We start from the raw sequence: 112,474 nt of genomic DNA, 5'->3' as shown, positions 1-112,474 counted from the left end.
CGCCCTACGGGATCTGCAGGCCCTCACCGAACAGAACGCCAATGACGCTGCCGCGTTCGCCGGAGTAGACGCCCTGTTCGAAGGGGACGCTGCTGCGGTGGCCGCCCGCCTCGCGGAAGAGATCACCAACGGCACCCCGGAAGAATTGCGCGGCCCCGCCCGTGAACGTTTCGCGGAGCGCCTGAAGACCTGGCTGGCTGGCGTGGACCTCGCCAGTGTCGGCAGCACCCTGCTCAACAGTCTGCTGACCAAGTTGGACGGCAAGGACAGCACCTTCGCACAGCAGTTCAGCCGCGTGCTGACCGAGGCGGCCAGCAGCCTGCGCACCGCTGACCTGGACGGCGCTCTGAGTGCCGTGGTGCAGGGGTTGAGCGACGCGGAAGGCGCCCTGGGGCCGAATGGACTGTTGGGCGCGGACGCGGCGGGCATCAGCGCCTACGCCAACGCCCTGAAGACCGCGCTACCGCTGCTGGAGCGGGTGGCGCTGCTGGCCAAGGGCACGGATCTGGAAGGGGCCGCCCAGGGGGCCGTGGACGGCGCGCGGGATCAGTTGGCCGCCGCCACCGGGCGCCTGAGTGAACTGTTTGAGCGCTATGCCCAGAGCGGGGAGGCCAATCCCCTCGAGCAGACCCTAAGCGGCATCACAGCGGCCGTGGATCAGGCAAATGCGCAGTTCACCGCCGGGCTCATCACGGGTGAGGCGTACAGCGCGGTCCTGCTGGAACAGGCGGACGTGCTCACCCGCCTGCTGCCCAGCCTGGACGCGCTAGGCGATGAGGGGGGCGAAGCGGCGGCCAGTGTGCGCGCCCTGTTGACCGCCACCCTGGGGCTGATTCCCGCCGCCCGGGATCTGGAGCCCACGCTGGACGGGTTACAGGAACAGCTGCTGGCCATGACCGACAGCAACGTGGCACTCGTCAAGGGCTTCACGCAGGGCACCATGACCTTGCAGGACTTCGTGACGGCAGCCATGGAGACCGTCCCACGCCTGGAAGCCCTGGCCCGGGCGGCAGACCTCGCCGGGCGCCCGGAGATTGCCGCCGAATACCGCGCGCAGGCGGCGGAGCTGCAGAAGCTGGGTGGCAGTGCCCTGCGCACCGCCCAGGGTTTCCAGAAGTTCCAGACCTACGCCGGCTATGTGCGCGAGCTGGCCGGGGCGTTCGCGCAGCTGGCGGGCAGCGTGGGGAACGGTGACCTGGAAGCGAACCTGAACGGGGTGGCCAACGCCACCGCGCGGGTGGCCGACATGGCGGTCGATGTGGCGAAGCTGGTGGCCACCAGCGGGGCAGACATTGGTGCCTGGGTGAGCCTGACGGTGAAGGTGGTCAGCTCCATCGCGGATGCCATTAGTGGCTTCCAGAAAGCCCGTGCTGAAGCTGCGAAAGCCCGTGAGGACTTCGGGAAGCAGTTCTCGCTTATCAATGCTGACGCCTTTTCGACCTTCGCAACGAGATCAAGAGGATTCTTTGCCGACCTGTTTGGCGGCGGGCCCCAGGTTGTTCGTGAGGTAAACGATCTGGCCGCAAATATCGCCAAGGCGATTGAGTCGGGTGTATTAGGTGGATTCCAGAACGGCATAAAAGGCTTCTTGAGCGGAACGGGCGATCTACTGACCGGTATCAGGGAAGGCGTGCGGGGCGCCCTCATTGACGCCGTGACCCAAGCCCTGATCCAGGGCGCGATCCTCAAAGGGGCCCTGGGCAACCTGTTGACCGAACTCACCACCACCCTGGCCGCCGGGGGCGACGTGACCAGCATCATTAGCCAGATCGGCGCGACCCTACCGGGCATCGCCAAGACCCTTGAAGGGGTGCTCAAACCGATCAAAACGGCGATCGACAAGGCTCTGCCCCCCACGGTGACCAATCCGGGCAGCACCACACCCAGCTTCGGATCGGGCAGCAGCACCTTCCAGGCCGGAGCGCCCACTGTCGTGATCGACATCCTGTCCGGTACCCGTGACCTGATCCGGGGTGCCGAGGCGGCCTCCCGGCTGCAGATGGACGCCGCACGGCTCAGTTACCGCGCCGGGGAAATGTTGCTGCTGGCCGCAGAGCGCATGGCTGGACCGCACAGCACCCTGACCTCGGGGAGCCGCTGATGCCGGTCCAGAACGCCCGGCTGACCGTGCGCGACTGGGACGGTACCCTGCGGCACGAACGCTACTACGAGCACCTGAACCCGGCCATGCAGTTCGTCACCCCGGCGAACGGCATGGAGGTGCGCCGCACCGGCTTCGGGGGCTGCCTGGAACTGACCTTTCAGAGCCTGTGGGCCACCCTGGGCATTGGTGAGCGCGATGTGGTGGAACTGGATGTGCAGGACCAGGACACGTGGACCCGAGAATTTGCCGGGGTGGCCCTGAAGACCGGGAACAGCGAGACCCCAGGGCACAGCAACTTCAAAATTGTCGGTTTGAAAAAGAGGTTGCAGGAAGTGCGGATCGTGAATGATCCCGTCTCTGGCGATGTGGGCGCGCAGCTTCGTTCGGCGCTGCAGGACCTGATCACCAGTGGTCAGCTGGGCGAGGCGATTGTCTATGACGCGGCCCTGATTCCCGACCTGGGTGTCGAGCTGGATGGGTTCGCGGCGCGCAACCGCAAGGCCAGTGAGTTGTTCGACTTCCTGGCTGCCACTGGGCATGGGGTCTGGGATGTGAACGCCGACCGCAAGGTGTTCCTGCGCCCGGCCGCCCTGGGCGTGGGCGACACGCTGGCCCTAACCGAAGGGGCGGACGTCACCGTGACCTATGAGGACACCGACAGTGAAGCGCTGGTCACGCGCGTGCTGTTCACGCTGGGCCAGTGGAGCGACGGCAGCCTGATCCAGACCGAGGTAGGCAGCCCGGCCGAGGCCGAGTACGGCACCGCCTGGACCGAGATCACATACAACGACCCCCAGGCCTGGCGCGTCACGGCGCACACTTTCGCCAAGAACAACGCAGAGGCCATCACCAGTTACGCTGCCCTGACCGACCGCCTGGGCACCGAGACCGATGGCGCCCCCACCGTGATCCTGAAGCGTACCTCGGGGGGAACAGGCGAGGCCAGCCTGACCCTGACGCTCACCGAGCCCGCCCGGCGCATCCGGGTCGAGCTGGCGGTGGCGGGGGACGGTACCAAAGCGCCGGACTACAACACCGAGCCCAGCGTGACCACCGACGTGCTGGTGCCGCGCGGCACGAAGGTTGGGGAGCTGACCATCACCCTGGCCGGAAATGTCGTGGTGCAGGTGGTGCCGGTCTACACGCGCACGGGCGGCACGGCCTACCTGACCGAATGGATCTACACGCCCAGCGCCGAACTGCCCGCCGGTACCACGGTCACCTACACCACCCAGGGCGCCCAGACAGCCAGCCTGATCGAGCTGCGCCCGGAGGCGTTCAACGCTGAGGTGCTCGAAGGCATTGCGGGCTTCCACTTCGTGCTGCCGCAGCGGGATCCCACCCAGATCCGCGTGCGGGGCCGTGTCACGCCCCGGCCCAAAGTGACTCTTATGAAGGCAGCCGGGGGCACCTACGAAAACCCAGTAGAGGAATACAGCCTGCACATCAAGGCCGGGGAAGACCTCTCTACGGTCCTGAAGGCTGGTCAGCGGGAGGGTGCAGAAGCGCGGGCGCAGCGCTGGCTGGGCCAGATCGCGCTCAGGGACGCCACGCTGGAAGCCGTTCGGTTCGGCACGGGGGGCCTGTGAGCTACTTCGCCGTGCAGGGGGGCGGCGTGCGGGTGCCCCTGAACCCCGAGTGCAGCATCAGCCTGCCCAGCTGGCGGCCCCTGGGCACGGTCGAACAGACCCCCACGGGGCGCGTGTACGTCAGCACCGCTGTGGTGCTGCCCCAGGCGGCACAGGCCACGGTCAGCTGGGTGGCGCGCGGGGTGGACCCGGAGCGGGCCAATGAGGCGCTGAGCGAGCTGGTGAGCCTGCTAGACAACGCCACGCGGCTGTACCACGGCGACCCGTGGCTGACCGTGCTGCGACTGGCTGAGGCATCGGAACCCACCAAGGGCTTCGGTGGATTGTCCTGGCGCGGCACGCATACCTATGACCTGACCTCACCCAATTTCACCGACGCACAGGGCCGCACCGGGCGAACGCCGCGCGGCCTGACGGGAGGCGTATGAAACTACTGACCGTGACGAACGGCCCCACGTGGCCCGGCCACGCCGCCCTGCCTGCGGCAGGCACGCAGGTGGGCACCATCCGCTTCCGCCCCCTGCAGCGCCTCGCGGACGGCACCGGGGCGACCATTGGCGAACTCTCCGCGCGCATCGTGGTGGGCGCCGGGGACACCCTGGTGCTCAAGGGTGCGGGGGACACCGCGTTTAAGCTCCCGGGCTCCGACCGTGAGGACGGCAGCCCCCGAGCACCGCGGTATGAGGTGCGCGAGGCACTGACCATCGACGGGCGCGACGCAGTGCAGACGTTCACGATTGAGCCCTACGAAATGGAGGGCGGCCCAGCGAACACCTGGGATTACCGCAGCCCCCCGGTGGGCGGCCTGCAGTACGTGGGGCAGCTGCCGCTGACCCTGGCGCAGGCGCAGCAATACGCGGAAGATTACCGGCAGGGCACAATCACCCTGAACGCCGCGCTGGTTGATCTGGCCAAAGATGCCGATGTCATCAGTCCCGCGCGGCCGCACACGCTGGGCCTGAAGATCACGCCGACCCAGGCGGCGCTCGACGCGGTGAACGAAGCGGGCGACTACCTGCGCGCCAACCCCGGCACCTACCAGAGCGTGACCGTGCCCCTCGCGGCCAGCGGCTACACCTACAGCATCACGCAGCCCTACCTCATGAAGTACCACTGGCTGATCGGCCACGTCGCCGGGCCCCGCGTGCGTTTTCGCCAGGACGGCGCGGTCGAGGTGCTGTACTCGCTCGAAACCGGCGACGTGTGGCGCGAGAACCCCACCACCGAGGCGCAGTTTGCCCTCAGTGCGCTGAGCGCCTACATGGCCGGCGAGGAAGGCCAGAGTGCGCTCACGTTCGCCCTGAACGTGGCTGGCCGCTGGGAGGTGCTCGCCGCCGCCGACGGGGGCCTGCGCTACGACTGGCCGCTGCAGCACCAGGCGGACCTGATGCGCCCGGGCTGGACCAGTGGCCTCGCCCAGGGCCAGGCGCTCTCCCTGCTCGCCCGCCTGTACCACGTCACCCAGGACAACCGCTGGCGCGTGCTGGGCGACAAAATTTTCACCTTTCTCGACACCCCCATCGGCGCCGGGGGCAACCGGGGCAGCCTCGCGCAGCTCGCCGAGGGCGCCAGCCACCTGCCCAGCCTGGAGGAATACCCCATGGCCCGGCACACCTACACCATCAACGGCTGGGCCTACGCCCTGATCGGCGTCTATGACTGGTCGGTGGTGCGCGCCGGAACCCCACTGGGCACCCGCGCCCGGTACCTGTTCGAGTGCTCTCAGGCGGCCCTGCTCACCCTGCTGCCCTACGCGGCGCTGCAGGGGTCAGGCCAGAACCGCAGCTTCTATTACCACCTGGCGCACCTCACCCAGCCCAGTGTGCCCCAGTTGGTGCAGACGCAGACCTACCCGGGGGTGTACCTGATCCTGTGGCTGGCCCTGTGGCGCATCAACCAGGCCCTGGGCTGGACGGCCACCGCGAACGAATGGAAAGGCTGGTACGACTGGAGCGTCGTCACCGCGGCCGCGCTGCCCACCCTGCAGGTCCTGGGGGCCTTCAACGCCCAGCAGGCCCCCACCGCCGCCGGCAGCCGCACCCAGACCGTGCCGAACAGCGCCGCGCCCGCCTCGCCAGCCCAGAATGCGGATTTCGCCAACACCGGCCCGGTCATGACCGTGGTGGACGGCGAAAATCGCCTGCAGTTCGGCGGCGGCGAGTACCTCGCGCACGGGGGGCTCAACCTCTCGGCCGCCCAGGCCTGGACGGTGGCCGCCTATCTCTACCCGGCGGGCGGCAACAGCGCCCGGCAGAGCATCCTGCGCCAGGGGTCGGGGGCCGGCAGCTGGGTGCTGTGGGCCGAGGGGGCCTACCTGGGCGCCAGTCTGGTCAAGGCGGACGGCAGCACCTACAGCGTGCGCGCCCCCGCCGCGCTGAACACCGGCCACGCGGTGAGCCTGGAGGTCAACCTGCTCAGCACCACCGCCCTGCTGGCCCTGTACGTGGACGGCGCGCAGGCCAGTGAGGTCATCGAGGGCAGCGCCACCGGCAGCGCGCCCGCGTCTGGCCTGAACGCCCCGGTGCAGGTGGGCGTGTGGGCGCAGGGGGCAGGCTTCAACGGCACCTTGCGCGGCTGGCGGTACTACAGCCGGCAGCTCACGGCCGCCGAGCGGGCCGAGGCCGCACTCGACACCCGCGCGCAGCTGTGGAGCAACCTGCTGCTGACCGGGACCCGCAGCCCCCTGCTGGGCGAGCGGCCCACCGGCGTGAACGAATTCGACCTCATGCAGGACGGCACCCGGTACCTGCTGGCCTACGACGACAGGACCCAGACAGTGATTCGCGCCGCGCCCACGCTGGAAGGGCTGACCGAGGGCACGCAGCTGGCCACCGTGCCGGTGCGCTACCCGTGCCTGATGCGGGACCCCACCAGCGGGGTGTGGCACCTCTGGGGCAGCGTGGGCACCACGATGCTGCACGCCACGGCCCCCGTGCCGGAAGGCCCCTGGACCACCCCAGTGGCGGTGAACGGACTGGCGAGCCACGCGGACCCGGACATCACCCGCGCGCCGGACGGCACCTGGATCATGGCCTGCAAGCTGCTGTCGGCGGCGGCCAACTACCCCGCCCGGATTTTCACGGCCAGCAGCCTGGACGGCCCCTGGACCTTCATCACCACGCCGCTGGACTTCGTGACAGGGCAGGCGTGGTATGCCCAGGAACAGGCCGACCCCAGTGTCGAGTGGATCAGTGGCCAGCCGGTGCTGCTGTTTGCCGGGTGGAACGGGGCAGAGCAGAGCCTGGGGGCGGCGCCGCTGAACCCGGCGAACTGGCAGGCGACGGGCCCCGCCGTGCAGTTCCAGCGGCCCTATGAGACGTGGCAGCACAAGAACGGCCGGCCGAAGATTTTCAACCCCGTGGTGTTCGGGCGCCACCTCTACTTTTCGCACAACGTCTCCACCGGGGGTCTGGAAGGGCCGGCCGAGCCCGCGGGCTGGGGGCGCATTGCGCTGGACGGCACCGTGGCCCTGCAGCCCATCGGGGCGTGGCATCCAGAGTCGCAGAGCACGGGTGCTGGACTGGAGGTCACGACCGTCGTGGACCGCGTCGGCACGGCAAACGCCACGGTGCCAGCCGGGCGCACCGGGCCGCTCATGGCGACCGGGCCACGCCGGGTGCAGTTCGGGCCGCTGCAGGGCGGTGGGGTGCGCGGGCTGAGCCACGCGGACCCCGGGGGCACGGCGCTGACCATCGCCGCGCGCCTGACCCTGAACAGCACGGGCGGCACCCAGATCATCTTCGAGGCGGGGACCAACGCCAACGAGGCCCCGGGACGCCTGCTGCTGTACGTGGGGGACGGCACGCTGTACGCGGGGTTGACGGTGACGGCCAACACCGCCTACAACGACGCCAACATCCCGATTGCGGCCGGGACGCATGACGTGGTACTCGACATCGACACGGCGCGCGGTGCGGACGCGGTGCGGCTGTACCTCAACGGCACGCTGGCGACCACCCGGGTCGGCACCGCGTCGGCGGCCGGGCTGACGATGCCGGCCGACCCCTTGTATGTCGGGCACCGGGCGGGCGGCACCCTGCCCCTGAACGGTGACCTGCGGGCCTGGCGCCGGTACGGGCGCAGCCTGGGCAGTGCGGAGCGGGCGGCGGCGGTGGCCTCTCTGGCGTAGGTGTCACGCCCAGTTTCACCCTGAATCCATGCGCCCTCCACCTGCCCCAGTTCCCGGCCTGGGGCGGTGTCCTGTCTGCCGGTCCCTGGAGGCCTGATGCACCGAATTCTGTACGCCCTCCTGGGCGCGGTGGCCCTCTCGGCCGCCCACGCCCAGATCCCGCCCCTTCCGGTGGCCTGGGGGCCTGCGCCCCAGGTCGCCACCCCGGCCTGCCGCGTCGAGGCGCGTATCCAGAGCGGTCCCAACGTGATCGGTCAGTACCTCGTGCTGATCGAGCTGCCCCCCATCTGTCCCCCCGGTGGTGAGCGGCTGGCCCGCATCCTGACCCGTCTGGGGGGCCGTATCCCGCCCATCGGGTATTTCCGCCTGAGCGGGGGCTTTCCGAGGCAGGTGGGTTACTGGGTCTTTCGGGGTGCGCGCGTGCAGGACCGCGCCGCACCCAACGTGTGGGTGGACGTGCCCATCCGGGGGGCGCCGTGGCGTTCGAATTGACCTGCCGCTACCGCGACCAGATGCTGATCGGCCGCGCCCTGGCCGCGCTGGCGCTGTTCATGGCCCTGCCCGTGGCCCGGCCCAGCCTGTGGGTGCTTGAAACCTGGGGCGGGTGGCAGGTGAGCGCCCTGATCTGGGCGGCCCTGTTCGGCGGGACCAGCGTGCTGCTGCTCACCACCAAGCGCCCCCGCTGGGCGATGGCCGGCATGATGCTGGCCTTCGTGTGGCTCACCACAGTGGCCGCCGCCGCCGCGCTGGCCCTGGGGCCCAACGCGCTGACCTTTCTGTGCCTGCCCCTGATGTGGCACTGCGGCTCGACGGCGGTGGCCCTCAAACTCGCCTGGAGGCCCGCGTGACGAGCGGTGAGCTTCTGCAGGGCATCACCCTGCTCAGCACCCTGATCATCGGGATCTGGACGCTGCTCAGCAAGGGCAAAGACACCACCTACACCCGGCTGGAAAGTGACCGCAACCGGCTGGACCAGCGGGTGGCCGAACTCGAACGCGCCCGCGAAGAGGACCGCGCCCGCCTGGACCGGGTGGAGACCGAACTGGACGACCTCAAGCGCGTGCACGGCACCGTCCTGGATTTTCTGCGCGACGTGGTGTCGGGGCGCTTTGATCTGGACTGGATCAAGGGCCGCGCCGCCGATCTGCTGGCCCGCTACGGCGGGGGAGGCCCCTCATGACCCCATTTGATTTCGCCGCGGCCATCCGCGCGCGCCCCAGCGGCGCCACCCAGGCCGCGCTGGTGGCCGCCTACGGCAACCCCGAAGGCCCCGGCGCCGGGCCCAGCGCACAGGGGGGCGCGTGGTTTACCCCCTCGCCCGCGTGGCAGCAGGCCCACCTCGTCAAGGTGCCCCTGACGGCCCTGCCCGGCTGGCCGCCCTACCCCGGCGCCGAGGTGTCGGGCGTGACCGTGCACCAGCTGGTGGCCGGGCCTCTGGTGGCCACCTGGGTCGAACTGCGCCGCCGGGGGCTGGTGGACAAACTGCGCACCTACAACGGCGCCTTCGCCCCCCGCCACATGGGCCACGACCGCAACCGTCCGCTTTCGGTGCACGCCTTCGGCGCCGCGCTGGACTTCGACGCCGCGTGGAACGGCTACGGGGTGCCGCTGGACCGGATGCAGATCAACCGCGATGTGGTGCGCACCTTTGAAGAGTGCGGCTGGCACTGGGGTGGGCGCTGGGCTGACCCCTACGAGGACGGCATGCACTTCCAGTGGACCGACCCGCTACCGGGCGTGCCGCTGCCCGAGTGGCAGGACGCGATGGCGCGGCAGGCGTCAGCGGCCCCCACGCCGCCCCCAGCGGCCCCCACGCCCAGCGAGCCCCTGGGCATCGTGGAGCTGCTGGACCGCGCCGGGAACCTCGTGACCACACCCTACACCCACGCGACCTACCACGGGGTGCGCTTCGTGCGCCTGCCGGGCGGGCGCGTGCGCCTGCTGCCCCCGGAGGGAAGTGCATGAAGATCACCTGGACCCTACCCCCGAAAAGCCCGCTGCGTAGCAAGGCCGTCTGGACCAGCATCGGGGGCATTGCGCTGAGCGTCTACGGCGCGGCGGCCGATGAATACGGATGGCCGAAAATCCCCGAGTGGACCTACGTGCTGCTGGCCAGCCTGGGCATCTACAGCCTGCGCGCGGCCCGGCGGCCCATTGAGTGGGGGGCGGAGGGCACAGCGCCCAGCGCGCCCAGTGCGCCGCCTGTCACGGTACAGCCCAGCGCCCAGCCCCAGGTGACCGTGACGCCCCAGGGCGTGACCGTGGGCCTGCCAGCGCAGGTGACCCAGGCGGCGGAGGTGATCGAGGGCCTGTGGCCGGATGCGGCGGCGGTGCTGCCTGACCTGCCCCGGGGCCGCCCATGAGCACCCGTCAACTGATCGCCGTGCTGCTGGTCATCCTGCAGGCGGCGGGGTGTGACCTCGACCGCGAGGTGGTCAAGGTGCCGCCCATTTTGCAGGCTCCTCGCTGACTATCGAAGAATCCTTCGATACCCATTCAAACCCTCGGACATCTTGCGCTGTTCCCTGGCCCCCCGCTCGCGCTTCGGCGCTGGGCGGGGGGCCTTTTTGCGGTTGGGGGACAGCGATAGGCAGACTCACCCTTACACTCAAACTAGATAGTTGACACCAAACTAGAAACAGTGTACTCTGTTCTCAGGCAAGGGAGAGACAGCCGGACGCGGAGACACCGCACGGAACCCCGAGCCTAGGAGAACGACATGACGAAGACCTACACCGTGAGCCCCCGCAGCGAAGCCACCTTCACCGAGCCCTTCACGGTGCGCGCCGAGAGCTATGACGAAGCCGCCACGAAGGCCAGCCGCAAGCTGAACGGACGCACCACACGCGGCCTGCGCGTGACCGGCACCAGTGGCATGAGCGGCGTGTTCCAGGGGTACAAAAGCGTGCGCGGCGGCGGCGAGACCAGCGTGGGCGGCAACTTCCACCTGAGCGAGCAGTAACCCCAAGCGAAGGGCCCCGCGAGACAGTGCGGGGCCCTTCATCCCCTCACCGGAGGGGACACCCCTGCCGGAGAACACCAACAGGAGACCCCAGCATATGGCAAACCCCAACCCCGACACCAGCGGCCTGCGCCCCGGCGAATTCAAGCGCCAGAAAGGCCCCGGCCAGAGCGTGCGCCTCAGCGCCTACCTGGAAGCGCCCCAGCAGGCCCGCCTCGCCGCCCACATGGCCCGCGAGAAGCGCGACACACCCTACAAGGTCAGCCGCGAGCACGCCCACCTGCTGACCATCGCCCAGGACCTGCTGGCAGCGGCGCGCGGCGAATCGCCCGAAAATCCCGACGTGCTTGACTTGATCCGCCGGGCGGCCGCGCACCTGGACAGCCGGTGACGGTCTCGCCCGCCCGCGTCCTGGCCCGGCTGTCGAGTCGCCTGGGCCGGGACTTTTTTGAGCGCCTGGACGCGGCCCGCCTGCGCGCTGCGGCCCGGGGCGACGTACCCGACCCGGCGGTGGGCTGGGTGTACGCCGAGACCCTGCAGACCATGCTGGAGCAGGGCGGCGGGGCGCTGTGGCGGGGCGTGATGCGCGCGGTGCAGGCGGGCGACCACAGCCCCGACATGCACGAGGCGTTCGCAGTGCCAGCACTGGCCCACTGGCGGCACACGCGCGGCCTGTACGAGTTTGACGCGACCCTCATGGAGGCCCTGACCGACACCCCGCTGGATGAGGTGCCCCTGGCCGCCATCCGCAACCTGCCGGAATACGCGCCCTACATTGCGCTGAACGGCCTGCGCTTTCTGGGGGAGCCGTTGCACGGGGCCTGGGTGCTGCGGTTTGTGGGCCGTGAGGACGTGGACAGCCTGCAGATCGTGCTCCACCGCGAGGGCGACCGCGTGTGGAGCATGTCGCTGACCGGCGGGGGCACGATCCAGGCGGCCGTGGACCGCGCCTTTGGGTCGGTGCGGGCGCGGGTGGAGGCGGGGGGCGCCCACCTGGGCGACACGAGCGACCAGCAGGCGGCGGCGGCGCGGCTGGTGAGCCGCCTGCTGAGCCTGGTGCTGTACCTGTGCAGCGAGGCGCCGGACGTGTCAGGCACGGTGCGCCGACCACAGACCACCCGGCGGCGCGGCGTAACGGTCTATGACCGCCCCCAGGCCGACAACATGCTGCGCGTGGGCTTCCAGCACGGCGGCGCCATCCGCATGTGGCGCGCACTGGCCGAGCAGCGCCGGGCGGCCGACAGCAGCGGCCTGGGGCTGCCCAAGGCCCCGCACATCCGCCGCGCCCACTGGCACCTGTACTGGACCGGCCCCGGGCGCACCGTGCCGCGCGTGCGCTGGGTCCACCCGGTGGCGGTCAACGTGCGCCACCTGGATGACATGCCGGTCATGGTGCGCCCCGTGCTGGATGACCCGGCCGAGAGCCACGAAGAAAAGGACCGCTGGGCGCGTGAAAATGCCCCCGTGCTGGGCAAGCTCCGCAAACCGTCTTAATCTAACTATCTAGGTAGTTGACAGAGAACTAGAAACAGGGTACTCTTCTTTCAGGCAAGGGGGCAAGCAAAAATCCCAAACCCCGAAGCCTGAGGAGCAACACCATGACGAAGATCGAAGTGACCGCCCAGAACATCGAAGACGTGCGCGACCAGATCAAGGGCAACGACCTGCGGGACAGCGTGGCCGTGGGCCAGACCGTAGAAATCCTGCGCCACACCCCCAATCAGAGCGGCTGCACGGTGATTTTCAATGATGACCGCGCCGGCATCTTCCAGGGCGGCGACAGCCTCTGGGGCGACCTGGACAGCGACCGCAACGTGCGCCTGGATACGGGCGAACTGCTGACCCTGGAGGGCGAGCTGGTCGAAGAGTAAGCGCAAGGTGAGGCCCCCCGGCAAGCAAGTCGGGGGGCCTCTTCGCGGTGAGCAACACCGTTTCAATCCTCGCCCCGGGGGGGGCGGCCTTCAGGATACACCAGGGCTGCCGTCGCCATTCATTCTAGATAGTTGACAACAATCAAGAAACAGAGTAAGCTGTTCTCAGGCCAGGGAGAGACAGCCCGCAAGGGTCCCGCCGCCGAAGGAGAACACCATGCAGAAAGACCTCCGCCCCATCAGCCAGGACTTCGCCACCAACCGCAACTACCCCGAGTTTCTGGAGTACGCCGAGGGATTCAGCGTGTACGTGCGCACCCGCAACAACAGCGCCACGTTTGACGCCATCAACGACGACAGCCCCGTGGAGACCAACTACATGCTGACCACCGTGCGCGTGATGTGTAACCTCCCGGGCGTGCACCTGACCGCGCAGGTGGAAGGCGGCAAGCTGAGCGAGGTGCTCCCGAAGGTCGAACGCCTGCTGGCGCAGCTGGAAAAATAAAGCGCCAGAGCCCAAGCCCCCCAGATCGGGGGGCGCTTTTGCTGCTGGCCTGTGCCAGGGCGGGGGCTGGCATGGGGGAGAGGGGTTAGTAGTACGCGGCGGCGAACTCTGCCCACTCGCTGCGGCTGAATTCAGCGTTCACCTCACGGCGCCCTGAGCGGGCCGTGAACCGCACTGTTTTAGCCCCCATATAGGCGTTGTTTGAGGTGACTGGCGCCAGGGTGTACAGGCGGCGCAGGATGGCCGCCAGTTGCCGGGGTGTGGTGGCGAGGCGTTCAGGTTCCTGAAAACGAGCGGTGATGTTCATAGGTCCTCCTGTTCTGGTATGGCCTGGGCACGCCGAAAGCGGAAGCGGCTCATCCCTGCCCCTCCTGGGCCTGGGCGAGGGCGGCCAGATCGGCAGGCTCCAGACCGTACATGCCGTCTCGCGCAAAGGGTCCACTCTTGCTGATCGGGTCCGGGTCCAGCGTCACCCCCAGCCGCAGCAGGGTATGTGTGGCGCGGTTGTGCTCCGCAGGGGCGTAGGTGCTCCGCCCGTCGCAGTAGCGGCGTGAGTACCCATGCAGCACCCGCGCCGCCTCCCTCAGCTCTGCCTCTGCCGCCGCCTGCGCGCGCAGGGCGGCACTGGCCGCGCGGATGGTAGACGCATCGAGCGAAAGGGCTGCCTGCCTTGCGGCAACCTCGCGGTTGTACGTTGTGGCCCACTCTGGTGGGGCGGGGTCCTTTGCGAACTCCCACTGACCTCGCAGGGCATGTAGGGCCTGACTGGCTTCCAACAGTTCAGCTAGCGCGTCCAGCATCTCAGGCGCCAGCGGGTGCGGGGCGGTCATGGCTGTGCCTCAGAGTCCACACGGGCACTCTCGCGCCCCACCAGAGACGCTATGCCAGCCGGGGTGAGATGGGCGGCCAACTGCTGCGCCAGCCACACCACTCGTTCCCGATCAGGACCGCTCAAATAGCTCTCCAAGGCAGCTTCGGCGGTCACCGCCCGCTCTCTGTACCGCTCCGCCTCTGACTCAATGCTGCTCAGCTCAACCCTGCGGGCACTCAGGTCCAACTTTGCCAACCGCGCCTTTTCCTGTTGCGCCACAGCGTCATCCCTGAGGTTCAGCAACCTGGGGTAGAGCTTGATGCTCAGGTAGCGCCCGGCCAGTAGGCCACCCGTGAGCGTACCGGCAGCGAACATAGCGAACAGTTCCCACATGCTCATCACTCCCTCTGCCCCTGCCCCGGCTCGGGCATGAGCTTGAGGTGTTCAGGCAACACCGCCACCTGACCGCGCCCCACCTTCACCAGCACGCGGCCCGGCGCGCTCGTTTCGCGCAGAACAGTGCCCACCCACCCGGTGTTCGTGCATTGGACGCGGGCGCCAATGGGGAAGCCATGCACGGTCAGGACCGCGCCCGGCCTGCCCTTATCCCGCTTGGGGTCGGTGATGCCCAGGGGCCTGCTGTGGGCGTGAGGGCGAATGGTGCCCCCGGCGCGTGCGCGCATCCGCCCCATCACTCCACCCCCTCAGCAGCCTGCCCCGGCTCGGGCTGGGCGGGGAAGGCGGTGACTTCATACCCGATCCAATGCTTGTTTTCTACGCGCTGGAACGAAAGCGGCAACGCGGGTCCGAAAGTTTTTACCACGTACTCCCCTGCTCGCAACAACCCTGCCGCCGCTTCCTCTGACCACTGCTGCGGGGAAACGACAACAAAGACTGCTGGTTGATTAACCTCGCAATTCAAGTTGTAAAAGGCTTTGCTCACAGCGTCGTAAAAGCTCGTTAGAGCGCAGAGGTAGTAATACTCGTCAACCCCTGCCGCCTCCGCCCCGGCCACAGCGGCGGGGGCCTGCTGCTGGGCGAGAGGCGCCACAGCCTGAGCCACACGTTCACGCTTCGCCCGCTCAGCCGGAAGGTTCAGGACACGGCGCTCCAGACTGATTCGTGCTTGCTCACGCGAATACGCCGTGCTGAACGGGATGCGGCGTTCCTCTTCAGTGAGGGAATCCCATGACTTATTGGCTACGCGCTCCTGAATCAGCAACTCGCGCCATTCGTTCACCAGTGCTTCCGTATCCTCTGCTGCCGCTGCGGGGGCCGGGGTGGCGAGAATGGGATACCGCAGTACATCCAGCGCACTCCGCAGCGTCTCGCCACTCACCACATAAGAGGTCTGCCCATCCCACGCTTCATCCAGCACACTTTCCAGGGCCTCTTCCAGCTCTTTGATACGCGCCTGCGCCGGCACCTGCACCCCGCTCACTGCTGGCCTCCCAGTAGGACGTGCTCAAAATCCGAGAGGCGCACGTGAATACGCACAGGGGCACTGTCCCTGCGGAACCCGCCCGCAATCGCCGTCCAAACCTGCACCGTAGGGCCTAACCTCGGATGGTCATGCACGCGCAATACCTCCCAGTGCGACACACCGCGCCGTTTCACGTTGACCATCGCGTACCGCCAACCCAGCAGGAGCACGGCCAGTTTCTGCCAGATCGTCAGAACACGCCGGCCCATCACTGCTGGCCTCCCAGGGCGGTGCGGGAGGCGTTCTCCAGATCATTCCCACATTCCTCCAAGGCGTGAGCACGGCTGATGCTGGAAATGACGGCCATTGATTTGTGCCCATCGGCGGGCAAATTCGCGTAAATCCGACTGGACTCCGCGTACCACTTGGCCGTGAGCGCCTGCGCCCCTTCCAGCGCCCCCCGCAGCCGCTCGTTTTCGGCCTGGGCCGTGGCGAGGGCGGATTCAAGCTGTCGGATGGCGGCCACGTCTCGCAGATTCTGTTGCTCGCTGGCTTCCAGACACTCCGCCAAACCTGCAACCTCCACAGGCAGAATGCTGGGCTGGCCGATGTAGGCGGGTACAAGGTTGGCAGCGCAAGCCGCGTGCATAAGGCCACTGACAGCCCGGTTCAGCAGCAGGCCCAGGTCGCCTTGGCTCGGCTGCTCAGCCACCATCCCGCTCGGGATGGTGATGACGTGCGTGATGGGCCGCTCGGTTTTGAGGTCTTGCATGGCCTCGTGGAAATTGGTGATGGTCATGCGTCACCGTCCAGGGAGTACGGGCGGGCCAGTACGGCGTCTGCTGCGGCCCCTTCCTGCCCGGTCCATTTCGCGCTGTGGTGCTGCACCTTTTGGGCCACCTCGGTACGCGGGTCAGCCTCCCTAAGGACCGCCAGCATGAACTGCAGGTCATCCAATCGGCTGCGTCCGGGTAGGGCGGGCCTGCGGGCCAACAGGGCGTCAATCTGGCTCAGTTCCGCCTCCGCCTGGGCCAGCGCCTCGATGGTCTCGGCCAGCAGGGCGCGGAGGGTGGGGAAGTAGATCAAAGCAGAAGCGTCACTGGAGCCCAGCGTTTCAGCAATGAAGTGAATGGGCTCCTCCTCCTCGACAAAGTGCTCCCCAGGATTGGGGTCACGTGGCGCGTAGAGCCAAAAATCACCCTTCAACGTTGGGCCGTGCAGCCTCCACTCTCCGGGCGTATGCCCGTCCGTCGCCTTCAGCACCTGCTGCGCGCGCTCTTGCAGGGGGATGGTGGGGGTCATGCCGCCACCAGGGAGCGCATGGCGGCCCGCAGCTGCGCCAGCTGCTCGGCCTCGCCGGGATACGCCGCGCGCCAGGCCTGCAGCTGCCCCGGGGTGGCCGGCTCACTGGCCCCCAGCGCACGCAGGTACACGCGCAGGCTCATGCGCTCGCGCTCGCAGGTGGGGCCCAGCTCTGGCTGGGGGACGGGTGCCGGGGCGGCGGGCGCAGCCAGCAGGGCTTCGAGGCGCTCGCACTCCCGGTTCAGGGTGCCGATCAGGCCCTGGGCCACCCGCAGGTCGTGCTCCAGCTGGTGGATGCGGTTGCGGGTCTCGCGCTCGCGGTTGACCGTGGCCTGCCGCTCGCGCTCCAGCGTGGCCTGCAGGCGGGCGAGTTCCTGGGCGTGCTGAGCCTTTTCCCGGGTCAGCTGGGCACTGGCGGCGTCGAGCTGGCGCCGGTATTCCGTGGCGTCGGCCTGCGCCTGATCGGCAGCGGCCGAGAGGTTGTCCATGTCGGCCTGCAGGTCCGCGCGCTGGGCCACCAGGGCGCGTTCGGTGTCCACGCGGCTCTGGTGTCTCACCACCTGGGTCTCCGCCTCCACCGCCGCGCGGATGGCCCCCAGCAGCGCCTCGTCCAGCAGCTGCGCGAGTTTGAGCACCTCCCGGTCCACCACAGCGGGCGCGCGCAGGCCCTGGGTGGCCACCTGGGACAGGGCGAACGATTGCAGGTCCAGGACGTGGTTGATCAGGCTGACCTCGGTGCGGTACTTCGGGCCCAGCTTGCCCAGTGCCTTGGTGATCAGGCTGTCGGTGCGGGTGATGATGCCGCGCCAGCCGGGGCCGTCCAGGGCGGTCAGGGCCCGGGCGGTGGCGGGGTCCAGCGGGGTGCTCGCGCGGTCCACGAGCGTGCCGATGGTGGTGGTGGGCGTGGTCGGGGTGCGGCTCATTTCAATCCCTCCTGCGCCAGGACGGCGCTAATGAAGTGCGGGGGGCGCCCGCAGAGGCGTTGCAACTGGGTCACGGTGTAGCCCCGCGCGTGCAGGCGCAGCAGCTGGGCGACCTCGTGGGGTTTCAGGGGCGTGGGCATGGTCAGTCCGCCGCCTCGGCCATCGCAGCGCTGAGTTGCGCGCGGGTGAGCACCTCAGCCAGCTGGGGGCACACGCTGTTCCCGATGCCGCGCACCTGCCGGGCCTTGCTGATCGGCGTGCCCTCGGCGGTGTGTTCCAGCACGTAGTTCTCGGGAAACCCCTGGCAGCGGGCCAGCTCGCGCGGCGTGAGCATCCGCATGCCAATGTCGGCCAGCACGTACCACTCGCCCTGCACCTGCAGCACGACCAGGCCGTCCTGGCTGTAGGGCGTGAGCGCGTCCCCCAGGAACTCGGCCAGGAAGGCGTGCACCTGCCGAGCCCGGGCCAGCTGCGCGTCAGTGAGTGACGTGGCGCAGGTGGTGATCACCGGCCCGAAGCGGTCCACGGTCGGGATGGTACGCAGGGGCTCAGTGACCGGCTGGCCCTGGTCGCCCTCGCCATTGCGCGAGTAGTAGGCGGTCAGGTGCGCGGTGGCGAGGCACATGTCGGCCTTGCTGGTGATCGTGTGCATGGTCTCGTCGAACGCCTTGGGCCGGGCCTGGGCACCACGTCCACCACACGCCACCAAAGCGCCGCTCACCAGCCCCTGTGGGCCCCCCTGAGCCAACACGGTCCGGGCCGGGCTGCTGGCGGGGTAGTTGGCATCGGCTGGGGGCAGGCTGCCGCCGTTGTGCTGGATCAGGTGGGCCGTAGCCAGCGCGTGCCGGTTTTCGGTGGTCTGGGTGCGCAGAGGCTCGGTGCCGTTCTGGCCGCGCGCTTCTGTCTCACTCTTGCGGCCGTAGTACGTCACCAGCTGGGCGGCGACCAGGCCGTGTGTGTTGCCCGTGCTCTCCCGGGCTGGGGTGCCGCCTGCCGTGATGGTGGCGATGGGATCGCGCGTGTCCTGGCCCACGCTGCCGGTGTTGAACTTGGTCAGATGGGGCGCAACCAGGCCGTGTGCTTCATGGGCCGCCGTGATGGTGTTGAACGGTTGGTCCAGGGGCTGGCCCCGGAAGCCTTCCCCGCCGTGGTTGCCGGTGACAATGAAGGGCCGTCTGGCTTCCAGCACGAACCGCCGGATTCCTTGAGCGATGCGGTTATGCGTGTTGCGCACCAGCGGCTTCTTGCGGTCGAAGATGCTGGGCGCGAATAGATCCCAGTCAATGCACTCAGCGGCCGTGCGGTACGGCTGCAGCAGGCCAGCCTTCACCCGGGCGTCGGTGGGCGCGGCGTGCGTGGGCTCTGGCCAGATGATCGGCAGGCCGTCCCGGCGGGCGATCAGGAACAGGCGCTTGCGGATGGTGGGCGTGCCGTAGTCGCAAGCGCGCAGCTCGCGCCACTCCACCTGATACCCCTGGTAGCGCAGGGCGTTCACGAACGAATTGAAGGTGCGGCCCTTCTGCTTCAGATCGGGGCGGCCGTCCGGGGTCAGCGGGCACCAGTCGCGGAACTCCTCGACGTTCTCCAGGATGATCACGCGCGGCCTGACCAGTGCCGCCCAGCGCACGGCCACCCAGGCGAGGCCCCGGATGCCCCGGTCCAGCAGCGCCGCGCCCTTCGCCTTGCTGAAATGCGTGCAGGTGGGCGAGAACCAGCACAGGGCCACGGGCTGGCCGCGCGTGACCTCGCGGGGGTCCACCTGCCACACGTCCTCAATGCTGTGGTGACTGTGCGGGTGGTTGACGCGGTGCAGGCTCACCGCCACGGGGTCGTGGTTGATGGCGTGGTCCACGGGGCGGCCCAGGGCGGCCTCCATGCCGGTGCTGGCGCCGCCCACCCCGGCAAAGTTGTCGATGACCAGCTCACCGGGGGCCAGCACGGCGTTCTCGCGCAGCGGCAGGTAGGGGAACAGGGGCGCGTAGGCGGGCGCGGTTTTCTTCGTTCGCTTCATCGGGCCTCCTGATCCCAATCATAGGCCGAAACGGCTTACGTATCAACCGAAACGGCCTATACTAAGGCATGCGTAATAAGCCAAAAGGGATGACGTACCCTGTTGGGGTGAATGAAGACATCCGGGCGGCCATCCGCGCGAAGATCACCGCGATGGGCGTCAGTCAGGCGGAGGCCGCGCGCCAGATGGGATTGGAACCCCAGGAGCTGAACCGGGCGCTGCAGAGCCGGGGCAAGATTGCCCCTGTCTGGCAAACCATCCTCGACTATTTCAATCTGGAATTGACGGTCAAAGGAAAGGAATGAAGCTGGTGATCTGTGGCGGCCGGACCTTCGGGGATCACGAGCAGCTGCATGAAGCCCTGGCCGCCTGGATCGCCCGCCACGGCTGGCCCAGCGAGATCGTCAGCGGCGCCGCGCCCGGGGCAGACCAGCTAGGCGAGGAATGGGCGGCGGAGAACGGTGTGCCGGTTAAACGCTTCCGGGCGGCGTGGCGAGAGCACGGCCGGGCTGCTGGCCCCATTCGCAATCGGGAGATGAGTCTCTATGCCGACGGTTGTCTGGCCCTGCCCGGCGGCAGTGGCACGGCGGACATGCTCCGGCAGGCGCGGGCGGCGGGCTTGGTGGTGCTGGCGTGGTAGGGGAGATACCGACTTGAGGACTCACCGTGCACTCACAAAAAACCAGTTGCTGTACAGGTTGCTGTACCACTCCAAACTGCTGCCCAGTCATCCAAAGTGGAAAAGGGAAGAAGCCCGTCTAGGACGGGCTTCTCTCTGCTGGTGCCGGTGAGGGGACTCGAACCCCTACGGTTTCCCGCTCGATTTTGAGTCGAGTGCGTCTACCAATTCCGCCACACCGGCCAGCGCGTGGGGCGAGGGGAATCCTAGCGCCCCGGCCCCCACGCGGTCAAACGGTGCTGGGCTCTGGAACGGCCCCAATCCGCCCGCCCAGGTCCCGCCGCAACTGGGCACCTGGAAAGTCCACACGGTCGGCCAGGGCGTAGGCCCGGCCCAGCGCCGCATTCAGGGTGGGGGCAGTGGCAGTGACCGCCAGCACGCGCCCGCCGTGGCTGCGCAACTGGTCCCCGTCCATGCGGGTGCCGGCGTGGTAAATGACCTCGTTTTCCTGCGTGGGGGGCAGGGTCAGGGGAATCCCGCGCTGCGGCTCGCCGGGGTAGCCGGGTGCGGCCAGAATCACCACGGCGCTCGCCGCCGCCCGGAAACGCACACTGCTGGGGTCCAGTTCCCCCCGCGCGGCGTCCAGGGCATGTTGCGCGAGGTCGCTCTCCAGGAGCGGTAGGACCGCCTCGGCTTCGGGGTCGCCGAACCGGGCGTTAAATTCCACCACTTTTGGCCCAGAGGGCGTCAGCATCAGGCCCGCATACAGTACGCCGCAGAAGGGGTGCCCTTCGGCCTTCATCCCGCGCAGGGTGGGTTCGATGATGGTCTGGCGAATCGCGGTCATCGTCGCGTCGTCCACCGGGAAGGGGCAGATCACCCCCATGCCGCCGGTCATGGGGCCGGTGTCGCCCTCGTGGATGGTCTTGTGGTCCTGGCTGGGGGGAGTCAGCGCGTAACGCTCGCCGTCGGTGAGGGCCAGGATGGTCACCTCCTGCCCCGTCATGAACTCTTCAATCACCGCCTGGGCGTCTGGACCACTGAAAATCTCGCGCAGGGCTGTTTCGGCCTCTGCAACCGAGTGGGCGAGGGTGACGCCTTTGCCTGCCTTCAGGGCCGCGTCCTTGACCACGATAGGGGAGGTGGTGCTCAGCCCAGCAAGGTGGGCCAGCGCCGCCTCCAGCGCGGTGAAACTGTGGTGCGCCGCTGTGGGAATGCCGTGGCGGGTCATGAACGCCTTGCTCCAGACCTTATCGCCCTCCAGCCGACTGGCCGCCTGGACCGGCCCGAAAGCGGGCACGCCCAGCGCGGTGCAGGCGTCCACCACGCCTGCCGCCAGATAGGCTTCGGGGCCCACGATCACCACGTCGGCGCCCTCGCGCTGGGCCAGCTGGGCAAGGCTCGCGGCGTCCTGGGGACTGTCCAGAAGGCGGGCCATCTTGGCAATGCCCGGGTTGCCGGGCGTACACAGCACCTCGTGGCCAGCCCGCGCGCAGGCGTGCACGATGGCGTGCTCGCGGCCACCGCCGCCTATCACCAGTACCCGCATCACTGGCCTCCGGCGCGGGCGGCGCGGCGTTGCCAGTAGCGCGCCAGGCCCTGCACACTCATCCAGGGCGGGCAGGCAAAGTCGTAGCGGGCGGGTAATTCGGGGTGCTCGGCGCGCAGCTCGTCCATCAGCGCCAGGGTGAAGTCGGCCGTGATCTGCTCCATCTCGTCTCCAGCACTCAGCGCCGTGCGCACCCGCTCGGCATCGGCCGTCAGGGTGCGGCGCAGGCCGTTCCAGTGCTCAGGGGTGTTCGCGTAGGTGCCAAAGTGCGCCAGATGCAGCCACGCGGCGTCGGTGCCCGACAGCAGGTCCAGGCTCGTGTGCCATGCGTCCAGGTCTATATCGGGCGGTGGGGTGGGCGCGCGCGGCGTCTGGGGCGCCAACAGGCGGATGCCCCCCACGTCTCCGGTAAACAGGTCGTCGCCCAGGTGATAGGCCAGATGGTGTGTGGCGTGCCCAGGGGTGGCCAGGGCCTGCACCTCCAACTGACCCAGGCGCAGCACCTCGCCGCCCGCCAGGGCCTGCAGGCGCTCGGGCGGCGCCGGGTGCATCTGTCCCCACAGCCGGTCCATCTGGTCGCCGTAGATCTGGCTGGCGCTGGCCAGCAACCGCGCTGGACGGGCCAGATGGGCGGCGCCGCGTTCATGCACGTAGGCCCTGGCCGCCGGCACTTCGGCCAGCACCGTGCCCGCCGCGCCCACGTGGTCAAAGTGCACATGGGTCAGCAGCAGGTGGCGCACATCCGCCAGGGTGGCCCCCAGCCTTTCCAGGCCCGCCCGCAGTTGGGGCAGCGTGCTGCCAGGGCCGGTGTCCACCAGGGCCAGGCCGTCGCCTGTGTCCACCACATAGGCGGCAATCACCCCGGGCGTCTGCAGGAAGTGCAGGTCCAGGATTTGGGGGCGGCTCACGCCTTGCCCATCAATCGGGCGACCAGCAGCACAGCCGCCAGAGCGTACTGCACGCCCGCAATCAGGCGCAGGGTGCTCGTATTGCCCGTGGTTTTCAGGGGCCCCAGCGTGAGGGCCAGGATGCCTGTCGCGCTGAGGAGAATCAGGATAAAGAGGACCCACAATGCCATGAGCGCCAGCATAGCGCGCGGGCAGAGCAGGTCTTTTTCCCTCGGCTGAACAGCGCGTGTCTGGGTGGGGCTCGTCTTTCACAGTTGAGCGGCAAAGCTCAAGGGCGCAAGGGTATGTAACCCTGCGCCCTTGAGCCTTGCCTTTTTTACGAGGCGTTGCGCTTCACCACGATTTCAGGGCCCTCGTAGTAGCGGGTGACCCCGGTAACGAGGTCTTCGACGATAAAGTCAATGCGGTAAATGCCTTCAGCTGCGAAGCCCTGGGTTAGCTGAATGCTCGTCCCGGCCGACAGAATCGGATCAACACGTTGGCGGCTGGGTATCAGTGAACCGCTGGTGTTGTCGTAAGCCAGGGTGGCCACACGAACGGGGTTGGCGGTCGTGCCGGGTACCACCCATCGTGCTGAGACAATATTCAGTTCGCCTGGGCGAGTGTCATAGACAATATTGTCGATGACGGAGCGGGATGCCAGATTGGCAATCTCGCTGTCCACTGCCGCGCGCGACACGCGAACAGGCATTTCCTGAATATTGGTGTTTCCATCTCCGTCAAAGGCTGTCACGCGCAAGGTGTAATTGCCATTTTGGACAAAGGGCTGGGCGTCAAGCAGCGCGCCAATTTGGAAGACCCGGTAGATGATGCCGCGGACATTGACAGGGATGTTGTAGGTGTAAGGTGCCGAAGGACAGCTCTGGCCCGGAAGCGCGGTGGCTTGGTCGCAGGTGAAGTCAAGGCGGAGGCTGGACACCTCCACGTCGTCGCTGGCCTGCATCATCAGGGCAGAGTTGCGTGACAGCACTGGACGTGTTGGATTGCTAAAAGGGTCAGTAAAGTACGCGGGCATCAGGACATTCAGCGCCGGCGGTTTGGTGTCGTTGACTCTGGTGTTAATAGGTGTCGTGGTGCCCAGGGTGCGGGTGCTGCCGTCGGCCAGAGTGGCCTGGGCAGAGGCCGTAATGGTATAGGCGTTGCTAGAGAATTCCGGCCCGATCAGGTCAATGGGGATAAAGGCTTCGTAGATGCCCTCGCTGACCCGACTGGCCTTGCCAAAGGCTGTTTTAACGACCTGGCCACGGAAATCACGAACATCAATGCGCACGTCATTGGCCCCGCTCAGCGGTGTCAGGGTAAAGGCTGTGGTGGACTGACGGAATTGCACGCGCACAACGCTCGGGCCAGTCAGGGTTGAGTTCGCATCTGGGCTGAGGATAGCTATGGTAGGGGCAGAGACGTTCTGAATCTGGACAGTCTGAGTAGCGCTCTCACCACGCAGGCCAGTGTCCGTGAGAGCGATCGCTTTGAGCGTCAGTGGTCCATCCGGATACTTGGAAGTGTCAATGCTGAAGCTGGTGGTGGGATTGACACTGGTAAAGGTGGTGTTGTCAATGTTGCCCCGGCTATCGCGCACCTCCAGAATCAGGCTCTTGACCTTGCTGGTGGCGTCGAAATTACCTGACACTGTCACGCTGAGGTTGCCGCTGTACGGCTGGCTCCCAGTGGTGTTAATGGTAATCAGGGGTTTTGGCGCCGCCTCTGAAGGTTTACCTCCGTCGCCACCGTCTGTGCGCGCCGCTGAGCTGAAGGTGAAAGGCAACGCGTTCTGGGTACTGTTGAACTGCACATTGACCGGCAGGTTGGTCACGCTGGGGTTGCTGCTCAACAACTTGCCGAACAGCTCAGCGTCCGAGATGGCACGGCTGATGGTCCGGTCTGCGAAAGTGGTGGCCGGGTCATTGAAGTTGCAGGAGGCCGTGGGATTGCTCGTTGCGGCTGCGCAGCTCAGGCCAGCGGGCAGCGTAAAGGCCGGGATATTCACTGTCTCGGTCTTGGTGGTGTTCGAGGTGGGGTCAGTCCAGGTCAGGGTGGCCGAGTTGATCGTCACTTCCCGGGCACCCGCTTTGTTCGTGAACGTGTAGGTGGTGTTGCCCGTCAGTTGGTTGTTGGTGGTGGAAACCGAGGCTTTGCTGGACGAAACCGTGACTGAACCGCTGCCAGGCGCAGAGGACGGATTACACGAAGCAATGAGCAGGGGTAGGGTCAAAAGGGCGGCTTTCTTCATGCGGGTTCCTCCGGAGCGGGAGCATCTTTGAGGTGGGGATTTAAAATATAGAAGGCGAGGCGCTTCATACCGGCGAGAAAATCGACATTCTCGACAATCACACCACGCCACTCGTCACTGAGATCTTGCAGGCCTGGGCGCTCAGTGGTGCGCGGCTGAATCACGGTGGGGGCAAAATTCAAGATGCCCTTGACCCCAGCGTCCACCAGGGCCTGGGCGGCGTCCTGGGCGCGCTCGGGGGGCACGGCCAGAAAGCCCATATCCACAGCGTGGGTGCGGGTGAAGTCCGTCAGGTCGTTCATGTGGCCCACCGTCAGGCCGCGCACCTGCTGGCCCACCACCCCGGGACTTACATCGAACAGGCCCACGTACTGAAACTGGTAATCGCTGGCGCCGGGGTAGTTGGCAATCGCCTGCCCCAGGCGCCCCATCCCGACAATCACCACGTTCCAGGAGCGGTTGAGGCCCAGCACGCGCACCAGCTCGCGTTTCAAAATGGGCACGGTGTAGCCCATGCCACGCGTGCCAAAGCGGCCAAAATACGCCAGATCCTTGCGCACCTGAAAGGCGCTGACACCCGCGCGGTCGGCCAGATCGTTGCTGCTGGTGCGGCTGACGTCTTGCAACTCCAGATGTTCCAGAATGCGCAGGTACGTCACCAGACGGCTGATGGCAGCAGTGGGAATTTCAGCCACGTTCAGCGCACCCGGAAATGGTCGAGGCCGTTGGCGCTCAGGCGGCCTTCGGTGCGCTGCAGGGCGTCGCCCGTATACGGGCCCACCAGCACCGTAACCTTGCGGCCTTCGGGGGCATTGACCGTCGGCGCGTACCCCAGGTCGCGCAGTTGCTGCACCAGATTCTGGGCGCTCTCCACGCGGTCAAAGGCGCCCACCTGGAGGTAGGTGGGGCCGTCCGGCGCGGGGGCCGGTTCGGCCGGGGGGGCCGCTGCAGAGGGAGACGCTGCGGTTTCGCCCGTTTCCGCCGCTGCAGGCTGGGCGGTGCTGGGCGCGGCGGCACTGGGCTGGGTGGTTTCGGCCGCGCCGCCCGTCAGGCTGCGGCCGCGCGGGGGGTACAGCACCGCTGAGGGATAGGCCCGCTGCACGTCGGCCAGGGCCTGACGGGCGCTGGCTTCGTCCGCAAAGGGGCCCAGTTGCGCCACGACCTGCGAGCCCAGGTCAATGGGGTACACGGTGTAGCCCAGTGCCTGCACGCCCGCTGCGGCGCTGCGCGCGCTGGCCTCGCTCGCAAACGTCCCCAGGCTGATGCGGTAGTCGCTGCGCAGCGGCACCCGCTGCTCACTGGCCGCCACAGCGCCGCCCGTCCGGGGGGCAGCGGCCGGGGCCTGCTCGGTGGCGGGGGCCGCTTCGGCCGTGGGGTCGCCTGCGGTGGATTCGGTGGCCGCCTCACCCGTTTCGGTGCCCGCAGCCTGCGCCGCTGCGGCCTGCAGGGCCGGGTCCGGGGCGCCAATCGGGGCCGCGGCAATGACAGGGGCCTCGGTGGCCGCAGGATCAGCGGGGGCTGGGGCGGGCGTGGTCTGGGCCGGGGAGGTCGCCGCACTGCTCGAATTGGCCGCCTCAGTGGCGGGGGCGCTGCCGGGCGCACTGGGAATGGCGGCGGTGCTCTCGGGCACGGCGGCGGCAGGGGTCCGGGTGGTCTGATTCCCGCCGCGCAGCAGCACCGTGCCAAAGCCGCCCAGCAGCGCCAGCACCAGCGCGCCGATCATCACGTCCGGCCAGCGCCGGGCCCGCGCGGCGGGCCGCTGGGCCGGGCGGCTCACTTCAGGGCCCCCTGCGCCTTGCTGTTGCCCAGTGCGGCGGCGGTGCGCAGCGAGGTGCGCGCCTCGGCTTCCCGGGCCTGGGCACGCTGGGCCAGGCCCAGCAGGTACCACGCCTCGGCGTTCTTGGGATCGTCGGTGACGAGGCCGCGCAAAATGGCCTCGGCTTCGGGGTAGCGGGCGCTGGCCAGCAGGGCGCTGGCGAGGTTCACCCGGGCGGTGACGGTGGGGTTGAGTTTGACGCTCTCGCCCAGGGCGCTGGCGGCGCCGGCATAGTCTTTCTGGGCGTAGGCGGTCAGGCCCAGCCACAGGGCGGTATCGGCGCTGGGCGCGCGGGTCTGGCTGGACCGCAGCGCGGCGCGCGCCTGCGCGTATTGCCCCTGACGGTAAGCGGCGACCCCCTGCACAAACAGGGCGCGCGCCAGCGTGGCGTCATCGGGGCGCAGCGTCAGGGCCAGGGCGGCGTCGCGGGCGGCCTCGACGTTCTGGTTCAGGGTCAGGCGCACGCCCGCCAGCGCGGCGCGGTAGGCGGCGTTCTGGGGGGCGAGCTTGGTGGCGTTCTGCAGGGCGCTCAGGGCGCCGGGGCGGTCCCCACGGGCGGCGCGCAGTTCGCCTTCCAGGGCGAAGGCAGCGGCATTGCGGCTGTCCTCACGCGCGGCGTCCTGCGCGGCAAACACGGCGGCGCGGGTGTCGCCGGTGGCAGCCAGAATCCGGGCCTTGCGCAGCAGCAGCGCCGAACGGTCGGTGCCGTTTTGCACCCGGCCCGCCGCCGCGTCCAGTTCCCGAATGGCGCGCTCGGGCAGGCTCTGGCCCACGTAGATGTCGGCCAGCAGCAGCGCGGCGTCGACCCGCTGGGGCGCGGCCTGAATCAGGGCGTACACTCCCGGCAGCGCGGCCGAGCCCTGCCCGCTGAGCGTCCGGGCCTGGGCCAGCCGGAACTGCACGTCCAGGTCCCCTGGGTCAATCACCGCAATCGCCGCCAGGGTGGTGCTCAGGGCGGCAAAGTCGGCCTTGCGGGTCTGCTCGGCGGCCAGCGCTTCAAGGACCTGGCGCTGCGCCGCCGGGCCCGCCTGGGTCTTCATCAGGGTGGCGGCCTCAGCAAACAGGGTCAGCGCCTGGTCGTGGTTGCCGGCCCGCGCGGCAATGACCCCCAGGTTATAGGGCCCCTCAAAGCGGGTGGGGGCCAGCGCCCGAAACTGCTGCAACTCGAAGGTGGCGCCGCGCTCGTCGTTCAGGGCAAACAGGGTCAGGGCGAGGCCAAAGTGCGGCTCGGGGTTGGTGTAGTTCTGGGCAACAACCCCCTCGTACAGCGTTCTGGCCTGCGCGTAGTTGCCCGCCTGAAAGGCGGCGCGGGCCTGGGCCACCTGCGCCTGCTGCTCAGTGGTGAGCGGCGTGACCGGCACGGCGGGCGCGGTCTTGGGGTCCTGGCCCGGGGTCTGAAGATTCTGCGCGCTCTGCAGCGCCCCCTGCGCCGACGGTGTCCCCGCCGACTGCAGGGTGTTCTGTACGCCGATGGTGCTGACCGTTTCGATCATCGTCTGGGCGGCCCCGGACGTGGCGAGGGCCAGCGTGAGCCCCAGCAGAACCGCTTTCGTGTGTTGCGTCACCTTCATGGCCTCCTGATGTGCGGAAAACGCCCGTAGCCTAGCATTAACGTCTCTCGGAACCCTTACTCATGTGTGACGGACCTTCAGGCGGCGCCGGTCACGGCCTGGGGCCGCTTCAGGGCCAACTGGCCGCAGGCCGCGCCCGCATCCCGCCCACGTGAGCGGCGCACGCTGACGTCCACCCCCCGGTCCTGCAAGATGTCGTAGAAGGTCTGAATCTGCTCTTCCGTGCTGCTTTCAAAGCCCGAGCCGGCCCAGGGGTTCATGGGAATCAGGTTCACATGGCTGACGAGACCGCGCAGCAACTCGGCGAGCAGCTCGGCCTGCCAGGGGTGGTCGTTTACCCCGCGCAGCATGGTGTATTCCATGGTGATGCGCCGGCCCGTCACCGCCTGATAGTCGTGGGCGGCGGCCATGATCTCTTCAATGGAATTCACCTGCCCGGTGGGAATGATGCGGCGCCGGGTCTCTTCATCTGGGGCGTGCAGGCTGATCGCCAGTTTGATGCCCAGGTCGTCCTCGGCGGCCAGGCGGCGAATGCCCTTGGCGATGCCCACGGTGGACAGGGTCACGCGGCGCTTGCTCATGCCCAGGGCCTGGGGGTGCAGCAGGATGCGCGCGGCCAGCATGGTGTGGTCGTAGTTCAGCATGGCCTCGCCCATCCCCATGAACACGAGGTTGCGAATCTCGCGCGGGGCGATGCCCTCGCCGCCCGCCACCGCCAGCACCTGCGCCACGATCTCGCCCGGGGTGAGGTTGCGGCCAAAGCCCATGGCGCCGGTCGCGCAGAACGCGCACTTGGCCGGGCAGCCCACCATGGTGGAGACGCAGATGGTCTTGCGGTCCAGGTAGGGCATGTACACGGCTTCCATCTGGCGGCCGTCTTGCAGGGTGAACAGATATTTCACGCTGCCGTCGGCGCTGCGCACGGTTTCGATGAGCTTGAAAGGGTTGAGGTGGTACTTCTCGGCCAGTTCCGCCCGGAGGCCGGCCGGCAGGTTGGTCATGGCCTCGAAGGTGCCCACGCCCTGCCCGAAGACCCAGTCGAGCAGCTGCCGGCGCCGAAATCCCTCCAGGGGGTAGGCGTCGGGGTGAAGGTCAAGCAGAAACTCCATGTGACCAAGTGTACGGTGGGCGGAGGTGGGAATTCCGTGAAGTCCTGCGGAGAAAGGGCGGTCGACGTGTGGAGGCTCCCTGCACGTTTGGAGGCACCGGGACACCAGGAACGTCTTGGCCGAGGCCGCAAGTTCGCTCGCATCCCGTCCGGGCACCACCTACAGTGCGGCATGACCTTTTCTCTGCGGGCATTCTCTCTGGGTCTTCTTCTGGCGGGCAGCGCGCTGGCGCAGCCGGCAGGGTCAGACCTGTTCTCGCGCCTGACGGAAGGCGAGCGCGCCCTGCTGCTGGCCGCGGCCGGCGTGAGTGCGGCCGACGCCTTCCGGCCCGGGCAGCTTCCGAGCGCAGTGCCTTTCCGGCTGCCGACCCTGCCCGGACAGAACCTGTTGGGTTCGGTCGTGAGGCCTGACACCATGTTGGTGGTGGTTCGCAGCGCGGCCACGCCTGAGGCGGCGCAGCTGGCCGCCAACAAGGCCCTGTCGGCCGAAGGGTGGCGTGCCCAGTATGAAGACACCCCTGAAGGAGATCGGGTCTTCGCCCTCAGCACCGCTGAAGCGGCGACAACCAGCGTCAGGCCCCAGTGCAAACCAGGGGTCCCTGGGGCCCTGACGGTGTCGGCCAGTGCGGTGCCCGGGGGCAGTCAGGTGGTGTACAGCTTCTATACGTTCGCGGGCATGAGCGCCCTCTGCCCGGCCAGCCTGGAGTGGACCGACCCGGCCTATCAGAACTACTTCTCGCCGGGCCGGGGTGTGCCGTCCCGTGATCCTCTCGCGGCGCTGCGCGCCACCGGCCTCGTGCTGCCCTCCTTGCCCGCTCCGGCTGGCGCCCGCGTGAGCCCAGCCGGCAGCAGCTTTGGCGAGTCTTCGTATTCCACCTACGCCACAGTTCGCACGGCGCAGGCGCCCGTTACGGTCCTGGACCACTACCTGGGTGCGCTCCGGGCCCAGGGTTGGGTGCCGGCCACTACAAAGCGCAGCACCGAGGGCCTGTGGACAGTCGCACTCACGGCGCGTCAGGGCGGCCGCGAGCGCCGCGCCACCCTCTCCGTGATGCCCCGCACAGAGCCCGCCAACCCAGGCGCGGCGGGTCTGAACCGGGTGGACGTGCAGTTTGCTGTGGGCGACGCCTTCTGAGCCCAGGCCGAGTCTGGGAGGAAAAGGACGTCAAGGGTCTTTCATAGCCGCGCCGGGTGAATGAATCTCTGGCGCTGGAGAGGCCAGCGGCAATGACGGGCAGGACAAAGCCATGAAGTCAGCCCGCCTGAACCGAGGCGGGCTGCTTTATTGGCGTGCTGCGAGGGGGCTTGCCACGCGAAACGGTGATGGGCAGGCGAATGGTGGCCAGAAGCAGCTTGAGGCATTCTGCGGCCGTTCGCATTGGGGCTGATGGCAGACGTTTCGAGGTATGCCTGAAAGAACAGAGCCTCTCCTCACACCAAGGCCAGGGAAGGCGTGCACAGAAGCTGGCTACAACGCTTCAACCCGGCCCCCCACCCAGACCTCTGTGCCGCTGGCTGTTGCGGCGAACTGGGCGCTCAGGCGGGCCGGCTGGCCGGGTTTGCACTGGGCCGCGCGCAGCAGGGTGGTATCGGGGGAGAGCTGGCCGCCACTCGCCAGAACCCCGGTCAGGCAGGCCAGCATGTTGCTGCTGGCGGCGTCCTCGGCAAAGCCTTTCAGGGGGCCGAAGGCGCGGAAACTGACCTGGATACGGCCCGGTCCGCCCGGCGCAAACAGCATCAGCCCGGTGGTGCCGGTGGCGAGGTTCACGGCAGCCACGCGGTGGTCATCCGGGATAAAGGCCTCCAGGGCCGACAGGCTGGGCAGGCCCACCACCAGATTGGGGCGGCCGGTGCTGGCCACCCAGGCGTCCAGGCCAGCCAGGCCCAGGGGGGCCAGGTCGGCGGCCACGGGTGCCGTCGTCACCTCACCCTGGCGCAGCAGCCATTCGCCGCCGCACAGCTGCGCGCTCTGCTCCTCGGCGCCGGGGCCTGCCCCTTGCACCACAGTCAGCAGATCGCTCAGGGGGGACCGGGCGTGCAGGGCGCTCAACGCGGCCAGGGCAGCGCTGTCCGAACTGCCTTTCTCCTGCGTGGGCGTGAAGACGCGCAGGTGGACCAGGGCGAGGTCGGCTGCCTCCACGAAGACGCTCAGGGGAGCGCCACTGCGGGCTGCAGCGGTCTGGGGATCGGCCACTGGGGACAGAAACACGGCGACCCGCTTGCCGCCCTGGCCGCCGGGTTCGGCAAAGACGCGGCAGAGCGTGGGGGGCTGGGGCGAGGGGTGGGAGACGCTCATGGCGTGATTCTTGCGGAAATGGCTTTCTATATGGCGCGCAGGTCTTGACGGGTGCTCTGGGGCCGCAGTCAGAGCGCTGCTGGCCGGCCCGGCTGCAGCACTCGGCTGGCGCGCACGAATCGGCCTGGAGGGGAATGGCCGCGCGGTCATCCGGCGGCCGTGTCGGCGGGAACAGTTCTTCTCCGCTTGAGCGGGTTAGGGCGGCCTGGGTGAGCATCCAGGCCGGGTGGGGCTGGAAATAGGGGTTTTGCCAGTGTTACGCCGCCTTTGGGAAGGGTGCGGGTGCGGGGAAGGGCCAGGAAGAGGAGGTCGGGGGGGAGGCGGGTGATGGTGTGGTGGTTGTAGCTCTGTGTCGTAGGCCCCACCCCCCAGCCCCCTACCCCAGAGGGGCAGGGGGAGCAGCGCTGCGCTGGGCAAGAGTTTCTACTGACGTTGGCTGCGGTTGCTCGACCAATTGACGTGTCCGGCCTCGACGCCATCCTTCGCCCCAGCGCAATGGCCCGCGCGCTGCGCGCACGACGGCCTCGTCTGGACTTGGGCGGTGCGGGGGCAAGGGGTCTTGGTGCGGCCCAGAGGGTTCTACTTTCAAAAGCTCAGATGCGGTGTAGGGGGATTGTTCTACTCTTGTCCCGCCTCACTGGGGGTCACGCCCAGCGGTGCGGCGCTGCTACAGCTCTTCTGGCTCATACGGGCTGAACATGACTGGCTTCTCTTCTGATCGCTTGCTGTGTTCCCCTCTCCCCTGGTGGGAGAGAGAAGGAGGAGCGGAGCGACGGAAGGGTGAGGGGGCCACCGCGTGGCTCGGACGGGTGTGGCATCACTTCAGTCCCGTATCAGGCACTCACCCATTCCCTCAGGACGTGTTCCAGGTGCTCGTCGTCCAGTTCGCCGTGTTCGGCCAGCGCCTTGATGTGGTCGGTGACCCGGCGCAGGGCGTCTTCGCCGTAGTGCAGGCCCAGTTCACGGGCCTTGTAGGCAATCGCGTGCTTGCCTGTCACCTTGCTGGCCGCCTGGATGCGCCGCCCCACGCCGAACACGCCGGGCGGAATGGCCTCGTAGGCGCCGGGGTTCAGGTAGATGGCTTTCAGGTGCATGCCCGCCTTGTGGTTGTAGGCAAATTCGCCGGTCAGGTAGTTGTTCCAGGGAATCGGCAGGCCCACCATCCGCGCGATCATGGCGTCCAGTTCAGGCAGCAGTTCCAGGTTGTACTTGTCGATCAGGCCCTGGGGATCAAAGGTGAACATGCGGGCCAGAAAGCCGCCCAGCGGCGTGATCCCGTTGCGCTCGCCAATGCCCAGAATGGTGGTGTCAATGTGCGTGGCCCCGGCCTCCACGGCCTCGTAGGCGTTGCTGACCGCGCAGCCGGTGTCGTTGTGGCCGTGGAATTCAATGCCGCAGTCCGGGTGAATCACCTTGCGCACCTCGCGCACCAGCGTGTACACCTGCCGGGGCGTGGCGACCCCCACCGTGTCGGCCAGGCCCACCCGGTGCACGCCCAGGTCGGACACGGCGCGGTAGACCGCCATCAGGTCGGCTTCCTCGGAGCGGAAGGTGTCCTCGGCGGAAAAGCGGATCTGCAGCCTGGGGTGGTTGGTCTTGATCCAGCTGATGACCTCCTGCGCCGCCTCAATAATCTGGGCGATGTTCTTGCCGTGGCTGAACTCACGCAGGAACGAACTGGTGCCAAACAGCAGGTCCAGGCCGTCCACGCCGGTATCCACGGCGCGCTGCACATCGTCCATGTGGCAGCGCACATGGGTCAGGAACTTGGCCTTCAGGCCCAGGCCCGTGAGTTTGCGGATGTCAGCGTGGGTCTGGGCGCTCACCATCGGCGTGGTGACCTCAATGAACTCCACGCCGAACGCGTCCAGCGCGCGGGCGATCTCAACCTTGTCGTCGGTCTTGAAGTTGCCGCGCGCAAACTGCTCGCCTTCGCGCAGGGTGGAATCAATGATGGCCCAGCCCATGGCGGGAATCAGGGGGGCAGGGGCGGCGCTGGAATCAGGGGTCATGGCAGAAGGGGGCCTCGCTTCCGGCATTCTGGCGGCTCTCCTGATGAGTGTCAAGAAAACGGCGTCAATAGGTTTCAAATGAAAGGCAATGGTGGGAAGTCACCGTCTTTGCCGGTCAATGTGCCATTTGGCTGACCAGCCCCGGGCGAGCGCGGTGTAAGGTGGGCGGCATGTCTGCCGGAGCCGCCCTGAATCCGTCCCCTTCTGAATCGATCAAGAGCCCGGCGCGGCAGATCGCCGACCTCGCTGTTCCTGTCAGTCTGGAAATGGTTATTCAGCTGGTGCTGACCTTCGTGAACCAGGTCATCGTGGGGGCTCTCGGGGCCGTGGCGGTGGCGGCGGTGGGGCTGGCGGGCAGCCTCAGCTTTCTGTTCTTTGTCACGCTGGGCGCCCTGGGCAGCAGCACCAGCATTCTGGTGGCCCGCCGCTGGGGGGCCGGCGACCGCCCTGGGGTCAACCAGACCCTGACCCTGAGCGTCTTGACCGGGGGGGTGCTGGCCCTGCTGCTGACCGTGCCGGTGGTGGGGCTGGCTGGGCCGCTGCTGCGCCTTGCCGGTGGGGAAGAGGCCGTGACCCTGGCCGCCACGCCCTACATGCAGGTGGCCATGCTGGCGCTGATTCCCGGCAGCCTCGCCTGGATTCTCAGTGGGGCTCTGCGCTCGTTGGGGCACGCCCGCACGCCGCTGGTGGCGACCGTGATCACCGTGATCGTGGAAAGTCTGGTGGCCTACGGGCTGGTGTTCGGCGTGGGGCCGCTGCCCCAGCTGGGCGTGGTGGGCGCGGCGTGGGCGCTGGTGATCGCCAACGTGCTGAAGGTGGCGCTGCTGGCCTATCAGATTTACGGTCCCCGGCAGCTGGCGGCCCTGGCCCTGCCCGCCCGCGCGGCGTGGCGCACCATCACGGGCCCGCTGCTGAGCATCAGCGCGCCGCTGGCCTTTACCGAGTTTGCCTGGAGCCTGGGGGGCTTTCTGTACGCCGCCGTGTTCGCCCGGGTGGGCACCGCCGCGCTGGCGGCCAGCCAGATTGTGGGCACGCTGGAGGGCATTTTTATCGTGGGCTCGTTCGGCCTGATGAGCGCGGCCACCGTGTTTACCAGCCGCGCCCTGGGGGCGGGCGACGCGGCGGGCGCGCGCCTGTGGCTGGGCCGCATTGGCCGCGCGGGCCTGCTGACGGGTGCCAGCTTTGGCCTGCTGTTCGCCCTCAGCGCCCTGCTGGTGCCGCCCCTCTTTCCCCGCGTGGGCGCCGAGGTGCACCACATTGCCCTGGTCGGCGTGCTGATCAGCGCGGTGACCCAGGTGGCCAAGGTGCGCAACATGATCATTGGCGGCGGGGTGCTGCCGGGCGCCGCCGATGGCCGGGGCGTGATTCTGGGCGACGTGGTGGGCGCCTTTGTGGTGGGGCTACCGCTGGCGATCTGGCTGGGGCTGTTCACGCCGCTGGGCGTCTGGGGCGTCTTCCTGGGCCGCAGCGCCGAGGAACTGGTAAAAGTGGCGATCTTTGAATGGCGCCTGCGCCGCGTGAACTGGGAGCGGCTGGCGCAGGAGCAGATGGGGAAAGAGGCTGTGGCCGCCCACTGAGCAGTGGGCCAACCCCCTGAGCGACAGGTAAGCTCAGGCAGTGACGTTCACGCCGGAAGAGCAGCGACTCCTGGGTCAGTCGTGCCACGGCGATCCCCGGCTGGCCCAGTGGCTGCTGGCTATGCTTGGGCTCGGGCCGGGCGAGTATGGATTCTCTGCGCGGAGCGGGTTCTTCACCGAGGAAGAGGTGCCGCTGTACGAACGGGTCTGGCGTCAGATCTGGCATCAGGGCACGGTCTACCCGGCGACCCTAGTGGCTGTGCCCGTCTGGTGCGAGATGATCGGGCGCTTTCCGCAGCTGTACCACGGCGAGCTGTATGTCCTGCTGGCCCTGATCGAATGTTCCAGGACAGCAGGGAACACCTGCCCGGTCCCCTTGGAAGTGTCAGCAGCAGTGACCCGGAAGTACAAGCAGGCCCTGGCCGGTCTGGCGCAGACCTTGCCCACACAGCTGGCGCTGGCGGATGACAGCACCCCCGATGGCCTGGGCCACGTTCAGGCCATGCTGACCCTGCTGGCTTTCGGGCACGGCCAGGCGTATGCGGCGCACCTCTGCTGGGGCGCCCAGATAATCAACGCAGACCTGAGCCTCACGCCGCCCCTGCGTGACTATGAAGCGCGTTCCGGCCGAACCGCGCTGTCGGACCAGCTGAAAGCCCGCCGGAGGGGCGGGCCTTGAAAGCGGAGCTGTAGGGCTTTATACGGATTCCGTCCATTTCCGGAACATCCAGAAAAGAACTGGATGTTCCCCGCCTGTGGCGCTGTGCCAGCCCAATTCCCGGACATCCGTATTTTTTCCCTCTCCCTCTGGTCGAAAAAATTCCGTCAGGTGTGACGGAATTTTTCGGAAGCCGTTTTACACCCGCAGCAGGCTCTGCAACTCCTTCACGCTGGTCTGGCTGGCGGGGGCGTCCAGGGCCACCTCGCCGTCGCGCAGGGCCACGATGCGCTGGCCCAGGTGCAGGGCCTCGTCCAGCTGGTGGGTCACGAACACCACCGTCACGCCGGACTGGCGCCAGAGGGTCAGCAGTTCGTCGGCCAGGGCAGTGCGGGTGGCGTGGTCCAGGGCGCTGAAGGGTTCGTCCAGCAGCAGCAGGCCTGGGCGCGTGACCAGGGCGCGGGCCAGGGCCACCCGCTGGCGCTGCCCGCCCGAGAGTTCATGGGGGCGCCGGCCCTCGTAGCCGGCGAGGCCCACCTGCCGCAGGGCGTCGGCCACGCGGCTCTGGCGTTCGGCGCGGGGACCGGCGCGCAGACCAAAGGCCACGTTGCCCGCCACGGTCAGCCATGGAAACAGCGCGGGTTCCTGCTGTACCAGCGTCAGGCGCGGGTGGGGCCCCCGGATGGTTTCGCCGCCCAGGGTGATCTGCCCGGTCTGTGGGCGCAGAAAGCCCGCCAGCAGCGACAGCAGCGTGCTTTTGCCGCTGCCCGACGGGCCCACCACGCACAGGAATTCGCCGGCCGCCACATGCAGGTTCAGCGGCCCCACCCCGGCGCCGGTGGCTTTGCGGCCGTGGTAGCGGTAGGTCACGCTGTCCAGCGTCAGGGGAGCCCCACCGCGCGCGGCGGCAGAAGCGGCAGCAGGCCCGGCAGCGTTCATGATGGTGGTCATTGTGGCACCTCCAGGCCGTAGTCGCGGCGCACCCGGCCCTCGAAGGTGCGCAGCAGGGCGTCAAACAGGCCGCCAATGAGGCCAATGATGATGATGGTGGCCAGCACCAGCGCCACGTTGGCCGTGTTGCGGCCCACCTCCAGCTGCTCGCCCAAGCTGGCGACCCCGCCAATCAGGAGTTCCCCGCCCACCAGGGCCCGCCACGCAAAGCTCCAGGCGGTGCGCAGCCCGGTCAGGATGTTGGGCAGCGAGGCGGGCAGCAGCACCCGCAGGGTCAGGCCCAGCGCGTTTGCGCCCAGCGTGCGCCCCGCCACGCGCAGGGCGGGCGGCACGTTCAGCAGCGCGCCGGACACCGCCAGGGCCATGGGAATGAACCCTTCCAGAATCACCACGGCCAGCGCGGCACGTTCGTTCAGACCGAAAAACAGAATGGCGAACGGCACAAAGGCGATGCTGGGCACGCTCTGAATGCCAGTCAGGTACGCGCCCAGGGTGGTGCGCAGGGGCCGCCACGCGCCCATCAGCAGGCCCACCAGCACCCCCAGCGCCACCGCGATCAGGTAGCCGGTCAGCATTCGGCGCAGGCTGCCGCCGATGGCCGACAGCAGTTTGCCGTCCTGCGGGCCGCTGCCCCACAGCCCGTAGCTGATTTCGGTCCAGACCGCCTTGGGCCCCGGAAACACGTAGGGCGGGTACAGCTTCAGCACGTCGGTGAGCAGCCACCACACGCCCAGAATCAGCACGAGCCCCAGCAGTTGCCAGGCCAGCGCCACCCAGCGCGAGGGGCCGCGCGCCGGGCGGGCAGGGCCCGCATGGTCAAGGGTGGTCATGTCCGGGCCTCACTTGCGAAGAAACGGGGTGAGGTCCGGGGCGCTGCGGGCGTAGCCGGCTTCCACGTTCAGGGCGGCGTATTCCTTGAGGGCCGCCGGGTCCAGCGCGGTGGTAAAGCGCGTGCGGGCAAAGGCGCGCTGCAGCACGCGCAGGTCAATTTTGGCGCCCGTCAGGGCCAGCAGCTGCTTGTTCACCGCCGCCTGGGCCGCCGCCGGGCTCTTGTTGAGAAAGGCCACGGCGTCGGTGTGCGCTTTGAGGAATGCGGTGACCAGCGCCGGGTTGGCCTGGGCGAACTTGGCATTCACGATGACGATGGTGGTGGGGTAGTTGCCGCCCCGCCACACGGTTTTTTCCGTGCCGATGATGCGGTGCCCCTGCGCCTCAAGAACGGCGCCCCACGGTTCAGGCACCAGGGTGGCGTCCACGCGCTTGGCCGCAAACGCCGCCATCACGTCGGCGGGGGCCACGGGCGTAATGGTCACGTTGCCGCCGTCCGCTTTGGACTTCAGATCGTTCTCGTTCAGGATGTGGCGCAGGCTGATGTCCTGGGTGTTGCCCAGGCTGGGCACCGCCACGGTCTTGCCGGCCAGGTCCTTGTAGCTCTTGATGGCGCTGTCCTTGCGGGCCACCAGCACGGCGCCCGCCTCGCTGGCCCCGGCGATGATCTGCACCGGCATGCCGCGCCCAATGGCGTTGATGGCGGGTCCTGGCCCAATGTAGGCGATATCAATCTGCCCGGCGGCGAACGCTTCAGTCAGCGTGGTGCCCGAAACGAACTCCTTGGGCTCCAGCTTGACCTTGCCCAGCGCCTTTTGAAAGGTGCCGCGTTCCAGCCCCACCAGGGCGGGGGCGTGGGTGAGGTTCGGGAAAAAGCCCAGGCGCACGCTCTGCGCCTCTTGGGCCGAGGCGAGGCTGGGCAGGGCGAAGGCCAGGGCAACGGTCAGTGCAAGTCGGGTCATGGAACCTCCTCAGAAATCTTGGGTGCTCTCAGAGATGCTGCATTTCACGGTGGGGGGCGGGCCGTCACGTGTGACCATACCCGCCCCACCTTGAGGGCTTCTTAAGGCCGCGTCAGGGACATGAGAGGGCGGTGGGTCCTGGGTCAACCCACCCACCGCTTCCCGGGCGCCTCAGGCCGGCTCGGCGTAGGCGGCGCGCAGCACCTCGGCCACTTCCGGGCGGGTGAACTCGGCGGGCAGCGCCTCGCCCGCGCGCAGCTTCTCGCGGACCTTGGTGCCGCTCAGCACGAGGTGGTGCGAGGCGTCGTGCGGGCAGGTGCGGGGGCTGACCAGCTGCCCGCAGGAGTTGCAGTAAAAGGTGTGCTCGAACTTGAGAATCTGGATGCCCAGTTCCTCGGGGGCGTAGGCGCTGAAAATCTCCTGGGCGTCGTAGGTGCCGTAGTAGCTGCCCACGCCCGCGTGGTCGCGCCCCACGATGAAGTGCGTGACGCCGTAGTTGCGCCGCGACAGGGCGTGCAAAATGGCCTCGCGCGGGCCCGCGTAGCGCATGGCGGCCGGGTACACGCTCAGCAGCGTGCGTTCCTGGGGGTAATAGCCCTTCAGCAGCACCTCGTACGCCTGCACGCGGGTGTCGGCGGGCACGTCGTCGCCCTTGGTGCTGCCCACCAGCGGGTGCAGCAGCAGGCCGTCCACCAGTTCCAGCGCCACCTTCTGCAGGTACTCGTGGGCGCGGTGAATGGGGTTGCGGGTCTGGAACGCCACCGTTGAGCGCCAGCCGCGCGCTTCAATCACCTCGCGCACCTCGGCGGGCGTGCGGTGGTGGCGGGGGAAGGCGCCGCGCGGCACCTCGAACAGCGCCACCTCGCCGGCCAGATACACGTCGCCCTGGGCATACAGCGCGGCCACGCCGGGGTGGGCCTCGTCGGCAGTGCGGTAGACCTCCTGGGCTTCCAGGGTCTTGCGGGCGGCGTAGGCCTCCTGCACGTCAATCCAGCCCACGTCCTGCCCGCCGAAGGTGAGGACCACGCGGCCCCGGGCGCGCGCCGCGTCCTCGCGGGACACCGGCAGCGTGATCGGAATGCTCCAGGGCGTGCCGTCCGCCAGGCGCAGGCGCGAGAGGATGCTGAGGTAATCGGCCTCGTTCACGAAGCCGCGCAGGGGCGAGTAGGCGCCCGTGGCCAGCATCTCCAGATCGGCTGCCGAGCGCTCGCTGAGGGCCAGACGGGGCAGGCCGGCCAGTTCGGCGGGGTCGAAATCGTGACCGGGGCGGCGCAGGCCGCTGACCAGGGTGCCGCCAAGCGGCGCAGGCAGAAGGGTAGATTCGGGCAGCAGGATGGTCATGGCAGGGGCGTCCTTGGGGGCAGGGGTGGGGGCAGAGGGTTATGGATGAAAAGACTCAACTATTGGGCCCAGAAAAAAGAACAGCGGGTCAGCGGGAACGGCGACATCGCCGGGCAGATCGCGGGCAGCGCCTCATAAGCGGCCTTCCCCGGCCCACAGGCCACATTCGGTCTTGCCTTTTCCCGCCCAGCGGCCCGCGCGGGCGTCCTCGCCGGGCCGCACGGCGCGCGTGCAGGGCCAGCACCCAATGCTCAGAAAGCCGTCCCAGTACAGCGGATTCACCGGCAGGTCGTGGTCGCGGGCGTACGCTTCCAGCTGTTCACGGGTCCAGTGGGCCAGCGGGTTGATCTTCACCCGCGCGCCGCCCTCTTCCACAAAGGGAATGTCGGCGCGGGTCGCGGCCTGGTCGCGGCTGCGGGCATTCAGCAGCGCGGCCGGGGCCTTTTGCCGCAGATACGCCTGCAGCGGCGCCACCTTGCGCGCCGCGCAGCAGGCATCCGGGTCGCTGGCGTACAGCCCAGGGTCCGTCTGCCCGTCGTCCGGGTGGGCGCCACTGTTCAGGGTCACGAAGGTCAGCTGCGGGTAGCGCGCCGCCAGCCGGTCGCGTGTGCTCAGCGTTTCGGGAAAGTGGAAGCCGGTGTCCACGAACACCACCTCGCCCTGATAACCCGCCTGCGCGGCGAGGTCCAGCAGCACCACCCCGTTCAGGTTGAAGGCACTGGGCATCAGCAGGTCCGGGTAGGTATCCAGCGCCCAGCGGATGATCTCCAGGGGCTCGGTCCCCGGGGAAAAGGTGGTGGGGGAGAAGGAGGCGGGCGCCAACGTCTGGGCCGCAGGGCTCTCGACCCCTCGGCTCCTCGACCCCTCGACCCCGCCCAGGCCCTTGGCCTCCACCGCCGTCACAGCCCCAGCACCCCCAGCAAGCGCGCCACACCCTCCTCCACGCTGATCTGGTCGGTGCGCAGGTGCAGGTCTGGCTGTTCGGGCGCCTGGTAGGGATCGCTCACGCCGGTAAAGTGCGGGATTTCGCCAGCCAGGGCCTTCAGGTACAGGCCCTTGACGTCGCGGGCGGTCACCACGTCCAGCGGGGCGTCCACGAACACTTCCAGGGCGTTCGGCAGCCCGGCCAGCACCTCGCGCCGGGTCTCGGCATAGGGACTGATGGCGCTCACGAGTACGGTGACGCCGTGCTTGGCCAGCAGGCCAGCCACAAAGCCGATGCGGCGCACGTTGGTATCGCGGTCGGCCTTGGAAAAGCCCAGGCCCTTGCTCAGGTTCTCGCGCACGGCGTCGCCGTCCAGCAGTTCGGTGGGAACGCCGCGCGCGAGCAGTTCGGCGTGCAGCGCGCTCGCCAGGGTGCTCTTGCCCGCGCCGCTCAGGCCGGTCAGCCACACCACGCGGCCGGTGCCCACGGCGGGGCGCTCTTGCAGGGCGGTCACGCCGTCACCAGTTCACGCGCAGCCAGCACGGTGTCCGGCGTGAAGCGCTCGTGGCCCACGCGGTCGGCGTACTCCACAAAGCTTTCCTCGGGAAGCTTGTTGGCCTGGAAGTCCGCCAGCACAGCCTCGGTGTAGGCGTTCAGCTGCTCAGCGGGCACCGCGCCCTTCAGCTTGGTCCCAGTGCGCTGCGCCTGCCCAATGCTGCCGGCCAGATGCACGTTGTAGACCTCGTGCACGGTGCCGTCCTTGTCGGTGCGGTTGGCGCCCATGAAGCCCAGGTCGGCCACCTGATAGCGCGTGCAGGCGTTGCTGCACCCCGTCAGGTTGATGGTGAACGGCACGTCCAGCGCCAGGGTCAGCGGTTCCAGGTGATCCACCAGCGCGGCGGTGCGCGCCTTGGTCTCGGTGAGGGCCAGGCGGCAGAACTGGTTGCCAGTGCAGGCGATGGTGGTGCCGCGAAGGGTGGTCTTGGGCGCCAGATTCAGCGCCGCCAGGGCCTCGCTCAGGGCGGCCACGTCCTCGGTCCTGACGTGCGGAATCACCATGTTCTGGAACGCAGTGGTGCGCAGCACGCCCTTGCCGTACCGGTCAGCAAGGTCAGCCAGCGCGCGGGCCTTGTCGGGGTTGATTCGGCCCACGGTGGTGGCCACCACCACGTAATTCAGCCCGTCCGCCTGCGGGTTCACGCCCAGCACGTCATTGCCGCCGAAGCGGGCCACGGGCGCGGAAGGGCCGTCAGGCAGCTGGCGGCCCAGGTACTCGGTTTCCACGATCTCGCGGAACCTTTCCACGCCCAGGTCCTTGATCAGGAACTTCAGGCGGCTCTTTTTCCTGTTCTGGCGGTAGCCGTGGTCGCGGTAGGCGGCGGTGATCGCCTGTCCCACCTCCACCACCTCGTCGGGGCGAATAAACACGCCCAGGCGCTTGGCGAGGTGCGCCACGGCACCCAGGCCGCCGCCCACCCACACGTCAAAGCCCACTTCGCCGTTCACGCGGTGGGCCAGAAAGCCAATGTCGTTGATGAGGTGAATGCCTTCCAGTTCCGGCGTGGCGGTCAGGCTCATCTTGAACTTGCGCGGCAGGTCCTGAAAGTCGGGGTTGCCGGTCAGGGTGCCTTCCATCGCAAAGGCAATGGGGCGCACGTCAATGATCTCGCGGGCGTCCAGCCCGGCCAGCGGCGAGGCGATCACCGCGCGCACCGTGTCGCCGCACGCGCCCTTGGGGTGCAGGCCCAGCGGCTCTAAGCGGTCAAAAATCGCCGGAATCTTATCAATGGTCAGCCAGTGAAATTGAAAGGCCTGCCGGTCGGTCACGTCCAGAAAGCCGCGCCCGTACTCCTCGGCAATATTGGCCACCTCGCGCAGCGTGGCGCTGGAGAACTCGGCGGCGGGCACGCGCACGCGCATCATCAGGTAGCCGTCTTCCTGGGGGCGCTGGGGGTAGACGCCCGCCCACTTCAGCAGGTCAATGCGCTCGGGGTCAATGAAGCCCTGGGCGGCGTACTGAGGAATCAGGTCGAAAATCTGGAAGGGGGGCACTTCTTTTTTCAGCGCTTCAATGTCGGACATAGCGGGACTTCCTTAGCGGTGCAGGAGGGCGAAACGCAGGCGGCGGTACTGGAAGTACATCAGGCAGCCCACGCAGATCTTCTGGGAGAGGTTCAGCAGCGCCAGGGCCAGGACGGTCACGCCCAGCACCGTACCGGCCAGCCAGAGACCGGCCAGGGACAGCGCGGCGCTGGCCAGCAAAAAAGTGCCGCCCACGCCCTGCGCGAAGTGGTGGGCGCGCGGATCTTCCTCGACCACCTCGGGCTTCAGGCCCAGCGCGGGCCCCAGCAGCCGGTACGCGGCGCGCAGGGGCGAGCCCACCGGGCGCAGGGCCCCCAGCAGCATGGCCCCGCCCAGCACCAGCGTCAGCCAGGGCATTCGCAGCGCCAGCGCCAGCAGGGTCACCGTCACCACCGTGACCTGGTTGAACTTCAGCGCACTCAGGTCCGTGCGCACAGGCTGGGCGGGAGAGGGCTGGGCAATCATTGACAAAAAAGGTAAACCTTTATGGGCGACAAAACAAGTCAACTATTTGTGGGGCTCGGTCACCTGTCTTGGCAACCTGTGGCCCTGGGGGTGAACGCATGACGGAATATTGCCGACCGAGCGGCTTGTGCTGTGCAGCAGAGGAGCAAAAGACAGGGGTTTGGAACGGGCCGGCCATGCGTCTCAGAGCAGTCACCAGATGACCCGAAAGCGAACCCTTCAGGTCATCTGGCACGAGCGGCGCGAGTGACCGCCACAAACAGAGGTTGGCCTGGCTTGGAGGAGGTGCTTTCCTCCCTGCGGCGTCACGGCAGACTGCTGTCAGCGGCCGGGGGTTTCACAGGCCAGACCGTCGCCGTCGCCGTCCAGTTCCGGCCGGTAGCCGGGCTGGCCCCGCCGGATCGGGGTGGGCACGCCCGCCGCCCGGGCCTGCGCGCAACTGGTAAACCCGCCCGCTGGCATGTTTGGCGCCGCGCCCGTGCCTGCCGCGCTGCGCTGGGCCGCGCACCCCTGGCCCGGCCGGGGCAATTGAAAGGGCGCCGCTGTCCCCACATTCACCCGGTACCCCAGATCCTCCAAGGCCGCCAGCGTCAGGGGGCTGACCGGATTAACGCGCCCGCTGTACTCGCCCGCCTCACCCGACAGAATCTCGGCGCACACGGTCTTGCCCGCCCAGTGACCGGCGTCCGGGTCCAGCGGAATGCCGCTGCCCTGGCCGCCCAGGGCGCGGTACGCGGCCAGTGCCCGGGGCGCGGTGTAGAGCCACGTTTTGCCCTCACGGCGCACAAAGGACCGGTCGTCGCTCTGGCCGCCAATGGACACCCTGGACTCGGCCGTCCACAGGGTGCCCACGCCCAGGGCGTGCAGCAGTTCGTGCATCACGGTGTCCAGCAGGTCCTCGCGTGACAGCTCATTCAGCCCCCGCGCATTCAGGTCAACCACGCCGTAAATGGGCAGGAACGACCCATCATGCAGCTCGCAGGGCTGCGCCGAGCCGTACAGGTCCTCGTCCAGATTCTTCACCACCACGAACACGAAAAAGCGCTTCACGGTCTCGTTCAGGCGGGGCAGGCCTTCCTCGCAGCTGTCGGCCGGCAGGTCCACCCGCACAGGCTCATACGGCGACTGGATCAGCGCTGCCACCCGGGCTGCCGCCTCCTGCACGCTGGCTTTCTGGGCCGCGGAAAGGGGGCGGCCCAGCAGCCGCGTCTCAATCACAAAGGGCGCGGCGCTGGCACCAGACAGGGCGAGACAGGTGGCCAGCCCAGCCAGCCACCCCCAGAGCCAGCGCAGAAAGCGGGGTGAAGCCAAACGCAGCGGGGTCATGGTGCCACTGTAGCGGGCCGGGCCCCTGCCAGCATGGGGGGGCTCAGGGGGTGGGGGACCCCCACAGGCTACAGTGATGGCGTCCCCAGCTGGCGCGCCTGGTGGACTGCGCCCCCGCCTTTCCCCGCGCGCCCATCTGGAGCGCCTATGACAATTCGAAACATCCTGCTGGGCGGCGCCGCGGCCCTGACCCTGGGGGTCTCCGCTGGCCCCGCCGCTGCCCCGCGCACCCTCAGCTTCAACGTCGGCGCAGCGGGCCAGGAGATTGCGGTGCAGCCCGGGGACCGGCTGCGGTTCAGCCTGAACAGCGCAGCGGGGACCGGCTACATGTGGCGGGCCCTGGAGGTTGACCCGGCCTATCTGGCCCTGGTGGATAAACGCACGGTGGCGCCAGCGCCTGCTGCGGGCAGCGCGCCCGTCGTGGGCGGCGCGGGCCCGGTGACGGTGTACACCTACCAAGTGGTGGCGCCTCTGCGGCGCGGCGGCGCGGCGCTGACCACGCCCATCTACTTTGCCGAGCTTCCCCCTGGCCGCGCCACCACCGTCGAGACCACGCTGATTCAGTTCAATCTGGTGCCCCGGTAGAGGCCTCATGGAGTTCCACGAATTTGCCCAGACCCGTGCAGTGATCGGCTCACAGGCCATTGCCAGCCGCGACGAATTGCGCGCCATGATCGAGCAGGCGGGGGCCTGGGGCTGGAGCCTGCCAGCGTTTCAGGAGCGGGTGGGCGTGCGTCTGGACGGCGACACCGCCTACGTCACCGAGTTCTCCTGGGCGCACCCCGAAGCCACCCTGGCCGACGTCTGGGCAGAACTTCAGGCTGAAGGTGCGCAGCGCAGCCCCGTCACAGACTGAACAGAGCGCCAGGTGAGGGGCACAGATGAGGGCGGCGTATTACACTGCCCAGCGTGAAGACGTTTAGTGTTCAGGTGGGTCACGTGACCCGTGACCTGCCCATCGTGCCCGTGGCCCCGGGGGTCAGCGTGGCCCTGTTCAACATGCTGGGTGACACCGAAGTGACGGAAGAGGCCGGGCGTGAACTGGCCGCGCGCCTGCCCGCCGATATTGACGTGCTGGTGACCCCCGAGGTCAAGGCCCTGAGCCTGGCGCATGTGATCAGCCGCGAGAGTGGCAAGCCGTACATCGTGATTCGCAAGACCCAGAAGCCCTACATGGTGGACCCGGTGGCGCGCGAGGTGGTATCGATCACCACTGGCAAACCGCAACTGCTGGTGCTCGACGGCTTTGACGTGCAGAAGATCCGGGGCCGCAAGGTGGCGATTGTGGACGACGTGGTGTCCAGCGGCGGCACGCTGCATTCCATTCGCCAGATTCTGGAAGAGGTGGGCGGAGAGGTGGCGGCCGTGGTGGCCGTGTTCACCGAAGGCCAGGAGCGCCCCGAAGTGACGGCGCTGGGGCACCTGCCGCTGTTCGAGTAATTCAGTTCCAGCCCTAAAACGGCGCGGCGGTCTTGCAGTAGGGGGCCGCCGCGCTGCTGTGCTGCCCCGCCCCTGACACAGGTGCGTTAGCCTGTGCGCCATGACCACCCAGACGCAGGAACTGACGGTAAGTATCGGCGGCGTGTCGCGCACCCTGCCCACAGTGCGCGCGGGCAACCTGGGCCGCGTGCCCCTGGTGGAATTCATTGGCGACAGCGAATTCACCAACGCCGTGGCGCAGGAGATGGTCGCGCTGATTCCTGAAGGCACCGAACTGCTGCTGACGGTGGTGACCAACGCCCTGCCCCTGACCCACGAACTCAGCGACCGCTCTGGGCTGCCCTACGTGTGCGCGCGCAAGAAACGGCGCACCTACATGCAAGAGCCCCTGATTCAGGATGTGCCCAGCATGACCCTGGGCGTGGCCGAAACCCTGTGGCTGGACGGCCCCCACGCCGCCCGCCTGAAGGGCAAGCGCGTGACGATTGTGCAGGACGTGGTGGCCTCGGGCGGCACGGCGCAGGCCCTGGCCCGGCTGGTGGAGCGGGCGGGCGGGACGGTCAGCGGCTACTTGGCGGCCTTCCGGCAGGGCAGCAGCACCCTGCCGGTGGTGGCCATCCAGGACCTGCCGCAGACGCTGTAAAGCAGATTCAGGGGGCCGCGCTGGTGGGGACTACGGGTGCTTTCCCCTGCATGGCCCGGGGCCGCCGCCACAGCAGGTCGGCCACCACCCGGACGCCCTGGCGCTTGCTGGGCATGTACCACGCAAAGAAAGCCAGGCGCAGCACCCAAGCTACCGGGCCTTTGAACTGCAGCCCCAGCAACTCGGTAATGCCGTTGAAGTGCCCCAGGCTGGCGCTTTGCCCCAGGCCGCCGTAGGCGAAGGGGCGCAGAGGCTGGCCGCGCAGGCTGCGCGCCACGTTGTTGCCGGCGCACATGCCATGTTTCATGGCCCATAGCGCGTTGACCGGGCAGTCGCCGGGCCGCTTCGGGTGTGCCACGTGCGCGGCGTCTCCGCCCGTCCAGATGTTTGTGTGGCCCGGCACACGCATGTACTGGTCCGTCAGTAGCCGGCCGCTGTGTGGGTGGCGCATGGCCTCGGTGCCGGGGAGAACTGCTGGCGCGATGCCGGCCGCGAAAAGGGTGAGGTCGGCCGGGAAGAAACGGTCATCCTGGGCGTGAGCCCCGCCGCTGGTCACCTCACGGATTCGCACGCCCTCGTGAAGCTGAACCCCCAGCCCCTGCAGGGACTGGCGGGCATGCGCTGCCAGTGGGGCCAGTGCTGGCCCCAGCGTTTCCAGAACCGGGCCACTGCTGAGCAGATGAATCTCGCCGCCCAGGCCCTCGCGCTGCTGCCGTTCCCGGAGGGCGGCGGCCATCTCGACCCCCGCGTAGCCGCCCCCAATGACATTGATCGTGGTGGGTTGGCGGGCCTGAAAGCGTGCGTGCAGTTCGGCGCGGAACGCCCGCATATCGCGCGCGTCCTTGAGGCAGCGGCCGTGTTCGCGCAGCCCTGGGAGGCGGTCGAACGGGTCCACTGAGCCCACGCCCAGGATCAGGTGCTCGTATGTCAGCAACTGCACCTGGCCCTCTTCACTGTGAACCTCCACCTGCTGCCGCTGGGCGTCAACCCGTGTGACCGTGCCTTGCAGATAGCGGGCGTGGGGCATAAGGGGCGGCAGGGGCGTGAGGGTATGGGCCAAAGGGACCAGCTCGCCCAGGCCTTCGCCGGTAAAGCCGTGAAAGGTGTGGTAGGGCAGAGGGCTCACCACGGTGATCTGCACTTGGCCGCGCTTGACCTGCCGGCCCAGGCGCCGCATCAGCGCGCGGTAGGCGTCCAGGCCCACATAGCCCCCGCCCACAATGACGACCTGCGCCGCGCCGCTCACGCCTGGGCTCCGCTCAGCGCTCCCAGCGCAGGGAGAGGGGCTGGCGCGTCTTCCAGGGTCACGGGCTGGCCGAACGAGTGGGGCTCGGCCAGGGTGAAGCCCAGATGCCCAAAGCGGGCCGCCAGCGCCAGCATGTGTTCGGCCTGCTCCACGCTGGGCCAGCCCAGCGAGAAGTGGCCCTGCTGGCCGCTGAGCCCCAGCAGCAGCGTTTCGGCCAGGCAAGCGTAGGCCACCCCTTGCGGCAGGCCAATAAAGCCTTTGCGCTGCACACCGGGCACACTGACCAGCCCGCCGTCCACCACCCGGATGTCGGGGCGCTCCTGCAGCAGTTCGGGGCGGGTGTTGCGCGGCTGCGTGTCATCCAGCACCACGGCGCCCTCTTTCAGGTGCTCGCTGCGCAGCACGGCGTCGGTGGCGCTGGTCAGCAGAATCACCAGATCGGCTTCACGCACGCGGGTCATGTCGGTGGTGATCTGGGACCGGCCGGCGGGCAGGGTGGCCTGCAGGGTACGCAGGCGCTCTTCGTTGCGGGCCACCAGCAGCAGCGGCTGCGCGGTGCGCCGTGCCAGCAACTGGGTCAGGCAACTGCCCACGCTGCCACTGGCGCCCACGAGCGCGATGGTGGCGTTGCTAGGGCACAGGCTCAGCAGCCGCTCGGCGCCCAGGAAAGTCATGGCAGCGGTAAAAGCGTTGCCGTTGGTGATGCCCACGTCGGTGCGGTGGCGCAGCGCCATGCCGCCTGCAGTGGCCGGCGCCGTGAGCGCCCCCAGCCCCACCGTTTTGGCGCCCAGTCCCACGGCCTTGGTCACGGCCCGGTCAATGATGCTCTCCACGCGGCGTCCGCCTTCAAGCAGGGCTTTCGGTGTCAGCGGCACGGTGAGCAGGTAAGCGGCCACCTGTTCAGGCTTGTCGCTGTAGCGCAGGGTGCCTGTCACCGGGGCTGGCAAGGACAGGCGGCCAAGTGCGGTCTCATAGGCGCGGTTGGGGATCCAACCAAACGGCCGGCAAATATCGCCCAGGTCGCGCGAAACGTTTGTCCGGGGGTGGACCAGAAAGGCGACGGCGTGACGGTCTGGGGTGGAAGAAGACAGCTGTTGCGACATAGAGACCTCATCTCGGCCTACAGAGACCGGGGGAATGGAATTGCAGAGTGCACCCACGGGCGTGATCGCTCCGTGACCGGCTGTCTTGACACATGACAAGGCCAACGGGAGCAGCTGCCACCGTTGGCCTTGACTCTGGGATTAATTTACACTGAGTTAAAAATGAAGTAAATAAAGGCCCCTGCCGGGTGTTCTCGTGTGGGGAACAACTTCTGCACCCTCACCGCCCCGGTTCGATGATCACCTTGCCGGTCGTTTTGCGGTCCAAGAGGTCCTGAAAAGCGCGGGCGCTGTCGGCCAGGGCGTAGGTGGGGCCCACCTGCGGCACCACCTGTCCACTCGCCACCAGCTGCCCCAGCACCTGCGCGGCCTCGGCGGTGGCGTCGCGGTCACTCATCAGGCTGGTCAACCACAGGCCAGTCACAGTGAGGTTGCGCTTCATCAGCTCCACCGGGCGCAGCCCTGCCTGCTCGCGGCTGGCGTTGCCAATCACGATGACCCGGCCCCGGTGGGCGGCCATATCCAGGCTCTCCTGAAAGCGTTTGCCGCCCACGACTTCCAGAATGAGCGGCACGCCCTTGCCCCCGGCGGCCTCGCGGACCTTCTGCACCCGTTCGGGGTCGTCTTGCAGCAGGGTCACGTCGGCGCCCAGGCGGCGGGCGATCTCCAGCTTCTCCTCGGTGCTGGCCAGGGCGATCACCTGCAGGCCCAGCGCCTTGGCGAGCTGCACGCTGGCGGTGCCCAGGGCACCGGCGGCTGCCTGCACCAGCACCCACTCGCCGGCCTGACCGCGCCCCAGCGTTTTCAGGCCGTGGTAGGCCGTGAAGTACGACACCGGAAAGGCCGCTGCCTGGGCCGCACTCAGGGTCTGGGGCACGGGAATCAGGCCGGCGGCGTTCACGGTCGCGTAGTGGGCCAGCGCGCCGCTGCCGCCCAGGGCCGCCACGCGCTGCCCAGGCTGCACGCCCTGCACGCCCTCGCCCAGCGCGTCCACGATGCCGGCAAATTCCATGCCGGGCGTGTAGGGCAGGCGGGTGCGGGTCAGGTACTCGCCCGCCACCGCCAGGGCGTCGGCAAAGTTGATGCCCACGGCTTCCACGCGCAGGCGCACCTCGCCGGGCCCAGGCTGCGGCACGGGCACGTCCTGCAGCTGCATCACGTCGGGCGGGCCCAGGCGCTCCACCCGGATGGCCTTCATCAGCTCGGTCATGGGGGCAGCATACCCCAGCGCCGCCAAAAGTGAACGTCAACGTGCATTCTGAACGTGGGCGTGTTTGACCACCCCAAGGGGGCCGTGAAAAGCTGTGGCCCGCCTAACACTCGTTTTCCGGCAAGGAGGCCCACTCATGACCCAGACCCCCCTGGTCGAGCAGTCCCGCCACGATGACATTCTGGTGCTGACCATCCACAACCCGCCCGTGAACGCCTTTTCGCCCGGTGTGCCCGAGGGCCTGAAAGCGGGCCTCAGCGCCGCTGCCGCCGACGACCGCATTGCCGCCGTGGTCCTCATTGGCGGGGGGCGCACCTTCGTGGCAGGGGCCGACATCAAGACCTTTGGCCTGCCGCGCGAGCAGGCCCCAGACCTGCGCGGCACTGTGCAGCAGCTGGACGCCTTTCCCAAGCCCACCGTGGCCGCGCTGCACGGCACGGCGCTGGGCGGCGGTCTGGAACTGGCCCTGGCGTGTAGCTACCGCGTGGCGGTGCCGGACGCCCGGTTGGGCCTGCCCGAGGTCAAACTGGGCGTGCTGCCCGGTGCTGGCGGCACCCAGCGCCTGCCCCGCGTGGTGGGGGCGCAAAAAGCCCTGGACATGATGCTGAGCGGCGCGCCCATCCAGGCCACCGAAGCCAAGGAACTGGGGCTGGTTGATGATCTGATTGAAGGGGGCCTGCTAGAGGGCGCGCTGGCCTTCGCCCGCCGCGTGGCGGCGGTGCGTCCCCTGCCGCGCATCAGCGAGCGGGCTGTGGACGGCGGCTCGCCCGAGGTCTTCGCCGCCGCCCGCGAGGCCATCAAGAAAACGCACCGGGGACAACTGTCGCCCTCGCTCATCATTGATCTGGCCGAGATGGCCGTCAACCGCCCCTTCGAGGAAGGCTGGCAGGCCGAGGCGCAGAAGTTCATGGAAGCGCGCGAGTCGCCGCAGTCGCGTGGCCTGCGCCACCTCTTCTTTACGGAGCGCGAGAGTGCCAAGATTCCGGGCCTGGGCAAGGACACGCCCCTGCTGGACATCCGCCGCGTGGGCGTGATCGGCGCGGGGACGATGGGTGGCGGGATCGCCATGAACTTCCTGAACGCTGGGCTGCCCGTGACCATTGTGGAGACCACCGAGGAGGCGCTGGACCGGGGCCTGGGCGTGATTCGCCGCAACTACGAGAGCAGTGCCAAAAAGGGCCGCCTGAGTGCCGACGACGTGGAACGGCGCATGGCCCTGCTGACCCCCAGCCTGGACATGGGCGACCTGAAGGACGCCGACCTGATCATTGAAGCCGTGTTCGAGGACATGGGGGTGAAAAAGGACATCTTCACGCGCCTCGACGCGCTGGCCAAGGACGGCGCCATCCTGGCCACGAACACCAGCACCCTGGACGTGAACGAGATTGCCGCCGTGACCTCGCGCCCGGAACAGGTGATCGGTCTGCACTTTTTCAGCCCTGCCAACGTGATGAAGCTGCTGGAGATCGTGCGCGCGGAGAACACCAGCGACACGGTGCTGGCGACCTGCATGGCGCTGGCAAAAAAGATTGGCAAGGTGGGCGTGGTGGTGGGCGTGTGCGACGGCTTTGTGGGCAACCGCATGGTGCACCGCTACGGTGAAGAAGCCCGGCGCCTGGTGGACGAAGGCGCCAGCCCAGCGGACGTGGACGCCGCCATGAACGCCCTGGGCCTGCCGATGGGCCCCTTCCAGATGACCGACATGGCCGGCCTGGACATTGGCTACGCCATCCGCGTGCACCGCGCCCGGCAGCGCGGCGAGCCAGAGCCCGACGGCTGGCTGGACCGCATCGTGAAGACCGGGCGCAAGGGCCAGAAAACCGGCGGCGGCATCTACGACTACGACGAGACCCGCAGGCCCCGCCCGAACGCGGACATGCAGGCCTTGATCGAGGCCTACCGCGCCGAGAAGGGCATCACGCCCCGGTCCATCAGCGCCGATGAGATCACCCGCCGCCTCACCGGCACCCTGATCAACGAGGGCGCCCGGATTCTGGATGAGGGCATTGCCCAGCGCGCAGGCGACATAGACGTGATTTACATCTACGGCTACGGCTTCCCGGCCTACCGGGGCGGCCCCATGCACTACGCCGGCGAACAGGGCCTGCAAAAGGTGGTGGACGCCCTGAAGCAGTACGGACATACGCCCGCGCCGCTGCTGGAACGGCTGGCCCGGGAAGGCAAGACGTTCGCTGACTTTGACCGCGAACGGGCCAACAGTTCTCAAAAATGATAACATCCGGGGTGGGGGATGCCGCGCAAGCTCCGTGAACTGATCCGGGATCTGGAGCGGGCCGGCTTCGCGGAGCAGAGTGTGCGGGGCAGTCACCGGAAGTTCGTTCGCGGCCCAGTTGCCGTCATCCTGAGTGGCAACCTGGGCGACGACGTGAAGCCTTATCAGGAAAAGGCCGTAAAGGCCGCCATCGAGAGGGACTCATGAGCTATCTGACCATCGTATCGGCAGGGGAGCGAAACTGGCAGGCACTGGTGCCCGAGCTGCATTGCATCGTGACCGCCAGCAGTCGGGATGAACTTCTGCGCCTGAGCCGGGAGAGTCTTGCGGTGGCCCTGGAGGACAGAACCGGCCACCAGCCTGTAGTGCATCAGTTGGCCGATGTGGCTCCTGAAGTGCGCCGTGAGCTGACGGGAACAGAGGAAGTGCTGTTCCTGGACCCTGCACCCATGAATCCCGTGAGTCTGGCCATTCAGGCGGCCCTGGACCGCGCCGGCATCTCCCAGGCCGAACTGGCCAGGCGCATGGGAACCAGCCGTTCGGCCGTTCACCGTCTGCTCAATCCGTTTTACTGGGGCCACTCGCTGGAACTCCTGCGCCGGGTGGCCGAGGCTCTGGACGCCCGCGTACACGTTACGTTCGAGGCCCAGGCCTCCTGACCACAAAGAGGAACAAACCTATGCCTGAAGCTGTCATTGTGTCTACCGCCCGCACGCCCATTGGCAAGGCGTACCGGGGCTTTCTCAACGATACCCATGGGTCGGACCTGGGGGCGCACGCCGTGACCCACGCCATAGCTCGCGCGGGCGTGGACCCCGCCGAGATTGAAGACGTGATCATGGGCGCCGGGAACCCCGAAGGCGCCACCGGCAGCAACATTGCCCGGCAGATTACCCTGCGCGCGGGCCTGCCAGTGTCGGTCAGCGGCATGACGGTTAACCGCTTCTGCTCCAGCGGCCTGCAGACCATCGCCCTGGCGGCGAACCATGTGATGGCCGGGCAGGGCGACGTGTTCGTGGCTGGCGGCCTGGAAAGCATCACCCTGACCCAGAATGAGCACGCGAACAAGTACCGCCTGCGCGGCGAGTGGCTCTCTGAACACAAGCCCGAGATCTACATGCCCATGCTGGAAACGGCAGAAATCGTGGCGCGGCGCTACGGCATTTCCCGCGAGCAGCAGGACGAGTACGCCTACCACTCGCAGATGCGCACTGCCCGCGCCCAGCAGGCCGGGCTGTTTGAGCACGAGATCGTGCCCATGACGGCTGGCATGAAGGTGCAGGACAAGGCGACGGGCGAGGTAAGCGAGCAGACGGTCACGCGCGCGCTGGACGAGGGCAACCGCCCCGACACCACGCTAGAGGGCCTGGGCAAACTCAAGCCGGTGTTCGAGGGCGGGGTGATCACGGCCGGCAACGCCTCGCAGCTCAGCGACGGGGCGGCGGCCGTGGTGGTCATGAACGCCGACGTGGCGCGTGAACGGGGCCTGAAACCGCTGGGGCTGTTCAAGGGCTTCGCCATCGCCGGCTGCGAGCCCGACGAGATGGGCATAGGCCCGGTATTCGCCGTGCCCAAGCTCCTGAAGCGCCACGGCCTGAGTGTGGACGACATTGACCTGTGGGAACTGAACGAGGCGTTCGCCGTGCAGGCCCTGTACTGCCGAGACCGCCTAGGCATTGACCCGGAAAAATACAACGTCAATGGCGGCAGCATTTCTGTGGGGCATCCCTACGGCATGAGCGGCGCCCGCCTGACCGGCCACATTCTGCTGGAAGGCCAGCGCCGGGGTGCCAAGCACGTGGTGGTCACCATGTGCATTGGCGGCGGGATGGGTGCTGCGGGGCTGTTCGAGGTGCTGTAAGGGGTGTGGATTGTTGGGCATAGGGAAGGGGCTTCTGTGGAGGCCCCTTTCTGCTGGCGGGTCACATTTGCTTAACGTTAAACGATTAGAGTAATGGTATGACTTCCTCCCTCGTTCCCCACGGGCTGCACCATGTGACCGCCGTGACGGCCAACGCCCGCGAGAATCTGCGGTTTTACACGGGCGTGTTGGGCCTGCGGCTGGTGAAAAAGACGGTGAATCAGGACGACGTGACCGCCTATCACCTGTTCTACGCCGACGCCGAGGGCAGTCCCGGCAGCGACCTGACTTTTTTCGAGTGGCCGGTGCCGCCCGAGGAGCCCGGCAACCACTCGATCTCCCGCACCAGCCTGCGGGTGCCGCCGGGCAGCCTGGGCTGGTGGCAGGCGCGCCTGGAGGGCCAGGGCCTGCGGGTTACCCCGGTCACGCGCGCCGGGCGCCCGCATCTGGACTTTCAGGACCCCGAGGGCCAGCGCCTGAGCCTTGTGGAAGGGGGCCCGGCTGGCGTGCCGTGGGCGGACAGCCCAGTGCCGGCCGAGCACCAGCTCCTGGGCCTGGGGCCAGTCGAGTTGACGCTGCCCAACCTCTTTCCCACCGGGCGCGTGCTGGAAAAAGCCTATGGCCTGCACGCCGCAGGCACCTACGCCGACCCCGAGGGGGAGGCGCGGTCCATTCAGGTGTACCGCATGGGCGAGGGTGGCCCACACGCCGAGCTGCACCTGCGCCTGGACCCTGCCCTGCCCCCCGCGCGGCCTGGGGCGGGCGGGGTTCACCACCTCGCGCTGCGGGTGGCAGATGACCAGTACCACGCCTGGGACGCCCACCTGCGCGGCCTGGGCCTGCGCACCAGCGGCGAGGTGGACCGGCACTGGTTCCGCAGCATCTACTACCGCGAGCCCCAGGGCGTGTTGATTGAACTGGCCACCGATGGTCCAGGCTTTGCCGTGGACGAGGACCCCGCCCACCTGGGCGAGACCCTGATCCTAGCCCCCTTCCTGAAGCCGCGCCGTGCCCAGATCGAAGCTGGATTGACGCCGCTAGAGTAAAGAAGTGCCGCTCCTCATCGTAGGAGCGGCACTTCGTTTAATGGGGATTTTAAGCGCAGGAAGCCACGATAGGAATAGTCCCAGGCGCCTGCAACTCGCGGCTCTTGAGGCCGTCTGGGTTGTAACCCCAGATGTCGACGGCCACATTGCCCATCGTGCTAGGGGTGACGACAATAGCCTGTGCTGCGAGTTTCTGAGCGGCCAAAGTAGGGCCGCCGCTACGTGCCGACAGAGGCAGGGCACCCGCACCAATCGTGTAAGTGAACGTATCGCGCCCGCTCGTATTAGCACCAAAGACATTGGTCGACACTTCTTTCGAAGAGGTGCTGCCATTTCTCGTTGTGGTGAAGCGTGCGCCCAGCTGGCTCAGGGGGCCAGACCAGCTGACGTCCAGATACAGACGTGTCTGACGGTCATTGCAGATAACGTAGTTCCGCTTCGTCTGACCGTTTTCTACTGTTTCGTAGTAATAGTCAGAGGTGTAGCTATTCAGTTGCGTAATAGTCACGGGCTGTGCAGTCGGCCCCGTAACCGTCACGTTACAACTTGCCAGAACACCCATAAGGCCCAATGCGGCCAGCGCAGCTCTCTTCATGCCTCTCACTGTGCCTGTCGAAGCTGACGGGCTTGTGATGGTGGATTGAGCGTCTCTGAGGACAATGCATAAAGCGCCCCGAACCTGCTGGGGCGCCTTTGGAACAAGGTGACTTACTGGCTGAGCGGCTGGGCGGTCGAGGCCAGCGTGCACTGGCGATAGACAGGGATTCTGGCCACGTTTTTGCTCGTTAGGGGGAAGCTGGAAGTCTTGGTGCGAATGGTTAAGTCGGCGTAGAAATTCCCCACAGCAGCGCCAGTAGTGGTCACCAGCTTGGTATTTCGCTCTTCAGGTTTAGGCTCAACAACGATAGAGGAGGGTAGGAATCGCCCAGTCGCACTATTCGCATTGAAGATGGCAAGGTAAGAACCATCGGGTCGAGTCTTCAATTGCCCTGCGGGAATGTCTTGGACGAAAAACGAGTCATACTGACTGTCGGTGCCGCCCTTGAGTTCAACACGTATGGATTGGATCTCACCTGCTGCTTCGAACTCCACGACTACTTGCGTTGCAGTTGAAGTCGTGTTTGTGGTCGGGTTAGTGATTTGGTCACAGCCGACGTGGCGCGCTGGTTGACCGGCTGTGCCGAGAGAAGTGGCATATTCCGTTTTCACTGCTCTGATGACGCCACTACCACTTCCATCTGGTGCAATGCCTGCACTCCCGCACGCGGCGAGGGTGGTCATGCTGCCCAGGGCGATCAGTGCCAGTCGTTTCATGAGGCCCACTGTGCCGCCTTCACCTGATGCAAATGTGACGCCCGCCTGAACTGGGCTTCAGGCGGGCTTAAAGCTTCGGTTTAGGCCATCGCCAGCGGTGCGCTCAGCGCGGCCGAGGCCGGGTCCAGGCGCGGCACTTCGGGGAGTTCGCGGCCCTGGGCATCCAGAATCTTGCCGTACATCATGTGCGGGGTGGCGTGCTCAATGCGCACGGCGTAAATGCCGGCGCGGTCGGCCCCAATGGCTTTGGGCACCACGGTGGGGTGGTTGCCGCGCGTGTGCCCTTCCAGAAAAGCGGGGTCGTGGGCGTCGCCGCGCAGCAGGACTTCCTGGATGGTGCCCACCTTCTCGGCGTTCTTGCGCGCGCTCCAGTCCTTCTGCCGGGCGATCAGGCGGCTCAGGCGCTCGGTCTTGACCTCGCGGGGCAGGTCTTCAAAGTGCTTGTAGCTGGGCGTGCCGGGACGGGCGCTGTATGCGAACATGTAGGCGCTGTCGTAGCCCACCTCGTCGTACAGGCTGAGGGTCTCCTGAAAGTCCTCCTCGGTCTCGCCGGGAAAGCCCACGATGATATCGGTGGCCAGCACGGCGCCGGGCAGGTGCCTCCGGATCTCGTCAATGTGCGAGAGGTACTTCTCGCGGGTGTACTCGCGGGCCATGCGGCGCAGCACGCGGTTGCTGCCGCTCTGCACCGGAAGGTGCACGAACTCGCAGATGGCGGGGGTTTCGGCCATCGCGGCGGCCACGTCCTCGGTGAAGTTCATGGGGTGGCTGGTGGTGAACTTCACGCGCCGCACGCCGCTCTGGCCCACCAGCCGCAGCAACCCTGCAAAGCTGGGGTAGCCGCCCAGGCGCGCGCCGCCGTCCACGCCGTAGGCGTTCACGTTCTGGCCCAGCAGCGTCACTTCCTGCACACCCGCCGCCAGCAGCGTGTCCAGTTCGCGCAGGATGTCGTCCGGGTGGCGGCTCACCTGCGGGCCGCGCGTGGTGGGCACGATGCAGTAGGTGCAATGGTGGTCGCAGCCACGCATGATCGTTAGGTGCGCCTGCAATTTGCCGGTGGGCGGCGGGGGAATGTGGTCGTGCAGCTCGTCCTTGAAGGCCAGGCCCCAGAAGCGCTCGTTGCCTTCCAGTGCCTTGCCAATATCCAGCAGGCTGCCGGGCCCCAGCAGCACATCCACGCCGAACTTGCGGGCCATCTGCTGGCCTTCGTCCAGCTGCGCGAGGCAGCCCATCATGCCCACCACCAGGGGCCGCTGCGCCTTGGTCTTGCGCAGGGTGCCCAGCACGCTGCGGACCTTTTCCACGGGTTTGCCCCGCACCGCGCAGGTGTTGATCAGCACGAAATCGGCCTCGTCCACCGTATCCACGATGTCGGCCCCGAAACTGACCAGTTGAGACTGAACGAGGTGCGTGTCGTACTCGTTCATTTGACAGCCGTATGTAATGAGATGCGCCTTGATACCTATCAACTCCTTCAGCCTGACGGAGGGATTCCGGGGCCTTTGGCGCGCCCTGCGTGGGTGCAGGGGCGAACGCTGAATTGTACTGTGTGCGCCGGGCCGCTGCGCGTTTCCCTGCGCGCCCTACGGCACCCATTTCAGGGTGAGGGGATAGCGCACCGCATTCACGGTGAGGGTGCCGGTCAGGAGGTTGCGCACCTGCACCGCGCTGAGGGTGGCGCCCGCTTTCAGGGGGATATTGCTGATGCCAAAGCCCAGCACGCTGGCGTTCAGGCGCGCTGTCTCGGCGGGGGTGATTCGCGCTGTCAGGGTGTCACCCTCTGGGCCAGGCAGCAGGGTGCCTTCCAGCACAAAGGTGTCGCCGCTGCTGAGGTTGCGGTAGGCCCCCTTGACCTCGTGGGTCAAGGGATTGACGGTGTAGCTCACGCGCACGCGCTGGGGCAGCAGCAGGACCCGCACCTCACCCTCATAGGTCATCACTGGTTGGGCCTGCGGGGCGGGGGCGCAGGCGGCGAGGCCAGCGGCCAGCGAGAGGCAGAACAGCCGCTTCACTGCGCACCCTCCAGGCCCAGGGCCAGCCCCAGCAGGTGGTCATCCTGCCCCGCGCGGCCCACCAGTTGCACGCCCACGAAAGGGGTAGGCGAGGGCCACGCCACCACGGGCACCCCCAGGAGGCTGAAGGGCGCGGTCAGCCTCAGCACGGCGCGGCGCAGCGGCACAGGCCCGCCGGGCAATGCCAGTTCCTCCTGGCCGATCAGGGGTGGCGGGCAGGGCACGGTGGGGGCCAGCAGCACCTGGGCGCGGGCGAACAGGGCGTCCAGTTCGGCGCGGTAGGCCGCGCGGCGGGCCTGGGCGGCCCCGCGCTCGGCTTCGGTCAGGGCCGCGCCCTGCCGCAGGGCAGCCAGGGTGAAGGGCAGGAAAGGCGGGTCGCCCTGGGCCAGTGCGGCCCGGTGCACCGCCGCCGCCTCGCCCAGCACGGTGGGTGAGTAGGCGTCCAGCACCTCGGGGAAAGTGACGGGCTCGACCGTAGCCCCCAGGGCCTGCACCTGCGCGGCCACGGCGTGCGTGGCGGCTTCCACCTCCGGGGTCACCCAGCCGCTGGGGAGCCACAGCCCCACCCGTACCCCGGCCCACGGCGCTGGGTGAACAGGCTGGCCGGTCAGGGCGCCGTGCACCCGGGCGATGGTCTGCACGTCGCGCGCCAGCGGGCCCGCATGGTCGCAGCTGGGTGACAGGGGCAAGATCCCTTGGGTGGGCCACGCCGGATGGTCCTTGGTGGGCTTGAAGCCGGCGACCCCACACCACGCCGCCGGAATGCGGATGCTGCCGCCTGTATCGGTGCCCAGGGCGAAATCCACCTGCTCCAGCGCCACGCTGACGGCCGCGCCGCTGCTGCTGCCCCCGGGCACATGGCCGGGCCAGAAGGGATGCTCGGTGCCGCCGTGCCCGTTGTGGCCGGTGATCCCCAGCGCAATTTCATGCAGGTGGGTCTTGCCAGCGGCGCTGGCGCCCAGGGCCAGCAGGCGGGCCACCAGGGGGCTGGGTCCGGGGTCGGGCACCGGGGCGCGGGTGCTGGCCTGCAGCGGCCAACCGGGCACGCCGAACAGGTCTTTCACGCTGAAGGTCAGCCCTGCCAGGGGGCCCTGGGCCGCCCCGGGGAGGGGAGAGGCCGGGCGGTAGGCCCAGGCGCGCTGGGGATCGGGGAGGGGGAGAGCACTCACGCCCTTCAGGGTAAGGGAGGCCGGGTGGGGTTGGTTGGGGCGGCAAGGGGAGGCTTTGAGCGTAGGGGGAAACGTGGTGGAGGCTGCCTGTCCACCCCCACCTGGCCTCCTCCATCAAGGGGGAGGAGAAAAGAAGGCAGTGGGGGCCGTCTCCCTGCCGAGCGCGGAGAAAGTTCTCGCTGTGAGAGGCCGAGTACAGGTCAACAGCTGGGGCATCCCAAGCAGCCTCTTACCGCACTTGATTGGAAGAGTGCTGCGCTGTGACCTGCATTCGGTCACTGGCCTCAGAGCCGTGCAGTGCTGCCCCGACCGCGCTTCGTGCTCAGAACGGCAAAATGGCTGGCTGCTTCCATTGCCCCTGTGCCAGAGTAAACGGGCCGAAGGCCTGCAGCCCCAGCGGGCCCAGGTCGGCGCTGAACTGGCCGTCCAGGCGGTAGGTGACCAGCTGGCCGCGCGCCACCTTCAGGAACGAAGCCGCCGTGTTCAGCGACACCGGAATGGAGAGTTCGGCGGGCTGCAGGGCCTCGCCGCGTGCCGGAAGCGCCACGTTGGGAAAGCTCACCTGTCCCACCTCAAACCCGTCAACCACCAGGGCGCCGCCCAGGTTCGCCAGCCGCAGCGGCAGGGGATTGGGATTGGTCACGCGCAGGGTCACGCTCAGGTCGGCCACGGGGGCGGCGCCCAGGCCGCCGGGCAGGGTCAGGCGGGTCAGGCGGATGTTCTCCACGGCCACCTGCGGCACCTGAAACACCTGTTGCAGCGGCGCGCAGGCGCTCAGGCCCCCACACAGCACAGCGGCGAAGGTCACGGGCAGAAGGCGGCGTCCGGGCATGGCCTCACCTTAACGCGCCCGTCTTGCCCGATCCTGACCGGCCGCCGCACCACGCGGCCCTGCTACCCTGCCCGCATGCACCGCTTTGCCCCGCGCCTGTTCCCCGTCCTTCTCTCTGGCCTGCTGGCGGGCGCGGCCCAGGCGGCCACGCTGGAGTTTGGGGTGGCGTACAGCCGGCCCGGCAGCCCCCTGTGGGCCCGCGCCGGCATCAGCGATGTGGAGGTGCTGGGTGGCACCGCCGCCTTTGGCGTGGGCAACCGGGGCGCCGATCTGAGCTACGGCCGGGGGCTGGCCCTGCCGCCGCTGGGGGCCGTGAGCGCGCGCAGCAGCCTGCTGGTGACGTGGCAGGGCGGCGTGCGCGCCGGCAGCCGCGTGACCGGCAGCCTGGGGCCCGTGGCCCTGAACCTGGGCCTGAGTGCCTTTACGGTGGCGGCGCAGGCGGCCGATCCGCTGGCCCCCTTTGCCGAGGCCCCCACCGACCTCCGGGAGCGTGGGCTGAGCGGCGACGTGGCGGTGCGCTACCGCCTGTCGCGCGATCTGGTGGCGGTGGCTGGCGGCGAGTTCGGTGCGCAGCCGCACCTGCTGGCCGGGGTGGAGGGCCGCCGCGTGCTCACCCGCGCTGTGTCCGCCGAAGCCGAGGCGCCCGCGCCCGAATCCGCCCCCACCGACAGCGCCCCGGCGGACGAGGCCCCCGCCGAAGAAGCGCCGGCCGCCGAACCCGAGCAGGAGACGGTGGGCACCCTCTCGTGGCGCCTGGGGGCCCGTGCGGGGCGCGGGGTGCTGGGCCTCAGCGGCGGCCTGGGCTACGCCACCGAAAGCGGCCTGAGCCTGGGCCTGGACGCCCTGGTGGGCCCGCAGACCTTCGGGGTCACGGGCAGCGTATCGGCCGCCGAGGTGCTGGGCGAGGGCAGCACGCTGCGCCTGTACGCCGCCTACGAACCCTGGCGCACGGCCAGCACCCCGCTGCGCGCGGGCCTGGAAGCCACCTGGACCGCCGGCCCCGGCACCCTGGCCCTGAATGTCAGCGGGGGGCGCACCCGCAGCGGCGGCCTGGGCTACGGCGCGCGGGTCTCTTACGCCCTGCCGCTGGGCACGCAGCCCTGACCCTGGCCTGACGAAAAAGCCGCGCCAGTGCGAGGCTAAACCTGCCGTCAGGTGTGCGCGTGCCTTCTCATGCGTGGGGGCGGGATACTGCCGCGTATGACCCGACGCCTCACCCTGACCCTGCTGGCCGCCCTGCTGCCGGTGGCCGGTGCCCAGACCGCCCAGGACATCCTTGCCAAAGTGGACGCCGCCCAGAAGGCCGCCAAGGACGTGTCCTTCCGGCTCAGTGGCACCGCCGCCCTGGACAGCAGCACCCAGAAAATCGACATGACCATCAAGGCCATTCCCGCCCAGAGCGTGGCCCGCGTGCAGTTCGCTGCCCCTGACGCGCTGGCCGACAACGTGGTGGTGGCCGACAAGAACGAGGTGCGGCAGTACCTGTACCTTACCAACCAGATCACCGTGACCAGCACCAAAAAGGCCGCCGACGCCGCGGGCTTCGGCTTCGACTTCACCCAGCTGAGCAACACGGCGACCCTGCTGAGCGGCTACAACGTCAAACTGCTGGGCACCAGCGGCGCGGCGGGCGCGCGGCAGTACCAGCTGGAAGCCACCGCCAAGAGCGGCAGCGGTGACCGCACCCGCGTCTGGATCACCGAAGCGGGCTGGCGTCCCACCCGCATTCAGATGCTCAGCAGCGCGGGCAAGACCGTGGCCGACCTGACCGTGTCCAACTACCGCGTGAACAGCGGTCTGACCCCCGCCGCCCTGCGCGCCCTGCCCAAGGACGCACAGATTATTCGCCAGTAAAAACCGCCATGAGGTGGGTGCGCCCGGGGTCTGAACAAGGCTCCGGGCGCACCGCTGTGGCGTGTGTCTAGCTGTAAAGCGGCCCCCCGTACCTTGGAGCGCTGGCCTCTTGACCCTTCAATGCTGTTGGTCCGGCTGTCTGCGCTCCCTCCTGACTTCCTCCACCGCAAAGCGGTGAAGGGTGACCCCCTCAAGCCCCGTGGGTTCTACCCCCAGACCACAAAAAAGTCCCCGCCGTGTGGCGGGGGTGTCGATGAAACTTTTTTAGGCCGGGGGGGTTAGTTCAGGACGCGGCGGGCACCGTCGTAGCGGCTGGCCCAGTAGGCGTTGCTGAACAGGGGCTCAATGACCGTGCGGCCGTGGTAGCTGTTGGCGTTGGCCATCATGCCGTCGCCCATGTAGATCCCCACGTGGCTGGCGGTGCGGCCCATGGTGTTGAAGAACACGAGGTCACCCGCGCGCAGATCGCGGCGGCTCACGGGGCTGCCCACGCGCCACTGGGCGGCGGCGGTGCGGGGCAGGTTGATGCCCAGCTGGCGGAACACGTTCATGGTGTAACCGCTGCAGTCAATGCCGCCGCGCCCGGTGCCGCCCAGGGCGTAGCGGATGCCCAGGAAGTTGCTGGCAGCGGCGCGCACGTAGGCGCTGCCTGCGCTGCGGGCGACCGGGGCCGGGGCCGCCTGGACAGGGCGCGCCGCACTGGGGGCGTTGCCGCCGGTGCTCAGTTTCTGGCCCACCTGAATGGTGCTGCTGCCGAGTTTATTCAGCTTCATCAGGGTGGGGGCGTCCACGCCGGTGGCCTTGGCAATGGAGTACAGGGTGTCACCGGGCTTCACGGTGTAGGTGGCGGCGCTGGCGGTGCTCGAAAGCGCCAGGACGGTCAGGAGGGCACGAGAGAGTTTCATCGACAGGGGCAGTTTATCGTCTCTTTATTTAGTTGTCCTTAATTCTTGGAAATCTGGGGGTCAGGTATGCGCCTATACGGTTTTTATGCGTCCTCTGGGACCAGTGCCTGCCCCTTCATGAGCCCCCCAAGTTCAGAATTCTCAAGTCTAGGCTCATGTTTTCAGATTTAGGGCTTCTGCCGTGACTCAGGCACTTTTCGCTGAATGCCGGGTTTCCGATATTCTCATCTTACTCATGGTGGGTTTGGGCGGTTCTCTTTTGGAGGATGCGCAAGACCTCCTCCTGCCGATCAGAGGCAGCATGGAGGGGTGCCCTGGGCTGCGCCCCAGGCCGCAGCACTGTTCTGCCCCGCGCCGGGGACAGGTGGGGAAGGGGCACGCAGGCGGTAGGCTAGGAGGCAGCATGAAGGAGATCCTCTCGACCGAGCAGATTCAGCTGGGCCTGAAGCATTACCGCCGCATTGCGCGCCAGGACATGCTGCGGGCCAGCGAGACCCCCCATCCCGAGGCCTTTTTGAAGCACGCCGAGAGCCGCCGCGAGGTCTACGCCCAGTTGGGCACCTTTGCCGAGACCCACGGCCCCGACGACGTGATTGCCCGCGCGCTGGAGCTGTACCGCGCGCTGCCCTTTGCCACTGGCACCCCGGAGCACGCCCACCCCGACATCAAGGGCCAGGAAAACGCCCTGGAGAACTTTTTCCTGCTGGTGGGCCTGGACCCCAAGACCCGGCGCGAGGCCCGCAGCAAGCGCCCCCGCCTGAGCGAGTAACTGGGCCCCTACACTAAGGCGCGTGATGCCCCACCCGGATTTTGTTGGACTGGTGAACACCCTGCAGGCGACCGCCGAGGCCGCGCTGGGCGACCTGAACGCGGCGACCGCCAGCGCCGCGCGCGACGGCCTGCTCGACGAGCGCCGCGCCCGCCAGACCGCCGAACGCAGCCTGAAACTGCTGACCATGCTGGCCGAAAAAACCCGGGGCAACCTGGATTTCACCGAAGCTGAGCTGCTCAGTGACGCCATCACCAGCCTGCACGCCCGCCTGCAGGCGCCCGGCGCCCAGGGCTAGCGTGCGCGCCGTGCTTCAGCGGGTCACCCAGGCCCGCTGCACCGTGGCGGGGCAGGTGACCGGGGAGACCGGGCCGGGACTGCTCGTGCTGCTGGGCGTGGCCCCCGGCGACACCGAACAGACGGCTCAGGTGATGGCGGCCAAGATCGCCAGACTCCGTATTTTTGGCGACGAGGCCGGCAAGATGAACCGCAGCGTGCAGGACATGGGCGGCGGTATTCTCAGCATCAGCCAGTTCACGCTGTACGCCGATACCCGCAGCGGCAACCGCCCCAGTTTCACCGGCGCGGCCCCGCCCGAGCAGGCCCGCGCCCTGTACGCGGTCTTCAACGCCGCGCTGCGCGACCTGGGTCTGCCCGTGGGTGAAGGGGTCTTCGGCGCCCACATGGTCATCGACCTGACCAACGACGGCCCGGTGACCCTCACCCTGGACGTGGCGTAAAGACGGGCGGGAGGGTGCCGGCCCGGCCCTCTTTGTTCTCACCGCCGCTCACCCTATGCTGCGCCGCATGATCCGCCGCACCGCCCTGCTGGCCGCGCTCCTCTGTGTGGGGGGCGCGGCGGCCTATACTGTCAAACCCGGCGACACCCTGTATTCCATTGCGCGTGCCAACGGCACCACCGTCGAGGTGCTCGCGCGCCTGAACGGGCTGCAGGGCACTGCCCTGAAGGTGGGCCAGGAACTGAAGCTGCCGGGTGCGGCCACGGCGGCCACTCCGGCCGCGTCAGCCACCCCAGCGGCGCCGGTCACGCCTGCGCCCCTCCCCCCGGAGCAGCTGGCCCCCACACCCACCGGCGCGCGCATTGCGGGCGTGAACATCACCGTGCCCGCCAGCCTGCGCATGGGCGAGGCCTTTGTGGTGCGCCTCAGCGGCGCGCGGGCGGGTGAGGCCACCGTGCGCTTTCCCAGTGAGGTGGGCGAGGATGTGCGCCGCCCCAACGAGGCCCTGAAGCCGGTTGGCGCGGCGGGCGAATATGTGGTTCCCGGGCGCGTGGTGCTGGGCAAGACCACCCCGGTGGTTTACGAGGTCACGCTGGACGGCGCGCTGGTGCGCGGGCGCATCCCGGTGACCGGGCTGGATCAGCCTATCCAGCACCTGAACCTGCCCCCCCGCATCAGCAGCGTGCTGCAGGACCCCGCCCGCAAGGCCGAAGACGCCCTGGTGGAAGGCGCCTACGCGCGGCGCACCCCGCAGGCCTGGAGCCGCCCCTTTGCCCCGGCCCTGAAAGGCACGGCCCCCACCAGCAGTTCGTTCGGGCAGCCGCGCACCTACGTGGCGGGTGGCCCGGTGGCCTACCACTTCGGCACCGACTACCCGGCCAGAGCCGGCACCCCCGTCCTGGCCGTCAACGACGGCACAGTGGTGATCGCCGGGCGCTACCCGGTGCGCGGCGGCCTCGTGGTCATTGACCACGGCGCAGGAGTCACCAGCCTGTATTTCCACCAGAGCAAGGTGAGCGTGAAGGTGGGCCAGAAAGTGGCGCGCGGCGACAAGCTCGGCGAGGTGGGCAGCACGGGCCTGAGTGCCGGCCCCCACCTGCACCTGGAAATCCGCGTGCGGGGCGAGGGCACCAATCCCGCCAGCTGGATGAACCGCCTGTGGCCGCGCTGAGAGGCGGGTCTGTACGGACTTAGGGGTAAATGCCCTGTGGTGATTCCCTATCAAAACCCGTGGAGGGCAACGTAAAGTCGACTGCTTACGGTCTTTCTGCGATGCAGCGAACTCGAAGCTGACACCCGTACGATACGTTGTCAGCCGCGCTCAGGTCTGCGTTGTCCGTTAATGTCCGAAAGAGCGTAATGTCTGCAGCACTGATTCTCGCCTTACTTTGGCGAGAACTGTAGAGGCTTACAGGCCAGAGGATCACGTCAGATTTGAAGCTCAGCCGGCCATCCGGTACTAACCAGTGCTGCACTCCATACCAGGTGCCAGGTGCAATGTTCGCGCGCCTTGCATGGTCCTTTCTATCTACTTGACGATTTTGTGGCCTGATTTTGGATTGTACGGACTGGCAGTTCGGCCAGCAGGACATTGATGTCCTGATGCTCTCCGGCGTTCAGAAGCGCTAGGCCTCCCGCTCATGTGGATACCGGTCATGCATGACGGCGCGAGTGATCAGCGAATACGGAAAGCGCTTTTAAAGGGCTCCCCCACGGATTACCACGGGTGTCGCGTTCAATGTCAGCTCGTTGAACGAGAATATATTGGTGTGCAGTGTTTTCGATGGCTCAACGGGCTCAGTCACCTACTACGAATGTCGCAGGTGAGGTGATGTAACTGACATATAGTGGTCAACCAGCACCAAATCTGAGGCGAGACGCTCAGCGGAGCAAGGGGAAAACCTACACTCTACTCTGAACTCACAGGGTTTCGATGCTGCCAAACTAGGTATCACGTACAGAGAGCATGGACATCGCGCAGTTTCTGTCTTTTCTTGGAAATCGGCCTAACTACAGACTGTCGTACTGCATCCTCCTCTGTAACTGTGGCGAAACTTAAACGCTCTTGTACTCCTCAGCCCAACTGTGTGTCCCAGTAAAATGCGGTAATCTAAGGCATGCTCGATCTTTCTGCTTTTGCTTTTGGTCAACTCTGCAATACCTTCTTGACCGGGAATTTGTAAAATGCCCCTCACTCCTAAAGCTTTCCTGGTCATCGTTGTTACGGTATGGGTCGTCGGTGTGGGTTTGGCTTTACAACACAATGCGAATAAAAGATTACAGGAAAGAAAGGCACAAGAAGTGGCGCTGCGAGCAAAAATTGTTCCTTTTGAGCAAGATACTGCGCTGGATTTCAGGGACGATTCGCCATACTTTAAAATAAAGATCGAAGCATCTGAAACGTTTGAATTTATACAAGAAGATATCGATAGGTTCTATATTTACGATAGGAGTCGACGCATCAATCTTAGGATTGGCTTGCATACAGTTGGATCGAGGGGAGGTCATTTGGAGTCAAGAAATATTATCGAGACAAAGAAGGTGGGAAAAAGAGAGATTGTTATTGGAAGGCAGCGGTCGAGATTTTTCGTTAACTCCTCTGAAATTTTAGAGCTTGGCATGCCTATTGTGGTGGAGTGCTACGGATCGGTCGATAATAGAGAGCAGGTATTGGAGATAGAGCGGGCGTGCGCGAGCGTCAGCGTCACGAGGCGATAGAGCACGGCCACCGCAGTCTCGAGCCTCTCTGTTTTCAATCCGATACATCTGACTACCAGTCAAAACTCGTAACAGCCAAGGAAAAATCGGCTCCAGTAGGGTATTTCTGCGATGAAAACCCAGAAACGACACCCACACGATACCTTGCAGACCGCCCTGCGGTCTTCGTTTCCAATTGATGCCCGCCGCCTCGAGGTGCTGGCGGCCCTGATCCTGGCAATGATTCAGGCGCGCAGCGTTGTGCTGTACACGCTGAAGACCCATGTACATCTCCCTGGCTCATTGGAGACGCGATACCAACGGTTACGCCGCTTTGTCCGATTTGAATTTCCCGACCATCTCTTTGCGCGTTTCGCGTTGTCCTTCCTACCAGACAGTGAGCTGCACCTGATCTTAGACCGCACCAATTGGAAGCTCGGCAAGCAGGATGTCAATATCTTGCTGCTTTCTGCCGTCTGGGACGGCTTCAGTCTGCCGCTGATGTGGGTGCTGCTCCCCCACGGCGGGAGCAGTTCGCAACAGGTGCGTGAAGCACTCCTGACCCGGTTCCTTCAGTGCTGCCCCGAGCGACGCATTGGAAGCTTGCTGGCAGACCGCGAGTTCATCGGCACGTCGTGGTTCACGTTTCTGGAGAAGCACGGCATCGCGCCCTGTATTCGTCTCCCAGCAACAGCCACCATCGGAACCGGCAAGCTGCCGGTCTGGGCCTGCTTTAAAAAGCTTCAGACGGGTGAGATTCGCTGTTGGCATCGCCGGATGGTCGTCTATGGCGTGTCGTTGCGCCTATGTGCCACCAAGAATGCCGCTGGAGACGTCCTGTATCTCGCCTATCGGGGCCACGCTTCTGTGAATCTCCGCCGCTATGCCCAGCGCTGGCAGGCAGAAACTCTGCACTCAGCTCTCAAAACCAGAGGCTTCCATCTGGAAGACACCGGCCTGACGCAGGCTGAACGTGTCTCAACGCTGTTCACCTGCGTGTCTGCCGCCTTTATCTGGGCTTGCGTGACGGGCCAAATCATCGCCACTCGACAGCCCGAGAAACGGAAGAAACACGGACACCGCACGGTGTCCGTGTTCCGACTCGGCCTCGACCATCTTCAAGATCTGTTGCTTCACCCTTCGCCTGTCTCCTGGCGAGTTTTACATGTGCTCATGCCTTTGAGTGCTCGTCAGACACAGGGCCAACCTTCAGCTGACGGGGCAGGCCAGCAAGGAGCAGGACAACGAAGGGGTGAGCGGCGCAGGGAAGCTGTCTATGCGGCGCGCGGTCCCGTTTACTTCAGATAGAGCTCGCCCGGCAGGGGCAACTTGCGGTATTCCAGGTTCGACCAGTTCGGTTTTGATCGATAGCCGTTGATGTCAATCAAGTTCCAGCCTGGAGTGAAATCAATGTCCACGGTGTATCGGGTGTCGGCATACGTCGTGGGGTCGTTCGTCAGGCAGCTTTCAGCCAGGTGAATGCTGCCTTCACCTACGGCGTACACCAGATACTGTGCCCGCGACAGCTCGTTCGGCGTCAACCGAATATACACATGTTCGGGCTGTGTGGCCTGGTCTTTGAGCACAGAAAAGTTAAGCCAAGTGGTACGCACACGATTCAAATCTACGGTTCCGCTCCGCTTGACATCAGAGACACCGGTTCCTTCGCATAACGAGCCGAAATTGGGCTGTGCAGCCACGAGATGCAGAGGCCGCTCTTCCAAGATGGCGGTGAACCGGCCATTGGGCTGGAGCGTGACGGTTCCGACCGTATCGCCGCCTCCCATCCCCTTCCTTGACCCTTCAAGCCGTATCTGAGCATTAGGGCTGGCACGCCAGCTCGCATCAAGCGTGCCGGTGAGGGTCATGGCTCCCGGATTGATCGGCGGCAGATGTGGATCCACCACCGGGGTAGCCGTCCTACAGCCTGCGAGCAGTGTCGGCAAAATCAGGAAGGCGGTCGTGACCAAGGTTCTAAGCATCTGGACGTATCCTAGGCCTCAGCTGTCACGGAACACTTACGTGCTTCTCATGCGGATCTTCAGTGCAGTTCCAAGACGCCTCACGAGTTTTGACTGGTAGTCAGCGATACATACGCTGCATGCGGTATGGCTCACCAGATAGAGGGTTCTGACGGGTGGCAGCACCCTTGGGCGCTCTCCGCCCCGGCTGGGAAAGGCTGCACTATGCTCTGGCGCATGGCCCCGCTCCGCGACCTGTTGATCGTCACGCCCCACTCTTCCGGGCAGCTGCCGGCGGACGTGCTGTGGGGCATGCTGGGCGAGGCGATGTTCGACACAGCTGCGCGCGAGGCCCTGCTGCGGCGCGTGTTTCTGGACGGCGATCCCTACACCGACCTGCTGTACCACCTCCCCGGCGCCCGCCACATACAGGCCCCCTGGAGCCGCTTTGCCGCCGACCTCAACCGCGAGCGTGCGGACCGGGCCGACAACGGGGTGCTGAAACTCACGAGCTTTGACCGGGACACGCTGTATCCCCCCGGCTTTGTGCTGGGCGAGGAGGCCCGCGAGGACCGCCTGCGCCGCCTGTGGGACCCGTTCGACGCGCTGCTCTCGGCCGAAGCGCCGCGCAGCCGCCTGATGATCGTGGGGCACGCGATGGCGCCGCACGGCCCGGCCCTGGGCCACGACACTGGAAAGCCGCGCCCCGCCATCTGCCTGATGCCGGGCACCGCCGAGGCCCCCACCTTTCCGCTGGCCTTGTGGCCCGCGCTGCAGCAGGCCGCCGAGCAGGCGTTTGCCCCAGCGCTGGCCCACAGCCCCGACCCCCGGGTGACTGTGGGCGAACCCTGGAGCACCGATACCCTCAGCCGCGTGCACGGGGCGCGCGCCGGGATTCCGGCATTCGGCATTGAGTTCAATACGGCGCTGTACCTGCACGGCGGGCAGCCCCAGGATGAGCAGTTGCGCACCCTGAACCGGGGCTTTATCGCCTTTGCCGGGGCGGCGCTGGGGCTGCTGGCCTAACCCGGCTTCACGCCTCGCGGGTGGCGAGGTCGCGCACCGTGTGCAGCAGCTCGGCGGCGGCGCTGGCCCCGGGGGCGGCGGCCAGAGCCTCTTGCAGCAGCTTCAGGCCGGCGGCGGCTTCCTGGGCGGCGAAGGCCTGGGCGTGGGCCACACTGCCGCTCTCCAGCAGCCACGCCTGCAGCTGGGCCACGGTGGCCGGGTCCTTGTCGGGGCGCGGGCGGGCCATCTGGGCCAGAAAGACCTCGCGCTGCTCTGCGGGGGCACTCTGCAGCCAGTGCAGCACGATCAGGGTGCGCTTGCCTTCCAGCAGGTCGCCGCCGATTTCCTTGCCGTACTTGAGGGGATCGCCCAGCAGGTTCAGCACGTCGTCGCGGATCTGAAAGGCGGTGCCCAGGGCCAGGCCCGCCGCCTCAAAGCCGGGGTGGGGCACCTGCCCAGCGGCCAGCGCGCCCAGCTGGAGCGGCACCACCACCGTGTAGTAGGCGGTTTTCAGGCGCACCATTTCCAGGTAATCGGCCTCGCGCAGCGCCCACTCGCGGCGCTCCACCCAGCACAGGTCGAGGTGCTGGCCCTCGGCGGTGCGGTGAATCATCTGCAAGAAGGCGTCCATGCCCCCCGGCACCCCGGCGCGGTGCACGGCCGCCCACATGTAGGCGTGCAGGCCGTCGCCCGCATTGATGGCCAGCGGCACGCCATGCAGGCGGTGCAGCGCAGGGCGGCCCCGGCGGTCCTCGCTGTCGTCTTCAATGTCGTCGTGGATCAGCACCCAGTTCTGAAACAGTTCCAGGGCGGCGGCCAGCCACAGCGCCCCTTCCCAGCCGGGCCCGCCGACCTGCAGGCCGTGGGCGCGGGCGCTGAGCAGCAGCAGCTCCGAGCGCAGGCCCTTGCCGCCCCGCTGCGGATAGTCGCGCAGCATGTCGTGGTAGTCGCGCAGTTCAGGCCTCTGGGCAGACTGGGGCAGCAGCGACAGCACGCGGGACAGCAGTTCGGGGCGCATCGCCGGGCAGCATAGAGCATGGGGCCGGGGCGGCCCGGCCTCGCCGTGTGGGCCCCAAGTGCAGCCGCGCCGACAGTACCGCGCCGCCTGGACCGGCCAAGATGCAGGGCATGTCAAGGTCACTGCCGCTGCTGCGTGGTGTTCGGGCCCTGCTGGTGCTGGCGCTGCTGGGCGCTTTGGGGCTGGCGGCGGCGCAGGCGGCGCCCACGGCCGCGCTGCGCCCCGCCCTGAGCGGCGAACAGCGCACGCTGAGCCTGCCCGGCTTCGGGGCGGTGGCCTACACGGCCGACCCCCGGGGGACCGGGCGCCCGCTGGTGCTGCTGCACAGCGTGAATGCCGCCGCCAGTGCCTACGAAATGAAGCCGCTGTGGGACGCCTACGCCGGCAGCCGCCCGCTGTACGCCCTGGAGTGGCCCGGGTTTGGCCGCAGTGGCCGCCCCGACGTGCCCTACACCCCGGCCCTGATGGTCTCGGCCCTCCGGGCACTGCTGGACACCCTGGGCACCGAAGTGGACGTGGTGGCCCTGAGCCTGGGCAGTGAGTTCGCCGCCCGCGCCGCCCTGGCTGACCCCCGCATCCGCCGCCTCGCCCTGATCAGCCCCACTGGCCTGGGCCGGGCGCGGGGCGAACCCAACCCGAACACGGGCCGGGCCCTGCGCGCGGTGTCGGGGCCGCTGTACAGCGCGCTGCGCACCCGCCCCAGCATCGAATACTTCCTGAGCCGCTCGTTCCGGGGGCCTGTGGACGACGGCCTGCTGGCCTACGCCCTGGAGACCTCGCGCCAGCCGGGGGCGGTGTACGGTCCGCTGGCGTTTCTCAGCGGCGTGCTGTTCACGCCCGACGCCTACGGTGACCTGTACGCCCGCCTGAGTGTGCCGGTGCTGGTGCTGTACGACCAGGACGCGTTTACCTCTTTTGAACGTCTGCCCGAACTGCTGGGGCGCCCGGGGGTGCAGGCCGTGCGCATTGAGGGCACCGACGGCCTGCCCCAGTTTGACCGCCCGGGCGAGGTGAAAGCGGCCCTGGACCGTTTCTGGAGCGAAGCAGAGACCCGGTAAACGTGCGCGGTTGGTTTGAACATCAACCGAGCTGACGAGGACAGCGGCGCAGCAGAGAGGGGAGCAAAAAGAATGCCTCGCACCGAACAACGTTTTGGCGCTCCCCTGCACCGTTGTCACAGAAGGGCGAGGCCCTTAGCATGGCGCGCATGACTGCGCCTGCCGCCTTCACCCCCCGCCTGCTCGTGTGCGACGTGCTGTACACCGGCATGGGGGGCGCGCAGGCACCGGGCGCCGTGGTGGTGGTGGGCGGCACGGTGGCCGCCACCGGGCACCCGGACATCCTGCGCGCCACCTATCCCCACGCACAAGAGGAGCGCGTGGGCGGCGTGATCGCCCCGCCCCCCGTGAACGCCCACACCCACCTGGACATGAGTGCCTATGCGTTTCAGGCCCTGCCGTATTTCCGCTGGTTGCCCGAGGTGGTCATCGCCCAGCGCGAGCGCCGGGGCGTGGAAGGGGCCGTGGCCGGGGCCGAGACCCTGGCCGCGCAAGGGGTGGGCGGTGTGGGCGACATCGTGAACATTCCGGCCGTGATGGATGCCCTGCTGGACCGTGAAGACCTGCGCGGCGTGCTGTATTTCGAGGTGCTGGGGCCCATTCCGGCGCAGGCCGAGGAGCGCTTTGCCGCCGTGCGCGCCCTGGTGGACGGCTGGCGGCGCCACCCCCGGGCGGGTGAACTGCGCGTGGGCCTCACCCCGCACACCCCCTTTACCGTCAGCCACCGCCTGATGCGTCTGGTGACCGAGTACGCGGCCGGCGAGGGCCTGCCCCTGCAGATTCATGTGGCCGAGCACCCCAGCGAGGTGGAGCTGTTCGCCACGGGCGGGGGCCCGCTGTGGGACAACCGGATGCCCGCGCTGTACACCGCCACCTTTGCCGAGGTGATTGGCCGCGCGCCCGAGCCGGACCTGACCCCGGTGCGCTACCTGGACGAACTGGGCGTGCTGGCCGCCCGGCCCACCCTGGTGCATATGGTGAACGTGACCGCAGACGACATCGCCCGGGTGGCGCGCGCGGGCTGCGCGGTGGTGACCTGCCCGCGTTCCAACCAGCACCTGGACTGCGGCGTCTTTCCCTGGACGGCCTTTGCGGCGGCGGGGGTGGAGGTGGCGCTGGGCACCGATTCCGTGGCCAGCGCCGAAACGCTGGACGTGCGCGACGAGGTGGCTTTTGCCCGGCGCCTTTACCCGGAACTGGACCCCCGCCTGATCGTGCGCGCGGCCGTCAAGGGCGGCCACCGCGTGCTGGGCACCCGCGCGCCCCTGATCCGCCGGGGCGAGGGCTGGCAGGAGGCGTATATCTGGTCAGCGGCACACGACACCCGCCGCTGAGGCCCGGGGCTTCAGCGGCGAGGAAGTGCAGGAGCGGGGCCAAGCGACCCGCCCCTATCAGGGCTGGCTAACGGTGGCCTGGCAGGACCCGGTGGCGACGTTGGTGCCCTGAAGGCGGGTCAGGCGGCCGGTGTAGGGCAGGCTCAGCAGGGTGTCCAGACGGCAGGTGTAGCGCTCGCCGCTGTTGCCAATCCACTCGAAGTTCAGCACGCGGCGGTCCCCGTCGTAGGTGGCCACGGCGAAGCCTGGGCGCCCGCGTGAAAAGGCGTCGGCCTGATCCAGCCCGCCCACGGTGGCGGTGCCGCCGCTCACGCTGACCAGATCCGGCACCGCCACGGTGGCCGTGACCGGGCTGCCTTCCAGTTGCCCGCTGACGGTCCAGGTCTGCCCCACGGTGAGGGGCCCAGAGGTGCGGGGCGCCGGGCCGTCGGCGTCGCGGGCCGCCAGCAGTGAGGCCAGGGGCGCGCAGGACGCCAGAAGCGGCAGCAGGGCGAACGAGAGCAGCAGTGCGGGCTTGGTCATGCGCGCAGCATACGGGCGGCGCATGAGCGTGACCGGGCCCACCTTCACCGCGCCCAGAGCCACCGTTCATTCTCCCTGAGCCCACAGGACTCAAGATGCTTACGCCTGTCTCACTGAAATCGCAGCCGCCTGCGGGCACGGGGCGCGTTATACTCGCTTGTCATGTTCCGTGTCCTGAACAAAATGTTCGATAACAACCAGCGCGATGTGGCGCAGATCGTCAAGACGATTGTGCAGCCGGTGAACGCGCTGGAAGAAGAAACCCAGAAAATTGAAGATCTGGCCGCTGCTTTCATGAACCTGCGCCGCCGCGTGCAGGAGGGCGGCGAGTCCCTGGACGACGTGGTGGTGCCCGCCTTTGCCCTGATCCGCGAGGCCGGGCGCCGCTCGATTGGCAAGCGCCACTACGACGTGCAGCTGATCGGCGGCTACGCGCTGCACAAGGGCCGCATTGCGGAAATGCGCACCGGTGAAGGCAAGACGCTGGTGGCGACCCTGGCGCTGGCCCTGAACGCTCTGGAAGGTCGGGGCTGCCATCTGGTCACCGTGAACGATTACCTGGCGCGGGTGGGCATGGAAGAAATGGGCCTGCTGTACCGCACCCTGGGCCTCACCGTGGGGCTGGCCAGCCGCGACCTGCAGCCGCACCAGAAACAGGCCGCCTACGCCTGCGACATCACCTATGTCACCAACAGCGAACTGGGCTTTGACTACTTGCGCGACAACATGGCCCAGAGCCGCGAGGCGCTGTCGCTGCGCGCCGAGCACCCCCTGAACTTTGCCATCGTGGACGAGGTGGACTCGATCCTCATTGACGAGGCCCGCACGCCGCTGATCATCTCGGGGGCCGCTGAAAAGGCCACCGACCTGTATTACGTGTACGCCAAGCTGATTCGCCGCCTGCAAAAAGGCGAGCCCGCCGAACCCGGGGTGCGCGCCGAGCCCACCGGCGACTACACCATTGACGAAAAAGGCAAGCAGGTGCACCTCACCGAAGGCGGCATCTCCAAGATTGAGCGCCTGCTGAGCCTCTCGGACCTGTACAGCCCGGAAAACATGGACAAGGCCCACATGATCAGCCAGGCCATCCGCGCCCGCGAGCTGTACCACCGCGAGAAGGATTACATCGTGAACGCGGAAGGCGAAGTGGTGATCATTGATGAGTTCACGGGCCGCTCGATGCCGGGGCGCCGCTACGGCGAAGGGCTGCACCAGGCCATTGAAGCCAAGGAAGGCGTGAAGATCGAAAACGAGAACCAGACCCTCGCCACGATCACCTACCAGAACTTCTTCCGCCTGTACAACAAGTTCGCGGGCATGACCGGCACCGCCAAGACCGAGGAAAAGGAATTCCTCGACATCTACGGCAGCGACGTGCTGGTGATTCCCACCAACAAGCCGATTCTGCGCAAGGACGCCGACGATCTGGTGTACCGCTCCAAGATGGGCAAGTACGCGGCGGTGGTGGAAGAGGTGAAGACCATGCACGCCACCGGGCGCCCGGTGTTGATCGGCACGGCCAGCATCGTCACCAGCGAGCAGCTGAGCGACCTGCTGACCCAGGCGGGCATCGGGCACAGCGTGCTGAACGCCAAGTTCGAGGCCCAGGAGGCCAGCATCGTGGCGCAGGCGGGCCGCTCGGGGACCGTGACCATCGCCACCAACATGGCCGGACGCGGCACCGACATCATGCTGGGCGGCAACGCCGAATACCTGATTGGTGAGGCGATTGAAGGTCAGCTGGGTCTGAGCCGCTACGCACCGGAAGTTGAGAACTTCATCAAGGCCATCAGCCGCCAGGACGAAGGCGCCGTGGCCCTGGGGCTGCAGATCCCCGGCATGACCGAAGACTTTGTCCGGCAGGCCCAGCAGCTGCAGGCCGACACCCTGGCCGACCGCCAGAAGGTGCGCGACCTGGGCGGGCTGCATATCATTGGCACCGAGCGCCACGAGTCGCGCCGCATTGACAACCAGCTGCGAGGCCGCGCGGGCCGGCAGGGCGACCCGGGCAGCAGCCGCTTCTACGTGTCGTTCGAGGACGACCTGATGCGCCTGTTTGCCAATGACCGCGTGGTGGGCATGATGGACCGCCTGGGCATGGACGACAGCCAGCCCATTGAGGCCAAGATGGTCACAGGCGCCATCGAAAAGGCGCAGGCGCGCGTGGAAGACCGCAACTTCAGTATCCGCAAGCAGCTGCTGGAATTCGACAACGTGATGAGCAAGCAGCGCGACACCATCTACGCCCAGCGCCGCGAGGTGCTGCTGGGCCGCGATGAGGACGTCGAAGAGAGTACCGAGGGCATGATTGCGGACTTCGTGGACCTGCAACTGGCCACGCACCTGCCCATTGACCAGAACGCCGACGCCTGGGACATTGAGGGCCTGCGCGCCGCCGTGCTGGACGCCGTGCCGCAGCTCGAAGGCTTTGATTTCGAGGCCCTGCGCGCCATGAGCCCCGCCCAGGCCCAAGACACGCTGCTGCAGGCCGTGGCCGACGCCTTCGATGCCCGCAAGGAAGAACTGAGCCCCACCATGCTCAACAGCCTGTCGCGCTACGTGCTGCTGCAGGTGGTGGACCAGCACTGGAAAGAACACCTGCACGCCATGGACGTGCTGCGCCAGGGCATTGGCCTGCGCGGCTACGGCCAGCGCGATCCCTTCACCGAATACAAGTTTGAAGCCACGAACATGTTCAACGAGATGATCGACACCCTCAAGGCCGAGGTCACGAAGTTCATCTTCCGCATGCAGTTCGGCCAGGCGGCGTAACTTTCGCCCCCAGCAAAGGCGTCCACAGAGAAGTGGGCGCCTTCGTTCATTCGGAACTGCACCGTCAGTTCGGCCACCCTAAGCTGGGCGTCGGCGCTGAGCCGCGCCCGTGGGGGCATGCGGCCGGATTTCTACAGATTTCGGTTCAACAGTGCCAACCACGGTTTCATGCGGCCTCAGCGAGGAGAAAAAGAACAGCGACCGTCTGAGCAAGAATGCAGACAGTGTTCAAGCGTGGCGAGTGGCCCATGGAAGAAACGTCGTCTGGGCCGCTTGATCCGCTTCCCCCCTCCCGACCTCCCCCACGAGGGGGGAGGGGAAAAACAGCGTGTTGGTCAGATTGTCCTCTGTGGAGGGCTGATACGGATTCCGAAAAATTCCGTCACACCTGACGGAACTTTTTCGCCCGGACTGACCGGGCTGCGCAGCAGAGGGAAAAGGAAAAAAGACGGGTTCCCGGAAAGGGATGGCAGTCCGGATCAGACTTGCCCCTGCAGCAGAAGGCCTCAACCAACCCTGTGCGGGCTCACCTGTGACGTGCCCCCACACTTCAAGGCCGGGGCCAACTCCACCAAGCGGCAGTGGCGATCAGACCACAGCATGCTGCCTGCGCGACAACGAGCGCCTCTGCGCGTCCTCCGGGCCAGGCGAGCGCGAGCAGCATTGCCCCGACGAGCACGCCCCCCAGCAATTTGAGCAGCAGGCGCGCCAGTGCGCCGGGCAGCGGGGACTTCTCCGCCGTTGTACCACTGGGCCAAAGGAGGGTTGCTTGAATGCCCAGGTCCTTACCGGGGCGTCGCCACTTCAGCCAGGGGCACATCATCCTGTTCCTCGCCCTGGAAGAAGCGGCCAGCCAGCACACCGCCCAGGACGTTGTAGACCCCCACCGAGCACTGGTCGCTTCCAAAGGCTACGGCATAGAAGTCGTCGCTCAGCAGGCCCACGCCGGGCGTGGTGTCATCGCCAATTTGCCACTCCACTGCGCTGTACTCGTCCTGAACCCCCAGCAGCAATTCGCCGCGGTAGGTGCTGCCGTCCGGGTTGGCGCCGCTGACAGGCGTCCGCATGGCTTTTCGGCCGTCCCAGTCGAATTTTTCGGTGCCCTTGGCCTTGCCGGTGACGGTCCAGATCCCGGAAAAGGTGCGCCCGCTGCGCTCGTAGGCGGCCACGCCGCAGTTGGGCCCCCCAAAGGCCACCGCCACATGGTCCCCAATCTGCAGGCCCAAGCCCACCCGTGCCCCCCCGTTCCACTCGAAGCGCAGGGCCTCGCCGCTGCGGGTGATTTTCAGCTGAGTGCGCGCTTTCTGGCCGCCAGAAAACTGCTGGGTCACGTCGTAGGTGCCTTCCAGCGTGGCGGCGAAAGCTGTGGAAAGCAGCAGGGCGCAGGCCAGGGTCACAAGTCGGTTCATACCGCCATGATCCCGGTGGCGCGGGACAGTTGCCGGGACAGTTCAGTCGGGGCCTGCCGCCGAGGGGCTAGGACCACTGGGCACGGCCCGCTCTATCCAGCGTGGTGCCTGTGCAGTGGGCGACGTTGCCCCACCTGTCCACTTGGTGTGGGCCCTGTCAACGACGGCACAGCTGCCCACCCTGTCCAGGGCGTTTGCACTGCAGACCAGGTTCACCTTAAGAGAGAGGAGCGGGCCGACCGGCAGGATCGCTGCGTCCCATGTGTGGCTCTGGAACTGGCACCTGTCGGGAAAAACCTTTTCACTACGCGTGAATCTAGTGAATAGAGGCCACACAGAAAGACAGAAAAAGAGGGATAGGAGCAATGCCACAGCAGGCCGAACACCCCGTGTACCCTATGGCCGCGGAACATGCTGGGCAGGTTCAAACTTCATTCCACGGCGCGGTTTAGGGCGGTTGACACAGAGCCACCTTGCCCCTCGCTGTGCGGAGCCCTTTTCGACGAGGGGAGAGGGTCGAGGACCAACATCGTCTTGATGTCAACGGCTCTAAACAGCAGTGGTCTGGGCCGCCGCGCGGTTGACTGGCGTGGCCACCGCCGACAGGGTCAGGTCGGCATCCTGCTCTTCGCGCTCACTGAACCGCAGCAGTTCGGCGTGGTGGTGCAGACGCAGCGTGGCGGCCAGGGCAGCGGCGGTCCCGTACGCCGAAATCTCATAGTGTTCCACCCGCTGCGCGCAGGCGATCAGGCCCGCGTCGCGCACCGCTGCAGGGGCGGTCTGGCGCAGCCACGCGTCGCCCTCGGCAATGAGCCCACGCATGGCCTGACAGGTGTGCCCGCCCGGCGCCCCGTCAAGCTCAAGAAAGAGGCTTTCAAGGCGCTGGGCCTGAACCCGGGTCTGGTCAAGGTGCCGCTCTAGACTGGTGCGCAGGGTGGGGTCACTGGCGGCCGCCGCCAGGCGGGGGAGCGCCCCCAGCAGCTGGGTTTCGGCGGAATAGAGATCTCGAAGCTGCTGCACGTACAGGTCCCTCAGGGTATTCAGGGCCGGCATGGTGGTCCTCCTTGCACAAAGGTGGGTGGGCGCGCCGAAGTGGGGCGCCGGGGTCTTGGGGGCCAGTATGGCCAGCGTGGCCGCTCACCAGCGCCCAGATGCAGAGACGCTCAAGCCGGGGTGTGAGCGCCCTGAGCCCGGCGCCCCACTCTTACGTTGTTTCTGGGGGCGCCGCGCCCGCCGCCTGCCGGTGCTGGGCCTTCATGGCATACATGCGCTGATCGGCCAAGCGGAGCAGCGCTGCGGCGCGGCTGGCCTCGGCTGGAAAAAAGGCCACCCCCGCACTCACATCGGTTTGGGCGAAGCCCTGGGTGCGCAGCCCCGCTGTCAGGGCGCGCACCTGTTCATACAGGCCAGCCTCGGCACCGGGGAGAGCCTGCAGCAGCACGGCAAATTCGTCGCCGCCCAGCCGGTAGCAGCGGTCCTCCGGCGGCATCCCGGCGCACAGGTGGCGGCCAAACAGCTGCAGCAGGCGGTCGCCCGCTTCATGGCCCAGGGCGTCATTCACCAGCTTCAGGCCGTCCAGATCCAGGATCATCAGGCCAAAGGGCTCAGCGCGGGCCACCTGGGCTTTCAGGTCCAGTTCAAAGGCGCGGCGATTCCCCAGCCCGGTCAGGACGTCTTGCAGGGCGGCGGCTTCCAGTTCCTGAAGGTGGCCCTGCCGTTCCAGGGCCACGTTGACCGCCAAGCGGGCGGCTTCAAACAGCTGCTGTTCCCACGGCGCCCAGCCCCGGTTCTCGCCCACCTTGGCCGCGATCAGCACCAGGGGGGCGTGGTTGGCGCGGCCAAGCGGCAAAAAGGCGGCGGCCGATACCCCCGCCGCCAGATACAGCGGGTGGGCGCGTTCATGGGCGGGAGAGTGGTCGGCATAGACCGGGCGCTGGTGGTCCAGGGCCTGCCAGATCAGGCCCTCGCCGCGTGCCAGCGGCGCCGGGTGGCCCAGTTCGCCGGCCACCCGGGGCGAGTGCCACACCGCCCGCACCCGGGCCACGTCGCCGTCCTGCTCGGCAAGGCCCAGCCAGTCCACCTCCAGGGCGTCCCGAAAGGTCAGCAGCACGGCCTCGGCCACCTGCAGGGGCACGCGCCCCTCCTGCGCCAGCTGCACGATGCCCAGCAGCGTGGTGTTGACGCGCAGCGCCCGCTGCAGTTCCTGCTCCTTGCGCTGCAGCGCGGCGCTGGCGCGCAGGGCCTGCTCCACCCGGGGGATAAGGGGCGGCAGGGCAGCGGCCGTGGCCACGCTGACAATGGCGGTCAGGGCCCGCACGTAGGCGTCCAGCCAGTAGACCGGATAAACGCGCACCACCACGTGCATCACATGCGTCAGGCCGCAGGCCACGATAAACAGCCCAAAGGCCAGCACCACCCAGTCAAAGGGCAGGTGTTCGCGGTTGCGAAAGACGGTCACCGCCAGCAGCCCAGCAATCACGGTGTACGCCAGGCCCACCAGCAGGTCACTGCCCACATGCAGCGCCACCAGCGCGGGGGCCCAGTGGTCGTGGGGGGCGGCACTGAAGCCCGCCGTGCTCCACAGGTTGGCCCTCAGGCCGGGCCACAGCAGCGGCAGCAGCAGCCCACAGAGCAGCAGCAGCAGAATGCGGAACCATCCGGAACGCGCAAAGGTCATCGCAGGGAACCTCGGAGAGGGGGCGGGCGGGCAGCGCTTGGCCCTGGTGCGGTGGGCAGCAGCCGTCGGCGGGCCTGCCCTCCAGAAGTGGCTGCTCAGGGGTGTCACACCGCTCTGAAGGAACCAGGGGCGCGCGGGCGGGGGCGGTCACAGGCCCCTTTGCTTTTCATGACACGCCGCGCGGCGGATGGTTTGTCGGTGTGCTGACGAATGGAGCGCCTGGGCCCAGCGGCCCAGCACCGCACTAAGAGCAGCTTAGGAACTCATAGGGGAATCCCCAAGGCAGGGTGCATCTGCCGGCGCCCTGCGCCCCCCAGCATACGGCCATGCAGCGAATTCTGATGACGACCCTGGCCCTCACCTCGACCCTCGCCCTGGCGGGCGGCGCCGGCATGGCCCCCATGGGCCCCGTGAGCACCGCCCAGGTGAGCAACAACACCAACGTGCTGTTCATGGAAGTGGCCGCCATGAGCAACCTGACGGAAATCATGACCTCGCAGCTGGCCCTGCAAAAAAGCAGCAACGCCCAGGTGCGCGCCTTTGCCCAGCACATGATTGAGGCCCACACCCAGGCCCACCGCGAACTGCTGCAGCTGGCCGCCATGAAGGGCGTGAAGCTGACCGACAAGCCCGGCGCCGACCAGCGCCTGCAGTACAACAAGCTCACCACCCTCTCGGGGGCCGCCTTTGACGCCATGTACAAGAAGGTGCAGGTGCAGGGCCACGAGATGACCCTGGACCTGATCAAGACCTACCGCACCATTGGCACCGATGCCCAGGTGCTGGCCTACGCCGCCAAGATGCAGCCCGCCGTGGCGATGCACCTCGAAGAGGCCAAGGCCCTGCCGGGCATGTAATACGGCGCCCGCCCCTGTACCCCCTGCCCGTTCCATGACCGGCAGGGGGTTCTCGCTGGGTGCCATCCGCCTTTGAAGATGGTTTCATGTGGAGCGGCATTCAGGTCTCCTGTAGGCAAGGCAGGTGCAGGGCTCACACTTCCTGCCTATGCTGGAGTCACCCACAAGTCAACGCCGACCGGGTGAAGTCGGTCAGGGCCACCCCGCCGAAGCGCGGGGTTTTTTCTGGTGACAAGACCGCTGAAGTCGCTTCTGTTTCGTCTGGGGCACGGGCGTCCTGGCCGCGCCGCGCTCCAGGCGAGGGGAGAGGGGAAGGCAGACCGAACGATGGTCTTGCCCCTGTTTGGCCGCAAGGTGCAACCACCCGCGTCGCTGGGGGTGGGAACCGTGGAGGGTGTGCAGGAGGCTGGCGCCGTGTGGTACGGCCCGCCGCGAGACGCGCCCTGTGGCCCTGACAGGCCAGTCTATTGGAGCCAGCAGTCTGAACGGCCGATTCGCTTGCTGAATCAGCTGCGTCGCTCTGCCGTTCCCTTTCCTGGCCCACCCGCCTCTACCCAAGATGGACGTTCATTCAGGGTTGGCTTGAGGGCTGGTCAAGAAGCGGTGACGCCCTCTTGAGGCTGGCGTCATGGACCGCGCCCGGGCGCGGCGCACACTGGACCCATGGACGTTCTCCTGATCATGGCGGCCCTGACCCTCCTGATCATGCTGGTGGCCTTTATGGCCCTCACGCATGAGGACCGCGCACTGCTGCGGGAACAGGAGGACGCCCCTGCGCCCCTTCGCGGTCTGCAGGCAGGCGACTGACCCTGCCCCTGCTCTTGCCCCCCACGCCCGCTGCCCTGGTCCCTCACCCAGGGCGGCGTTTTTTTGGGTCCTGGCGCGCGGCGGCGAACGTTACGTCCACAGTAGAATGGTGGGCATGACAGCCGCTCCCGATACCCTGGTGCTGATTGACGGGCACGCCCTGGCGTTCCGCTCGTACTTCGCCCTGCCGCCGCTTTCCAACAGCCGGGGCGAGGCCACGAACGCCATCGTGGGTTTTCTGCGCCTGACGCTGCGCCTGATGCGGCAGCGCAGCAATCAGGTGATCGTGGTGTTCGACCCGCCGGTCAAGACCTTTCGCCACGAGCAGTTCGAGGGCTACAAGTCGGGCCGCGCCGAGACGCCCAGCGACCTGCCCGCGCAGATCAACCGGATTCGCGCCATCGTGGACGCGTTGGGCCTGCCGCGCCTGGAAGAACCCGGCTACGAGGCCGACGACGTGATCGCCTCGCTGACCCGCAAGGCCGAGGGCACCGGCATGCAGGTGCGCATTGTGACCAGCGACCGCGACGCCTACCAGCTGCTGGACGACCACGTCCGGGTGATCACCAACGACTTCAAGCTGATTGGCCCGGCCGAGGTGCTGGAAAAGTACGGCGTGACCGTGGCCCAGTGGGTGGACTACCGCGCCCTGACCGGCGACGCCAGCGACAACATCCCCGGCGCCAAGGGCATTGGCCCCAAGACGGCCGCCAAGCTGCTGCAGGAATACGGCACCTTGGAGGGCATTTACGCCGCCGCCAAGGCCGGCACCCTGAAGCCCGACGGCACCCGCCAGAAGCTGCTGGACGCCGAAGAAGCCGTGCAGTTCAGCCACCAGCTCTCGTGCATGGTGACCGACCTGCCGCTGGACGTGGAACTGGGCACGGGCCGTCTGCCGGGCAACCCGGAGAGGCTGAATGAGTTGCTGGACGAACTGGAACTGCACTCGGTCAAGCGCGACATTCTGGCCCTGGACGGCCGCGAGGCAGCGATGCCCGACGGCGTGCTGGACCAGGCCCACCGCGCCTCGCCCGCTGATGATCGGGCGCCGTCCCCCCTGGCAGGCGCGGCCCAGGCTGTGACCCAGGCCCCTTGGCGCACCCCCAAGGAGGGCGTGGTGTGGGGCTACGTGCTGTCGCGCGAGGACGACCTGACGGCCGCGCTGGTGGACGCCGCGACCTATGAACGTGAGGGTGAGCAGGCCACCGTGCGCGTGGCCCCCACCCAGGAGCCCGACGAGTGGGCCCAGGCCGCCGCGCCGCAGGGGAAGGAGGAAGGGGGCCTGTTCAATGCGGATGAAGCCGCCGCGCCCCTCACCAAAGCGCAGCAGAAGGCAGCCGAAAAGGCGCGCAAGGACGCCGAAAAGGCCGCCGCCAAGCTGCGCGCGCAGTTTCCGGCGGTGGTGGACGAGGCTGAATTCGTGGGGCAGCGGCAGGTGACGGCCGCCAGTGCCAAGGCGCTGGCGACCCACCTCAGCGTGCGGGGGCTGACCATTGAACCCGGCGACGACCCGCAGCTGATGGCCTACCTGCTGGACCCGGCAAACACCACCATGAGCGCCGTGTGCAGCCGGTACCTGAACGTGCCCTGGCCGGACGACGCCGCTGGGCGCGCGGCGCTGAGTGCGCAGTTACTGGAGCTGCTGCCCCCCCAACTGGACGAGGCCCGGCGCACGCTGTACGAGGACATGGAGCGGCCTCTCTCGGCGGTGCTGGCGCGCATGGAGGTGCGCGGCGTGCGGCTGGACAGCGAGTACCTGCGCGGGCTTTCCGGCGCCACAGCGGCGCGGCTCTCGGCGCTGGAGGCCCAGATTCACTCGCTGGCGGGGCGCGAGTTCCAGATTCGCAGCCGCGATCAGCTGGAGGCCGTGCTGTACGACGAACTGGGTCTTGCCAGCGGCAAGAAAACCAAGCTGACCGGCAAGCGCTCCACGGCGGTGGCGGCGCTGGAACCGCTGCGGGACGAGCACCCCATCATCCCGGCGCTGCTGGAATACCGCGAGCTGGAAAAGCTGCGCGGCACCTATCTGGACCCGCTGCCCAATCTGGTCAACCCGCGCACCGGGCGCCTGCACACCACCTTTGCCCAGGGCGCGGTGGCCACCGGGCGCCTGAGCAGCCTCAACCCCAACCTGCAGAACATCCCCATCCGCAGCGAACTGGGCCGCGAGGTGCGCAAGGGCTTTATCGCTGACCCTGGCTTCTGCCTGATCAGCGCCGACTACTCGCAGATTGAGCTGCGGCTGCTGGCCCACATTGCCGACGACCCGCTGATGCAGCAGGCCTTCCAGGAGGGCGCCGACATTCACCGCCGCACCGCCGCGCAGGTGCTGGGGCTGGACGAGGCCACCGTGACCCCCAACCAGCGCCGCGCTGCCAAGACCGTGAACTTTGGCGTGCTGTACGGCATGAGCGCCCACCGCCTGAGCAACGACCTGGGCATTTCGTACAGCGAGGCCGCCGGGTTCATTGACACCTACTTCGCCACCTACCCCGGCATTCGCGGCTACATTGACCGCACCCTGGAATTTGGGCGCCAGCACGGCTACGTGGAAACGCTGTACGGCCGGCGGCGCTACGTGCCGGAACTGGTGGCCAGCAACCGCACCCTGCGCGAAGCCGGCGAGCGGCTGGCCTACAACATGCCCATTCAGGGCACGGCCGCCGACATCATTAAGCTCGCCATGATTGAGCTGGACCGTGAACTGCAGGGCACCGGCGCCCGGCTCCTGCTGCAGGTGCACGACGAACTGCTCCTGGAAACCCCCGAGGACCGCGCCGAGGAGGTCGCCGCGCTGGTGAAGCGCGTGATGGAAGGCGCCGCGCAACTGAGCGTGCCCCTGGCGGTCGAAGTGGGGGTCGGCCCCAACTGGTACGACACGAAGTAAAAGAGGGAGAGAGGTGGTGGGGCGGGAGGTTGTCGCGCCTCCCGCCCCGGTTGACGGCCTGTCCAGGGTTTTCTGGCCGACCCTCACAGCGGAGCCTGGGGGCAACCTGGGTGGCCGCTTTTCATCTCTTTAGGGCGAATGAAAGGCATGTCCGTCAAAGACAGCGGAGTAAGCGAACTGGGGAAGGCCGCCCTTGGTAGCAGGTTGCAAGAGGAACAGCTGTCAAGGCCTGGGACGCTGCAAAAACGCCTTCACCGTACCCAGGCTGCCCGTCTCCAGCAGCAGTTCGCCGCTGGGGCGGTGCAGCAGGGCGGGCGTGCGGGCCAGGCCGTGCCGCCCGGCCAGCGCCTCAAAGTCGACCGGGCGCTCCTGGCGGTGCAGCACCTCAATCTGGTCGCCAAACGCGCCGCGCAGGGGCAGGGCCAGCATCCGGGCCAGCACCTCGCAGGCCGGGCACTGCGCCTGCGTGAACAGCACGAAGGGGCGCTCAGCGGCCATACGGGGCCTCCTCGGGCCACAGTTCTTCAAAGTCGGCGTCGGTCAGCGGCTCGGCGCGCAGTTTGGCGTAGCTGCTGCCCTTGGCGCTGAAAAAGTCGTGGGTGGTGCCCCGCGAGCGGATGCCGTTCAGGACCACCGGGTTCACGTCCTCTTCCTCGAACAGGCGCGGCAGCCCCAGGTTGTCGGCCAGCACGTTGAAGTTAAACCGCAGGAAGCGCGCGGCGTCGTCAACAAGGCCCAGGCGGCGGTAAAGCATGTCGGTGTAGGCCAGTTCGTTCTCGTACAGCCGCCACACCACCGCCTCGTACCACGCCGCCGCGTCGGCCTGCTGTGTGTCGCTCAGGGCGGCGAAGCGCTCCTGGGCCAGCAGGGCCACGTACACGCCGTGCACCGCTTCGTCCAGAATGATCAGGTTGAAAATCTCGCCCGCCGACACCATCCGCCCCTGCCCGGCCAGCAGCAGAGGGTAGTAAAAGCCGCTGTAGAACAGGGCCGTTTCCAGCAGGCAGGAGACGACCATCTTGCGCCACAGCCCAAAGTCAGAGCGGTCGGGGTCCTCGAACACGTCCTGCAAAAAGGCAATCTTGTCCTGCAACTGCGGCTGCTGCGTGACCCACTCGAACAGTGCCCGTTCCTGGGTGGTGGTCAGGAAGGTCTTGTTCATCAGGCTGTAGGAGCGCGCGTGAACGTCTTCCATCATGCCCTGGAACTGCAGCGTGGCCTTGCGAATGTGGCCGTCCACCAGCGCGCGCAGCGTGGGCATCCCCACCTCGCCCTGCAGGGTGTCCAGCGCGTTCAGCCCCGCCGAAGCGTGCATGTAGGTCCAGCGTTCGTCCTCGCTCAGGCCCTGCCAGGACAGCGCGTCGTTGGACAGTGGAATCTCGTCAGGAAACCACAGCTGCGAGGTGTATTTCTCGTAAAAGGCGACCGAGAAGCTGTCTTCCGGCTCGCTCCAGTTCGTGGCGGTAAACGGGGGGGTCATAGAAACCTCAGGCAAGGGGAGTGGGGAAGAGGGGGCGGGTACGCTGGCTCATGGCTCATGGCCTGTGGCCCCCCCTACACCGCACACCCGGCGCAGTTCTCCACGCTGACCTTCTTCAGCCGCGTGTAATACAGCGTTTTCAGGCCGCGCGCGTAGGCGTACAGGTAATAGCGCTGCAGGGTGCGGGTGCTGGCGGTGCTGGGCACGAACAGCGTGCAGGAAATGCCCTGGTCGACGTGTTTCTGCGCGGTGGCCACCGTGTCAATCACCCGGCGCTGGTCCATGTCGTAGGCTTCCTCGTAAAACCATTCGGTCCGCTCGTTCAGGTGCGGCATGGGGTAGACCGTGCGCGCCTTGTTGCTGGTGCGCGTTTCCACCCGTTCCGTCACCGGCATGATGCTGGCCGAGGCGTGCGAGACATAGCTGATTGAGCCAGTGGGCGCAATTGCCATCACAAAGGAGTGCGCCAGGCCGTGCTGCTGGATGTCGGCCACCAGCCCCGCCCAGTCCTGGCGGGTGGGCAGCGTGTGGCCGGCAAACAGGGCCTGCACCTCGGGCGTGCGCGGCGCAAAGTCCTGCTGCAGGTACTGGGCAAAGTGCTCGCCGCTCTGGTAGCGGCTGCCTTCAAAGCCGCTGAACACAAAGCCGGTGTCGCGGGCAATCTCCATGCTGGTGCGGCGGGCGTGGTAGTGTACGGCGGCGAAGTACACGTCCACAAATTCCAGCGCTTCCGGGCTGCCGTACACCAGTTCGTTTTTCGCCAGAAACGAATGCAGGCCCATGGCCCCCAGGCCCACCGAGCGCATCTCGTCGTTGGCGCGCTTCACCGCTGGCACCTCATGAATGGCCGTGGAGCGCGCCACGTTGTCCAGCAGGCGCACGGCCGCCCGCACCACCCGCCCCAGATCACCGCTGGCGAGGCTCTGCTCGATCACCAGCGAGGCGAGGTTGCAGCTCACGTCCAGCCCCACCTGATCGCGGTGTTCCTGGCCGTAGGGGTAAAAGGTGCTGGGCCGCGTGGGCTGCAGAATCTCGGAGCAGAGGTTGCTCATCTTGATGGTGCCCACGTTGGGAATGGGGTTGGCGCGGTTGGCGTGACCCTCGAACAGCAGGTAGGGGTAGCCGCTCTCGCCCTGCGTCACCGCGATCTCTTCGAGCACCCGCCGCGCCGAGACGCGCTTTTTGCGAATGCGGGGGTTGGCGGCCAGCGCCTCGTACTCGCGCGTCCAGTCGATGTCGGTGAACTCGCGCCCGGTTTCCTGGAAAAGCGAGTGCGGGTAAAACTGGTAGATGTCCTCGCCCGCGCGCGCCTTGATCATGAAGATGTCGGGAATGGTGGCGCCCACCGAGAGGGTTTTTAGTCGGGCGTCCTCGTCAGTGGCAATTTTCTTGGCGTTCAGGGTGTCCAGAAAGTCGGCGTGCAGCACGTTCAGGTAGATGGCCCCGGCGCCGGGGCGCTGCCCGGCCTGATCGGCGTAGCGCAGCATGTGGTCCAGCATCTTGGCCACGCCCATCACACCCTTGGTGACGTTCTGCAGGCCCCGCAGCGATTCGCCCCGGGCGCGCAGGTTGCTGAGTTCCACCCCAATGCCGCCGCCGCCCTTGGACAGCTCGGCCACAAAGGCCAGCGTCTTGGTGATGGAATCCAGGTTGTCCGTGCAGTCCTGCAGCAGAAAGCAGCTCACCAGCCGCCCCGTGTTCGCCTTGCCGGAGTTCATCAGGGTGGGCGTGGCCGGGGTAAAGGTCTGCGTGACCAGGTGCTCCACCAGTTCCAGGGCCCCCGCGCCGGAATCACTGCGGGCCAGGGCCGTCACGCTGAGGCGGTCCTCGTAGCGCTCCAGCCACGCCGTGCGGTCGGGGGTCATGGTGGCGTACTCCGAATAGAACTTGTGGGCGCCCATAAACGAGCGGAACTGAAAGCCCAGCGCCTCGGCCCGCGCAAAGACCGCCTGCACCTCCTGCGGCGCATAGCGCGCAAACACCCCGGCGTCCCATACGCCGCGCGCCACCAGCGCGTCAATTCTGGCCTGCAGGCTGGGAAAGGCCACCATGTTGGGCCGGACCTTCTGCGAAAGGTAGCTCTCCAGCGCGGCCTGATCAAAGCTCGTGTCCACGGCCGTGCCCGAGAGCACGCGGTTATTCAGTTCGGTCCAGGGGTCCATAGCGGGGTCCTTTTGGGGGAATGAAGGTCGGTGAGCTGGGCCTGCGCGCGCAGCCACGCGGTCACCTGCGCGCGGTCGGCGGCGGTGCCCCCTTTGTTCAGGCGGGCCACCAGCGGCACGCCGTACTGGGCAGCGATCAGGGTGCCGGCCCGCGCAAAATGGGCGCCCCAGTGGTAGCTGCCGCTGGCAACCACGCCGCGCAGGCCAGCGGCGTGCTGGGCCAGAAACGCCTGGGTGCTGGCAGGCACCTGCCCCTGCCCGAAGGTGTAGGTCAGCAGCAGGTAGGGCCCGGCAGGCGCGCCGTGGCTCATACGGATTCCGTCCATTTCCGGCACATCCAGAAAAGAGCTGGATGTGCCTCCAATTCCCGGAAATCCGCATTTTTTCCCTCTCCCTCCGGTCGAAAACATTCCGTCAGGTGTGACGGAATGTTTCGGAAGCTGGATCACGTCATGCACGGGCAGGCCGCCGGCTTCACGGGCCACCGCCTGCGCAAAGCGCCGCACGTTGCCGGTCAGGGAATCAACGACCAGCTGCACGGGGCTCCAGGGCGGGCACGGCCACTGGCTGTCCCTGGTCATCCAGCGCCACCAAGGTAAAGGTGCCGGTGCAGGCCAGTTCGCGTTCGTCGGTGTACAGCGCCTCACGGAACAGTTCGACCAGCACGGTCATGCTGGTGCGCCCGGTGCGAACCACACGGGCCACGAGTTCCACCAGCGAGCCCTGCGGAATGGGGTGGCGGAACTCCATGGCGTCCAGGTGGCGGGTGACCACCTTGCGGCGGCAATACCGGGTGGCGGCGATAAAGGCGGCCGAATCCATCAGGGACAGCGCCTCACCGCCAAACAGGGTGCCGTGGTGGTTGGTGTGGCCGGGGAACACAGCGTGCGTAACGCGGGTTTCGCCGGTAAAGGGCCGCAGATGGGGTGTTAAAGCGGGCGGGGCCGAAGTGGGCAGGGCAGCGTCAGGCAAAACGACCTCGGCTGACCGCTGGGGGCAGGGTCAGCAGAACAGCGCCCCCTGGGGCCAGGGGCGGCGAAGGTGAACCTGGGCCAACGGGGGGCCGGCAGGTTGAACGGGTCAGTGATGGGGTGGCCCGGCGGGCACACACGCTCCAGGGTTAAATAGCCACGAAACCAACCACCTTGCGCTCCTGACGCGGGAGCAGAAAAAGGGCGAGAACTCCGCGAGGCGAGCGTTCGGACTGAAAACCGTGGCGCGACCGTGCCGGACTGAAAGCCCCCGGGGTGGGGACCGTGACCGGACTTCCCTCTGTTCCTGCGGAGTGTTGCCACGCGGCAACAAACGTGCCGAGTCTACAGGTTGTACCCGGGCCGGTCAAATAGGCCCGGCAGGTACAAGATCTGGACGGCAAAAGAAACGCAGCCTCTGGGCGAGAGCTGCCTTCTGTCTTCCCTGCGGCTCTGTTCTTCGGCCGTCTTCGGCTGGTCCTGCCTCATGGCTCATGGCCCAGAGCCCACGGCCCCTAGCCCCCAGCTCTTACACCTTCACAAACTCCTGCACGCCCATCACAAACATCACGGCGCCGCCCACCGGCACCTCCACCGGGTCATTCACCAGGCCCTCGTTCTGCTCGCCCATGGGCACGCTGGGGGCCACGAGGCGGGTGCGGGTGCGGCAAGTGCGCTGGACGTGGCGCTTGAGTTCGTCCAGCCGCTCATCGCTCACGCCGATCATCAGCGTGGTGTTGCCCTCGCGCAAAAAACCGCCGGTGCTGGCCAGCTTTGTGACTTCAAAGGCGTTTTGCGACAGAACGCGCACCAGGGCGGTGGCGTCGGCATCCTGAATCACGGCCAGCACAAGCTTCATGCCCCGCACAATACCAGACCGACTATTTGGGCGCCGTCAGCTGCCTGCTCCCCAATGGCAAAGCCCCCGCACAGGGGCGGGGGCAGCGGCACAGCAGGGGAATCAGGCGACGTTCTTCTTGCGCCCGGCCTTTTCGGGGGCGGCGTTCTCCTGCCCCAGGGCCTGGGTTTCTTTCAGCCGGAAAATCACCAGGCTGCCCACGAAGGTGCAGGTGATCATGCCGTGGGCGTTGAGCAGGCTCAGGGCCGCCATCACTTCTTCACGGGTCAGGCGCAACTGCTCGCTCATGTACAGGGCGCTGTCGGCGCGGCCCTCAAGGTAATCCCGGACCTTCTTGGCGTTTTCGGTCAGCGGGGTGGCCGGCACGTCGGCCAGACCGGGGTCGGCCAGACCATAGACAGCGCGGGTGCCGGTGCCGGGCAGACGGCGCACGCGGCCCTGGTCCAGCAGGCTGGCCAGCGCGGCGCGCAGGTGCGACAACGCGAGGCCCGTGGTCTTGGCCAGTTCGGTTTCAACCCACTCGGGCTTGCTTTCCAGCGCCCTCAGCACCAGCTTCTCGTTGGCGCGCCGGGTTTCTTGCAGATCTTCAAGGGTGGGGGGATTAAACATGAATGCCTCCAGGCGGACTGCGGTGCACAGCGGCGCGGGCCGCAGGGCCGCCGCAGAACAGTGGTGGGTTGGATCCGACGTCACTCGGGACAAACAGAGTGCGAAATGGTGGGTAGAACCAGGGGTCGCTTTGGCGGAAAAGATGCGCTGGTGCGCAACTTTCCTATTGTTACAGATCTTTTCTCATGTTGCATGAGCGGCGGGGGACTTGTTTTTTAGCCCTGTCCTATGAAGCGGAACAGTTTTGGACGGCGTCTAAAGGTGATCTGTGGCCTCAGGAACGCCACATCTGAACATGGCCGCAGCCGTATTTGTGCTGGTGGGGTGCCCCAAGGCCACTGGTATGACTCCGTCCTCTATGGTTCAGGCCTCCAGCTCGTGGATGTTCCGGTGATGCGGCCCCGCCCCTCTGCAGCGGAGTTGCGTGTTCCTCTGCCAGCCTCCCAGCGCTCTGCACCAGCTCTTGGCTTGGGCGGCGTGCCCAGAGGGACCTGAAAGGCGGGCAGGCCCGACCGCGCCTGTGGGTCGCCCTAGCGACGTCGCGGAACCGCAGCGAACCCACAGGCGTAAGCGCATTGAAACCACGCTTACACTGCGTGCAAGGAGACACATGCTGGAACTGCGCGACATCACCAAGACCTACGGCACGTTCACCGCCCTTCGCGGCGTGACTTTGCAGACGGGAGGCAACGAGGTCTTTGGCCTGCTGGGGCCCAACGGCGCGGGCAAAACCACCCTGCTGCGCATTCTGGCCACGCTGCTGCGCCCCGACCAGGGCACGGCGCTGCTGGCCGGGCGCGACATTCACAGTGACCCTGAAGGGGTGCGGCGGGTGGTGGGGGTGGTCAACGGCGGCATGGGGCTGCCGGCCCGGCTGACGGGGCAGGAGATCCTGCGCTCGTTTGCGGTGCTCTACGGCATGACCCGCACCCAGGCCGACGCCCGCATCGCTGAACTGGACCAGCACCTGGAGCTGGGCCGCACGCTGGGCACCCGCGCCGGCGAGTATTCCACCGGCATGAAGCAGAAGGTGGTGATTGCCCGCGCCGTGATCCACGACCCCCCGGTGCTGATTCTGGATGAGGCGGCCAGTGGCCTGGACATCTTTGCGCGGCGCACCCTGCTGGATTTTGTGCAGGCCACGCGCGCCCCCGGGCGCCTGACGATCTATTCCACCCACGTGATGAGCGAAGTCGAGGAGGTCTGTGACCGGGTGGCGGTGCTGCATGAAGGCGCGCTGCTGGCCACCGGCACCATTCCAGAGCTGCTCTCGCGCACAGGTGAGCGCACGCTGGAGCGCGCCTTTTTTGCCCTGGTGCGCCCGGAGGTGGCCCATGCGGGCTAAGGGCCTGCGCCCGGCGCTGGTGTGGCAGGTGGCCACACGCGACCTGCTGGCCACGGTGCGCGACCGCCGCACCCTGAACGCCACCATCCTCATGCCCCTGATCCTGATTCCGCTGCTGACCCTGGGCCTGCCGCTGCTGATGGGGCAGCTGGTGGGCGGGCAGCAGCAGGAGCGCCAGAAAGTGGGGGTCAGCGGCACGCTGCCGCCGGCCCTGCGCGCGGCGCTGGAACGCGACGACACCCTGCCCGACGGCACGGTGGTGCGCGCCGGGGTCCGGTTGCAGCCGGTCGCGGACCCGGTGGCGGCGGTGCAAAGCGGTGAAGTGGACGCCGCGCTGCGTCCGGTGGGCGCCCTGCCGCTGCGGGCAGGTGACGGCACAGGCACGCTGGAACTGCACGCCAAGCTGGGCAACCTGCGGGCCCAGACAGGGGCGTACAGCAAGGTCTCGGAGGTGGTGGAAGCCTACAACCGGGGGCTCGCGGTGCAGCGCCTGCAGGGGCTGGGCCTGGGCGAGCAGGTGCTGCGCGCCGTCACCCTCAAGCCCGTGGACGCCAGCACCCCGCAGGAGCAGCGCAGCGGGCAGCTGGCCTTCCTGATTCCCATGCTGATGCTGCAGTTCATTCTGTCGGGGGCCATGGCCACGGCCCTGGACGCCACGGCCGGCGAAAAGGAACGCGGCACCCTGGAAAGCCTGCTGGTATCCCCTGTGCGCCGCGCTGAAGTGGTGGCGGGCAAACTGCTGGCCACCACCCTGACCGCGCTGACCAGCGCCGCGTTCAGTGTCATTGGCTTTGTCCTCAGCGGGCTGGCGATGCGGCTGTGGCTGCAGGGGCAGCCCGAACAACAGGCCGTCATGACCCAGGGCCTGGGCGGGCAGCTGAGCCTGAGCCTGGGGAGCACCCTGACACTGCTGGGGGTGGCCCTCAGCGCGGCGCTGCTGGTCAGCGCACTGCTGATTTCGGTGGGCATTTTCGCGCGCTCGTTCAAGGAAGCGCAGACTTACGTGGCGCCGATCACGCTGTTCGTGGTGTTGCCGGCCATTTTGCTGCAGTTTGCTGACTTCCTGCAGATTGGGCTGGGGGCCTACGCCATTCCGGTGGTGGGCGGCATGATCGCCATTCTCGACGCGGTGCGCGGCGCCCCCGACGCGGCCCACGTGCTGCTCGCCATGGCGGTGAACCTGCTGGGCGCGGGCCTGCTGGCGGCCTTTGCCCTGCGCTCGTTTGGCCGTGAGGAAGTGATTTTCCGCAACTAAGTCACTCGCTGTTGATCTTGAGATCAAGCGAGCGGGCTGGAACAGCTGCGTCGCAGAGCGAGAGGCGAACAAAGTGCCTCGCACCGAGAATGGAAACGTTTCGGCGCTCTTCTGAAACGTTGAAATGGGAGGGGCGAGGTCCTTAGCCCTGCGCGGGATGGAAGGGTGGCTTGGACACCATAATCCAGGCCACCCTTTCACCGTGCCCAGTGGCGTTCATCATGGCCGCCACTTCGGCAAGAGGCGCCCCGGTCCCCTGCTCCGCGTGTGGGCTGGCACTTGGCCCATGGCCCGGCCGCGCCGCATCTCCGCAGCGCCGCCGGCCCCAGGCGCGGTTCACCCAATGTTGCGCTCACCCTGGTTGATGCCGCAGCCACTCTCTAGAATGCCCGCGCGATGAGGGCAGCGGTCCTGGCAGACATTCACGGCAACGCCGACGCCCTGCGCGCCGTGCTGGCCGATGCCAAGGCGCAGGGGGCCGAGCGGCTGATTGTCAATGGTGACGTCGTGAACCGGGGCCCGGATTCGGTGGAGGCCCTGGAGTTGCTGCTGGGCCGCCCGGACGTGACCTTTACCCTGGGCAACCACGACGATCTGCTGCGGCTGTGGCACACGCGCAGCGACGCCCTACCGCCCGACTGGTTTGCCGATCCCTTCTGGGGCGCCACCGAGTGGAGCGCGCAGGCGCTGGACCGGGCCGGGCTGCTGCACGCCAGTGCCGCGTGGCCCATGTCCACCGAACTGTGGGAACCCGGGGTGGGGCGGGTTCTGCTGGCCCACGGCACCGCCGAGCACTACCGCGAAAGCCTGAGCGAGCAGACCCCGCTGCCACGGGTGCAGGCCCTGCGTGCCCACGGTGACGGCGCTCCCTATGACGTACTGGTGGGCTCACATATCCACCGCCCGGCCCACGCACGCCTGGACGGCACCCTGGTGCTGAACACCGGGGCCGTGGGTGCCCCAGCCAACCACGACCCCCGCGCCCAGTACCTGCTGCTCACCGCCACCCCTGGCGGCTGGGTGCCCACCTTCCGCGCGGTGCCCTACGACCAGGGCGGGGTGCTGCGCCGTTTTGAAACCAGCGGCCTCCTGCGCACTGGCCTCAGCGCCGAGATTTTTCGCGAGGAATTGCGCACGGCCCGCAGCCTCTACACGCCCTACTGGGGCTGGACCGAGGAGACTGGCACCCCCCGGACAGCAGACAGCTGGGCAGCCTTCCTGAATACCCAGGCCGTGTGCAGCTGATCGAGGCTGACGACCGTGTCTCAGGCCGTTGAAGGCGCAGTGCTGAAAGCTGCCGCCCCGCCTGTTCATGTCACCTCGACCAGGCAGGGAGGAGGAAAAAGCCGTGTTCATCGAGTGGGCTCGGCTGCACTTTCGCGCCGCCGATGGCATCCGAGGCCACCTCAAAACATGGCTTCACCGAGACTACGCCGTTCGCGTTGCACAGCCGTGAGGTTACGGGGCAGCCATCGTAGTGGAATGCCGTCTGAGCCATCGTCCAGCCGACATCAGGAGCTGAACTATTCCTCTCGCTTTCTCAGCCAGGCGCTGGTCAGTGGACCTCCACATGCGCAAGCGGTAATGAGCACCTTGCCAGTGATGGGAAAGCCGGGCCTTCAGGCCCGGCTTTCTTCAAGGGAGGTTGTGTTTGGACTTATAGAAATTTAGATAATCATGCCAATCGTTAAGTGCGCAAGGGAGTGTGTCTACTGAGTTGGGGTAATTTGGACAGTTATTATACCACTCGCTGGCTTTGACACTATTGCCCGCCTGTAATTGACCCTTAACCCAGGCAATAGCATGTTCTCTGGTTGTAATGTATTCAGGAACGCGACCGCTAATTCCCAAACCCTTGTCGTAGGCAGGTGTATAATGGCCACCGTAAGCATATCCATCGAATGTATAAGTACTAACCCAGACGACTTCGTGAACCGCCATTGCACTGCCTGGATAGATACAGAAAACCTCCAAGGGTAGGTTCATTTTTGAAGATGTTCCATTTATAGTATACGTTACGTCCAGGCTGTCCTGCCTGACTCCATCGTTGCCCCATAGGAGTTGTGGACACAGAGCGTCAAATTTAATTGAGGTGGAACCTTTTGGTGCGATAGAGAATGTTAGCGGGGAGGTGATTTTAAATATGCCACCATACGCTTGTATATAGTTGGCATTATTAAGAGACACCTGCATGGCAATATTGTTGTCGTTAGTCAAATGGATTTGACCAGCGGCAGGGGGTGCTTGCAATAGGTATCCACCATACAAGGGCGCTGGATTGGTGAAACGCAAAGGTTTTGGAGCTTCCTCTTTGCATTCCACGCTCACTTTAATTAATTTAGCATCTGATGTATTTTGCGTGTTAACCCATAGGTCCAAGGAATTCGTACCGACGGTGCTACAAAGATAACTTAAGCTGGTTGTGCTTACCTCATCCTTCTGCAAGCTCCCACTCTGCGGGCTGACGCTCAAGCCGCCGCTCGGCGTGAGGGTGTAGTTCAGTACGGAGCCGGGGTCACCCACGTTGCTGATCTCGAAGCTGCCAGAAGCGGTCTGGCCGACGGGGGCGGAGATTGTCAGCTGGTCGGGGGCTTGGAGTTTGGGATTACCTAATATGCAAGTGACTTGCACTGGCACAACGTACGGAGAAGGCTTGTTCGACGCATTCGACACCAGGCTCACCGTGAATGGCACATCCTTAAGGGGCGCCGTGCAGGGGTAACTCACGGTGATGTTGCCCTCTTGCTGCGGCTGGACATCCTGCGTCGTTGTGGGGGTCACAGTCAGACCGTCAGTCGAGGTTGCGTACACGGTTAACAACTGATCGCCAATGTTGCCAAATGTAATGCTCCCACTCGCAGTTTGCCCAACAGGCGCTTGGATAGCAATGCCTGGCACATCTGAGATCAGCGTATTTCCTTCACAAGTGACCTGCACAGATGCTGTCGAAATTACTCCGGTCACGCTGTTCTGAAGGGTGGCCGTGAGCGTCCCTTGCGTCGTTAAACTCAGACACTCAACATCTATTGTTTCCGATCCTGCCTGACCTGCAGCAACACTTCCTGCGCCTGAGGTGGTCAAGCGTGTCAGGAAACCTCCATTTCCAGAGACTGTAACAGTGTAATCAAGATCAATTTGCGCGCTGGCTCTATTACTAAATGTCAGCGTTGCTGTGCCGTGCTGTTTGACCTTCAAGCGAAGGGGTTGAGGGGTCAAAGTGACCTGCTCCGCGACGGGCGGACAATTTTTCTTGGTGCAGTCGTAGACCGCTTTGGCATGTGCGGCGGCGGCATCTGCATCGCGACTTCTAGGTCCAATGGCGTTCCAGGCCTGCCCACCAATCTTCCCCATCCAGCTTAGGACTGACATGCCAGGCATGCCCTTGACCGAACCGTAAATTTCGTATGCTTTGCGAGCAGAAAACTCGGAGGCACTTGTAATAAATTTTTCGATATCGCCGGCACACGCCTCGCAGCGCCCCCTAAGAGATTGAACCCCCAAACCCTGAGCTGAGGAAGTCATCACTTCTATAACATGTGGGTCATCAAAGAAAACAGGGGCTATCCTTCTTAATAAAAGTTGTCGTTGGGGTAGCGTGCTTTCTCCTAATTCGTTCATGTACTGTAAATAGAGCCCTAGATCGACTTGCCTTCCGCTCTTCAAATTTTTAATAATGACTTTTTGATCAACACCAACCATGTATTCGATGATATTTTTAACTGTATTTGTCTTAAAGTCAAATGTGGCACTAATGAAGTTTCTTCCGGATAACTCTCGACCGAAGAGTCCATATCCGCTACCATCAAGCTGGCCTGTTATCATATTAGGATCCAGCGCAATTTTATAAGACTTAAGTTGTACATCATTGTTTAAGAGCGCTATAGCTCTATCGGAATTTAAGCCCGTATTGAAAAGATTTCTTTCAGGTACGATCTGACGTATCTGCTTCGCACTCTGCCACTCGAGCTTAACTGCACCTGAGCTGGACTTGTCACGCAAGTAGTCCAGACGAATATCGTACTTCTCCCCGGCAACGAGTTGTAGCGTGGCAGTCGCGGTCCGAGAAGCATGTTCACTTTGGTCGTTGACTAAGATTTGTCCGTTAACGAAGAGTTGAACACTCCCAGAAGAGGTGAGGAAAAAGGTGTAGATCTCTGAGTTGGCGGCGGTCAACTGACCGGTCCAGCGCACGCTGTATGTAGAAGGATCAATCCCTGTAACAGGGCGACCTGTCCCCCAGGACTTATTGATGGTTGCGTCTACCTTAGTCACGGTGGTACCGGTGAAATCGGCGTTGTTGTAGTACACACCGGTCAGGCCAATGGTGGCGGTCGCTTGACTGTTCAGGTCATCTTCGACCGCCACCTCCGCACTAGGTGCTGGAGAAGGGCTGGGGGTGTTCTGGCCACAGGCCACGAGACTGCTGGCCCCCAACAGGCCGAGCAGGGCGGTGCGCCACTGCGGGAGTTTCATTCCGAACATATGCCTCCTGATCGCGCAGGTGCGGGTCTCGCGCCTGGCATCAGGTCAGGCTATAGAACCGTTTCTTCTCATGTGGCGCAAATGTGGAATACCCCCATCACGCTGGACAGGAACTGTCCAGCTGCCTTACCGGAGGGGTCCCTTTGCTTGGAACTCTGGGGTTCGACCCTGTCCTCACCTGCTGGCCCTGGCATGCTGGCTAGCTGTGCCACAGGAGCTTAACGCCAGTACGAAGGTGGCCCCTTGCCCGCAGTGCGGGCAAGAGGCCAGACGCCGCTGGGACGTCACCCGCACCGCCCTCGACCTGCACTTGGACACACCCGCTGTGCTCCAAGTGCGGGTCAGTGTCCACCGGTGCATCCCCTGCAGCCGGTATTTCCGCGCTCAGCCCCCATTTTTGCGCAAGGGCGCCACGTACACGCAGCGGGTGTTTGACAAGGCCCTGCAAACCGTTGAAGTGGACGGTGTGCCGTTTTGCCGCACTCCCGCACGACTGGCCCGCGACTTTCAGGTCCAGCCGTCGGCCACCACGGTGCGGCGCTGGTTTCACACGCCAAGAAATGAACCGTCAGCCGCACCCCAGCACCACACCTTCAGCGGCGTGCTGTGCGTCGATGAGGTGTATCAGCGGGACAAAGCCATTCTCCTGGCGGTGGACCCGCACAGCCCAGCGCCCTTTCTGGCCACGCAGGTGATCGTGGATCACCTGCAACCCGCGCACCTGGAAGCCTTTTTCCAGCAGTTGAAATCCCAAGGCATCACCCCGCGCCAACTCGTGACGGATGAAAGCCGTTTGTATCCAGCGGTGGTCACGAAGGTCTGGCCAGAGGTTGCCCATCAGCGCTGCCTCTTCCATGTAGCCAAAAACATGCATGAGCGGCTCAGTGAAGTGCTGCGCACCTGGAGGCGCAGCTTACCCGCCCCGCCGATAAATCCCACAAAGAAGCCCTCCGTGCGGGGCCGGGCGCGCGATCAGGATTCACCACTGGCCCAGCGGAAAACCGCGGCCATTCACGAGGTGTTCCGGCTGCGGGAAGCCGGGCTGTCTCAGGGGGCCATCGTGCGCCTCACTGGGCATGGCATCAATACGGTGAAAAAGTGGCTGGCCGGTCCCCGGCCAGCGGAAGGTGCAGCAGAGGGACTGTCGAGTGAAGCCGCCAGTCCACCCCCGCCGGGATGGACGTCTTGGGCGCAGGTGGGGCAGGTGCGCAACAGCCTGATGGGGCACAAAGGCTGGCTCCTGGGGCAGGTGGCCCGATGGACAGAAGAGCAGCGTACGCGCTTTGCCGTGCTCGTGGAGTCCCCGTTAGGCGAACAGTTGCGCACGGTGCGGGCCCTGGTCGAAGGCTGGGCGGCGCTCTGGCGCCGCCCGGATGGTGCCCGCCCAACCGTGACAGAGAGTCGCCAATACTTCGACGCGTGGGTCAAGGACCCACGCTTCCAGACTGACCCCGCCCTGAGCGGCTTGGTCAAGCGTTTGGCTGGCAAGTTCGAGCACTTGGTGCCGTTTTTGAGTGAGCCAACCTGGCAGGGGACAAACAATGCCGCTGAGCGGGCGGCGCGGGCGTTTCGTCGCTGGCAGCGCCCGCACTACCGGTTGAGGACGCAACGGTCCATTGAGCGGCAGTTGGCTGGAAAAGCGGAAGTGCTGGTGCAGCCCCTGAGGCCGGCTGGACGCTGTGTCAGAGGGCGTTCCATCACGACGGCTGCGCTGTAGCCTCATAGCCGTGCAACGCGAACGGCGAAGTCTCGGCTTCACCCTATCCATCAAAAAGCCCCGCCAGAGGAGGCGGGGCCAGTGTGAAGGGTAGGTCTTAGCGCAGGGTGGGGGGGATGAGCACGGTGTCGATGGCGTAGACCACGCTGGTGCCGGCATCGGCGCGGGTGCTGACCATCCCGCCCGTGATGGTGTCACCGCTGCGTACGCCAGCGCGCAGGCCGCCGCCCGTTTCCATCATGAGGTCAATGGAGCTGCCCTCCACCGAGCGCAGCTGCGCCACGTTCAGGCCCTGGTCCACCACGCGGCCGGTGACCACGTGGTACTGCAGCACCTGGGCCAGCTTGGCGGGATCGGCCAGCAGCATGTCCAGCGTGGCCTGGGGCACCTTGGCAAAGGCGTCGTTGGTGGGGGCGAAGATGGTCACGTCGGCCGCCGTGAGGCTGGGCAGCAGGTTGGCGCGCTGGATGAGGCTCAGCAGGGTGCTGAACTGGGGCTGGCTCAGCACTTCCAGCAGGTTGGCGCCGTTTTGGGCCGGGGCCAGCGTGATGGTGGTGGTCGCCGTCGTGCTGGTCGTGGCGGTGGTGTCGGTCGTGGTCGCGTCGCCCGTGGGGGGCTGGGGCAGCACCAGATCGGGGGGCAGCAGGACCGCGCTGATGGGGTAAATGAAGCCGTTGCTGGCCTGGATGGGCGTGGTGGTCACCATGGCGTCGCCAATCATGGAGTCCGTGCCGTTCAGGGTGACGTCCAGGCTGGCGCCCTGCTCGCTGCGCAGCTGTCCGGCCTGGGTCAGCTGGGCGCCGGCCACGCGGCCACCGACCACGTGGTACAGCAGCACGGCCTTCAGGGTCTCCGGGTCGCTGGCAATCAGGGCCAGGGTGTCGGGGTCCACCGCCTCAAAGGCCTCGTTGGTGGGAGCAAAGACCGTGTATTCGTTGCTGATCAGCAGGTCGGTCAGTTCGGCGTCGCTCAGCAGGTCGCGCAGGGTGGTGAAGCGCTCATCATTGGAAATCAGGTCGTACAGGGTGTTGGTGGAAACCTCAGTGGTGGCGGTGGTCGCGCTGGTATCGGTGGTCGTTGTGGTGGTGGTCGTGGTCGTGGTGTTGGTCGTCGTATTGGTCGTGGTGGTGGTGCCCACGCTCACCGGGGTGGCCGGAATACGCAGCACGTCGACAGCGGCTGGCGCCGTGGTGGCCGGTGCTGTGGCCGCAGGTGCAGGGGCTGGGGCAGGCGTGGTCACGGTGGCGGCTGGGGCCGGCGCGGGGGCCGGGGTCATCGCAGTGTCCAAGGCGGGCATCAGCACGGTGTCAATCACGTGCACCACACCGTTGCACGCGGCGACATCCGCGCGGGTGACGGTGGCGTTGTCAATCATCACCTTGTTGCCCATCTTGGTCACCAGGAAGCTGGAACCCTGCAGGGTCTTGCCCGAGGACATGCCCATCACCTGCTTGGCGCTCACCTTGCCGGCCACAACGTGGTACAGCAGGATGTTGCGCAGCATGGTGGCGTCGTTCAGCACCATGGCCAGCGTGTCGCTGGGCAGCTTGGCGAACGCCGCGTTGGTGGGGGCAAACACCGTGTACTGCCCGCCCATCAGGGTCTGGCTCAGGCCAGCGGCCTCCACGGCGGTCGCCAGCGTGCTGAAGTTGGGGTCGCTCATGACGATCTGCGCAATGCTGCGGCAGGGCCCACTGGCAGGAGCGGCAACGGGCGCACCAGCGCCGCCGGCAAGGGCGGGCGTGGCAAGCATCAGGCTGAGCGTGACAAAGCTGGTCTGCTTCTTCATGGACATCACCTCGAAAAGAAATATTGAACTGCTGATCCGGCCCCTAATCTTCACCAAGGCGCCTGTAAAAGCAACTTTTGGAAGAATTGAGACAAGAGATGTAAATGAAAAAGACAGGGCTGTTATGGTCAATCTCATATTGAATTCATGACCTGAAGAATTTGTTGAGGATTCAGAGGGGAGGACGGTGGGGGAGGAGCGAGACGCAGGTGCGGCGGCAGAGAAATAGCTGCTGTCAGCGGGGCGACGGAGCGCGCCCGAAGAGGTTCCGTCCTAGCTGTTCAGTCACTTGGGCGTGGTTGGGGGCTGATGACCTCACCTGCTCACCCGTCGTCCTCTATTCCTCCAGCGGGACCGGCTCAAGCTGGAGAGCGCGAGCACCAGAACAACGCGGTGGAGGAAGCCCATGAGGTGACGGCCTGCCCTGAAAGGGGAGAGGAACAGGCACGCGTGGATCAGCGCAGCACAGCGCAGGCAGGTGTTGCATTCAACAGAGGCCTTTTCGCCTCGCCCAGCTTGAGCGGACCCCGCAGCGAGTCATGGTCCGCTTGGCTGTACGCTGGCACTTCAGGCAACGTGCTGGAGAGCGCAGGCGCCAAGCCGACGTGCGCTGCCCGCTTTGCCCACTCATTTGCCCACTCAGCGGCCAAAATACTCCGGCAATTCGGCTTCGGTGATCAGCACCTCGCGGGGTTTGCTGCCCTGGTGCTTGCTGACAATCTTCATGGCTTCCAGCATGTCCATCAGCTTTCCGGCCCGCGCGTGGCCCACCGAGAGGCGGCGCTGCAGGCGCGACACGCTGCCCTGGCCTTCCTCAATGCAGATCTGCGCGGCCTGCCGCAGCAGGGGATCAGAGAAATCCATGTTTGTCTTGTCGCTGCTGGGGCCGCTGGCCTCCACGCCACCCTCAAAGTCCGAGCCGTAGGCTTCCACGAAGGTGTCCTCGAACACCTGCCGGCGCAGTTCATCGGCAATGCGGGCGGATTCCACCTCGCTGATGTACGGGCCCTGCAGGCGCACCGGCTTGATCAGGCCCGGCTGGTAGAACAGCATGTCGCCCATGCCGGTCAGGCGCTCGGCGCCCAGGGCGTCCAGAATCGTGCGGCTGTCGTGGCTGCTGCTGACCGCAAAGGCAATGCGCGCAGGCACGTTCACCTTGATCAGGCTGGTCAGGATATCCACGCTGGGGCGCTGGGTCGCCAGCACGAGGTGCATGCCGGTGGCGCGCGCCATCTGGGCGAGGCGCATGATGGCCGATTCCACTTCCTTGGGGCTGGTGATCATCAGGTCGGCCAGCTCGTCAATGATGATCACGAGGTGCGGCAGTTCCGTTTCGCCCACCTGGCGCATCTTGGCGTTGAACTGCTCCAGGTTCTTGGCGCCCACCTGGCTCATCATCTTGTAGCGGCGCTCCATGTGGGCCACGGCGCCCAGCAGCACGCCCGCCGCGTCCACCGGGTTGGTGACCACGCCGCGCACCAGATGGGGAATGCCGTCGTAGGGCGTGAGTTCCACCATCTTGGGGTCAATCATCAGAAAGCGCAGTTCGGTGGGCAGGTACTTGAACAGCAGACTGGTGATCAGCGTATTCACGCACACCGATTTGCCCGAGCCCGTGGAGCCCGCCACCAGCAGGTGCGGCATCTTGGCGAGGTCGCCCACCATCAGTTCGCCGTCAATGCTCTTGCCCAGGATGATGGGCAGCTTGGCGCGGGTGTTCTTGAAGCTGGGCGCGTCGGCGGCCTGGTGGAAGGTCACGGGTTCGCGCTCGGCGTTGGGCACTTCCAGACCAATCACGCTTTTGCCGGGCACCGGGGCTTCCACGCGCACGCCGCCCACGGCCAGCGCGCGGGCAAGGTCGTTGGACAGGCCCGCAATGCGGCTGATCTTTTCGCCGGGGGCCGGCTCGATCTCGTAGCGGGTGACGGTGGGGCCCCGGGCGTAGTCCACCACGCGCGCCTGCAGGTTGAAGTGCCGCAGGGTCTCGTCAATCAGCCCCGCGCGCTGCCGCGCCGAGATGTCCAGCGCCGCCGTGTTCAGCGCAGCGGCCGGAATGGGGTCCAGCAGCCGCTCATCGGGCCGGGCCAGCGGCAGTGCCCCCTGCACCGGGCGGGGGCTGGGGTTGGGCTCGCCGGTGAAGAGGGGGAGCTGGGTGGTGGGTTTAGGGACCGTTTTCTCCGGCGCGGAGCTTTCCCAGGGGGCGGTGGGGGCAGCTGCCGGGCGGGCCGCCGAAGCAGGCGGCCCAAAGGGCAGGTCGTCGTCTTCCCAGCCGGAAAAGGGGTCCATGCCGTCCGGGGCGCCCTGGAGCAGTTCGCCCAGATCGGGGTCGGGGGTGGGCATCGGCGTGGGCACCGGGGCCGGGCGGGTGATAGCCGGGGGCCGGGGCCCAGCGGCGGGGGCAGCTCGGTCTGGGCTGGGGTCGAGGTGGGGCGTTTCCAGCGGCCGGATCTCGTCGGCTTGCTCTACCACGGGCGGCGCCACCACGGCCGCGCGCGCGCCTGCCGGGGGGCTCCACAGCGGGGCGGTGGCGGATTCGGGGCTGGGGCCAGCCACCGCGCCAGCAAAGTCACTGGTGAAGTCGAAGTCCAGGGCGGGCAGGCCGGAGACCGGCATGGTCATGGCTTCCACGCGGCGGCGCGCTTCCTCCTGGGCCTGGGCCAGCACCGCGCGCCAGCCGGCGGGGTCAATCAGGGTGCCTTCGGGGTCAGTGCTCAGGGCGTCGGCCAGCTGGGTGGCGACCTCGGTGGGGGCGCGGTCAAAGGCGGCCGTGAGTTCCGGCCAACCGCTGTAGGCGGCGGCGCGGCCCCGCCACGCCGTGACCTCGCGGGCCAGGGCGGTCCATTCCTCGCGCCGGGCCCGGTGGGCGGGCCACTCGCGGGCCAGTGCGGCGCTGTCGGCCTTGTTCAGGGCTTTTTCGGCGGCCTTGCGCTCGCGCTCCAGGCGTCCGGCCCGCACGGCGAGGCGCTGGGCCTCGGCCACCAGGGCGCGGCGCCAGCGTTCCAGGGCGCCGCACGCCTGGGTGCTGGGCAGTTCCGTGCTCAGCTCGTGGCGCCCGGCGCGGATCTCGTTGGCGGCGGCTTCACTCAGGGCGCCGGCCTCGGGGGCCTCGGCGGCCACCTCTTCGCGCAGGTCGCGCGCGGCGTTGCCCACAAAGGTGTCCAGCAGGGTGCGCCAGCCCGCCAGATCGCGTTCCAGGTTCTTCAGCCCGGCCGTGTCCAGGCCGCGCACCTCGCGCGAGGCGGCGCGCAGCTCCTGCTGCAGGTCGCGCAGGCCCGCGTCTTCGGGCCGCAGGCGGCGCAGGTCGTCCAGTTCGCGGCCCAGTGCCGAGAGGCCCTGCCGGGCTTCGGTGCGCGCCCGCGCCGATTCGCGCCCGCCCTGCCGGGCTTCCAGGGCGCCCTGCACCTGCGCCGCGCCGCCGCCCAGCAGCACGCTGGTGTGCCGGAAAAAGCCTTTGAGCAGCGTGAAGGGTGGTAGTCGCAGCATCAGCTCGGCGCCCAGGGTCAGGGTGATCAGTGGCAGCAGCGCTGAGAGCACGTTCAGCACGGCGTGCAGCGGCCCCATGACCCGCGCGGCCAGTTCGCCTGCCTGTCCGGGCTGCGCCACCTCGTGCAGCGCCAGCAGGGAGACCACCACCACTGCGCCGCCCAGCACCCGGCGGGTGAGGTTGCGCAGGTCGCGGCCCAGAAAGACCAGGGTGCCGTAGGCCACCGGCACCACCGGCAGCAGCCACGCGGCCCAGCCCAGGTTCGAGAGCAGCAGCGCCCGCGCCTGCCCCATAAACTGATCGGGGGCGGCCTCTGGCTGCGGCAGAAACACTGTCACCCCCAGAAAGATCCCCAGAGCGAACAGCACCAGGCCCAGCGCCTCTCCATCGAACTGACTGACCGGAGCGGCCCTCCTTTTCGCCTTCGCCATAGGGGGCAGTGTAGCTCAAATGGGGGGGTGTGCTTGGCGGCCAGGACGGTGTTTCGGGGGGTTGGGTTGTGAGGTGGCGCTTCCTGGGTGGCCCCACCCCCCCAGCCCCCCTACCCCAGAGGGGCAGGGGGGAGCGACGTTCGCACTGGGCAAGAGTTTCTACTGGGGTTGGCGGGTTCGCTCTATCCGTTAACGTGTCCGGCTTCGACGCCATCCGCTGGTGACGCGCAATGGCCCGCGCGCTTCGCGCACGACGGCCTCGTCTGGACCTGGGCGGTGGTGGGGCAAAGGAACTTGGCGCTGCCTAGAAGGTTTTACTTTTGAAGAGATCAAGACAAGTGCGAGATGGGGGTGGGCCTTCTAGCCCCGTCCATTTCTTTCGTGCTGGGGGGCATAATGCGGGGTATGCGCTTGCTGCTGCCGGAGGTGCTGCGCCGTGAGGTGTGGCGGCATGCCCGCGCGGAGGCGCCGCGTGAGTGTGTGGGCGTGCTGGGGGGACGGCAGGAGGGGGAGACCTGGGCGGCGCAGACGCTGTATCCACTGCCCAATATTGACCCGGCGCCGGAGCGCGCGTATCTGGCAGATCCCGGCCACCTGCTGCGGGCGTGGCGGGCCATGCAGGCCGAGGGGCTGGACCTTGTGGCCCTGTATCACAGCCACCCGCGCGGTCCGGCCGGGCCCAGCGCCACCGATCAGGCGCTGGCCGCCTATCCGGTGCCCTACCTGATTGCGGATCTCAGCACCGGCACGCTCCGGGCGTACCTGCTGCCGGGGGGGGAAGAGGTGGGGGTGGAGGAGTAGGCAGCGGTGCGCAGGAGGCAGGCAAACCGCTCCCTGTGTACCGCTGCCCGCCTCCTTACCCCAGACGCCCGATTCGCTCCAGCAGCCACCCGAAAAACGCCTCATCGCGCACGCCCATCGCCACCTGGGCGTTGGCGGGCTCATCCGTCACGCCGTACAGGTCGCACACGGTCCGGCCCAGGTTCAGGCCGGCCTGGGTTTCAATCTGTACGTTCATGGATTGCCAGTCCAGCAGTTCTGGGCGCAGGGCCGCCGCCACCGCCAGCGGGTCGTGCAGGGCGCCGCCGTTCATGCCGTAGCGGCGCTGGTACACCCCGGCGTAGAAGGTCAGCAGTTCGGCGCACACCGCCCCGGCGCGGTTGCCCAGGGCCCGCAGCGCGGCCACACGGTCTGGCGTGGCAATACACTGCATGGTGGCGTTCAGGCCTACCATCTTCAGCGGCACGCCGGCCTGAAAGACGATCTGCGCCGCGTGGGGGTCGGCCAGGGCGTTGAATTCGGCGGCGGGGGTGCGGTTGCCCTGCGCGGTGCTGCCGCCCATCCAGACGATCTCGCGGATCAGGGGCGCGATGTCCGGCGCCAGTCGCAGGGCCAGGGCCACGTTGCTCAGCGGGCCGGTGGGCACCAGCGTGACCTCGCCGGGGCGCTCGCGCACCGTGCGGATGATGAACAGGGCAGCGTGCTCGGCCTCCGGGGGACGCGCGGGCTCGGGCAGGTTCTCGGCGGGCAGGCCAGTGTCGCCATGAACGGCGGCGGCAGTGACCGCTGGCACCACCAGGGGCCGGTCGGCGCCAGGGTAGACGCGCGCCCCGGCACCCGCCTCGCCTGCCAGGGCCAGCACCACGCCCGCGTTGCGGGTGGTCAGGTCCAGGCCCACGTTGCCGTGCACGGTGGTCACGCCCAGCACCTCGGCGTCTTCGGGGCTGGCCAGGGCCAGCAGCCACGCCACGGCGTCGTCCAGGCCAGGGTCGCCGTCCAGAATCACGGGAAGGGGAACGCGGGTCATGGGGGGCAGCATAGCGAAAAGCCGGCGTCCGCCCGTCTGCGCCATCCGGCCGATGTGGGGGCCGCGCCGCCTCCCTATGGTGGAGGGCATGACCCCACCCACCAACGCCTGGGAAGTTCGCCTGGCCGCCCTGTGGCGCGCGCTGGATGGGCTGGACGAGGCCGACTTTCTGGCCCAGATGGCCGAGCTGCTGCGCGAATTGCCGTCTGAGAGCGCCGTGGCCGCGTTCGAGCAGGCCGCCGCCTTTGATTCCACCGGGCATTCCGACCGGGCCGTGCCCCTGTACCGCCGCGCCCTGAGCCTGGGCCTGACCGGCGAACGGCGGCGCCGCGCGGTAATTCAGCTCGCCAGTTCGCTGCGCAACCTGGGCCAGGCGCCTGAAAGCCTGGCGCTGCTGCGTGCCGAACGTGCGGAAGGCCCGGACCACCTGGACAGCGCCGTGGACGCCTTTCTGGCCCTGGCGCTCTCCGAGATGGGCCGCGAGCGCGAAGCCCTGGCGGTGGCCCTGCAAGCCCTGGCCCGCCACCTGCCGCGCTACCAGCGTTCGGTGACGAACTACGCCCGGGATCTGGTCGAGCCCGCGTCCTGAACCACAGATGAAGGGTGGCCTCTGTCTGGAGAGGCCGCCCCCTTCGACTCCGGCTTACTTGCCCACAAATACCGCCGTGGTCAGGGCCGGCACGGTGACGCTGGTGCCGCTGGCCTTGCTGGTTTTCACCACGGGGTCGGTGCTGGCCGCTAGCACCGGGTGCAGGCTGAGGTTCAGGCCAGCCAGCGCCGCGTCCGTCAGGGTGACGCTGGTGCCGCTGGCGTTGAACACCACCACCACGTTGCGGTAGGGGTTGGTCGGGCTCACCGCGCCGCTGAGCTTCATGGCGATCACGCCGGGGGTCTGGTTCGGGCCCACGTTCAGGAAGGTCAGGCCCTGCTGCACCTGGGCGCCCGTTTCCATGCGGAAGAGGCTGCTGGAGTAGCGCACGCGCAGCATCTCGCGGTAGTGGTCAAAGGCGCGGGTGATCTCGGCGGAGCCCGGCTTCAGGGCCGCGTTGCCCAGCAGCGGGCGGTACAGGTCCCAGTTGCCACTGTTCTTCTCGGCGGGGGGCAGGCCCTTGCCAAAGCCGTTGCTGGCGCGGGTGTAGTCCAGGGTGTTGAACCAGTCGCCGCTGTTGTAGCTGTCGGTGTCAAAGCTCTTGGAGCGCAGGATCTCGTCGCCCGCGTACGAGAAGGGCAGGCCCTGGCCCAGCAGCACCACGCTGTTGGCGATGTTCTGCATGCGGGTGCGCTGCGCCGGGGTGGCATTGGCCGGGGCTTTCAGCAGCACGGCGTCGTACAACGTCTGATTGTCGTGCGCGCTGACATAGGTGATCGCCTCGCGCGGGCTGGCGGCGTAGCCGGCCGGGGCACTGCCGTATTTCAGGTCGGCGCCCGTCACGGTCTGTCCCGCCGCGTTCGTGAAGCGGTAGTCGCGCAGGTTGCCGGTCAGGCCAATGCGGACCAGATCGGCCAGGGCCAGCGCCTTGGCCTTGTCGGCATTCACGGGCAGGCCGTTGGGCAGCACGAACGCGCCCGTGGCAAAGCCCTGTTCCTGCAGGCCGCCGAAGGGGTTGCCGCCGCGCACCGCGTCGCGCAGGCGGTCATTGAAGGTGCCAATGCCCAGGCCGTACAGGTTGAGCTGCGTGGCGTTCTTGCCCCGGGCGTTGCTGGCCACCTCGCCAAAGTCCCAGCCCTCGCCGTACAGATAGATGCTCTTGCCGTCCACGCCGTCTTTTTGCAGGGTCAGGGCGTCCAGCGCGGCGCGGGCGGCCTGCAGGTCGGCCACCATGTGGTGGCCCATCAGGTCAAAGCGGAAACCGTCCACCTTGTAGGCCCGGGCCATCAGCACCAGGGTGTCCACCATGAGTTTGCGCATCATGGCGTGTTCGGTGGCGGTGTTCGAGCAGCAGGTCGAGTTTTCTACCGCGCCATTCACGTTCAGGCGGTGGTAGTACCCGGGCACGATCTTGTCCAGCACCGACCGTTCCGCCTGCCCGCTGGACGCTGTGTGGTTGAACACCACGTCCTGCACCACGCGCAGGCCCATGCCGTTCAGGGCCGCCACCATGCGGCGGTATTCCAGCGTGCGCTGGTCCGGGTTCACGGCGTAGCTGCCTTCAGGGACCATGTAGTGGTAGGGGTCGTAGCCCCAGTTGTAGGCGTCCTGGTCCTTGACGGCGTTCACGGCCTTTTGCTGCTCGTCGCTGTTGGGCGCAAACCTGCTCAGGTCGCCGGGGGTCTTCCACTGCCCCTTGTCCTCGTTGATGGTGGCAATGTCGAAGGTGGGCAGCAGGTGGACCGCTTTCAGGCCTGCGTCGGCCAGGGCTTTCAGGTGCTTGTTACCGTTACTGCCGGGCAGGGTAAAGGCGAGGTAGGTGCCGCGCTGGGCCGCCGGCACGCTGGCATCGGCGGCGCTGAAGTCGCGCAGGTGCAGTTCGTAGAAGCTGAGGTCCGACGCGCTGCGCAGCGCGGGCTTTTTCAGCGCGTCCCAGCCCTGGGGCTTCTGGGCGGCGTCGTTCAGGTCCACCATGACGCTGCGGGTGCTGTTGCGCGTCAGGGCCACCGAGTAGGGGTCAGTCACGAGGTTCGTTTCGATCTTGCCAGTACTGGGCGCAAAGACCTTGACCTCATAGCGGTACTGGGCGCCCTTCCAGGCAGCCGTCCCCTTGGCGGTCCACACGCCCTGCGCGTCGCGGGTCATGGGCACGGTGGTTTCCGCATTGCCCGAGGTGCTCAGGCGCAGCTTCACGTCCTGCGCGGTGGGGGCCCACAGGCGCACCGTGGGCACGCTGCCCTGCCACGTCACGCCCAGCGGGCCGCTGTAGGTGTACAGATCGTCCAGCGCCCAGGCGGTCTGCACGCCGGTGGCGTCCAGCACCGTGCCGTCGGGCAGCACGCTGGAGACCGCCAGCTGTCCGCGCAGGGCCTCGGGGATGCGGGCGCGGTCCTCGGCCCGCACGCGCAGCAGGGCGTAGTTGGCCAGATAGGGCGCTTTGGCCTTCAGGGCCGCGTTCAGGCCGCCGTCCACGGGTTCCAGGGTCAGGCTGTCGCCGCCGTCCACCCCCGCCGCCGTCAGCTTCAGGCCCGCGTCCTTCGCCGCATGCAGGGTCAGGAAGGCGCCGGGCTGCACCAGTTCCGGCTTCACAGCAATCAGGTCGCGCGACAGCATGATCGCCTGCGCCCGCATCAGGTCGCCCACCTGGCGCACGCTGGTATCAGGGCGGGTGGTGTACACCTCGGGCTTACCGCTGACCACCCAGGCCTGGTTGCCCCTGTCGGCGGTCAGGGTCATGTCGGGGCCGGGGTCTTTCTCGTCGCCCTTGTGCACGATAAAGCCCAGTTTCTTCCAGTCGGTTTTCATCGGCACGTCCCAGTACACGCCAAACGAGTTGGTGCCCGTCTGGGCCAGCGGCTTGCTCCACTCCACCGCCGCCGTGGTGTCTTCCCAGGCGTGCAGGCCCCAGCCGTCGTACTTGCCGTCCGGGCGGAAGTAATTGATGCGGGCAAAGCCGGCGGGCACGGGCGGGTCACTCAGGGCGGCGGGGGCACCGTAGGCGAACTCGGCCTTGCCACTGGTCACCGTCACTTCACGCCCCTTGGAGAGGTCGGCGAACATATCGGCACCGGGGTCCTTCTCGTCGCCCTTGTGCACGATAAAGCCCACCTTCGCGGCGCCAGCTTTCAGCGGCACGTCCCAGTAGGCGCCGCCCGCGTCCATGCCCGTGGGGGCCAGCGGCTTGGCCCATTCCACCTGGGCGGTGGTGTCTTCCCACACATGCAGGCCCCAGCCGTCGTACTTGCCGTCGGGGCGCACG

Annotated in this window: 106 protein-coding genes, 1 tRNA gene and 1 pseudogene (2 of these 108 cut by a window edge); 49 read left to right on the top strand and 59 right to left on the bottom strand. The window is 67.1% G+C overall.

Going from position 1 to position 112,474, the window contains the following annotated elements:
* From K7W41_RS23455 to K7W41_RS02595, 14 genes are all read left to right on the top strand, one after another.
* Positions 1–2,101, top strand: the 3' portion of a protein-coding gene (locus K7W41_RS23455) for a peptidoglycan DD-metalloendopeptidase family protein (RefSeq protein WP_263489437.1). The gene continues 3,596 nt to the left of window position 1, outside the view; 2,101 of the gene's 5,697 nt are visible here — the last part of the coding sequence; the start codon falls outside the window, past its left edge; its stop codon occupies positions 2,099–2,101.
* On the top strand, positions 2,101–3,693 hold the full coding sequence (locus tag K7W41_RS02655; RefSeq protein ID WP_224604395.1) for a hypothetical protein: 1,593 nt from the start codon (positions 2,101–2,103) through the stop codon (positions 3,691–3,693). The genes K7W41_RS23455 and K7W41_RS02655 overlap by 1 nt, the downstream gene beginning before the upstream one ends.
* Entirely contained in the window at positions 3,690–4,121 is a 432-nt protein-coding gene (locus K7W41_RS02650; protein WP_224604392.1) for a hypothetical protein, read from the top strand. The genes K7W41_RS02655 and K7W41_RS02650 overlap by 4 nt, the downstream gene beginning before the upstream one ends.
* The gene (locus K7W41_RS02645) at positions 4,118–7,822 is read left to right on the top strand and encodes a D-glucuronyl C5-epimerase family protein (RefSeq protein WP_224604389.1); all 3,705 of its coding nucleotides are present in this window, start codon (positions 4,118–4,120) and stop codon (positions 7,820–7,822) included. Before K7W41_RS02650 ends, K7W41_RS02645 begins: the two co-directional genes overlap by 4 nt.
* A 96-nt stretch (positions 7,823–7,918) precedes the next feature.
* Entirely contained in the window at positions 7,919–8,314 is a 396-nt protein-coding gene (locus K7W41_RS02640) for a hypothetical protein (protein ID WP_224604387.1), read from the top strand.
* Complete coding sequence (locus K7W41_RS02635) at positions 8,299–8,670, top strand: hypothetical protein (RefSeq protein ID WP_224604382.1); 372 nt, start codon at positions 8,299–8,301, stop codon at positions 8,668–8,670. Before K7W41_RS02640 ends, K7W41_RS02635 begins: the two co-directional genes overlap by 16 nt.
* Positions 8,667–9,002: a hypothetical protein gene (locus K7W41_RS02630; protein WP_224604379.1), complete on the top strand. Its 336-nt coding sequence runs from the start codon at positions 8,667–8,669 to the stop codon at positions 9,000–9,002. The genes K7W41_RS02635 and K7W41_RS02630 overlap by 4 nt, the downstream gene beginning before the upstream one ends.
* Positions 8,999–9,787 (top strand): M15 family metallopeptidase, encoded by a 789-nt coding sequence (locus K7W41_RS02625; RefSeq protein WP_224604376.1) that lies wholly within the window; start codon positions 8,999–9,001, stop codon positions 9,785–9,787. Before K7W41_RS02630 ends, K7W41_RS02625 begins: the two co-directional genes overlap by 4 nt.
* Positions 9,784–10,185: a hypothetical protein gene (locus K7W41_RS02620; protein ID WP_224604374.1), complete on the top strand. Its 402-nt coding sequence runs from the start codon at positions 9,784–9,786 to the stop codon at positions 10,183–10,185. The genes K7W41_RS02625 and K7W41_RS02620 overlap by 4 nt, the downstream gene beginning before the upstream one ends.
* Before the next feature lie 356 nt (positions 10,186–10,541).
* Complete coding sequence (locus K7W41_RS02615) at positions 10,542–10,784, top strand: hypothetical protein (RefSeq protein ID WP_224604371.1); 243 nt, start codon at positions 10,542–10,544, stop codon at positions 10,782–10,784.
* Positions 10,785–10,881: 97 nt separating this feature from the next.
* The gene (locus K7W41_RS02610; RefSeq protein WP_224604368.1) at positions 10,882–11,175 is read left to right on the top strand and encodes a hypothetical protein; all 294 of its coding nucleotides are present in this window, start codon (positions 10,882–10,884) and stop codon (positions 11,173–11,175) included.
* Positions 11,172–12,278 carry a hypothetical protein gene (locus K7W41_RS02605; protein WP_224604364.1) on the top strand — a complete coding sequence of 369 codons (1,107 nt, stop codon included), beginning with the start codon at positions 11,172–11,174 and terminating at the stop codon, positions 12,276–12,278. The genes K7W41_RS02610 and K7W41_RS02605 overlap by 4 nt, the downstream gene beginning before the upstream one ends.
* A 104-nt stretch (positions 12,279–12,382) precedes the next feature.
* Complete coding sequence (locus K7W41_RS02600) at positions 12,383–12,655, top strand: hypothetical protein (RefSeq protein ID WP_224604362.1); 273 nt, start codon at positions 12,383–12,385, stop codon at positions 12,653–12,655.
* Positions 12,656–12,872: 217 nt separating this feature from the next.
* Positions 12,873–13,160, top strand: a complete 288-nt coding sequence (locus K7W41_RS02595) for a hypothetical protein (RefSeq protein WP_224604361.1) — start codon at positions 12,873–12,875, stop codon at positions 13,158–13,160.
* An 85-nt stretch (positions 13,161–13,245) separates the two neighbouring features.
* Here K7W41_RS02595 and K7W41_RS02590 read toward each other — a convergent pair whose 3' ends face one another.
* From K7W41_RS02590 to K7W41_RS02540, 11 genes are read right to left on the bottom strand one after another with little or no spacing between them, the layout of a single operon-like run.
* Positions 13,246–13,467: a hypothetical protein gene (locus K7W41_RS02590; protein ID WP_224604359.1), complete on the bottom strand. Its 222-nt coding sequence runs from the start codon at positions 13,465–13,467 to the stop codon at positions 13,246–13,248.
* A 49-nt stretch (positions 13,468–13,516) separates the two neighbouring features.
* Positions 13,517–13,990 carry a hypothetical protein gene (locus tag K7W41_RS02585; protein WP_224604357.1) on the bottom strand — a complete coding sequence of 158 codons (474 nt, stop codon included), beginning with the start codon at positions 13,988–13,990 and terminating at the stop codon, positions 13,517–13,519.
* Entirely contained in the window at positions 13,987–14,370 is a 384-nt protein-coding gene (locus K7W41_RS02580; protein ID WP_224604355.1) for a hypothetical protein, read from the bottom strand. Before K7W41_RS02580 ends, K7W41_RS02585 begins: the two co-directional genes overlap by 4 nt.
* The gene (locus K7W41_RS02575) at positions 14,370–14,654 is read right to left on the bottom strand and encodes a hypothetical protein (RefSeq protein ID WP_224604353.1); all 285 of its coding nucleotides are present in this window, start codon (positions 14,652–14,654) and stop codon (positions 14,370–14,372) included. Before K7W41_RS02575 ends, K7W41_RS02580 begins: the two co-directional genes overlap by 1 nt.
* A gap of 8 nt (positions 14,655–14,662) precedes the next feature.
* Positions 14,663–15,412 (bottom strand): hypothetical protein, encoded by a 750-nt coding sequence (locus tag K7W41_RS02570; protein WP_224604351.1) that lies wholly within the window; start codon positions 15,410–15,412, stop codon positions 14,663–14,665.
* On the bottom strand, positions 15,409–15,663 hold the full coding sequence (locus K7W41_RS02565; protein ID WP_224604350.1) for a hypothetical protein: 255 nt from the start codon (positions 15,661–15,663) through the stop codon (positions 15,409–15,411). Before K7W41_RS02565 ends, K7W41_RS02570 begins: the two co-directional genes overlap by 4 nt.
* Entirely contained in the window at positions 15,663–16,193 is a 531-nt protein-coding gene (locus K7W41_RS02560; protein WP_224604347.1) for a hypothetical protein, read from the bottom strand. Before K7W41_RS02560 ends, K7W41_RS02565 begins: the two co-directional genes overlap by 1 nt.
* Positions 16,190–16,696, bottom strand: coding sequence for a hypothetical protein (locus K7W41_RS02555; protein ID WP_224604344.1), 507 nt, complete (start codon positions 16,694–16,696; stop codon positions 16,190–16,192). Before K7W41_RS02555 ends, K7W41_RS02560 begins: the two co-directional genes overlap by 4 nt.
* Entirely contained in the window at positions 16,693–17,619 is a 927-nt protein-coding gene (locus tag K7W41_RS02550; RefSeq protein WP_224604342.1) for a hypothetical protein, read from the bottom strand. The genes K7W41_RS02555 and K7W41_RS02550 overlap by 4 nt, the downstream gene beginning before the upstream one ends.
* On the bottom strand, positions 17,616–17,759 hold the full coding sequence (locus K7W41_RS02545) for a hypothetical protein (RefSeq protein WP_224604340.1): 144 nt from the start codon (positions 17,757–17,759) through the stop codon (positions 17,616–17,618). Before K7W41_RS02545 ends, K7W41_RS02550 begins: the two co-directional genes overlap by 4 nt.
* 2 nt (positions 17,760–17,761) lie before the next feature.
* A complete protein-coding gene (locus K7W41_RS02540; protein WP_224604339.1) occupies positions 17,762–19,630 on the bottom strand; it encodes a DNA cytosine methyltransferase in 1,869 nt (622 codons plus the stop codon).
* A 107-nt stretch (positions 19,631–19,737) separates the two neighbouring features.
* On the opposite strand from K7W41_RS02540, the gene K7W41_RS02535 reads away from it, so the two are divergent.
* Together K7W41_RS02535 and K7W41_RS02530 are read left to right on the top strand one after the other, a co-directional pair.
* Positions 19,738–19,935 (top strand): hypothetical protein, encoded by a 198-nt coding sequence (locus K7W41_RS02535; protein ID WP_224604338.1) that lies wholly within the window; start codon positions 19,738–19,740, stop codon positions 19,933–19,935.
* The gene (locus K7W41_RS02530; protein WP_224604337.1) at positions 19,932–20,270 is read left to right on the top strand and encodes a DUF2493 domain-containing protein; all 339 of its coding nucleotides are present in this window, start codon (positions 19,932–19,934) and stop codon (positions 20,268–20,270) included. The genes K7W41_RS02535 and K7W41_RS02530 overlap by 4 nt, the downstream gene beginning before the upstream one ends.
* Before the next feature lie 139 nt (positions 20,271–20,409).
* On the opposite strand, the gene K7W41_RS02525 is transcribed toward K7W41_RS02530, so the two are convergent.
* From K7W41_RS02525 to rlmN, 9 genes are all read right to left on the bottom strand, one after another.
* A tRNA-Leu gene (locus tag K7W41_RS02525) sits at positions 20,410–20,492 on the bottom strand.
* Between the two features lie 46 nt (positions 20,493–20,538).
* Positions 20,539–21,798, bottom strand: a complete 1,260-nt coding sequence (gene purD / locus K7W41_RS02520; RefSeq protein WP_224604336.1) for a phosphoribosylamine--glycine ligase — start codon at positions 21,796–21,798, stop codon at positions 20,539–20,541.
* Positions 21,798–22,706, bottom strand: coding sequence for an MBL fold metallo-hydrolase (locus tag K7W41_RS02515; RefSeq protein ID WP_224604335.1), 909 nt, complete (start codon positions 22,704–22,706; stop codon positions 21,798–21,800). Before K7W41_RS02515 ends, purD begins: the two co-directional genes overlap by 1 nt.
* Positions 22,703–22,876 carry a hypothetical protein gene (locus K7W41_RS02510; protein WP_224604334.1) on the bottom strand — a complete coding sequence of 58 codons (174 nt, stop codon included), beginning with the start codon at positions 22,874–22,876 and terminating at the stop codon, positions 22,703–22,705. Before K7W41_RS02510 ends, K7W41_RS02515 begins: the two co-directional genes overlap by 4 nt.
* A gap of 146 nt (positions 22,877–23,022) precedes the next feature.
* Positions 23,023–24,936, bottom strand: coding sequence for a hypothetical protein (locus K7W41_RS02505; RefSeq protein ID WP_224604332.1), 1,914 nt, complete (start codon positions 24,934–24,936; stop codon positions 23,023–23,025).
* Positions 24,933–25,631: a redox-sensing transcriptional repressor Rex gene (locus tag K7W41_RS02500; RefSeq protein ID WP_224604331.1), complete on the bottom strand. Its 699-nt coding sequence runs from the start codon at positions 25,629–25,631 to the stop codon at positions 24,933–24,935. The genes K7W41_RS02505 and K7W41_RS02500 overlap by 4 nt, the downstream gene beginning before the upstream one ends.
* A gap of 2 nt (positions 25,632–25,633) precedes the next feature.
* The gene (locus tag K7W41_RS02495) at positions 25,634–26,713 is read right to left on the bottom strand and encodes an SPOR domain-containing protein (protein WP_224604329.1); all 1,080 of its coding nucleotides are present in this window, start codon (positions 26,711–26,713) and stop codon (positions 25,634–25,636) included.
* Entirely contained in the window at positions 26,710–28,323 is a 1,614-nt protein-coding gene (locus K7W41_RS02490) for a tetratricopeptide repeat protein (RefSeq protein WP_224604325.1), read from the bottom strand. Before K7W41_RS02490 ends, K7W41_RS02495 begins: the two co-directional genes overlap by 4 nt.
* 77 nt (positions 28,324–28,400) lie before the next feature.
* Positions 28,401–29,432, bottom strand: coding sequence for a 23S rRNA (adenine(2503)-C(2))-methyltransferase RlmN (gene rlmN / locus K7W41_RS02485; RefSeq protein ID WP_224604323.1), 1,032 nt, complete (start codon positions 29,430–29,432; stop codon positions 28,401–28,403).
* 171 nt (positions 29,433–29,603) lie between these two features.
* On the opposite strand from rlmN, the gene K7W41_RS02480 reads away from it, so the two are divergent.
* The gene (locus K7W41_RS02480; RefSeq protein WP_224604321.1) at positions 29,604–30,566 is read left to right on the top strand and encodes a hypothetical protein; all 963 of its coding nucleotides are present in this window, start codon (positions 29,604–29,606) and stop codon (positions 30,564–30,566) included.
* Positions 30,567–30,899: 333 nt separating this feature from the next.
* Here the strand turns inward: K7W41_RS02480 and K7W41_RS02475 are convergent, their stop codons facing one another.
* Complete coding sequence (locus tag K7W41_RS02475; protein WP_224604319.1) at positions 30,900–31,727, bottom strand: PhzF family phenazine biosynthesis protein; 828 nt, start codon at positions 31,725–31,727, stop codon at positions 30,900–30,902.
* Between the two features lie 833 nt (positions 31,728–32,560).
* Positions 32,561–33,739 (bottom strand): homocitrate synthase, encoded by a 1,179-nt coding sequence (gene lysS / locus K7W41_RS02470; RefSeq protein WP_224604317.1) that lies wholly within the window; start codon positions 33,737–33,739, stop codon positions 32,561–32,563.
* A 170-nt stretch (positions 33,740–33,909) separates the two neighbouring features.
* On the opposite strand from lysS, the gene K7W41_RS02465 reads away from it, so the two are divergent.
* Positions 33,910–35,316, top strand: coding sequence for an MATE family efflux transporter (locus K7W41_RS02465; RefSeq protein ID WP_224604315.1), 1,407 nt, complete (start codon positions 33,910–33,912; stop codon positions 35,314–35,316).
* 40 nt (positions 35,317–35,356) lie between these two features.
* The gene (locus K7W41_RS02460; RefSeq protein WP_224604313.1) at positions 35,357–35,995 is read left to right on the top strand and encodes a hypothetical protein; all 639 of its coding nucleotides are present in this window, start codon (positions 35,357–35,359) and stop codon (positions 35,993–35,995) included.
* 177 nt (positions 35,996–36,172) lie between these two features.
* Here K7W41_RS02460 and K7W41_RS02455 read toward each other — a convergent pair whose 3' ends face one another.
* The 9 genes from K7W41_RS02455 to K7W41_RS02415 all read right to left on the bottom strand — a co-directional run bounded on the left by K7W41_RS02455 (position 36,173) and on the right by K7W41_RS02415 (position 44,854).
* Complete coding sequence (locus tag K7W41_RS02455; RefSeq protein ID WP_224604311.1) at positions 36,173–36,925, bottom strand: ABC transporter ATP-binding protein; 753 nt, start codon at positions 36,923–36,925, stop codon at positions 36,173–36,175.
* Positions 36,922–37,755, bottom strand: coding sequence for an ABC transporter permease (locus K7W41_RS02450; RefSeq protein ID WP_224604309.1), 834 nt, complete (start codon positions 37,753–37,755; stop codon positions 36,922–36,924). The genes K7W41_RS02455 and K7W41_RS02450 overlap by 4 nt, the downstream gene beginning before the upstream one ends.
* A 9-nt stretch (positions 37,756–37,764) precedes the next feature.
* On the bottom strand, positions 37,765–38,715 hold the full coding sequence (locus K7W41_RS02445) for an ABC transporter substrate-binding protein (RefSeq protein ID WP_224604304.1): 951 nt from the start codon (positions 38,713–38,715) through the stop codon (positions 37,765–37,767).
* Positions 38,716–38,886: 171 nt separating this feature from the next.
* Positions 38,887–40,056 carry a sulfate adenylyltransferase gene (gene sat / locus K7W41_RS02440; RefSeq protein ID WP_224604301.1) on the bottom strand — a complete coding sequence of 390 codons (1,170 nt, stop codon included), beginning with the start codon at positions 40,054–40,056 and terminating at the stop codon, positions 38,887–38,889.
* Between the two features lie 132 nt (positions 40,057–40,188).
* On the bottom strand, positions 40,189–40,878 hold the full coding sequence (locus K7W41_RS02435; RefSeq protein ID WP_224604568.1) for a phosphoadenylyl-sulfate reductase: 690 nt from the start codon (positions 40,876–40,878) through the stop codon (positions 40,189–40,191).
* Between the two features lie 77 nt (positions 40,879–40,955).
* Positions 40,956–41,495, bottom strand: a complete 540-nt coding sequence (gene cysC, locus K7W41_RS02430; protein ID WP_224604298.1) for an adenylyl-sulfate kinase — start codon at positions 41,493–41,495, stop codon at positions 40,956–40,958.
* Positions 41,492–43,063: a nitrite/sulfite reductase gene (locus K7W41_RS02425; RefSeq protein WP_224604295.1), complete on the bottom strand. Its 1,572-nt coding sequence runs from the start codon at positions 43,061–43,063 to the stop codon at positions 41,492–41,494. Before K7W41_RS02425 ends, cysC begins: the two co-directional genes overlap by 4 nt.
* A gap of 12 nt (positions 43,064–43,075) precedes the next feature.
* The gene (locus K7W41_RS02420) at positions 43,076–43,528 is read right to left on the bottom strand and encodes a DUF4395 domain-containing protein (RefSeq protein ID WP_224604292.1); all 453 of its coding nucleotides are present in this window, start codon (positions 43,526–43,528) and stop codon (positions 43,076–43,078) included.
* A gap of 321 nt (positions 43,529–43,849) precedes the next feature.
* Positions 43,850–44,854: an excalibur calcium-binding domain-containing protein gene (locus K7W41_RS02415; protein WP_224604290.1), complete on the bottom strand. Its 1,005-nt coding sequence runs from the start codon at positions 44,852–44,854 to the stop codon at positions 43,850–43,852.
* 147 nt (positions 44,855–45,001) lie between these two features.
* Here K7W41_RS02415 and K7W41_RS02410 point away from each other — a divergent pair, with 147 nt between their 5' ends.
* The 4 genes from K7W41_RS02410 to K7W41_RS02395 all read left to right on the top strand — a co-directional run bounded on the left by K7W41_RS02410 (position 45,002) and on the right by K7W41_RS02395 (position 46,937).
* The gene (locus tag K7W41_RS02410) at positions 45,002–45,439 is read left to right on the top strand and encodes a protease inhibitor I42 family protein (protein WP_224604288.1); all 438 of its coding nucleotides are present in this window, start codon (positions 45,002–45,004) and stop codon (positions 45,437–45,439) included.
* A 7-nt stretch (positions 45,440–45,446) separates the two neighbouring features.
* Positions 45,447–45,710, top strand: a complete 264-nt coding sequence (locus K7W41_RS02405; RefSeq protein WP_224604287.1) for a hypothetical protein — start codon at positions 45,447–45,449, stop codon at positions 45,708–45,710.
* A 53-nt stretch (positions 45,711–45,763) separates the two neighbouring features.
* Entirely contained in the window at positions 45,764–46,294 is a 531-nt protein-coding gene (locus K7W41_RS02400; protein WP_221090349.1) for a phosphoribosyltransferase family protein, read from the top strand.
* Positions 46,295–46,394: 100 nt separating this feature from the next.
* A complete protein-coding gene (locus K7W41_RS02395; protein WP_224604285.1) occupies positions 46,395–46,937 on the top strand; it encodes a phosphoribosyltransferase family protein in 543 nt (180 codons plus the stop codon).
* A 7-nt stretch (positions 46,938–46,944) separates the two neighbouring features.
* Here the strand turns inward: K7W41_RS02395 and K7W41_RS02390 are convergent, their stop codons facing one another.
* From K7W41_RS02390 to K7W41_RS02380, 3 genes are all read right to left on the bottom strand, one after another.
* Entirely contained in the window at positions 46,945–48,183 is a 1,239-nt protein-coding gene (locus K7W41_RS02390; protein ID WP_224604283.1) for an NAD(P)/FAD-dependent oxidoreductase, read from the bottom strand.
* On the bottom strand, positions 48,180–49,286 hold the full coding sequence (locus K7W41_RS02385; protein ID WP_224604282.1) for a semialdehyde dehydrogenase: 1,107 nt from the start codon (positions 49,284–49,286) through the stop codon (positions 48,180–48,182). The genes K7W41_RS02390 and K7W41_RS02385 overlap by 4 nt, the downstream gene beginning before the upstream one ends.
* 220 nt (positions 49,287–49,506) lie before the next feature.
* Entirely contained in the window at positions 49,507–50,496 is a 990-nt protein-coding gene (locus tag K7W41_RS02380) for an NADPH:quinone oxidoreductase family protein (RefSeq protein WP_224604281.1), read from the bottom strand.
* 136 nt (positions 50,497–50,632) lie between these two features.
* Between K7W41_RS02380 and K7W41_RS02375 the strand changes: the two genes are divergently transcribed.
* The 5 genes from K7W41_RS02375 (at position 50,633) to K7W41_RS02355 (ending at position 55,636) form a co-directional block, all read left to right on the top strand.
* Positions 50,633–52,729 carry a 3-hydroxyacyl-CoA dehydrogenase NAD-binding domain-containing protein gene (locus K7W41_RS02375; RefSeq protein WP_224604280.1) on the top strand — a complete coding sequence of 699 codons (2,097 nt, stop codon included), beginning with the start codon at positions 50,633–50,635 and terminating at the stop codon, positions 52,727–52,729.
* A gap of 18 nt (positions 52,730–52,747) precedes the next feature.
* Positions 52,748–52,936 carry a type II toxin-antitoxin system HicA family toxin gene (locus K7W41_RS02370; protein ID WP_224604279.1) on the top strand — a complete coding sequence of 63 codons (189 nt, stop codon included), beginning with the start codon at positions 52,748–52,750 and terminating at the stop codon, positions 52,934–52,936.
* Positions 52,933–53,388: a helix-turn-helix domain-containing protein gene (locus K7W41_RS02365; protein ID WP_224604278.1), complete on the top strand. Its 456-nt coding sequence runs from the start codon at positions 52,933–52,935 to the stop codon at positions 53,386–53,388. Before K7W41_RS02370 ends, K7W41_RS02365 begins: the two co-directional genes overlap by 4 nt.
* 20 nt (positions 53,389–53,408) lie before the next feature.
* Positions 53,409–54,590, top strand: a complete 1,182-nt coding sequence (locus K7W41_RS02360) for an acetyl-CoA C-acyltransferase (RefSeq protein ID WP_224604277.1) — start codon at positions 53,409–53,411, stop codon at positions 54,588–54,590.
* A 98-nt stretch (positions 54,591–54,688) separates the two neighbouring features.
* Positions 54,689–55,636, top strand: a complete 948-nt coding sequence (locus tag K7W41_RS02355; RefSeq protein WP_224604276.1) for a ring-cleaving dioxygenase — start codon at positions 54,689–54,691, stop codon at positions 55,634–55,636.
* Positions 55,637–55,685: 49 nt separating this feature from the next.
* Here the strand turns inward: K7W41_RS02355 and K7W41_RS02350 are convergent, their stop codons facing one another.
* From K7W41_RS02350 to K7W41_RS02325, 6 genes are all read right to left on the bottom strand, one after another.
* Entirely contained in the window at positions 55,686–56,231 is a 546-nt protein-coding gene (locus tag K7W41_RS02350; protein ID WP_224604275.1) for a hypothetical protein, read from the bottom strand.
* Between the two features lie 113 nt (positions 56,232–56,344).
* Positions 56,345–56,950 carry a hypothetical protein gene (locus K7W41_RS02345; protein ID WP_224604274.1) on the bottom strand — a complete coding sequence of 202 codons (606 nt, stop codon included), beginning with the start codon at positions 56,948–56,950 and terminating at the stop codon, positions 56,345–56,347.
* A gap of 80 nt (positions 56,951–57,030) precedes the next feature.
* Positions 57,031–58,410 carry a tRNA (N6-isopentenyl adenosine(37)-C2)-methylthiotransferase MiaB gene (miaB, locus tag K7W41_RS02340; protein WP_224604567.1) on the bottom strand — a complete coding sequence of 460 codons (1,380 nt, stop codon included), beginning with the start codon at positions 58,408–58,410 and terminating at the stop codon, positions 57,031–57,033.
* 123 nt (positions 58,411–58,533) lie between these two features.
* The gene (locus tag K7W41_RS02335; RefSeq protein WP_224604273.1) at positions 58,534–58,962 is read right to left on the bottom strand and encodes a hypothetical protein; all 429 of its coding nucleotides are present in this window, start codon (positions 58,960–58,962) and stop codon (positions 58,534–58,536) included.
* The gene (locus K7W41_RS02330; RefSeq protein ID WP_224604272.1) at positions 58,959–60,131 is read right to left on the bottom strand and encodes an amidase; all 1,173 of its coding nucleotides are present in this window, start codon (positions 60,129–60,131) and stop codon (positions 58,959–58,961) included. Before K7W41_RS02330 ends, K7W41_RS02335 begins: the two co-directional genes overlap by 4 nt.
* A gap of 322 nt (positions 60,132–60,453) precedes the next feature.
* Positions 60,454–60,963: an LEA type 2 family protein gene (locus tag K7W41_RS02325; RefSeq protein WP_224604271.1), complete on the bottom strand. Its 510-nt coding sequence runs from the start codon at positions 60,961–60,963 to the stop codon at positions 60,454–60,456.
* 75 nt (positions 60,964–61,038) lie between these two features.
* Between K7W41_RS02325 and K7W41_RS02320 the strand changes: the two genes are divergently transcribed.
* Both K7W41_RS02320 and K7W41_RS02315 read left to right on the top strand, forming a co-directional pair.
* Complete coding sequence (locus K7W41_RS02320; protein WP_224604270.1) at positions 61,039–62,067, top strand: hypothetical protein; 1,029 nt, start codon at positions 61,039–61,041, stop codon at positions 62,065–62,067.
* Positions 62,068–62,163: 96 nt separating this feature from the next.
* A complete protein-coding gene (locus K7W41_RS02315) occupies positions 62,164–62,817 on the top strand; it encodes an outer membrane lipoprotein carrier protein LolA (protein WP_224604269.1) in 654 nt (217 codons plus the stop codon).
* A 278-nt stretch (positions 62,818–63,095) separates the two neighbouring features.
* Here the strand turns inward: K7W41_RS02315 and K7W41_RS02310 are convergent, their stop codons facing one another.
* A complete protein-coding gene (locus tag K7W41_RS02310; protein WP_224604268.1) occupies positions 63,096–63,722 on the bottom strand; it encodes a C40 family peptidase in 627 nt (208 codons plus the stop codon).
* A 403-nt stretch (positions 63,723–64,125) separates the two neighbouring features.
* On the opposite strand from K7W41_RS02310, the gene K7W41_RS02305 reads away from it, so the two are divergent.
* The 6 genes and pseudogenes from K7W41_RS02305 to K7W41_RS02280 all read left to right on the top strand — a co-directional run.
* A complete protein-coding gene (locus K7W41_RS02305; RefSeq protein WP_224604267.1) occupies positions 64,126–64,491 on the top strand; it encodes a hypothetical protein in 366 nt (121 codons plus the stop codon).
* Between the two features lie 25 nt (positions 64,492–64,516).
* On the top strand, positions 64,517–64,789 hold the full coding sequence (locus tag K7W41_RS02300; protein WP_224604565.1) for a DUF1844 domain-containing protein: 273 nt from the start codon (positions 64,517–64,519) through the stop codon (positions 64,787–64,789).
* A gap of 1 nt (position 64,790) precedes the next feature.
* Positions 64,791–65,231: a D-aminoacyl-tRNA deacylase gene (dtd, locus tag K7W41_RS02295; RefSeq protein ID WP_224604266.1), complete on the top strand. Its 441-nt coding sequence runs from the start codon at positions 64,791–64,793 to the stop codon at positions 65,229–65,231.
* Positions 65,232–65,298: 67 nt separating this feature from the next.
* The gene (locus K7W41_RS02290; RefSeq protein WP_224604263.1) at positions 65,299–66,402 is read left to right on the top strand and encodes a LysM peptidoglycan-binding domain-containing M23 family metallopeptidase; all 1,104 of its coding nucleotides are present in this window, start codon (positions 65,299–65,301) and stop codon (positions 66,400–66,402) included.
* Between the two features lie 1,013 nt (positions 66,403–67,415).
* Positions 67,416–67,949 carry a hypothetical protein gene (locus tag K7W41_RS02285; RefSeq protein WP_224604261.1) on the top strand — a complete coding sequence of 178 codons (534 nt, stop codon included), beginning with the start codon at positions 67,416–67,418 and terminating at the stop codon, positions 67,947–67,949.
* A gap of 111 nt (positions 67,950–68,060) precedes the next feature.
* Positions 68,061–69,107: pseudogene (locus K7W41_RS02280) on the top strand (IS4 family transposase); the annotation flags it as partial.
* Between the two features lie 116 nt (positions 69,108–69,223).
* Here the strand turns inward: K7W41_RS02280 and K7W41_RS02275 are convergent.
* Positions 69,224–69,910, bottom strand: a complete 687-nt coding sequence (locus K7W41_RS02275; protein ID WP_224604259.1) for a hypothetical protein — start codon at positions 69,908–69,910, stop codon at positions 69,224–69,226.
* Between the two features lie 216 nt (positions 69,911–70,126).
* Here K7W41_RS02275 and K7W41_RS02270 point away from each other — a divergent pair, with 216 nt between their 5' ends.
* The gene (locus K7W41_RS02270) at positions 70,127–70,915 is read left to right on the top strand and encodes an N-formylglutamate amidohydrolase (RefSeq protein WP_224604256.1); all 789 of its coding nucleotides are present in this window, start codon (positions 70,127–70,129) and stop codon (positions 70,913–70,915) included.
* 7 nt (positions 70,916–70,922) lie between these two features.
* On the opposite strand, the gene K7W41_RS02265 is transcribed toward K7W41_RS02270, so the two are convergent.
* Positions 70,923–71,912: a polyprenyl synthetase family protein gene (locus tag K7W41_RS02265; protein WP_224604253.1), complete on the bottom strand. Its 990-nt coding sequence runs from the start codon at positions 71,910–71,912 to the stop codon at positions 70,923–70,925.
* 110 nt (positions 71,913–72,022) lie between these two features.
* On the opposite strand from K7W41_RS02265, the gene K7W41_RS02260 reads away from it, so the two are divergent.
* The gene (locus K7W41_RS02260) at positions 72,023–72,970 is read left to right on the top strand and encodes an alpha/beta fold hydrolase (protein ID WP_224604251.1); all 948 of its coding nucleotides are present in this window, start codon (positions 72,023–72,025) and stop codon (positions 72,968–72,970) included.
* A 149-nt stretch (positions 72,971–73,119) separates the two neighbouring features.
* Positions 73,120–74,304: an amidohydrolase family protein gene (locus K7W41_RS02255; protein ID WP_224604248.1), complete on the top strand. Its 1,185-nt coding sequence runs from the start codon at positions 73,120–73,122 to the stop codon at positions 74,302–74,304.
* 57 nt (positions 74,305–74,361) lie between these two features.
* Here K7W41_RS02255 and K7W41_RS02250 read toward each other — a convergent pair whose 3' ends face one another.
* A complete protein-coding gene (locus tag K7W41_RS02250) occupies positions 74,362–74,826 on the bottom strand; it encodes a hypothetical protein (RefSeq protein WP_224604246.1) in 465 nt (154 codons plus the stop codon).
* A 162-nt stretch (positions 74,827–74,988) separates the two neighbouring features.
* On the opposite strand from K7W41_RS02250, the gene secA reads away from it, so the two are divergent.
* Entirely contained in the window at positions 74,989–77,598 is a 2,610-nt protein-coding gene (gene secA, locus K7W41_RS02245) for a preprotein translocase subunit SecA (protein ID WP_224604244.1), read from the top strand.
* Between the two features lie 785 nt (positions 77,599–78,383).
* Here the strand turns inward: secA and K7W41_RS02240 are convergent.
* The 3 genes from K7W41_RS02240 to K7W41_RS23450 form a co-directional block, all read right to left on the bottom strand.
* Positions 78,384–79,007, bottom strand: coding sequence for a hypothetical protein (locus K7W41_RS02240; RefSeq protein WP_224604242.1), 624 nt, complete (start codon positions 79,005–79,007; stop codon positions 78,384–78,386).
* A 549-nt stretch (positions 79,008–79,556) separates the two neighbouring features.
* Complete coding sequence (locus K7W41_RS02235) at positions 79,557–80,060, bottom strand: YciE/YciF ferroxidase family protein (protein WP_224604240.1); 504 nt, start codon at positions 80,058–80,060, stop codon at positions 79,557–79,559.
* A gap of 151 nt (positions 80,061–80,211) precedes the next feature.
* Complete coding sequence (locus K7W41_RS23450; RefSeq protein WP_263489435.1) at positions 80,212–81,684, bottom strand: GGDEF domain-containing protein; 1,473 nt, start codon at positions 81,682–81,684, stop codon at positions 80,212–80,214.
* 326 nt (positions 81,685–82,010) lie between these two features.
* Between K7W41_RS23450 and K7W41_RS02225 the strand changes: the two genes are divergently transcribed.
* From K7W41_RS02225 to polA, 3 genes are all read left to right on the top strand, one after another.
* Entirely contained in the window at positions 82,011–82,541 is a 531-nt protein-coding gene (locus K7W41_RS02225; RefSeq protein WP_224604237.1) for a DUF4142 domain-containing protein, read from the top strand.
* 663 nt (positions 82,542–83,204) lie between these two features.
* Complete coding sequence (locus tag K7W41_RS02220) at positions 83,205–83,348, top strand: hypothetical protein (RefSeq protein WP_224604236.1); 144 nt, start codon at positions 83,205–83,207, stop codon at positions 83,346–83,348.
* Between the two features lie 115 nt (positions 83,349–83,463).
* Positions 83,464–86,235: a DNA polymerase I gene (gene polA, locus K7W41_RS02215; RefSeq protein WP_224604232.1), complete on the top strand. Its 2,772-nt coding sequence runs from the start codon at positions 83,464–83,466 to the stop codon at positions 86,233–86,235.
* Between the two features lie 222 nt (positions 86,236–86,457).
* Here the strand turns inward: polA and K7W41_RS02210 are convergent, their stop codons facing one another.
* The 7 genes from K7W41_RS02210 to K7W41_RS02180 all read right to left on the bottom strand — a co-directional run bounded on the left by K7W41_RS02210 (position 86,458) and on the right by K7W41_RS02180 (position 92,316).
* Entirely contained in the window at positions 86,458–86,733 is a 276-nt protein-coding gene (locus K7W41_RS02210) for a thioredoxin (RefSeq protein WP_224604229.1), read from the bottom strand.
* Positions 86,723–87,715 (bottom strand): ribonucleotide-diphosphate reductase subunit beta, encoded by a 993-nt coding sequence (locus K7W41_RS02205; protein WP_224604226.1) that lies wholly within the window; start codon positions 87,713–87,715, stop codon positions 86,723–86,725. The genes K7W41_RS02210 and K7W41_RS02205 overlap by 11 nt, the downstream gene beginning before the upstream one ends.
* Positions 87,716–87,789: 74 nt before the next feature.
* A complete protein-coding gene (gene nrdE, locus K7W41_RS02200) occupies positions 87,790–89,877 on the bottom strand; it encodes a class 1b ribonucleoside-diphosphate reductase subunit alpha (protein WP_224604223.1) in 2,088 nt (695 codons plus the stop codon).
* On the bottom strand, positions 89,856–90,203 hold the full coding sequence (locus K7W41_RS23775) for a class Ib ribonucleoside-diphosphate reductase assembly flavoprotein NrdI (protein ID WP_380054056.1): 348 nt from the start codon (positions 90,201–90,203) through the stop codon (positions 89,856–89,858). The genes nrdE and K7W41_RS23775 overlap by 22 nt, the downstream gene beginning before the upstream one ends.
* A 196-nt stretch (positions 90,204–90,399) precedes the next feature.
* Positions 90,400–90,849: an acyl-CoA thioesterase gene (locus K7W41_RS02190; protein ID WP_380054059.1), complete on the bottom strand. Its 450-nt coding sequence runs from the start codon at positions 90,847–90,849 to the stop codon at positions 90,400–90,402.
* 528 nt (positions 90,850–91,377) lie between these two features.
* Entirely contained in the window at positions 91,378–91,707 is a 330-nt protein-coding gene (locus tag K7W41_RS02185; protein WP_174366391.1) for a cyclic-di-AMP receptor, read from the bottom strand.
* A gap of 102 nt (positions 91,708–91,809) precedes the next feature.
* Entirely contained in the window at positions 91,810–92,316 is a 507-nt protein-coding gene (locus tag K7W41_RS02180; protein WP_224604217.1) for a transcription initiation factor IIE subunit alpha family protein, read from the bottom strand.
* 610 nt (positions 92,317–92,926) lie between these two features.
* Here K7W41_RS02180 and K7W41_RS02175 point away from each other — a divergent pair.
* From K7W41_RS02175 to K7W41_RS02165, 3 genes are all read left to right on the top strand, one after another.
* Positions 92,927–93,661, top strand: a complete 735-nt coding sequence (locus K7W41_RS02175; RefSeq protein ID WP_224604214.1) for an ABC transporter ATP-binding protein — start codon at positions 92,927–92,929, stop codon at positions 93,659–93,661.
* A complete protein-coding gene (locus tag K7W41_RS02170; RefSeq protein WP_224604213.1) occupies positions 93,651–94,916 on the top strand; it encodes an ABC transporter permease in 1,266 nt (421 codons plus the stop codon). Before K7W41_RS02175 ends, K7W41_RS02170 begins: the two co-directional genes overlap by 11 nt.
* A gap of 396 nt (positions 94,917–95,312) precedes the next feature.
* Complete coding sequence (locus K7W41_RS02165) at positions 95,313–96,161, top strand: metallophosphoesterase family protein (protein WP_224604211.1); 849 nt, start codon at positions 95,313–95,315, stop codon at positions 96,159–96,161.
* Positions 96,162–96,551: 390 nt separating this feature from the next.
* On the opposite strand, the gene K7W41_RS02160 is transcribed toward K7W41_RS02165, so the two are convergent.
* On the bottom strand, positions 96,552–99,398 hold the full coding sequence (locus tag K7W41_RS02160) for a PA14 domain-containing protein (RefSeq protein ID WP_224604210.1): 2,847 nt from the start codon (positions 99,396–99,398) through the stop codon (positions 96,552–96,554).
* Positions 99,399–99,825: 427 nt separating this feature from the next.
* Between K7W41_RS02160 and K7W41_RS02155 the strand changes: the two genes are divergently transcribed.
* Positions 99,826–101,115 carry a transposase gene (locus tag K7W41_RS02155; protein WP_224604209.1) on the top strand — a complete coding sequence of 430 codons (1,290 nt, stop codon included), beginning with the start codon at positions 99,826–99,828 and terminating at the stop codon, positions 101,113–101,115.
* A 97-nt stretch (positions 101,116–101,212) separates the two neighbouring features.
* On the opposite strand, the gene K7W41_RS02150 is transcribed toward K7W41_RS02155, so the two are convergent.
* Both K7W41_RS02150 and K7W41_RS02145 read right to left on the bottom strand, forming a co-directional pair.
* Positions 101,213–102,904 carry a fasciclin domain-containing protein gene (locus K7W41_RS02150; RefSeq protein ID WP_224604208.1) on the bottom strand — a complete coding sequence of 564 codons (1,692 nt, stop codon included), beginning with the start codon at positions 102,902–102,904 and terminating at the stop codon, positions 101,213–101,215.
* Between the two features lie 639 nt (positions 102,905–103,543).
* Positions 103,544–106,819 (bottom strand): FtsK/SpoIIIE family DNA translocase, encoded by a 3,276-nt coding sequence (locus tag K7W41_RS02145; RefSeq protein ID WP_224604207.1) that lies wholly within the window; start codon positions 106,817–106,819, stop codon positions 103,544–103,546.
* Between the two features lie 405 nt (positions 106,820–107,224).
* Here K7W41_RS02145 and K7W41_RS02140 point away from each other — a divergent pair, with 405 nt between their 5' ends.
* Positions 107,225–107,620: a Mov34/MPN/PAD-1 family protein gene (locus tag K7W41_RS02140; protein ID WP_221090390.1), complete on the top strand. Its 396-nt coding sequence runs from the start codon at positions 107,225–107,227 to the stop codon at positions 107,618–107,620.
* Between the two features lie 55 nt (positions 107,621–107,675).
* Here K7W41_RS02140 and K7W41_RS02135 read toward each other — a convergent pair whose 3' ends face one another.
* Complete coding sequence (locus K7W41_RS02135; RefSeq protein WP_224604206.1) at positions 107,676–108,626, bottom strand: nucleoside hydrolase; 951 nt, start codon at positions 108,624–108,626, stop codon at positions 107,676–107,678.
* Between the two features lie 88 nt (positions 108,627–108,714).
* Between K7W41_RS02135 and K7W41_RS02130 the strand changes: the two genes are divergently transcribed.
* Positions 108,715–109,215 (top strand): tetratricopeptide repeat protein, encoded by a 501-nt coding sequence (locus K7W41_RS02130; RefSeq protein WP_224604205.1) that lies wholly within the window; start codon positions 108,715–108,717, stop codon positions 109,213–109,215.
* Positions 109,216–109,269: 54 nt separating this feature from the next.
* On the opposite strand, the gene pulA is transcribed toward K7W41_RS02130, so the two are convergent.
* On the bottom strand, positions 109,270–112,474 hold the 3' portion of the coding sequence (pulA, locus tag K7W41_RS02125) for a pullulanase-type alpha-1,6-glucosidase (protein WP_224604203.1). The gene runs 503 nt beyond the window's last position; only the last 3,205 of its 3,708 coding nucleotides appear in the window; its start codon lies beyond the right edge, outside the window; its stop codon occupies positions 109,270–109,272.

It is taken from the genome of Deinococcus multiflagellatus, from assembly GCF_020166415.1.
Lineage (GTDB): Bacteria > Deinococcota > Deinococci > Deinococcales > Deinococcaceae > Deinococcus > Deinococcus multiflagellatus.
This window is presented reverse-complemented; position numbering and strand designations above follow the sequence as displayed.

Bases quoted from the DNA above. Each gene is read 5' to 3' on its own strand.
- K7W41_RS02655 (WP_224604395.1), top strand. From the start codon at position 2,101: ATGCCGGTCCAGAACGCCCGGCTGACCGTGCGCGACTGGGACGGTACC.
- K7W41_RS02645 (WP_224604389.1), top strand. From the start codon at position 4,118: ATGAAACTACTGACCGTGACGAACGGCCCCACGTGGCCCGGCCACGCC.
- K7W41_RS02640 (WP_224604387.1), top strand. From the start codon at position 7,919: ATGCACCGAATTCTGTACGCCCTCCTGGGCGCGGTGGCCCTCTCGGCC.
- K7W41_RS02625 (WP_224604376.1), top strand. From the start codon at position 8,999: ATGACCCCATTTGATTTCGCCGCGGCCATCCGCGCGCGCCCCAGCGGC.
- K7W41_RS02620 (WP_224604374.1), top strand. From the start codon at position 9,784: ATGAAGATCACCTGGACCCTACCCCCGAAAAGCCCGCTGCGTAGCAAG.
- K7W41_RS02615 (WP_224604371.1), top strand. From the start codon at position 10,542: ATGACGAAGACCTACACCGTGAGCCCCCGCAGCGAAGCCACCTTCACC.
- K7W41_RS02610 (WP_224604368.1), top strand. From the start codon at position 10,882: ATGGCAAACCCCAACCCCGACACCAGCGGCCTGCGCCCCGGCGAATTC.
- K7W41_RS02600 (WP_224604362.1), top strand. From the start codon at position 12,383: ATGACGAAGATCGAAGTGACCGCCCAGAACATCGAAGACGTGCGCGAC.
- K7W41_RS02595 (WP_224604361.1), top strand. From the start codon at position 12,873: ATGCAGAAAGACCTCCGCCCCATCAGCCAGGACTTCGCCACCAACCGC.
- K7W41_RS02590 (WP_224604359.1), bottom strand. From the start codon at position 13,467: ATGAACATCACCGCTCGTTTTCAGGAACCTGAACGCCTCGCCACCACA.
- K7W41_RS02585 (WP_224604357.1), bottom strand. From the start codon at position 13,990: ATGACCGCCCCGCACCCGCTGGCGCCTGAGATGCTGGACGCGCTAGCT.
- K7W41_RS02580 (WP_224604355.1), bottom strand. From the start codon at position 14,370: ATGAGCATGTGGGAACTGTTCGCTATGTTCGCTGCCGGTACGCTCACG.
- K7W41_RS02575 (WP_224604353.1), bottom strand. From the start codon at position 14,654: ATGCGCGCACGCGCCGGGGGCACCATTCGCCCTCACGCCCACAGCAGG.
- K7W41_RS02565 (WP_224604350.1), bottom strand. From the start codon at position 15,663: ATGGGCCGGCGTGTTCTGACGATCTGGCAGAAACTGGCCGTGCTCCTG.
- K7W41_RS02560 (WP_224604347.1), bottom strand. From the start codon at position 16,193: ATGACCATCACCAATTTCCACGAGGCCATGCAAGACCTCAAAACCGAG.
- K7W41_RS02555 (WP_224604344.1), bottom strand. From the start codon at position 16,696: ATGACCCCCACCATCCCCCTGCAAGAGCGCGCGCAGCAGGTGCTGAAG.
- K7W41_RS02550 (WP_224604342.1), bottom strand. From the start codon at position 17,619: ATGAGCCGCACCCCGACCACGCCCACCACCACCATCGGCACGCTCGTG.
- K7W41_RS02545 (WP_224604340.1), bottom strand. From the start codon at position 17,759: ATGCCCACGCCCCTGAAACCCCACGAGGTCGCCCAGCTGCTGCGCCTG.
- K7W41_RS02540 (WP_224604339.1), bottom strand. From the start codon at position 19,630: ATGAAGCGAACGAAGAAAACCGCGCCCGCCTACGCGCCCCTGTTCCCC.
- K7W41_RS02530 (WP_224604337.1), top strand. From the start codon at position 19,932: ATGAAGCTGGTGATCTGTGGCGGCCGGACCTTCGGGGATCACGAGCAG.
- purD (WP_224604336.1), bottom strand. From the start codon at position 21,798: ATGCGGGTACTGGTGATAGGCGGCGGTGGCCGCGAGCACGCCATCGTG.
- K7W41_RS02510 (WP_224604334.1), bottom strand. From the start codon at position 22,876: ATGGCATTGTGGGTCCTCTTTATCCTGATTCTCCTCAGCGCGACAGGC.
- K7W41_RS02505 (WP_224604332.1), bottom strand. From the start codon at position 24,936: ATGAAGAAAGCCGCCCTTTTGACCCTACCCCTGCTCATTGCTTCGTGT.
- K7W41_RS02490 (WP_224604325.1), bottom strand. From the start codon at position 28,323: ATGAAGGTGACGCAACACACGAAAGCGGTTCTGCTGGGGCTCACGCTG.
- rlmN (WP_224604323.1), bottom strand. From the start codon at position 29,432: ATGGAGTTTCTGCTTGACCTTCACCCCGACGCCTACCCCCTGGAGGGA.
- K7W41_RS02480 (WP_224604321.1), top strand. From the start codon at position 29,604: ATGACCTTTTCTCTGCGGGCATTCTCTCTGGGTCTTCTTCTGGCGGGC.
- K7W41_RS02475 (WP_224604319.1), bottom strand. From the start codon at position 31,727: ATGAGCGTCTCCCACCCCTCGCCCCAGCCCCCCACGCTCTGCCGCGTC.
- lysS (WP_224604317.1), bottom strand. From the start codon at position 33,739: ATGACCCCTGATTCCAGCGCCGCCCCTGCCCCCCTGATTCCCGCCATG.
- K7W41_RS02465 (WP_224604315.1), top strand. From the start codon at position 33,910: ATGTCTGCCGGAGCCGCCCTGAATCCGTCCCCTTCTGAATCGATCAAG.
- K7W41_RS02455 (WP_224604311.1), bottom strand. From the start codon at position 36,925: ATGACCACCATCATGAACGCTGCCGGGCCTGCTGCCGCTTCTGCCGCC.
- K7W41_RS02450 (WP_224604309.1), bottom strand. From the start codon at position 37,755: ATGACCACCCTTGACCATGCGGGCCCTGCCCGCCCGGCGCGCGGCCCC.
- K7W41_RS02445 (WP_224604304.1), bottom strand. From the start codon at position 38,715: ATGACCCGACTTGCACTGACCGTTGCCCTGGCCTTCGCCCTGCCCAGC.
- sat (WP_224604301.1), bottom strand. From the start codon at position 40,056: ATGACCATCCTGCTGCCCGAATCTACCCTTCTGCCTGCGCCGCTTGGC.
- K7W41_RS02425 (WP_224604295.1), bottom strand. From the start codon at position 43,063: ATGTCCGACATTGAAGCGCTGAAAAAAGAAGTGCCCCCCTTCCAGATT.
- K7W41_RS02420 (WP_224604292.1), bottom strand. From the start codon at position 43,528: ATGATTGCCCAGCCCTCTCCCGCCCAGCCTGTGCGCACGGACCTGAGT.
- K7W41_RS02415 (WP_224604290.1), bottom strand. From the start codon at position 44,854: ATGACCCCGCTGCGTTTGGCTTCACCCCGCTTTCTGCGCTGGCTCTGG.
- K7W41_RS02410 (WP_224604288.1), top strand. From the start codon at position 45,002: ATGACAATTCGAAACATCCTGCTGGGCGGCGCCGCGGCCCTGACCCTG.
- K7W41_RS02405 (WP_224604287.1), top strand. From the start codon at position 45,447: ATGGAGTTCCACGAATTTGCCCAGACCCGTGCAGTGATCGGCTCACAG.
- K7W41_RS02395 (WP_224604285.1), top strand. From the start codon at position 46,395: ATGACCACCCAGACGCAGGAACTGACGGTAAGTATCGGCGGCGTGTCG.
- K7W41_RS02385 (WP_224604282.1), bottom strand. From the start codon at position 49,286: ATGTCGCAACAGCTGTCTTCTTCCACCCCAGACCGTCACGCCGTCGCC.
- K7W41_RS02380 (WP_224604281.1), bottom strand. From the start codon at position 50,496: ATGACCGAGCTGATGAAGGCCATCCGGGTGGAGCGCCTGGGCCCGCCC.
- K7W41_RS02375 (WP_224604280.1), top strand. From the start codon at position 50,633: ATGACCCAGACCCCCCTGGTCGAGCAGTCCCGCCACGATGACATTCTG.
- K7W41_RS02370 (WP_224604279.1), top strand. From the start codon at position 52,748: ATGCCGCGCAAGCTCCGTGAACTGATCCGGGATCTGGAGCGGGCCGGC.
- K7W41_RS02365 (WP_224604278.1), top strand. From the start codon at position 52,933: ATGAGCTATCTGACCATCGTATCGGCAGGGGAGCGAAACTGGCAGGCA.
- K7W41_RS02360 (WP_224604277.1), top strand. From the start codon at position 53,409: ATGCCTGAAGCTGTCATTGTGTCTACCGCCCGCACGCCCATTGGCAAG.
- K7W41_RS02355 (WP_224604276.1), top strand. From the start codon at position 54,689: ATGACTTCCTCCCTCGTTCCCCACGGGCTGCACCATGTGACCGCCGTG.
- K7W41_RS02350 (WP_224604275.1), bottom strand. From the start codon at position 56,231: ATGAAGAGAGCTGCGCTGGCCGCATTGGGCCTTATGGGTGTTCTGGCA.
- K7W41_RS02345 (WP_224604274.1), bottom strand. From the start codon at position 56,950: ATGAAACGACTGGCACTGATCGCCCTGGGCAGCATGACCACCCTCGCC.
- K7W41_RS02325 (WP_224604271.1), bottom strand. From the start codon at position 60,963: ATGCCCGGACGCCGCCTTCTGCCCGTGACCTTCGCCGCTGTGCTGTGT.
- K7W41_RS02320 (WP_224604270.1), top strand. From the start codon at position 61,039: ATGCACCGCTTTGCCCCGCGCCTGTTCCCCGTCCTTCTCTCTGGCCTG.
- K7W41_RS02315 (WP_224604269.1), top strand. From the start codon at position 62,164: ATGACCCGACGCCTCACCCTGACCCTGCTGGCCGCCCTGCTGCCGGTG.
- K7W41_RS02310 (WP_224604268.1), bottom strand. From the start codon at position 63,722: ATGAAACTCTCTCGTGCCCTCCTGACCGTCCTGGCGCTTTCGAGCACC.
- K7W41_RS02305 (WP_224604267.1), top strand. From the start codon at position 64,126: ATGAAGGAGATCCTCTCGACCGAGCAGATTCAGCTGGGCCTGAAGCAT.
- K7W41_RS02300 (WP_224604565.1), top strand. From the start codon at position 64,517: ATGCCCCACCCGGATTTTGTTGGACTGGTGAACACCCTGCAGGCGACC.
- K7W41_RS02290 (WP_224604263.1), top strand. From the start codon at position 65,299: ATGATCCGCCGCACCGCCCTGCTGGCCGCGCTCCTCTGTGTGGGGGGC.
- K7W41_RS02285 (WP_224604261.1), top strand. From the start codon at position 67,416: ATGCCCCTCACTCCTAAAGCTTTCCTGGTCATCGTTGTTACGGTATGG.
- K7W41_RS02275 (WP_224604259.1), bottom strand. From the start codon at position 69,910: ATGCTTAGAACCTTGGTCACGACCGCCTTCCTGATTTTGCCGACACTG.
- K7W41_RS02270 (WP_224604256.1), top strand. From the start codon at position 70,127: ATGGCCCCGCTCCGCGACCTGTTGATCGTCACGCCCCACTCTTCCGGG.
- K7W41_RS02265 (WP_224604253.1), bottom strand. From the start codon at position 71,912: ATGCGCCCCGAACTGCTGTCCCGCGTGCTGTCGCTGCTGCCCCAGTCT.
- K7W41_RS02260 (WP_224604251.1), top strand. From the start codon at position 72,023: ATGTCAAGGTCACTGCCGCTGCTGCGTGGTGTTCGGGCCCTGCTGGTG.
- K7W41_RS02255 (WP_224604248.1), top strand. From the start codon at position 73,120: ATGACTGCGCCTGCCGCCTTCACCCCCCGCCTGCTCGTGTGCGACGTG.
- K7W41_RS02250 (WP_224604246.1), bottom strand. From the start codon at position 74,826: ATGACCAAGCCCGCACTGCTGCTCTCGTTCGCCCTGCTGCCGCTTCTG.
- secA (WP_224604244.1), top strand. From the start codon at position 74,989: ATGTTCCGTGTCCTGAACAAAATGTTCGATAACAACCAGCGCGATGTG.
- K7W41_RS02240 (WP_224604242.1), bottom strand. From the start codon at position 79,007: ATGAACCGACTTGTGACCCTGGCCTGCGCCCTGCTGCTTTCCACAGCT.
- K7W41_RS02235 (WP_224604240.1), bottom strand. From the start codon at position 80,060: ATGCCGGCCCTGAATACCCTGAGGGACCTGTACGTGCAGCAGCTTCGA.
- K7W41_RS23450 (WP_263489435.1), bottom strand. From the start codon at position 81,684: ATGACCTTTGCGCGTTCCGGATGGTTCCGCATTCTGCTGCTGCTGCTC.
- K7W41_RS02225 (WP_224604237.1), top strand. From the start codon at position 82,011: ATGCAGCGAATTCTGATGACGACCCTGGCCCTCACCTCGACCCTCGCC.
- K7W41_RS02220 (WP_224604236.1), top strand. From the start codon at position 83,205: ATGGACGTTCTCCTGATCATGGCGGCCCTGACCCTCCTGATCATGCTG.
- polA (WP_224604232.1), top strand. From the start codon at position 83,464: ATGACAGCCGCTCCCGATACCCTGGTGCTGATTGACGGGCACGCCCTG.
- K7W41_RS02210 (WP_224604229.1), bottom strand. From the start codon at position 86,733: ATGGCCGCTGAGCGCCCCTTCGTGCTGTTCACGCAGGCGCAGTGCCCG.
- K7W41_RS02205 (WP_224604226.1), bottom strand. From the start codon at position 87,715: ATGACCCCCCCGTTTACCGCCACGAACTGGAGCGAGCCGGAAGACAGC.
- nrdE (WP_224604223.1), bottom strand. From the start codon at position 89,877: ATGGACCCCTGGACCGAACTGAATAACCGCGTGCTCTCGGGCACGGCC.
- K7W41_RS23775 (WP_380054056.1), bottom strand. From the start codon at position 90,203: ATGGACGGAATCCGTATGAGCCACGGCGCGCCTGCCGGGCCCTACCTG.
- K7W41_RS02185 (WP_174366391.1), bottom strand. From the start codon at position 91,707: ATGAAGCTTGTGCTGGCCGTGATTCAGGATGCCGACGCCACCGCCCTG.
- K7W41_RS02180 (WP_224604217.1), bottom strand. From the start codon at position 92,316: ATGTTTAATCCCCCCACCCTTGAAGATCTGCAAGAAACCCGGCGCGCC.
- K7W41_RS02175 (WP_224604214.1), top strand. From the start codon at position 92,927: ATGCTGGAACTGCGCGACATCACCAAGACCTACGGCACGTTCACCGCC.
- K7W41_RS02170 (WP_224604213.1), top strand. From the start codon at position 93,651: ATGCGGGCTAAGGGCCTGCGCCCGGCGCTGGTGTGGCAGGTGGCCACA.
- K7W41_RS02165 (WP_224604211.1), top strand. From the start codon at position 95,313: ATGAGGGCAGCGGTCCTGGCAGACATTCACGGCAACGCCGACGCCCTG.
- K7W41_RS02160 (WP_224604210.1), bottom strand. From the start codon at position 99,398: ATGTTCGGAATGAAACTCCCGCAGTGGCGCACCGCCCTGCTCGGCCTG.
- K7W41_RS02150 (WP_224604208.1), bottom strand. From the start codon at position 102,904: ATGAAGAAGCAGACCAGCTTTGTCACGCTCAGCCTGATGCTTGCCACG.
- K7W41_RS02145 (WP_224604207.1), bottom strand. From the start codon at position 106,819: ATGGCGAAGGCGAAAAGGAGGGCCGCTCCGGTCAGTCAGTTCGATGGA.
- K7W41_RS02140 (WP_221090390.1), top strand. From the start codon at position 107,225: ATGCGCTTGCTGCTGCCGGAGGTGCTGCGCCGTGAGGTGTGGCGGCAT.
- K7W41_RS02135 (WP_224604206.1), bottom strand. From the start codon at position 108,626: ATGACCCGCGTTCCCCTTCCCGTGATTCTGGACGGCGACCCTGGCCTG.
- K7W41_RS02130 (WP_224604205.1), top strand. From the start codon at position 108,715: ATGACCCCACCCACCAACGCCTGGGAAGTTCGCCTGGCCGCCCTGTGG.